Genomic DNA, 112,661 nt, shown 5'->3' with positions numbered 1-112,661 from the left:
CACCAGCGGGTATTCCAGGCCCTTGGACTTGTGGATGGTGATCACCTGCACCAGATCGGCGTCGCTCTCCAGGCGCAGGCGGTGGGTGTCGGCGCCACCGGCGTTCGGGTCCGCACGCGACTCGGCGAGGAAGCGGATCAGCGCGTGCTCGCCGTCGAGTTCCTGGCTGGCGTGCTGAAGGACTTCACCGAGGTGCAGGAGGTCGGTGAGGGCGCGTTCCCCCTCATGGCCGTGGGCGGCGTCGAGCAGCCGGGCGGGCACGTCGAAGTCGTTCATCAGCCGGCGCAGCAGCGCCAGCACGCCCTGGTCCCGCCACTGGCGGTGGTAGTCGCGGAACTGCACGACGCGATCTTCCCAGGCCAGCTCGTCCTCGTTGAGGGCATCCAGCTCGGCGAGGCCGAGGCCCAGCGACGGTGTGGCCAGGGCGGCGCGCAGCGCGGCGTCGTCGTCCGGGTCGGCGCAGGCGCGCAGCCAGCTTTCCAGCTCGCCGGCGACGGCGGCGGCGAACACCTGGTCGCGGTCCGAGAGGTAGACGCTCTTGATGCCGCGGCGGGCCAGCGCGCGGCGGATCGCCCGCGCCTCGCTCAGCCCGTTGACCAGTACCGCCATATCCCCCGGCCGCAACGGCCGAAGGTCGCCGCCGTCGCCCCCTTCCCTGAACCCGGCGCGGCCGCGCTGTCCCTGCTCGAGCAGCGCGGCCATTCGCGAGGCACAGCGCTCGGCCATGCCGAGGCGGTAGGTGGTCCTGGCCAGCGGCTCGTCGGCGTCGAGCTGCCAGAGGGTCAGCGCCGGCTGCGGTTCGCCGTCGACCACCAGTCGCTCCTTTCTGCCTTTCGCCTTCACGGGCTGGAAGGGCACCGGGTCTTCGTTTCGGCTGCGGAACAGGAAGGCGCCCGGCGGATGCTGCTCGGCGACGTCGAAGCAGCGGTTGACCGCCGCGACCATCGGCGCGCTGGAGCGGTAGTTGGTGCCCAGGGTGACGTGGCGCCCGGCGGTGTCGCGGCGCGCCTGCAGGTAGGTGTGGATGTCGGCGCCGCGGAAGGCGTAGATCGCCTGCTTGGGGTCGCCGATCAGGAACACGCCGGTCTCGGGGCGGTTCTCGGCGATGCGGTAGACGCAGTCGAAGATGCGGTACTGCACCGGGTCGGTGTCCTGGAACTCGTCGACCAGCGCGACCGGGAACTGGCGGCGGATCTGTGCGCCCAGCGCCTCGCAGTTGGCGCCGCGCAGGGCGCGGTCGAGGTGCGTCATCAGCTCGTTGGGGCCCATCTCGGCGCGGCGCTGCTGCTCGCGTTCCAGCCGCTCGCGGCACCAGTGCGCGGCGTGGGTCAGCAGGTCGGCGCGCGGCTCGGGCAGGGCGGCGAGTTCCGACGGCAGCGCTGCGATGGCGTCGAAGGCCGGATGCGCGGGCGGGGCATCCTTCCAGATCTCGGCGATGCCCTCGGGCGTCAGGCGTTGCCAGGCGGCGTCGCTGAGCCCCGGCCGGCGGGCGTCGGACTGGCTCCACTCCCTGAGCGCGGCCAGCCAGTTGCCGCGGTTGCGCGTGTTGAGCTTCTGGGCGTTGAAGGCCTTGCGCTTCTGGCCCTCGTCGAACAGCGCGGCGAGCTCGTCAGCCCAGGTCGGCCACGGGGCCTTGAGCTCGGCGAGGCGTTCGCGGATCGCGGTCTCGGTGCGGGCGATGGTCTCGGCGGGCGGGGCGATGCCCTGGGGCAGCGCCTCGGTCAGCGGCAGCAGGGCGCGCAGGTCGTCGTGCAGGTCCTCGGGCTTCTCCCAGTGGCGGTCGACGACGTCCAGCGCCGCGCCGGGCAGCGGATAGTAGAAGCTGCGCCAGTAGTCGCGCACCACCTCGAGCTCCAGCTCGGTCTGGTCGGGCTCCAGGTCGAGCGAGAACAGGCTGCCGCTGTCGAAGGCGTGCTCGCGCAGCATGCGGTAGCACCAGCTGTGGATGGTCGATACCGCGGCCTCGTCCATCCATTCGGCGGCGAGTTGCAGGCGCCGCGCGCCGGCCGGCCAGCTCGCCGGGTCGTATTCGTCGCGCAGGGTGATCAGCAGTGGATCGGCGGTGTCGTCGCTTTGGAGGAAAACCTCGGCGGCCTCGACCAGCCGGGCGCGGATGCGCTCGCGAAGCTCCTGGGTGGCGGCGTTGGTGAAGGTCACCACCAGGATCTCGGGCGGCGTCAGCGGGCGGTGAAAGGCGGCCGCATCCTCGGCGTGGCGTGCGCCGAGCACCAGGCGCACGTAGAGCAGCGCGATGGTGAAGGTCTTGCCGGTGCCGGCGCTGGCCTCGATCAGGCGGCTGCCGTGCAGGGGAAAACCCAGCGGGTCGAGCTCGGCGGGCGGTGCGGCACCATCAGTCACGGTCGTCGTCATCGGGCGTCTCCCTTCACGGCGCGGTACAGTGGCGCCAGCAGGCGCTCGGTGAGTTCGGTGAAGCGCGTTCCGGGCAGGGGCTCGGCCTCGAACAGCGCGGCGAAGCTGGGCCAGCGGTGGGCCAGGTAGGGGTTGCGGCCGGCCTCGCCGGCGTTGAAGTCGTCGCCGAGGTAGGCACGGGCGGCTGCCCTGGCGGCGTCGCTGTCGAGCGCGGCCTGCGGCGTGCCCTGCTTGCCCAGCCAGGCGAAGCCGGTGGTCACGGCGAGCGGCAGCGGCGCGCGCATGCCGGCCTGCCAGGCACGAATCAGCTCGAGCAGGTGCGTGCGGGCGGTGTCGGGATCGAGCGGTGCCAGGGTGACATGCCCGGCCTTGGAGAGAATCTGCGTGGTCAGCGGCCGGCCGTCGAGATGCCCGGCCAGGTGCGCCACCCAGGGGCGGATCAGGTGCTGCCAGCGGTACTGGCGGCCCTTGATCAGGCTGCTGCTGGTGAGCAGCAACCGGCAGCGCTCGCCGGCGGCGTCCTCGCGCAGTTCGTCCAGCCAGTCTTCCAGCAGCGGCACGCCGATCAGCTCGCGTTCGTGATGCACGCGGCGCACGGCGACCGGCTCGTCGACGGCATGGGGCCAGGTGTCGAGGGCCGCTTCATAGGCCTCGAACAGCGCCTCCATGGGCTCGACGAGGGCGTCGCGCATGCGCTCGCCGAAGGCACCCAGCGCCAGCACGCCCTGGCCGGTGAGGCGATCGAGGGTGTCGCCGAGGGCCGCGACGCGGGACTCGCCGGCGTCCACCGCGCGGCGCTGGGCGCGGATCAACTGATCCTGCAGCTGCCAGTTGGCCAGGCCGTCGAGGGCGAAGGGCTCGTGGTCGAGCCGGGTGAGGTCGGGCTGCTCGAGGAACACCTTGAGCCGGGTGTGAAAGAACGCCCTGACCGGGTCGCGCAGGAAGCCGCCGAGTTGGTGAAGCGTGAGCGGCAATTCCTGCTCGAACGCCGGCAACAGGACGTCGCCCAGCGAGTCGGCGCTAACGTCCTCCGTAGCGGCTCGGGGCTGGCCATGCACCGCGCGCCACTCGTGGGCGAAGGTGAACAGTCGTTGCCGGGCCACGTCGCGCAGGGCCTGCTCGTCGTCGGCCGCGAAGTAGGCGCGGCTGAACGGCTGCAGCGGATGTTCGGTGGTCAGTTCGGCGAGCAGGCGGCGGCCAGCGGCCGGGGTATAGACGTCGTCGCCGGGGCTCGCGTCGTGGCCGACGGCACGCCAGCCGGCGGCGAGATGGTCGCGCAGCTGGCCGACCAGCACCGAGGGTGGCTTCTCGCCGTTGTCGATCACGCTGCGCCCCACCCAGCTGATGTGCAGGCCATCGCGCGCCGAGAGCAGCGCCTCGAGGAACAGGTAGCGGTCGTCCTCGCGACGCGAGCGGTCGCCGGGACGGTAGTCGCTGCCCATCAGGTCGAAGTCGAGCGGCGGGTGGCTGCGCGGGTAGTCGCCGTCGTTCATGCCCAGCAGGCAGACCCGCTTGAAGGGGATGGCGCGCATCGGCATCAGCGTGGCGAAGTTGACCGCGCCGGCCAGGAAGCGCTGCGACAGGGCGTGCTCGTCGATCTGCCCCAGCCAGTGCTCGCGGACGATCGACAGCGGCAGCTCGCGGGTCAGCCCGGCCTCGTCGGCGCTCTCCTGCCAGGCCTCCAGCGCCAGGTCGAGCTGGGCGATCATCAGGGTGTCGCGGGTGTCCTCGGCGAGGAAGAAGGCGTCCAGCAGGTCGCGCAGCCGCGTGCCCCAGGTGGCCACCGTGGCGTCCCGCGAGAGGAGGCGCCAGTGGCGCTCCAGGGCCTCGAGCAGGTCGCTCAGCGCCCCGGCGAGCCGGGCTTCCAGGCCGCCGATGTCGTCGAACGGCTCGATGTCGCGCCACGGGCCGTCGCCGGCGCTGCCCACGCTGTAGCCGAGCAGCAGCCGGCGCAGACCGAAGCGCCAGGTGTTCTGTTCCAGGCCGTCGGGCAAATCGAGGCTGCGGCGCTGGGCGGCATGCAGCCCCCAGCGGATGCCGGCGCCCTCGATCCAGCGGCGCAGGGTGGGCAGGCCGTCGTCGTCGATGCCGAAGCGCGCACGCAGCGCCGGCACTTCCAGCAGGTCGAGCAGGTCGCTCACCGACAGGCGCAGCTCGGGCAGGCGCAACAGCGTCTCCAGGGCGATCAGCAGCGGCAGGCGGTGGCGGTTGCCCTGGTCGGAGAGGGTGTAGGGGATGTGGCGCGGGTCGTCGCGCTCGAGGCGACCGAAGACGGCCTGGATGTGCGGCGCGTAGCGATCGATATCCGGCACCATGACGATGACGTCGCGCGGGCGCAGCTCGGGGTCGGCGCTGAAGGCGGCGAGCAGCTGGTCGTGAAGGATCTCGACCTCGCGCTGCGGGCTGTGGGCGACGTGGAAGACCAGCGAGTCGTCGGCTGCTGCATTCACCGCCGGCCATCTCTCGCGGGTCTCGGCGAGCGGGCGCAGCGCGCGGATGTCGTCCTGCAGCTGGTTGAGCAGGCGCTGCCCGCCGCGCGAATCGACGCACGGCTCGAACAGGTCGATGCGCAGTGCCTCGGCGGCGAACAGCGGCGCGTAGGCCTGGGCGTCGTCATGCTCGTCGAGCAGGCGCAGGTAGTCGCGGCCCTGCTTGCCCCAGGCGGCGAGCAGCGGGTGAGCGTGCAGGTGCAGGTCGGCCTCGCCGTCGCCGTCGCCGAGCACGTCGAGGCGCTCGGGCATGCCGGGCTTGCGCGACTGGCGGTAGCGGTTGGCGCGCAACAGGTCGCGGTGTTCGATGATGTCCGCCCAGTAGTGCTCGCAGGGGTTGTGAACGCAGAGCACCACCTGGCTGACCCGGGCGATCGCCGCCAGCGCCTCCAGCGCCTGCTGGGGCAGCGAGGAGATGCCGAAGACGATGACGCGGCGCGGCAGGCCGGGCGGGCGGGCCTCGGGGTCGAGCGTGGCGGCGGCGTCGAGAAAGCGCCGGTGGATCATCGCCCGGCTGGTGTCGAGGCCGTCACCGCCCGCGTGCTCCTGACGGGCCACGTCATCTCGCAGGGCGCGCCACAGGGCCGGTTGCCAGCGCAGCGATTCGTCCAGCGGGCGCGCCTCGCCGCGGGCGGTGATCAGCACGTCCTCGCCGCGGCCCCAGGCGTCCAGCCAGTCGGCGCGATAGACCTGATACTGGTCGAACAGGTCGGCGAGGCGCTCGGCGAGCTGGTGGTGCTTGCGCAGGTCGCCGTCGCCGGCGAGGAACTGCTCGAGCGGGGCGAAGGCGGGGTCTTCCAGCAGCTCCGGCAGCAGGCGCAGCAGCCGCCAGATCAGCCGCGACTTGTCGAACGGCGAGGTCGCCGGTACCGCCCGCGGGTCGGCCTCGACGTGGGTGAGCACCGCTCGGTAGGCCTGCCACAGGAAGCGCGCCGGCAGCGTCACGTCGAGGGCGGCGGCGATGCCGCTGCCACCGCGGCCGTCGCCCTCGGAGTCGGCGGCCAGCGCCAGCTTCATCCACTGGCTGATGCCGTTGCTCTGCACCAGGATCGTCTCGTTCTCCAGCGGCGACAGCGGGTGGCGCTTCATCCACTCGATGGCCACGCCGCGCAGGTCTTCCAGGCGGTTGCCGTGGATCACCATGAAACCGGGTTGCAGGGAGGAGGGCGAGTGAGCGGGCATGGCGATCCTGCGTGACTGGATAAATGAGCAGGGGGTATGGTGCCCCAGCGAGCGGCGGGAGCAAAGGGGAGGAGTACCCCGCCGGTCAACGCCGTTGCGTCAAAAAGCGCAGCAGGTCCTGCGGCTCGATGCCCAGTGTCGCGAAGGTGTTCGCCCCTTCGCCGACGATGTTGTCCGTTTCCAGCAGGATCACCTGGTCGCGGGTCAGCGGCGGGCTGGGCAGCACCGCCAGCAGTGCGCTCAGGGCGCGCCACAGGGCGAAGGGCACGGGCACCAGCGGCGGGTGCCGGCCCGCGGCGTCCAGCACGGCCTCGACCAGTTCGCGATAGCGGTGGACGCCGCGCCCGCCCAGCTCGAATATCGCGCCGGTGATGCCCCGCTCCAGGAGGCGCGCCACGGCCTCGGCGACGTCGTCGACATGCACCGGCTGCAGGCGGGTGTCGCCGCGACCGAACAGCGGCACGAGCGGCAGCCGGGCGAGCATCCGCAGGCTGCCGGCGAAGGCGTCGTCGGGGCCGAACAGCACACTGGGACGCACCACCACCGCATCGGGAAACGCCTCGCGCACCGCGCGCTCGCCGCGGGCCCGGGCGCGCACATAGGCCGAGTCGGAGCGGGTGTCGACGCCGATGCCCGAGATGTGGACGAGGCGGAGGCCAGCGTCGGCGGCCTGACGGGCGATCCGGACGGCGGCGTCGACGTGGATCGCCTCGAAACTCAGGCCGCCGCGTTCGACGTAGAGGCTGACGGCGTTGACCGCAGCGTCGGCGCCCGCGAGGGCCGCGGCCACGTCATCGCCGTTGCGCACGTCGGTACGGCGGACGGTCACCGTGCCCGGGGCATCGGGCACGGCGACCTCGCCTGCATGACGGGCGGCGACAATGACATCGCTGCCCGCGCGGGCGAGACGTTCGACGAGGCGCCGGCCGAGGAAGCCGGTACCGCCGAACACGGTGACTCGTTGGTGCGTCATCGCCTGGCCTCCCTGTTGCCGATCACCCTGCCGGGTTGCGGTTCGTCGCGGACGGTAGCCGGCCGCGGTCGAGCCATGTCGCGACCCGGTCGCGGCCGAACAGCCGGCCGCCCAGCCGATAGAGCAGGTAGAGAAAGCCCAGCGGGAAGAGCATCGTCTGGGTGATGAAGATCATCGTCAGGTCGATGACCTTGTCGGTGATCTCGTTGAAGCCGTCGACTACGCGGGTTACTGGGGTACTAACCAGATCGCCGACGCTGCCTTTGAGCCGCTCCCACCAGCTCTGCGCTTCCGATTGGCTATCCACCTGCTGGTTGGCGATCTCATCGAGCTGGGACTGGGTAGTTTCCAGCTGCTGCATGGTGGCGGTGCGCGGCGCATCGAGAAAGGCTTGGTTGGCCATGCCGCTGGCCAGTGCGACCAAAAGTAGCGTGAATCGCACGAACAGGGCGGCTAGGGCCAGCTTGAGCGCGGCCGCCTGGCCGATGCGCGTCTTCAGCGCCACCAGGCCGGCGGCGAGCAGGCAGGTGCCGCTGGCCAGGCTCTTGATCAGGGCGCTGCCGGAGATGGCCAGCAGCAGTTTCTGAAGCGCCAGCGAGCCGGTGGCGGCGAACATCACCCACGAGAAGCGTTCGATCAGGTCGTTGGCGGGGTCGAGTGCTTGCCCGATATCGACCTGAAAAAACTGGCCGTCGATGACAGTAGATTGCAGCACCGAGATCGTGGCATTCAAGCCCTTGGCGATGGCGAAGGCGGCGAAGGCCTGGTCCAGCGACTGGTCGAGCGTGGCCCGGGCGAGTTGCTGGGGGGCCGGGAGCCAGGGCAGCAGGGCCGCGAGCAGCAGCCCGGCGATGACGACGTGGCGTGGGGTCATGGCGTTGCGTGGCGTCATGAAAAGTCCCGCGATGAACGGAGGATGCCGGCATTCTCGACCATGGCCGAGTGTCTGTCAGGTCCGGGCTCGCATCGCGGGATAGCGGATCGTCAGCTGTAGATTTCCTTGTAGCGCTCGCGCAGCTGGTTCTTCTGCACCTTGCCCATGGTGTTGCGCGGCAGCTCGTCGATGAAGAACACCCGCTTGGGCTGCTTGTACTTGGCCAGCCGGCCGGCGAGCGAGGCCAGTACCTCGGCTTCCTCCAGGGTGGCACCGGGCTGGCGCACCACCACCGCGGTGACGCCTTCCCCGAAATCGGGGTGCGGCACGCCGATCACCGCCGATTCGACCACGGTGTCGAGCTCGTCGATGATCTGCTCGACCTCCTTGGGGTAGACGTTGTAGCCGCCGGAGATCACCAGGTCCTTGTCGCGGCCGACGATCTGCACGTAACCGTGCTCCTCGATGCGCGCCAGATCGCCGGTGACGAAGAAGCCGTCGTCGAGCAGCTCCTCGCGGGTCTTCTCGGGCATACGCCAGTAGCCGATGAAGACGTTGGGACCGCGCACCTCGAGCATGCCGATGTCACCGTCGGGCAGCGGCTGGTGAGTCTCGCCGTCGGTGATGCGAATCTCCACACCGGGCAGCGGACGCCCCACGGTGCCGGCGATGCGCTCGCCGTCGTAGGGGTTGGAGGTGTTCATGTTGGTCTCGGTCATGCCGTAGCGCTCGAGGATGGCATGCCCGGTGCGCTGTTCGAACTCGCGGTGGGTCTCGGCGGTCAGCGGGGCCGAGCCGGAGGTGAACAAGCGCATGTTGGCGGTCAGCTCGCGGGTCAGGCGCTCATCCTGCAGCAGCCGGGTGTAGAAGGTCGGCACGCCCATCATGGTGGTGCCCCGGGGCAGCTCGTCGATGATGGTGTCGACATCGAAGCGCGGCAGGAACAGCAGGCTGGCGCCGGCCATCAGGCAGACGTTGCAGGCCACGAACAGGCCGTGGGTGTGGAAGATCGGCAGGGCGTGGATCAGCCGGTCCGCCTCGGTGAAGCGCCAGGCCTCGACCAGCGAGGCGGCGTTGGAGCCGAGGTTGCGGTGGGTGAGCATGGCGCCCTTGGAGCGGCCGGTGGTCCCCGAGGTGTAGAGGATCGCCGCCAGGTCGTTGTCGTCGCGGGGCTCGATGGCGTCGAAGGGGGTGGCCTTCTCGAAGGCCTCCATCAGCGTGCCGTTGCGTCCGGTGCCCAGCGAGGCGACCTGCGGGCAGCCGGTCTCCCCGGCGACGCGGCGGGCATTGTCGAGATCGGAGGGGCGGCAGACGAACAGTGCCGGCTCGGCGTCGCCCAGGAAGTAGCGGATCTCCTCGGGGGTATAGCCGGTGTTCAGCGGCAGGTAGACGCCGCCCATGCGCAGGCAGGCCAGATACAGCAGCAGTGTTTCCGGGCTCTTGTCGACCTGCACCGCGACCCGGTCGCCGGGCGCGACGCCCAGCTCGCGAAGGGCGCCGGCCAGTCGGGCGGTCGTGTCGAGCGCCTCGCGGTAAGTGTAGCCGTGGCCCTCGCGGGTTGTGACGAAGTCGGCGTCCCCGCGGGCCTGCATGCGCTCGGCGAAGGTGGCGAAGAGATTGTGGTTCATTTTTCGTTGTCTCCCTTGAGCAGTTTGCGGGCACGCCGGTTGAGGTCACGCACGGCGGAGGAGCAGGCGATCGTGCCGTCGGTGGTGTATTGCTCGTGATTGCGTTCGATGTCGTCGATGACGTAGAGGTAATTGACCATCAGTCCGGCGGCCTGCTTGAGCCCCTTGTTCGAGGTGTCGCCCAGCCAGTTGATGCGGTGCAGTTCGGCGCCGTTGCCGAGGTGGAAGCGGGCTACCGGGTTGAGCGGCAGGCCGTGGCGGTTCTTCTCGCGGACCAGGTAGTGGGCGGCCAGCGGGCGAATGACGTCGCGCAGGGCCGCGGCGCGCTCGGGGTCGGTGTGCCAGTGGTCGTCGTCGAGCTGGGCCAGGGTCTCGCGGGCCTCGTCGTCGAGCGGCGAGGCTTCGCCGCGCTGGGTGCTGTCCAGCCACTGGCGGAAGCCGGGGACCGGCGAGAGCGTGACGAAGTTGCGCAGGTTGGGCAGCTCCTGCTTGAGCTCCTGTACCACCTGCTTGATCAGGAAGTTGCCGAAGGAGATGCCGCGCAGCCCGGTCTGGCAGTTGCTGATGCCGAAGAAGGCGGCGGTGTCGGCGCCTTCGGGCTCGCCGATGTCGTGGTGGTTGCTGTCGAGGATCGGCTGGATCTGGTCCGGCAGGCCCTTGTGCAGGGCGACCTCGACGAAGATCAGCGGCTCGTCGCCGATCGCCGGGTGGAAGAAGGCGAAGCAGCGCCGGTCGCGGGCGTCGAGGCGCCGGCGCAGGTCGTTCCAGTCGTGGATCTCGTGGACCGCCTCGTAGCGGATGATGCGCTCGAGGATCGCCGCGGGGGTGTTCCAGTCGATGCGCCGGAGCACCAGGAAGCCGCGGTTGAACCAGGAGGCGAACAGGTGCTTGAAGTCGGCGTCCAGGGCGTTCAGCGGCGAGGCCTTGTCGAGCCGGGCGAGCAGGTCCTCGCGCATGCGAACCAGTTCGTGGGTGCCGCCGCTGGTCAGGTTGAGCCGGCGCAGCAGTTCCTGGCGGCTGGGTTCGCAGGTGTCGAACAGGGTCTGCAGGTCGCGCTCGTCGCGGGATTCCCGATAGGCGGCGTAGGCCTGGTCGACCCGCTCGGGGTCGGCCGAGAAGTCGTGGGTCAGGCGCTCGAAGAAGCGCGCCTTCTCGTCGCCATCGAGGCGGGCGTAGAGCTCCAGGGCGCGGCTGGCCAGGGTGATGCTCGAGGCTTCGCCGTCGCTGTCGAGCAGGGCCCGGCAGGCGGCGAGCACGTGCGAGTGGTCGACGGGCGTGTCGCTGCCGCTGCGCCGCCGGCGCAGGGCGTCGCGCCGGGTGATGGTGCTGAACATGTCCTGCAGGAAGCTGGTGTTCATGGTCGCTCGTCCTCCGGGGCGGTTCTCAGCCAAGGATCAGGTCGGGAAGCCAGGTGGCGATCCCGGGGAAGAAGCACAGCAGCACGATGCCCAGCACCATGCACAGGGCGTAGGGCAGGCTGCCCAGCAGGATGTCCTTGAGGGCGATGTCCGGGGCAATGCCATTGATGATGAACAGGTTCAGCCCCACCGGCGGCGTGATCAGGCCGATCTCCAGGTTGATGGTGAGAATCACCGCGAACCAGTACGGATCGAAGTGGGCCGAGAGGATGATCGGCATCAGGATCGGCGCGGTCATCACGATCACCGCCACCGGCGGCAGGAAGAAGCCGGCCACCAGCAGGAACAGGTTGATCACGCCCATCAGCACCCAGCGGTTGACCTCCAGATCGGCGATGCCGCCGGCGACGGTCTGGGTGATGTACAGCGAGGACAGCGCGTAGGCGAATATCTCCGCCGCGGCGATGATCAGCATGATCATCACGCTCTCGCGCAGGGCATCGCGCAGGATGATCTTCAGGGGTCTGACCTGCCACATGCGGTAGACGATGATCGCCAGGGCCAGGCACAGGAAGGCGCCGGCGCCGGCGGCTTCGGAGGGCGTGGCCAGACCGCCGTAGAGCGCGAACAGGATGCCCGAGACCACGGCCAGGAAGGGCAGCACGCGCACCAGCGCCTTGAGGTTGCCCTCGACGTTCTGCTTGACGGCACTGGCGGCGTCGGCGACCGGGTTCTGGTAGCCGCCGGCCAGCTTGCAGGCGATCAGCGTCCAGATCATGAACAGCCCGGCGAGCATCAGCCCGGGGAGGGCGCCGGCGATGAACAGGCGGCCGATCGAGGTCTCGGTGGCGATGCCGTAGACGATCATGGTCACCGAGGGCGGGATGAGGATGCCCAGGGTGCCGCCGGCGGCGATGCAGCCGGCGGCGACGCCGTCCGGGTAGCCGCGCTTGCGCATCTCGGGAATGCCCAGCTTGCCGATGGCCGCGCTGGTGGCCGGCGACGAGCCGGAGAGCGCGGCGAAGATCGAGCAGGCGCCGATGTTGGAGATCGCCAGGCCGCCGGGCACGCGGCCCAGCCACAGGTCCAGCGAGCGGTACAGGTCGCGGCCGGTGGGGGAGGAGGCGACCGCCGCGCCCATGAGGATGAACATGGGGATGGCCACGAAACCGAACGAGGCGATGCTGTCGTAGAAGGTCTCGCCGAAGTAGGTGAGTTCGCTCATGCCGCTGCTCAGCACCAGGGCGGTCAGCGAGACGCCGCCGAGCGCAAAGGCGATAGGGGTGCCGATGGCCATCAGGGCGAACAGGGCAACGATCACCAGAATGCCGCTAGTCACTGGATCCATTGTCGGAATCTCCACGCAGAATGTTCGCCACGTATTGCAGCGCAAGCAGGGTGCTGCCGATGGCAAGGGGCAGCAGCGAAGGCCATAGCGGCGGGTTCCAGACCGTGCCGGTGGTCCAGCCCATCGAGTAGGCCTCGATGAAGTAGTGCCAGGCGCCATAGGTCAGCGCCGTGCAGAAGGCCAGGCCGATCAGCGAGGCGATGAACTGCATTATCTTGCGGGCGCGGCCGCCCAGCGCGTCGGGCAGCACCGTCACCGCGACGTGGCCGCCGGTCATCAGCACGTAGGGCGCGCCCAGCAGCATGGCGCCGGTAATGGCGGAGATGGTGAACTCGGTCTGCCAGGTGGTGTTGTGGCCGAGTATCGCGCGCACGAAGATCATGTGGCAGACCACCAGTACGCCGGTGACCAGCAGGGCGCCGGCGAGGATGGCGGTGGCCGCCGAGAGGGCGTCCATCAGCCGGATGTAGCCGCCGACGAGTCCGCGATGCGGCCGAGCCGCACGGGTGTGTTCCGTTTCCATAGCGCACCCCGGCGTCGATGAGGAGGCTGCCTCGGACGAGGCAGCCGGGTCGGTGATGGCGCGGCCGGGGGCCGCGCGCTGGATCGAGACGGTCATGGCGCGATCGCCTCAGTCGACGGCCAGGGCGGCGTCGATCAGGGCCTGACCATTGGGCACCTTCTCGGCGAAGGTCTTGTAGGAGCTCTTCTTGGCCACGTCCAGCCAGGCCTGGTAGTCCTCGGGCGACATGGTCACCACCTTGACGCCGTTTTCCTTGTAGACATCGACGAGTTTCTTATCCAGCTCGGCGGCCTGGTCGGCGAAGTAGGATTCCGCCTTGTTGCCGGCCTCGGTCAGGGCCTTCTGCTGGGCGTCGGTGAGCTTCTCCCAGCTCTGCTCGGAGACCAGGATCGGCTCGTACATGAACCACAGGGCGTTCTTGCCCGGCGCGGTCAGGCAGGTCGACTGCTCGTAGATGCGGTAGGACACCAGCGACCCCGAGGAGGTGTTGGCGCCGTCGAGCACGCCGGTCTGCATCGCGGTGTAGATTTCCGAGGAGGGCATCGAGGTGATCGAGGCGCCGGCGGTGGCCAGCATCTCGTCGAAGGCCGGCCCGGCGGCGCGCATCGCCTGGCCCTTGACGCTGTCCGGCGAGGTGATGCAGCGCATGTCGGACACGAAGCCGCCGGCCAGCCAGGCATCCGAGATTACCCGGGCGCCGGCGTCGTTGATGACCTTCTTGATCATGTCCATGAACTTGGAGTCGTTGAGCCGCTGGGCGCGCTCGTGACTGCGCACCAGGCCGGGCATCAGCGTGGCGGAAAATTCCGGGTGGCGGCCGCTGGCGTAGTCGAGCGGCAGGGCGGTCATGTCCAGGCGGCCGCGAACCAGGGCCGGCCACTGCTCCTTGGCGCCGAACAGCGATTCGGCCGGGTAGACCTGAACCTTGAGGTCGACGTCGGCCTTGGCCACCTCGTCGGCGATCATCTGCACCATCTTGTCGCGGACGTCTCCCTTGGGGAACTGGTGCGAGGCACGCAGCACGGTCTCCGCCGAGGCGACGCCGCTCATGGCGACACTGAGGCCGAGGGAGGCGAGAGCGAACTTGAGAGAGGTTTTCATGGCGTCTCCGTTGCGTTTGTTGTTGTGTAATATTTATCAGCAATGCTGATGTATACTTTAATAGGCCTTGGGAGATACCAGTGTCAAACCGGGGGTGGTTAGACCTTGGTGGCAATGCCCGGCGGGCCCGGCACGGCATGAGCGGCAGAGGGGGCGAATCGGTGAACGGCGACAAGCGATCGAATGCCCAGCGACTCAAGGAGTCCCTGGAGAACGACATCATCAACGGACGTCTGGCGCCGGGGGAGCGGCTCGACCCCGAGGCGCTGGGCAAGCTCTATCAGGTCTCGCGCACGCCGGTGCGCGAGGCGATCCAGCAGCTGGTGGCCAGCGGCCTGGTCACGGTGTCGCCCAAGAAGGGCACCTTCGTCGCCAAGGTGGGCATCGAGCAGCTGATCGAGATGTTCGAGGTGATGGCCGAACTGGAAGGGATGTGCGGTCGTCTGGCGGCGCGGCGCATCACCCCGGCCGAGCTCGCGGTGCTGCACGCGGCGATCGAGCGCTGCGAGGCGGCCGCCCGCACCGGCAATTCCGACGAGTACTACTACGAGAACGAGGCCTTTCATCACGGCATCTACGCGGCCAGCCACAACGGCTTCCTGGCCCGCGAGGCGCATCAGCTCAAGCAGCGCCTCAAGCCCTACCGGCGCCTGCAGCTGCAGGTGCGCCACCGGCTGGCGACCTCGCTGGCCGAGCATCGCGAGATCGTCGCCGCGATCGAGGCCGGGGACGCCGAACGGGCCGAGCAGACGCTGCGCAAGCACGTGCTGATCCAGGGCGAGCGCTTCAGCGACTTCGTGGCCAGCGTCAGGGCGCTGGAGGCCGGTTGAGGGTTTCTTGCCTCGTCTCCACCTTGTCTCGACGATGACCCGCACCGATATAGTTGACTAGTTCACTATGGTTTATGGTGACGGCATCACCGGGTTTGTACGAAAAGTCGGCGAGCGCAGGCAGTTTTCGTACAAAACCTGGCCAGTCATCGACGGGAGTATCCCCATGTTTTCCCCCTTCACGCTGCGTTATGCGCGCCTGCCGGCACATTTCTTCGCGCGCTTCGACCCCGTGCCGGTCGAGGCACCGCACCTGATCGCCTTCAACCGGCCGCTGGCCGAGGAGCTGGGTTTCGATCTCGCGGCTTTCGACGAGCGCCAGGCGACCGAGTGGTTCTCCGGCAATGTGGTGCCGCCCGGTGCCGAACCGCTGGCCCAGGCCTACGCCGGCCACCAGTTCGGCAACTTCGTGCCCAGCCTGGGCGATGGCCGTGCGGTGTTGCTCGGCGAGGTGACCGATCGTCACGGCCGGCTGCGCGACGTGCAGCTCAAGGGTGCCGGACGCACGCCGTTCTCCCGCGGTGGCGACGGTCGGGCGCCGCTGGGTCCGGTGCTGCGCGAGTATCTGGTCAGCGAGGCGATGCATGCGCTGGGCGTTCCCACCACCCGCTCGCTGGCCGCGGTGGCCAGCGGCGAGCGGGTCTTTCGCCGTATCCCCGAGCCCGGTGGCGTGCTGACCCGCGTGGCCGACAGTCACCTGCGGGTGGGCACCTTCCAGTACTTCGCCGCCCGGGGCGACATCGATGCCCTGCGCACCCTGGCCGACGAGGCGATCGCCAGACACTATCCCCATCTGGACGAAGAGCCGCCTGAAACGCGCTATCTGGACCTCTTCGAGGCCGTCCAGCAGCGCCAGGCGGCCCTGGTGGCGCGCTGGATGGGTGTGGGGTTCATCCATGGCGTGATGAATACCGACAATACCTCGGTCGCCGGCGAGACCATCGACTACGGCCCCTGCGCCTTCATGGAGGCCTACGACCCGCGCACCGTGTTCAGCTCCATCGACGAGCGCGGGCGTTACGCCTACGGCAATCAGCCGGGTGTCGTGCAGTGGAATCTGGCGCGTTTCGCCGAGGCCCTGCTGCCATTGATCGACGACGATCGCCAGCGCGGCATCGAGCGCGCGACCCGGGTTCTCGAGGCCTGCCCCGGCCAGTACGATGCCGAATGGCTGGCGGTGATGCGTGCCAAACTGGGCCTGGCGCGCGAGGAGGAGGGGGATTTCGAGCTTGCCGAGTCGCTGCTCGAGGCGCTGCATGCCGGCGGTGCCGACTTCACCCTGAGCTTCCGCCAGCTGGCCGATGTCGCCGAATCCGCCGAGGCTCGCCCGGCCCTGTTCGAACTGACCGAGCGTCGCGAGCCCCTCGAGGCCTGGCTGGAGCGCTGGCAGGCTCGGCTGGCAAGAGAGGACGCCGACGGGGCCGCCATCGCCTCGCGTATGCGCACGGTCAATCCGCTCTACATTCCCCGCAATCACCGGGTCGAGGAGGCGCTGGCCGCCGCCTACGAAGGCGATTTCGCGCCCTTCGAGACCCTGCGCGAGGTCCTCGCCCGGCCCTTCGAGGCGCAGCCCGGTCGCGAAGTGTACACACTGCCGGCGGCGCCGAGCGAGCGGGTGTTTCGTACCTTCTGCGGTACCTGATCTGCGGCACCTGAGAAGCTCCGCCTATTGTCCGGGGAATCCTCGTGTGGCTAATCTTGAGGGGATAAGTCGCCGCGTCTGTCCGGGCCAACCCGCGGCACCGCGCGAAGAACAACCACAATCGGCGAGCCGGCCGCTGCCGCGCTCGCTCCGTCAGGAGCCGCCAACATGCCCGTTCGTGAAATCGCGCTGTATATCGATGGTCAGTCCGTGCCCTCGCAGTCCGGCGAGTGGCGCGAGGTGCTCAATCCGGCGACCCAGGAAGTGGTCGCCCGGGTGCCGTTCGCCACGCTCGAGGAGGTCGATCGCGCGGTGGCCAGCGCACGGGAGGCCTTCACCACCTGGCGCAAGGTGCCGCTGGCCCGGCGCATGCGCATCATGCTCGCCTTCCAGGCGCTGATTCGCGAGCATACCGCGGAACTCGCCGCACTGATCACCGAGGAGCACGGCAAGACGCTGCCCGATGCCAAGGGCGAGGTGGGGCGCGGGCTGGAGGTGGTCGAGCATGCCTGCTCGATCACCAGCCTGCAGCTCGGCGAGATCGCCGAGAACGTCGCCAGCGACGTCAACGTCTATTCGTTGCACCAGCCGCTGGGCGTGGGCGCCGGCATCACGGCGTTCAACTTCCCGATCATGCTGCCGTGCTTCATGTTCCCGCTGGCCATCGCCACCGGCAACACCTTCGTGCTCAAGCCCTCCGAGCAGGACCCGTCGTCGACCATGCGCCTGGTCGAGCTGGCCCACGAGGCCGGGGTGCCGCCCGGGGTGCTCAACGTGGTGCACGGCGGGCCCGAGGTCGCCAACCGGCTGTGCGACCATCCGGACATCAAGGCGCTGTCGTTCATCGGCTCGACCCGGGTCGGCACGCACATCTACGAGCGCGCCGGGGCCGCCGGCAAGCGCGTGCAGTCGATGATGGGCGCCAAGAACCATTGCGTGGTGATGCCCGACGCCAACCGCAGCCAGGCGATCAACAACGTGCTGGGCTCGGCCTTCGGCGCCGCCGGCCAGCGCTGCATGGCCAATTCGGTGCTGGTGCTGGTCGGCGAGGCCCGCGACTGGCTCGACGAGATCGTCGAGCGCGCCGGGCAGCTCAAGGTCGGGCCCGGTACCCAGGAGGACGCCGATCTGGGGCCGCTGGTCTCGCCGGCGGCGCGGGAGCGGGTGCTCGGCCTGATCGGCCAGGGCGAGGCCGAGGGCGCGACGCTGCGTCTCGACGGCCGCGGCCTGACGGTCGACGGCTATCCCGACGGCAACTTCGTCGGCCCGACGATCTTCAGCGACGTCTCCGCCGAGATGACCATCTATCGCGAGGAGGTCTTCGGCCCGGTGCTGTGCGTGGTGAGCGTCGAGACCCTCGATGACGCCATCGCCTTCATCAACGCCAACCCCAACGGCAACGGCACGGCGATCTTCACCAATTCCGGCTGGGTGGCGCGGCGCTTCGAGGCCGACATTGACGTGGGGCAGGTGGGTATCAACGTGCCGATCCCGGTGCCGGTGGCCTACTTCAGCTTTACCGGCTCGCGGGCCTCGAAGCTCGGCGACCTGGGGCCCAACGGCAAGCAGGCGATCCAGTTCTGGACCCAGACCAAGACCGTCACCGCGCGCTGGTTCGAGCCGGAGAACATCTCCAGCGGCGTCAACAGCACGATCTCGATGGGCTGACGGCCGGGCCCGCCGCGCGATGCGGCGGGCCCGATGCCGGATCAGCGGCGCGTGGTGGCGATCCCGCAGCGCTCGAGCAGCTGGATCATCGGCTCCAGCTGGCTTTCGTGCAGGACCAGCAGGGTGGCGACGTCCGGGTCCGCGTCCCGCGGCAGGATCACCGCGAACTCCCCTTCCTCGAGATGGAACTCGTGAATCTCGCGTTCACCCTGCGGGGTGAGGCAGTACGTCGAGCGGTAGTCATCGTCCTCGCCGTAGGTCAGGCGGTTGTAGACCTTGAACAGGGTGTACAGGTAAAGGCCCTGCGTGAAGGCCGGCCAGCGAGCGGGGCTGTGCCGCGTGGCGTCGTCGATCGGCTGGCCGGCGGCCTCGGCGCGGCGAATGGCGTCTTCCAGGGGCTCGGCCAGCAGCGAGGCGCTGTCGCAGGGTGACGGTCGGCCTTCGGCCCGGGCCGAGGTGTAGGCGGCGAGCACCTGGCGCATGTCGTCCAGGCAGGTCAGGGCGTGGTCGCTGTGCTGCAGGTGGCGCGGGTCGAAGTCGCCGTTTTCCCAGCCGTGCACGACGCGAAGCCGCAGGCTGTCCGTCTCCAGGGCGGGGGCCAGCAGGGCCTGCAGGGCACGCGGCAGGTGGCTCCAGCGGTCCGGAATGTCGTTGCCGAAGGCCTGGTAGGGATCATCGAAGAGTCGGTGCAGGCGGCCCGGCACGTGTTCCTGGGCTTCGTGGTATGGCATGGGGATCTCGGGTCTGATCGTTGTCTGGTGTTCTGGTAGAGTGAGATCGCTTCACGACCCTGAGACGGCGGGTTGCCGTCGGCAGGGATCGAATGCAGGACGGATAATCGTGTCTATCGACCGATATCCGCAAAACTTTAATCATCCCGACATTCAACGTCGCCAGGGGAGCCCCGTCCGCTCGGGGCTGAGAGTGTGCCGGCCGCGGCGCAGACCCTGGAACCTGATCCGGTCAATACCGGCGGAGGAAGCGCGACATGTATCTTGCCACCCTGGCCGTGCTGGGCGCGGCCCTGTTGCTGTTTGCCATTCTGGGACTGCGCGCCGGTCGCGCCGATTCGCCCCTCGACGATTACGTGACGGCGCGCAATTCCCAGCGCGGCACCACGCTGGGCCTGTCCTTCCTGGCGTCCGGCATGGGCGCCTGGATTCTCTTCGCGCCGCCGGAAGTCGGGGCCTTCGTCGGCCCGGTGGCCCTGGCCGGCTATGCCATCGGCTCGGCGCTGCCGTTCATCGTGCTGGCGCTGTGCGGGCCGGCGATCCGCCGCCGGCTGCCGACGGGACGCAGCATCGGCGAGTTTGCCGCCGAGCGTTTCGGTACCGGCATGCGCCGCTATGTGGCGTTGCTGTCGGTGCTCTACATGGCCTGCTTCCTGGCCGCCGAACTGAGTGCCATCGGCGGCATCACCGCGCTGCTCTCGCCGCTGGCGGGCAGCGTGGCGATCGTGGCCGTGGCGCTGACCACGCTGGCCTACACCGCCTGGGGCGGCCTGCGGGCCAGCCTGGTCACCGACCGCTGGCAGGCGTTGCTGCTGGGCGTGCTGCTGGTGCTGGTGGCGGGCGCGGTGCTGGGTGATCTGCCCGCGCTGCCGGCCGGCGCCGCCATGCCGAGCGTGCCGGCCGGCGAGGCGCTGAACGTGGCCGTGACCCTGGTCATCGCGGTGACGGCGGCCAACCTCTTCCACCAGGGCTACTGGCAGCGGGTCTGGGCGGCCCGCGACGGTGCCGCGCTGGGGCGTGGCGCGGTGCTGGGCGGCGTCACCACCGTGCTGGTCGTGGCGGTCGTCGGCGGGCTGGGCATCCTGGCGGCGATGAGCGGCGCCGACCTCGGCGAGCCGCCGATGCCCTTCTTTGCGCTGCTTGGTGCGGCGCCGGCCTGGCTGACCCTGCTGGTGCTGGTGCTGGCGGTGACGCTGGTGGCCTCGAGCGTCGACACCCTGCAGAACGGCATCGCCTCGCTGCTGGTCGGCGAGGGAGAGGCCCTGAGTCGCCACGGTGTCTCGCTGGCCGCGGCGCGCTGGCTCACCCTGGCGCTGATGGTGCCGGCGGTGCTGGTGGCCCTGCAGGGCTATTCGGTGCTGCGACTGTTCCTGATCGCCGATCTGCTGTGTGCCACGGCAGTGGTGCCGGTGCTGATGGGGCTGTGGGCGCGGATGAGTGCCCCGGCCGCCGCCGCCGGCGCAGTGGCCGGCCTGGTCGGCGCCATCCTGCCGGACTGGATCGCCCGGGGCAGCCTGGGTGACGCGTTGCTGGCGGCGAGCTTCCCGGGCGGCGAAACCACGCTCGCGCCGTTCGCCGGGGCTCTGGTCGCTTCCAGCGCGGTGGCGCTGCTGGTGGCGCTGGCGCGCCCGCACCCGGCCTGGCAGGCGGGATAGCCCAGCCGGGGAACTCCGCGACAACATAGCCATCGTCGCGGATTTGCGTCCTCTCCGGTCCGCTTCCAGACTGAGGCGCTATGTTGAAATGACATCGAGCAGCCGTGGAGAGGACCGATGAGCGATCAGAACACCACCCCGGACCCGCGTCGCCGTTACTCCGGCCCGGTCGTCGACGGGCCGGGAAAGGCCGCCAGCCGCGCCATGCTGCGGGCGGTGGGCTTTTCCGACGAGGACTTCACCCGCCCGCAGGTGGGCATCGCCTCGACCTGGAGCCAGGTGACGCCGTGCAACAGCCACATCGGCGGCCTGGCCGACGAGGCGCGGGCCGGTGCCGACGCGGCGGGCGGCAAGGGGGTGATCTTCAACACCATCACCATCTCGGACGGCATCGCCAACGGCACCGAGGGCATGAAGTACTCGCTGGTCTCGCGCGAGATCATCGCCGACTCGATCGAGGCGGTGGCGGGTTGCGAGGGCTTCGACGGCGTGGTGGCGATCGGTGGCTGCGACAAGAACATGCCGGGCTGCCTGATCGGCCTGGCGCGCCTCGACCGGCCCGGGGTGTTCGTCTACGGCGGCACCATCCTGCCGGGCGAGAACCACACCGACATCGTCTCGGTGTTCGAGGCGATGGGCGCGCATTCCCGCGGTGACATCGACCGCATCGAACTCAAGCAGATCGAGGAGACGGCGATTCCCGGGCCGGGGTCCTGCGGCGGCATGTACACCGCCAACACCATGGCCTCGGCGATCGAGGCGCTGGGCATGAGTCTGCCGGGCAGTTCGGCGCAGAACGCCGTCTCGCAGACCAAGCGCGACGACAGCCGCGCCGCCGGCGCCGCGGTGCTCGAGCTGCTCGAGCGCGACATCAAGCCCAGCGACATCATGACCCGCGAGGCCTTCGAGAACGCCATCACCCTGGTCATCGCCCTGGGCGGCTCGACCAACGCGGTACTGCACCTGGTCGCCATGGCCAGCGCGATCGGCGCCGAGGTGACGCTCGACGACTTCACGCGCCTCGGTCGGCGCGTCCCGGTGCTCGCCGACCTGCGGCCGAGCGGCCACTACATGATGAGCGAGCTGGTGGCGATCGGCGGCATCCAGCCGCTGATGAAGACGCTGCTCGACGCCGGTCTGCTGCATGGCGACTGTCTGACCGTGACCGGGCGCACGTTGGCCGAGAACCTGGCCGACGTCGCGCCCTATCCGAGCGATCAGCGGATCATCCAGCCGCTCGATGCCCCGCTCAAGGCGCAGAGCCACCTGCGCATCCTGCGCGGCAACCTGGCCCCGGAAGGCGCGGTGGCCAAGATCACCGGCAAGGAGGGCACGCGCTTTACCGGCCGCGCCCGGGTGTTCGGTTCCGAGGAGGAGGCCCAGGCGCGCATCAACGACGGCAGCGTGGTCGCCGGCGACGTGGTGGTGATCCGCTACGAGGGGCCGCGCGGCGGACCGGGGATGCGCGAGATGCTCACCCCGACCTCGGCGATCATGGGGCGCGGTCTGGGTGACTCGGTGGCGCTGATCACCGACGGGCGTTTCTCCGGCGGCAGTCACGGCTTCGTGGTCGGCCACGTCACGCCCGAGGCGTTCAACGGCGGGCCGATTGCGCTGGTCGAGGACGGCGACGAGATCACCATCGACGCCGAGGCCGACACCATCGATGTCGCCCTGAGCTCCGAGGAGCTCGAGCGGCGTCGCGCCGCCTGGCACCAGCCGGCACCGCGCTATCGCCGCGGCGTGCTGGCCAAGTACGCGCGCACGGTGAGTTCGGCCTCGCTGGGGGCGGTGACCGACCTGCCCGAGTGACGTGTGCCCGGCTCGGCCGTCGTGAGGGATACACACGGGCGGCCGGACCGGCGAGGAGCTGGCTGCTACACGAGAGGCGTTTGACGTCTAGGGTGGCGTGGGCTGCAGGGGGTCGTCGATGTCCTCGGCGACGGCCGGCATGCTGTCGCGGATGGCCTTGAGCTCCTCGGCGGAGAAGTGCTCCAGGCGACCGGCCAGCAGGTCGCTGATGCGCTGGCTGGGAACACCGGCGCGTCGGGCGATTTCCCGATTGCCGAGTTCGGAGAGGGCGATGCGGCGGGTGACGACACGCATCAGTCGGGTGCGACGTTCCATGTCTCTGACATCGAAGTCGCGCTGTCGAGTGGCTGACTGTGCCGGTCTGACACAGTCGCTACGTCTTCGTACCGCGTCCATGGGGCTCCGTTATATGACAATTGGACGCCATCAGGATGCGCAATTTTTTCGCGCTAGGCCAGAGGGACGAGAGACTTTTCCTTGACCGTCGTCAACGCGGAATCGACGCTGCACATCGCTCATTCCGGCGCCGGGGTCGGGCGGACCAGGATCTCGTTGACATCGACATGCTCCGGCTGGCTCACCGCGTACATCACGGCATTGGCGATGTCGCGATCCTTCAGGGCCGTCTCGGGCGGCTGGTCGAAGAACGGCGTGTCGACCATGCCGGGCTCGATCAGCGTGACGCGGATGCCGCTGCCGCGCAGTTCCTCGCGCAGGTTGTAGCCGATGCCGGTCACGGCCCACTTGCTGGCGCTGTACATCGAGCCGGGGATGGTGGTCCGGCCGGCGGCGGAGCCGGTGAGCAGGATATGCCCCTGGCTGCGTCGAAGGGCCGGCAGGGCCGCCTGGATCGTCAGCCCCACCCCGTAGACGTTGGTCATCAGCATGTCGCGCCACACGTGGTGGTCGGCGCTGCTGAAGCCGCCGGGAGAGCCGCCCATGCCGGCGTTGGCGAAGACCACGTCGATGCGCCCGAAGCGCTCGAGGGTCTGGTCGATCATGGCCTGCTGCGCGTCCATGTCGGTAACGTCGCAGGTCAGGGCCAGGGCCTTTTCCGGGCCGAACTCCTGGACCAGGGACTCGAGCCTGTCCGTCGAGCGGGCGGCCAGCGCCAGCTGGTAGCCCTGGTGATGGGCGGCTCGGGCGGTGGCGGCGCCGATGCCGCTGGAGGCGCCGGTGATCAGGAATACGCGATCGTTCATCGTCATCTCCTTGCTCCGGTGATTGCCTGCTGTCGGTGAGCGGCGCGCGGGCACGTCCTTGCGTGCCCGCGCGACAGAGGCCGGCTACAGCACGCGGTCGGTGCGCAGTACGCTGGCCTCGCTGTCGTCCAGCGAATCCTCCTCGCCGTAGCGCGAGGCACCGGAGCGCAGCGTGGTCCGCAGGTTGAGGTGAGCGGCCTCGGTCTCGGCGGGCAGCAGGTGCTCGACAGCGGCCTTCTCGTCGACCAGTTCCTTCTCGGTGGTCTCGATGCGCTTGCGGCCGGCCTCGTCGATCGGCAGACCCTGGACGATCTCGTAGCGGCCGTAGCGGCAGCGCACCGGGAAGGAGAAGACGATCCCCTTGGTCACGCCGTAGCTGCCGTCGGACACCACGCACATGCTGACGAAGTCGTCATCGGGGGTGCCGAAATACCAGTCGCGCATGTGGTCGATGGCCCCCTGCGCGGCCGAGGCGGCGCTGGACTGGCCGCGGGCGGCGATGATCTCGGCGCCGCGCTTCTGGACGCGCGGGATGTACTCCTCGTCCACCCACTTGGGATCCAGCTCCGGCCAGATGGGCGCGCCCATGGCCGTGGCGTGATGCAGGTCCGGATACTGGGTGGCGCTGTGGTTGCCCCAGATGGCCACCTTCTTGACGTCGCTGGCGTTGCAACCGAAGCGGTTGGCGATCATGCCCTGGGCGCGGTTGTGGTCGAGCCGGCTCATCGCCGTGAACTGGGAGGGTGACAGGTCCGGAGCGTTGCGGCTGGCGATCAGGGCGTTGGTGTTGGCCGGGTTGCCGACCACCAGCACCTTGACGTCGGGGTTGGCGTAGTCGTTGAGGGCGCGCCCCTGGGCACTGAAAATCTCGGCGTTGGCGGACAGCAGGTCGGCGCGCTCCATGCCGGGGCCACGCGGCTTGGCACCGACCAGGAAGGCGAAATGCACATTGCGGAAACCGTCCTGAACGTTGTCGTGCAGGCGCACGTTGTGCAGCAGCGGGAAGGCGCAGTCCTCAAGTTCCATCGCCATGCCGCGCAGTGCTTCCATGGCCTCGGGACGCTCGATCAACTGCAGGATCAGCGGCTGGTCGGGACCGAAAACCTCGCCCGCGGCAAGACGGAAAAGCAGGGAGTTGCTGATGCTACCGGCGGCACCGGTGACGGCAATGCGAAACGGACGCTTCATGTCGGACTTCCCCAGGCTCGTTGAACGGTAATGCCGGCCGTGATGCCCCTCCTGTGATGCCGGAGAAGCCCCGGCCGGACGATGAACACAAGTTTCCGTCAGTCGTCATGACGACTGATTCCTCCGCAAGCATAGCAGGACTGATGAAAATTCCGCTTCGACCTTCATCGATGTTCCGTGCGATCCGTGCGGTCTCTTTGCCGTTCGGAGTCTTGCGTAATGCGACGAGACAGTATTCGCTTGGTGGAAAAAACGTTTCATGCTTGAGCATGAAAGACAGGCATGATGGCAGCGGGAATGAGCGTTTTGCGTCTCGCACGAACGTCGCAGGGAACAGGAGCCGAATTTGACAGGCTGGCTGAGCAGGTCGGGTGGCAAACGCGAGGATCCGGCGGATCAGTGGATACGCGATGAGCAGGTGGCTCTGCTGTATCAGGGGCTGTGGCAGCCGTGCCTGGTGAGCGTGGTGGTTGCCGCGCTGCTGACGGTAGTTCTGTGGCCGGTGGTTGCCCATGGGGCCTTGCTGGCGTGGCTGCTGGTGATGGCGCTGGTGTCGGCGGTGCGCTGCGGGTTCGGCGTGCATTTCCGTCGTCTGACGAAGGACGCCCGGCGGCGCCCCCGCTGGCGTTGCCTGGCCCTGGGCGGTGCGCTGCTGACCGGCTGCACCTGGGGCGCGGCGGTGATCTGGCTGTTTCCGCACGACCCGGCGTACCAGCCGGCGCTGGTGCTGACCGTCGCCGGGGTGAGCGCGGGGGCCGTGACGACCCTGTCGCCGCTGTGGGCGGCGGCGATCGTCTGCCTGGTGCCGGTCGCGCTGCCGATGATGTTCCAGTACGCGCGGATGGACACGCCGCTGGCGTCGAAGCTGGCCCTGATGGTCGGGGTGTTCCTGCTGTTCGTGATCGGCGCCAGCCAGCGCTGGAGCAGCGTGCTGCGCGAGAAGCTGCGCCTCGAGGCGGAGCGCCAGCGCCGCGAACGCGACCTGCGGGAAAGCGAGGCCCGCTACCGGGCGATCTTCCGGGCCTCGCCCCTGGGGGTCTTTCATTTCGATACCCGGGGGCGGATTCTCGACTGCAACGACCGCTTCGTGGATCTCATCGGCACGACCCGCGCCGGGCTGATCGGGCTCGACCTGCCCGCCACCCTGCGGGACACGCGGGTACAGCGTGCGCTGACGCAGGCGCTGACCGAGGGCCAGGGGCACTTCGAGGGCGACTACACGGCGGTGCTCTCCGGCCAGACCCGGCCCATGCGGGCGCTGTTCAGCGGGATTCGCGACGAGCAGGGCGCGATCGTCGGCGGCATGGCGATCATCGAGGATCTCACCGAGCACCGTCAGGCCGAGGCCACCATCCACCGGCAGGCCTTCTACGACCCCCTGACGGACCTGCCCAACCGCCGGCTGCTGCTGGATCGACTGGCCCAGGTGCAGGCGCACTGCCGGCGTCGCGGCGAGCATGGCGCGGTGCTGTTCATCGACCTGGATCACTTCAAGAAGGTCAACGAGTCGCTGGGCCATGCCGCCGGCGACCGCCTGCTGATGCTGGTCGCCGAGCGGCTGGGCGCGATGGAGGAGGGGGACGGCCTGGCGGCCCGGGTCAGCGGCGACGGCTTCGTGATCGTGCTGGCCTCGCTGGGCGAGACGCTGGTCCGGGCCAAGGCCGGTGCCCAGCAGGCGGCCGAACGGGTTCTCGCCTCCCTGTCCGCGCCCTATCCCGTGGCCGAGCGAACGCTCACCATCACGCCGAGCCTGGGCATCGCGCTGTTTGGTGCAGTGCCGGTCACTTCGGTGGAGCTGATCAAGCAGGCCGAGACGGCGATGTACCAGGCCAAGGCAGGAGGGCGGGCCTGCGCGCGCCATTACCTGCCGAGCATGCGCACGGCTGCGCTGCATCACCTGGCGCTGGAGCAGGGGCTGCGCCAGGCGCTCGCCTCGGGGGACCAGCTCATGCTGTATTTCCAGCCGCAGGTGGGGCGTCACGAGCGGATCACCGGTGCCGAGGCCCTGCTGCGCTGGCAGCACCCCACGCTGGGCATGGTCTCGCCCGCCGAGTTCATCCCCGTGGCAGAGGAGACCGGACTGATTCTCGAGCTCGGCGACTGGGTGCTGCGCGAGGCCTGCGAGGCGCTGCGGCGGCTGCCGGCGACCCGGCTGCCGCGGCTGTCGGTCAACATCAGTCCGCACCAGTTCGCGCGCCGCGATTTCCTCGAGCGCGTCGCGACCCGTGTCGAGGCGGCGGGCATCGATCCCGCCCGGCTGCTGCTGGAGATCACCGAAGGGGTGCTGATCGACGACCTGTACGCCGCCGTCGAGACGCTCAACGGCCTCAAGCGCATCGGTGTGGCCCTGGCGATCGACGACTTCGGCGTGGGCTACTCGTCGCTGTCCTACCTCAAGCGCCTGCCGCTCGACGAGCTGAAGATCGACCGCAGCTTCATTCAGGAGCTCGAGGACGCCAACGATGCGGCCATCGTCCAGACCATCATCGCCATCGCGCGGCATCTGGCGCTGGATGTGGTCGCCGAAGGGGTCGAGACGCATGGCCAGCAGACGTTTCTCGAGGCCAATGGCTGCCATACGTTCCAGGGCTTCCTCTTCCATCGGCCGATGCCGCTGGTATCGCTGACCGGGGTGCTGTCGTCGAGGGCCGGCAGCGTCGACGCCTGACCCCGCCGGCCATCCGCAGCCGGCAGCCGGCGTCGCGAGGTGGCCAGAGGCCCGGGTGCGCGGCGGCGCCGGTTGGTCCAGAATGGGCGCTCGGGACGGCGTTCCGTCCCCCCGCCATCGAACTATCGCGAGGCAATCCCGTGCGAGGCCCTTTCGGATTCGACCTGCGCAGCATGGAGGTCTTTGTCGAGACGCTGGAGCGCGGCAGCCAGACCGCGGCGGCGCGGAGTCTCGGCCTCAAGCAGTCGTCGGTATCGCAGAGCCTGGCGACCCTCGAGGAGGCGCTGGGCGTGATCCTGCTCGACCGTCACGCCCGCCCGCTGGAGCCTACCGCCGCGGGGCGCTTCTTCTACGATCGTGCCAAGCGGCTGCTCGGCGAGGCGCGCACCACCCGGCGCGAGCTGCTGTCGGGGGCCTTCGGCCAGCTTCACCAGGTGCGCATGGCGCTGGTGGACTCCCTGGCCACCGCCGTCGGCCAGCCGCTGCTCGAGGTGATCCGCCGACATACCGCCGACTACACCCTGACGACCGGGCTGTCGCACATGCATGGCCATGCGCTGCTGACCCGGCATGTGGACATCATCATCTCCGACGACAGGCTGGAGAACTACGACGGCCTCGAGCGTCATGCCATCCTCGGCGAACCCTTCGTGCTGGTCCTGCCCGGCGACTGGCAGGGCCCGGTGGACAACCTGCGCTGGCTGGCCCGGCAGCTGGACTTCGTGCGCTACACCCCCCAGTCGCTGATCGGCCAGACCATCGAGCGCCACCTGCGACTCAGTCAGCTGGAACTGCCGGCGCGCCTGCACCTGGACAATACCTTCGCGCTGCTCAGCCTGGTCGATGGTGGCGTCGGCTGGACCATCACCACGCCGCTGTGTCTCCACCAGGCCGGGCTGGACCGCCTGCGGGTGCGGGTGGTGGCGCTGCCCACCGCACCGCTGGCGCGTCAGCTGACGCTGGTCGCGCGACGCGACGAGCTGGGCAGCCTGCCGGCCCAGCTGGCCCGCGACAGCCGGCGCCTGCTGGAGCATCACTTCCTCGCCGACCTGCATCGCCACCTGCCCTGGGTGGTGCCTCACCTCGCCCTTTGAGCCGACCCGCTGCACCAGCACGGGGCGGCCCCGGGCAGGCGGCGCTCTGAGAGGGCAGTATCGGTTTTTTCGATAGCCCGGCGATCAACCGAACCGATGCTGTTTGCCGCCCTCTTCGGGGGAGCGCCACACTGATCCCCGCTCTTGCCATTACCCGTCAATGACAAACACAAGGGGTGTTCGATGAGCTCTTCCCACCACACCACCTCGGTGGACTACGAATCGGTCGACAAGGCCTATCTCGACAAGCGCTCGCTGAAGAAGGGGGCGGCAGGCTGGATCCTGCTGGCCAGTCTCGGCGTCTCCTACGTGATTTCCGGTGATTACGCCGGCTGGAACTTCGGCCTCGCCGCCGGCGGCTTCGGCGGCATGCTGGTGGCCACGGTGCTGATGGCGATCATGTATACCGCCATGGTGCTGTCGATCGCCGAGCTGTCCTCGTCGCTGCCCACCGCCGGCGGTGGCTACAGCTTCGCCCGCCGGGCCATGGGCCCCTGGGGCGGGTACATCACCGGCACGGCGATCCTGCTGGAATACGCGATCGCGCCGGCGGCCATCGCCATCTTCATCGGCGGCTATGTCAACGAACTGGTCGGCCTCAACGGCCCGCTGGTCTATGCCGCCTTCTATGCCCTGTTCGTCGGCATCCACCTGTGGGGCGCCGGCGAGGCCCTGAAGATCATGATGGGCATCACGGCGCTGGCGGTGGTGGCCATCGTGGTCTTCGTGGTCGGCATGCTGCCGCACTTCAGTGTCGACAACCTCTTCGACATCGCGCCCAGTGCCGGCGTCGCCGGGGCCTCGTCCTTCCTGCCCCAGGGCTTCATGGGCATCTGGGGCGCGCTGCCCTTCGCCATCTGGCTGTTCCTGGCCGTGGAGGGCGTGCCCCTGGCCGCCGAGGAGGCCGGTGACCCGGGCCGCGACATGCCGCGCGGCATCATCACCGCGATGCTGGTGCTGCTGGTGTTCGCCGCCTGCGTGCTGCTGCTGGCGCCCGGTGGCGCCGGGGCGGCGGCCATGAGCGAGCATGCCGCGCCCCTGGTCGGCGCCCTCCAGGCGGTCTACGGCCCCGACTCCTGGGCGGCGGGCTTCGTCAACCTGATCGGCCTGGCCGGGCTGATCGCCTCCTTCTTCTCGATCATCTTCGGCTATTCCCGCCAGACCTTCGCGCTGTCCCGCGCCGGCTACCTGCCGCGCTGGCTGTCGGTCACCGGTGAGCGCAAGGTGCCCTACCTGGCGCTGATCGTGCCCGGTGTGATCGGCTTCCTGCTGTCGCTGACCGGCCAGGGGGACCTGATGATCACCATGGCGGTGTTCGGCGCCACCATCTCCTACGCCATGATGACCCTGTCGCACCTCATGCTGCGCCGCCGCGAGCCGGAGCTGGAGCGCCCCTATCGCACGCCGGGCGGCACCCTGACCTCGGGCGTGGCCTTCGTGCTGGCGATCGTCGCCTTTCTGTCGACCTTCGTGGTCAGCGTCGAGGCGGCGCTCTGGTCGGCGGTGTTCTACGCCATCATGCTGGCCTACTTCGGCCTCTACAGCCGCCACCATCTGGTGGCCCAGGCCCCGGAGGAGGAGTTCGAGGCCATCGCCCTGGCCGAGCGGGAGCTGTCCGACGATGCCGCCGCGGACGCTGTCTAACCCGTTGGCACGACGCCGGGCCCGTGACGCGGCCCGGCACCCCGATCAACAACAATCAGATGAATGAGGACTTTCCGATGAGCCGAATGCAGGCGAGAGATATCAAGACCGCGGAGGATGCCCGGCGCATCGTCGAGGAGCGTGGCCTGAGCCACGTCAAGGTGGGCATGTTCGACATCGACGGCGTGATGCTCGGCAAGTACATGCAGGCCAGGAAATTCTTCTCGGCGCTCGAGGATGGCTTCGCCTTCTGCGACGTGGTGCTGGGCTGGGACAGCAAGGACGAGCTCTACGACAACGTCCGCTTCACCGGCTGGCACACCGGCTATCCGGATGCGCCGCTGCGGGTGATCCCGGAGAGCTGCCGCGAGCTGCCCAGCGAGGGCGACGGCATGCTGCTGTTCCTGGCCGACTTCGACGGGCCCGCCGGGGAGATCTGCCCGCGGGGGCTGCTCAAGCGGGTACTCGAGCGGGGCCGCGAGATGGGCTTCGATGCCTGCGGGTCCCTGGAGTACGAGTTCTTTCTCTTCCAGGAGACGCCCGAGTCGGTGCGCGAGAAGGGCTTTCGCAATCTCAAGCCCCTGACACCGGACATGATGGGCTACTCGATGCTCAGGAGCTCGGTGCACAGCGAGCTCTACCATGAGCTGCTGGCGCTGTCCGAGGCCATGGACTTCCCCATCGAGGGGCTGCACACCGAGACCGGCCCCGGCGTGCTCGAGGCGGCCATCGCCGTGGACGACGCCATGGCGGCCGGCGACAAGGGGGCGCTGTTCAAGACCTTCACCAAGGTCTGGGCCCAGCGTCGCGGCCTGATGGCCACCTTCATGGCCAAGTGGTCGCCGGACTATCCCGGCCAGAGCGGGCACATCCACCTCTCGCTGCGCGAGCGCGACAGCGGGCGTTCGGCCTTCTTCGACGCCGACAAGCCTTACCGGATGAGCGACATCCAGCGCCACTTCGTGGCCGGCCAGCAGCAGCTGATGCCGGAGCTGCTGGCGATGTTCGCGCCGACGATCAACAGCTATACCCGATTGATCCCCGGCTTCTGGGCGCCCACCGACGCGACCTGGGGGGTCGAGAACCGCACCTGTGCGCTGCGCGTGATTCCCGGCTCGGACAAGTCGCAGCGCGTCGAGTACCGGCTGGGCAGCGCCGACGCCAACCCCTACCTGGCCCTGGCCGCGGCGATCGGCGCCGGCCTCTACGGCATCGAGCACCGCCTCGAGCCCGACGAGCCGGTCAAGGGCAGCGCCTACGAACTCGATCATCCCGACCACCAGGCGCTGCCGCGCACGCTGTGGGAGTCGGCGCAGCGGCTCAAGGCCTCGCGGCCGGCGCGCGAGCTGTTCGGCGACGCCTTCGTCGAGCACTTCGCCGCGACCCGCGAATGGGAGGAGCGGGAGTTTCGCAAGCATATTACCGATTGGGAATTGGATCGCTACTTCGAAATCATCTGAGTCAAGATTTCCTGCGCGACACTATTGATTGGGAGAACGCCAGATCATGGGCATACAACAGACGATTTCCCCGGTGGATGGCTCGGTCTATGTCGAGCGCGAGCTGGCCGAACCGGCCGACATCGAGCGGGCCCTGGAGCGGGCGGTCGCCGCCCAGCGGGCCTGGCGCGAGACGCCGCTCGGCGAACGGGCACGGCGGTGCTCGGCGATGGTCGACGACTTCGTCGCCCGCCGCGACGCGCTGGCCGAGGAACTGACCTGGCAGATGGGGCGGCCGATCGCCGCCGGGGGCGGCGAGATCGGCGGTTTCGAGGAGCGCGCCCGCGGCATGATCGCGCTGGCCGAGGAAGCGCTGGCGCCGATCCGGCTGGCCGACAAGCCGGGCTTCACCCGCTACATCGCCCGCGAGCCGCTCGGCGTGTCGCTGATCGTCGCGCCCTGGAACTTCCCGTTCATGACCGCGGTGAACGCCATCGTCCCGGCGATCATGGCCGGCAACACCGTGATCCTCAAGCACTCCGCGCAGACCCCGCTGTGCGCCGAGCGCCTCGCCCAGGCCTTCGAGGCCGCCGGCCTGCCCGAGGGGGTGTTCCAGTACCTGCACCTGTCCCACGACCATACCGAGGCGCTGATCCGCGACCCGCGCATCGACCATGTGTCGTTCACCGGCTCGGTGGGCGGCGGCGCGATGGTCGAACGCAATGCGGCGGGGCGCTTCATCGCCACCGGCCTGGAGCTGGGCGGCAAGGACCCCGCCTACATCCGCGCCGACGCCGACCTCGACGCCGCGGTGCCGGGGGTGATGGACGGGGCCTTCTTCAACTCGGGGCAGAGCTGCTGCGGCATCGAGCGGATCTACGTGCACCGCGAGATCTTCGATGCCTTCGTCGACCGCGCGGTGGCCTGGGTCCGGCAGCTGCGGCTCGGCGACCCCACCGACCCCGATACCACCCTGGGGCCGGTGGTCAGGCCGGCGGCGGCGGACTTCGTGCGGCACCAGGTGGAGGAGGCGGTGGCCGCCGGCGCCAAGGCGTGGATCGACCCCGGCGACTATCCGCTGTCGACGCCCGGCAGCGCATACCTGGCACCGCAGCTGCTCACCGGTGTCGACCACACGATGCGGGTGATGACCGAGGAGAGCTTCGGTCCGGTGGTCGGCATCATGCCGGTGGACTCCGACGACGAGGCGGTGCGGCTGATGAACGACAGCGACTTCGGGTTGACCGCGGCGGTGTTCACCCGCGACATCGCCGCCGGCGAGGCGCTCGCCCGGCGGCTCGAGGCGGGGACCGTGTTCACCAACCGCTGCGACTACCTGGACCCCGAGCTGGCCTGGACCGGCGTCAAGCAATCGGGCCGCGGCTGCTCGCTGTCGCGCCTCGGCTACGAGACGCTGACCCGACCCAAGTCCTTTCACCTGAAGCATGCTTGAAGCCGTAAGCCGTAAGCCGAACGGAGGTTTTACTTAAAGCTTACAGCTTCAGGCTTATGGCTCTAACGAAACGAGGTCCTTATGAACCAACACGATATTCGCCAGTTCACCACCGCCTGGAACTACCCGGCGCAGATCCTCACCGGCGCCGGGCGCATCGCCGAGCTGGCCGACGCCTGCCGCGCGCTGGGCATGCGGGCGCCGCTGCTGATCACCGACCCGGGGCTGGCGGGCCTGCCGATGGTCGAGACCGCGGTCGCGCGCTGTCGCGAGGCGGGCCTGAACTGCGCGGTGTTCAGCGCGATCAAGGGCAATCCCACCGGCGGCAATGTCGCCGACGGCGTCACCGCCTTCCGCGAGGGTGGCCACGATGGCGTGATCGCCTTCGGCGGCGGCTCCGGGCTCGATGCCGCCAAGGCGGTGGCGCTGATGGCCCGCCAGCGTGATGATCTGTCGCTGTGGAGTCTCGAGGACATCGGCGACAACTGGACGCGGGCCGACGGCGACGCCGTGGTGCCGGTGGTTGCGGTACCCACCACCGCCGGCACCGGCTCCGAGGTGGGCCGCGCCTCGGTGATCACCCACGAGGCGGAGCACGTCAAGCGGATCATCTTCCACCCGCGGATGGTGCCGGCCACGGTGATCCTCGACCCGGAGCTGACCGTCGGCCTGCCGCCGGCGATCACCGCGGCGACCGGCATGGATGCGCTGTCGCACTGCCTGGAGGCGTGGTGCGCGCCCAACTACCACCCCATGGCCGAGGGTATCGCCGTCGAGGGCATGCGCCGCATCCACGACTACCTGCCGCGGGCCCATGCCGACGGGCAGGACCTCGAGGCACGCCTCAACATGCTGGTCGCCTCGATGATGGGGGCCACCGCCTTCCAGCGTGGCCTGGGCGCGATGCATGCCCTGGCGCATCCGCTGGGCGCGCTGTATGACGCCCATCACGGCACGCTCAATGCGGTGCTGATGCCCTATGTGCTGCGTGCCAACGAGTGTGCGATCGGCGAGCCGATGGTGCGCCTGGGGCGCTATCTGGACCTGCGCCAGCCGGGCACCGCGGCGGTGATCGACTGGGTGCTGGGGCTGCGCGAGCAGCTGGGCATTCCGCACACCCTGGCCGAGCTGGGCATCGACGACGCCCGGGCCGAGCAGGTGGGGCGGATGGCCGTCGCCGACCCCTCCTCGGGCTCCAACCCCATCGCCTTCGATGCCGAACGCTACCGGGCGCTGTTCGTGACAGCCGTCGAGGGGCGGCTCTAGGCTCAAGGCTACCCCTGCTGCCTCCCGGATCGGGGGCAGCACACCTCATCGATGATCAAGGAGTCACCGTCCATGCGAATCGGTCTGCTGCAGTGTGATGACGTCGACGAGGCGCTGCAGCCTCGTCACGGCAACTACCCGGCGATGTTCGAACGGTTGTTTACCAGCGTCGATCCCACGGTCGAGTTTCGGGTCTGGCGCTGCCTCGACGGCGAGCTGCCCGATGATGTCGATGCCGTGGACGCCTGGATGACGACGGGTTCCAAGTACGGGGTCAATGACGGCGACGCCTGGATCGAGGACCTGTGCGGCTTCGTGCGTGAACTGTGGGTCGCCGGCAAGCCGCTGGCGGGGATCTGCTTCGGTCACCAGCTGATCGCTCGGGCGCTGGGTGGCGAGGTGGTCAAGAGCGAGCGTGGCTGGGGCGTGGGCATGTCGTTCAACCGCATGACTCGTCGCGCCGAGTGGATGGAGCCCTGGCAGGAGAGCCTCGATCTGGTGGTCAGCCATCAGGATCAGGTCGTGCGCATGCCGGAGGGTTCGACGCTGCTCGCCGAAAGCGACTTCTGCCCGATCTACCTCATGCAGGTTGGCGAACCCTTCCTCGGTGTGCAGGGCCACCCGGAATTCGCCAAGGCCTACTCGGCGGACCTGATGACGCGGCGTCGGGATGTGGTACCGGCCAATCGGGTGCGCGAAGGCCTGGCGTCGCTCAATGCGCCGGTGGATGACCAGGTGATGGCGCGCTGGATCCTCAATTTCCTGCGTCAGGCGAACGAGCGCCGCAGGACTTGAGCGCAGGGCTTGAGAGCAAGTGGGGGCGATGAAAGGAAAATGGCGGCGATACCCCGCAGGGTACCGCCGCCGAGGCGATGCATCAGATTTCTTGCAGATTCCATGCCAGTCCTGGCCGGGCGACCACAGCTCCGCCGCGGGCACCAGGCCGAACGGGTGCGTCGCTGTTCGGCTGGCCAGCGACAGCGTGGCGCGGTAGGGTCGCCATGACAGGCCGAAAACCGCGTCGGGGCGCGGCGGGAGAGTGTTCATGAAGATCGGGGAACTGGCGCGTCGTACCGGCTGCCAGGTGGAAACCATCCGCTACTACGAGCGCGAGGGGCTGCTGCCGGCCCCCGCCCGCAGCCGCGGCAACTATCGTCTCTACGGCGGCGCGCACGTGGAACGGCTGACGTTCATTCGCCATTGTCGTGCACTGGACATGACCCTCGGCGAGATTCGCACCCTGCTGATGCACCGCGATCATCCCGAGCGCGACTGCGCGGAGGTGGATGCCCTGATCGACGCGCATATCGGTCATGTCGAGAACCGGCTGGCCCAGCTCGAGAGCCTGCGCGGGGCGCTGCTGGAGCTGCGGGCGCGCTGCCGGGGCGACGGCGGGACCCAGGACTGCGGCATCCTGCGCGAGCTGGCGCAGCCCGCCGACGAGGAGGGCGGCGATGCACCGCCCTCGGCGGTGGAGCATATCGGCGGGACCCATTCTCACTGACCCGCCGGGCCTCGCCCGCTGCCGTCTGTCCTACAGCTCCTACAGCCAGTTCTTGTGCTTGAAGTACAGGTAGGGTGACACCCCGGCCACGACCATCAGTCCCAGGGCGAACGGGTAGCCGTAGGGCCAGGAGAGCTCGGGCATGTGAGTGAAGTTCATGCCGTAGATGCTGGCGACCAGCGTCGGCGGCAGGAAGACCACGGCGGCGATCGAGAAGATCTTGATGATCTGGTTCTGCTGGATGTTGATGAAACCCTGCGTCGAGTCCATCAGGAAGTTGATCTTGTCGAACAGGAAGGCGGTGTGGCTCATCAGCGTCTCGACGTCGCGCATCACTTCCCGGGCGGTTTCCTGCAGCTCGCCGTGGCCGCGCAGGTGGCGCATCAGGAAGGACACCGAACGCTGGGTGTCCATCAGGCACAGGCGGATCTTGCCGTTGCTGTCCTCGAGCTTGGCCAGCTGGTCGATGGCATCCTCGAGGTCCGAGTCCTCCTCCTCCAGCACCAGATAACTGACGTCCTCGAGCTTGCGATGGATGTCCTCCAGGGTGTCCGCGAGGTTTTCCACCTTCTGCTCGAAGATGGTCATCATCAGTGTCTGCGCCGAGTCGGCCTCGACCTGGCCGCTGCGCGCGCGCAGGCGCAGCAGGCGGAAGTCGGCGAGCTCGCAGTCGCGGAAGGTGATCAGCCGCTCCGGCTGGAGGATGAACGCCACCGTGGTGTTGCCGTGGCGGCCCTCGCTCTGCGACAGGAACAGCGAGTGGACGTGGATGCCGTCGGCGTCGACGAAGTAACGGGCCGAGGACTCGATCTCCTCGACGTCGTCGGTGGCGGGCAGCTCGTCGGCGAGGAAGGCGTTGAGCCGTTCGCGCTCGGTGTCATCGGGTTCGTGCGCGTCGATCCAGGTCGCCTGGGCCAGGCGCGTGGCAAGCGGCAGGGCGTCCTCGGAAACTTCCTTGATGGTCTGGCGCTGGAGTTGAAAGGTGCGAATCATCGACGGCCTTGAGTGCAGCGGGTAAGTGCGACCAGATTAGGGGGTCGGACGCATCAAGCCAACCGTTGCCGTGATTCGGCGGTAGAACGCCCCGGCATGACGCCGGGGCGGCGGGGTCACTGCTTGGTTTCGAAGTACTTCTTGTAGAGCTTGTCGTAGGTGCCGTTTTCCTTGAGCGTGTCGAGGGCGGCGTCGAATTTCTCGGCCAGCTCCTTGTCGCGCTTGCGGAAGGCGATGCCGAAGCCGTCGCCGAAGTACTTCTTGGGCTCGCTGATCATCTTGCCGACGATCTTGTAGTCGCCGTCGTTGCTGTCGAGCAGCGTGGACTTGCCCACCGGGAAGTCGAGGAAGACGATGTCCAGGCGACCCGCGTCCATGTCCAGCACCATGTCGTCGGCGGTGGAATAGCGGTTGATGTCGGCGACGTCACCGAACATGTCGGTGGCGTAGTTGTCCTGCAGGGTGCCGCGCTGCACGCCGATGGTCTTGCCCTCGAGGGTCTGCTTGGAGGGCACCGTGATCTGGCTGTCGGCCGGGGCGAACCAGGCGGACGGCGGCGTGAAGTACGGGTCCGAGAACAGCACCTGCTTGCGACGCTGATCGTTGATGGTCATCGAGGACATGATGGCATCGTACTTGCGGGCCAGCAGGCCCGGGATGATGCCGTCCCAGCCCTGGACGGTCCAGGTGCAGTCGATGCCGATCTCGTCGCACAGCGCGTTGCCCAGCTCGATGTCGAAGCCGGTCAGGTCGCCGTTGGGCAGGCGGTATTCCATCGGCTCGTAGGGCACGTCGACGCCGAAGCGCACGGTGTCGTAGTCGCGGGCCTGAGCGGTGCCGGCGAGCACGGCGGCACTCAACAGCGAGATGGTCAGCAGTTTTTTCATGAAACGAATCCCCAGTTTCTTGTATTGATCGACGGTGGTCGATGACCCGGACACGGTAGCGCACCCGGGCATCGGCCGGAAGTCGGAAAAGCGGCGTGGGCCGACAGTTTTCCAACGCTCGTTTGACGCCGGCTCAGGTCTGCGGCTTGAGGTGGGCCAGCAGTCGTTTCTCCAGGTAGCGGAACAGGTAGAGGATGCCGAAGGTCAGGCACAGGTAGATCGCCGCGACGAACAGGAAGGCATCGAAGGGCGCGTAGAAACGCGCATAGACGAAGCGGGCCGCGCCGGTGAGGTCCATGATCGTCACCACGCTGGCGATCGCGCTGGCGTGCAGCATGAAGATCACCTCGTTGCCGTAGGCCGGCAGCGCGCGACGGAAGGCGCTGGGCAGCACGATCCGCCGCAGCATCTTGGCCTGAGACATGCCGTAGGCCCGGGCCGCCTCGATCTCGCCCCTGGGCGTGGCCTTGATCGCGCCGCGGAAGATCTCGGTGGTGTAGGCGGCGGTATTCAGCGTGAAGGCGATCAGCGCCGGGTAGAAGGGCTTCTCGAGAATCAGCCACAGCCAGGTGTCCTGAATGCCGTCCACGAACACCACGCCGTAGTAGATGATGTACAGCTGGATCAGCAGCGGCGTGCCGCGGAACACGTAGGTGTAGAGAAAGATCGGCCACTTCACCCACGGGCGGGAGGAGCTGCGGCCGATGGCCAGCGGCACGGCGAGCATCAGCCCGATCAGCAGCGACAGCAGCACCAGTTGCGCGGTGTTGGCCAGGCCGTGCGCGTAGTAGCCGATGGTCTGCGCGGTGAAGATCTCGTTGTCGGCCAGCAGCTGGGTGAACCAGGTGTTGAGCTGTTCCATGTTCACGACTCCCCGAAGCCGACGTTGTAGCGTTTCTGCAGTCGCGCGAAGCCCCACTCCGAGACACTGGCGATCAGCAGGTAGATCACCGCCACCGGAATCAGGAAGGTGAAGGGCTCATGGGTGGCCTTGGTGGCCTCCTCGGCGACGCGGACCATGTCGGTCAGGCCGATCACCGAGACCAGGGCGGTGGTCTTGAGCAGCACCATCCAGTTGTTGGACAGCCCCGGCAGGGCGTGGCGCATCATCTGCGGGAAGCGGATGCGCCGGAACATCAGCGACTCGGACATGCCGTAGGCCCGGGCCGCCTCGATCTGGCCGCTGTCCACGGCCAGGAAGGCACCGCGGAAGGTCTCGCCCATGTAGGCGCCGAAGATCAGGCCGATGGTCACCACGCCGGCGACGAACTCGTTGATGTTGATGAAGATGTCGATGTCGAACTGGTAGTAGAGCCAGTCGGTGATCATGTTGACGCCGATCTGGCCGCCGAAGAACAGCAGCATCATCAGCACCAGGTCCGGTACCCCGCGGATCAGCGTGGTGTAGAGCGTACCCAGTCGATGCGCAATCCAGCTGCGCGACATCTTGGCGGTGGCCGTGAGCAGGCCCAGGATGATGGAGAGCAGCAGCGACAGAAGGCCCAGCTCGATGGTCACCCAGGCACCCTGAAGCAGGCGGGGGCCGTAACCCTGCAGGTCGATCATGTAGTTTCCTCCTGCCGGCTCAGAACTTGGGAGCCAGGAACTGCTTGAGCCGTTCCGAGCGTGGGTTGCCGAGCACCTGGTCGGGCGGGCCGGCTTCCTCGACCTGCCCCTGGTGGAGGTAGATCACCTGGCTCGAGACGTCGCGGGCGAAGGCCATCTCGTGGGTCACCACGATCATCGTGCGCCCCTCGTCGGCCAGGTCGCGCATGACCTTGAGCACGTCGCCGACCAGCTCCGGGTCGAGTGCCGAGGTGGGCTCGTCGAACAGCATCACCTCCGGCTCCATGGCCAGGGCCCGGGCGATGGCGCCGCGCTGCTGCTGGCCGCCGGAAAGCTGGGCCGGATAGTAGTCGGCGCGCTCGGCCAGCCCGACCCGATCGAGCAGGGCGCGGGCATGGTCGACGGCTTCCTTCTTCGGCTTGCCGAGCACGTGGACCGGCGCCTCGATGACGTTCTCGAGCAGTGTCATGTGCGCCCAGAGATTGAAGCTCTGGAAGACCATCGACAGCTTGGCGCGGATCCGCTCGACCTGCTTCCAGTCGGCCGGTTCGCGGCCACGGCGGGTCTGCTTGAAGCGGATCGACTCGCCGTGGACGATCAGGTCGCCTTCATCGGGCAGCTCGAGCAGGTTCATGCAGCGCAGGAAGGTACTCTTGCCGGACCCGGATGCGCCGATCAGGGAAATCACGTCGCCCTGGCGGGCTTCGAGGGACAGGCCCTTGAGGACCTCGTTGTCGCCGAAGCGCTTCTTGAGGTTGCGCACTTCGAGAGGGAGGGGTGTTTCGGCCATGGTCGGGCTCCAGTGACGGGTCTCGCCGCGCGGGGCGGCATGCGAACGTGGTTGGCGTGCTGGCGCGAAAAAAGCAGCGATTTTAACAGGCGCCGAGGCACGAACGAGAACCCTTTTTATCCCGGAGTGTTCGACTTTGGTCGACAGATGAAAGGCAGTGCATCGAAAGAAACCTCTGACTTGTTGTTGTCGCGTGTCATATCTTTTGGCTCACCGGGCGCCGGCTGGCGAAATCGCGGGTCATGCTTCCGGCGGCGGGGCCGAGCGTACCAGCAGCGCGGCGCGGGCGCCGAGCTCGACATCGGCGTTGGGAAACACCACCGCCAGGGGCGAGTCCTCGACCACGCAGTCGCCGGCCGCGGCGTCCTCGGCGAGTTTCGTGCCCACCGCGAACTCGGTGAAATTGGGCGTGTCGTCGGGAAAGCACAGCCGGAAATCCTCGCTCTCGCGCATCAGCTCGCGGGCGACGCGGAAGAAGGCGAGGCGCTGTGGCGGCACGCCGGGGGGCTCGCGGCCCTCGACGAGCGCCTCGAGCAGGGCCTGCATGGGGCGCAGGAGGCTCAGGTCGTTGGCACCGAAGGGCTGGGCCTTGCCGAGCTCCAGGGTGAACGCCTGGGCGCCATGATAGTGCCGGGAATAGTGCGAGAAGGTCCAGCTGTGCCGATGCTGGTGCAGCACCGCCTGGATGCCCGCCGCGGCCAGCCAGTGCCATTGATCGGCATCGGTCGTGGCCGACTCGTCGAACGGCTCGACGGCGAAGCGCGGATAGCGGCTGTCGCGGATCGCGGTGTGCAGGTCGTAATGCAGGGGCGGCCGGTCATGACGGGCGAAGAAGGCGTCGACCGCCGCCATCAGCGTGGCGGCGCGGCGGCCCTCGTCATGCTCGGGCAGGGGCGCGTCGCGCCGGAACAGCCGGTTGAGGTTGGTGTGGCGGAAGCGGAGTCCGGCGCGGATCGCCGGCAGGTTGCCGAGCAGGATCAGGGTCGGTGCCCCCAGGCGCAGCAGGCCGCTCTCGAGCCGGGCCAGCAGCTCGCCGATCAGCTCGATGGGGGCGGTCTCGTTGCCGTGAATGCCGGCGGAGAGCACCACGCTGCGGGCGCCTGTCTGGCAGGCGGCGGGCCGCAGCTCGAGGATGCCCGGGCCGTGCATCACGTAGTGGCCGAAGGGCAGACGACCCTCCCGCTCGCCGGGCACGTCGCCGTCGAGGGTCAGGCTCAGCCAGTCACCCAGCATGGTGCTCGCCCCGGGTGCGGATGTCGGTGGACTCGAAGATCTTGTCGGCGCTGGCGGCGACGAAGCCCTGGTAGAGCTTGCCGTCGGCGTCGTGGTAGCGCCTGGCGAACTCGTAGTAGCAGGTGGGGATCTCCTCCACCTGGCCGCCGGCGAAGGTGAACGCGGCGCGGTCGGCCAGCGTCGAGCCCTGCTCCAGCAGCACCTCGGGCGAGCCCTTCACGCGCCCACCGGACTCGTTGATGCCCAGCCCCAGCGACTCGACCTTGGCGAGCACCTTCTCAACGCTGTCGAAGGTCCGGAAGTGATTGATGCTGATGGTGAAGTGATTGGCGCGCAGGCCGATGATCGACAGCCAGGCGGCGTATTCGCTCTCCGCCATCAGGGTCTGGTACTCCTCGAAGCTGGGCGCCTCCCACAGGCGACCGGCCCACAGCACTTCGGGGGTGGCGACCCGGGCGGGGTCGATCTGCGCGACCAGGCCGTCGATGATCCGCTGCGCGGTGGTCGAGAGTTCGTCGCACTTGAGCTCGGAGAGGAACACCCGCGGCTGGTTCTCGTCCGGGGGCAGGTAGCCGTAGGCGCGCAGCTTCTTGGCCGGGAAGTCGTAGGGCTCGAGGCGGGTGTAGCCCAGCGCGAGCAGGTGGGGTTCCAGGTCGGCCAGGGTGATCGGCCCGCGATCGAAGGTACGGAAGGCGACGTGGTCGTTGACGATGGTCTCGCCCGCGTCGATGAAGGCGTCGTGGATGCGCTGCGCCTGCGGGGTCATGGCGGTGTAGTCGTCCCACAGCCGGGCGAAGAAGGAATCGAGGGTCATCATGAAGGCGCCTGCCTGTTGTTGTGATCGGTACGGGGTTGCCACGACGCGTGCCGGTCGGCCCTGTTGCCGGCCGGCACGCTGAAGATACCTTCCCGAGCCGGCCCGCGACCGGCAAGAGCGCACGTCGAGCTGATGAAAAACGCCGGTGCGAGGATGAAAACCGTCCCACGGGCGTGATCGATGTCATCGAATGACGGCGTCGAAAACCTTGGCCGTGGTCGATGGCCCGGCCATCTACACTGGGTGAGGCCCGTTTCGGCAATCACAGACCTGAGGAGGATGCTCATGAGTACGGCAACACCGACCCGAGTCCTGGTGCTCTACTACTCCATGTATGGCCACATCGCCACTCTGGCCCGGGCCGTCGCCGAGGGGGCCGGCGAGGTGGCGGGCAGCGAGGTGACCGTCATGCGGGTGCCGGAAACCATGGACCCCCAGGCCTTCGCCCAGGCCGGCGGCAAGGAGGACGACACGCCGGTGGCGAGCCCGTCCGACCTTGCCGACTACGATGCCGTGCTGTTCGGCACGCCGACCCGCTTCGGCAACATGGCCGGCCAGATGCGCACCTTCCTCGACCAGACCGGTGGCCTGTGGGCCAAGGGGGCGCTGCGCGGCAAGGCGGCCAGCGTGTTCACCTCGACCGGGACCGGCGGCGGCAACGAGACGACCATCCTCACCGCCTGGACCACCCTGGCCCACCACGGCATGGTGATCGTGCCGATCGGCTATGGCCTGGAGGCCCAGTTCGACATCTCCGAGGTCAAGGGCGGTTCGCCCTACGGCGCGGCGACCATCGCCGGTGGCGACGGCTCGCGTCAGCCCAGCGACACCGAGCTGGCCCTGGCGCGCTTCCAGGGCGAGCACGTGGCCCGAATCGCCGCCAGGCTGGCCGGTTGACCTGCCCTGTGGTGTGACGTCCCGCCCCGCCCTCGGGGCGGGGTGCTCACGCCTCGCCCGTCGATGACGGCCGGTCCTGCCCCGGCTGGGCGACCCTGACCAGGTCATCGACCGGGAAGCCCAGTTCGCCGGCGCGCCCGACCAGGGCCCGGTAGGTCGTCTCGTCGAGCTGCGGCTGCCGGGCCAGGATCCACAGGTAGTCCCGGTCGGGGCCGGCGACGAGCGCATGACGGTAGTCGTCGTCGAGTTCGAGCACGTTGTAGCCGCCGTAGAAGGGACCGAAGAAGCTTACCTTGAGACGCCCGACGTTGGCCTGGTCGATGAAGTAGGCCCGGCCCTCGGCCTCGTCCCACTTGCCGCTCAGCCGGTCGTAGCCGCGGTTGATCACGCGGATCCCCCCATCCTCGCGACGCTCGTAGGTCGCCGTGACATAGTCCAGCCCCTCCTCGAAGCGGTGGGGCAGGCGGGCGATCTCGTACCACTGGCCGAGGTAGGTCGTGAGTTCGAAGTCGCGCACCGGCTCGGTGCCGTCGGGAAGGCCGGTACAGCCGGCCAGCAGCGAGAACGGGGCCAGCCAGGTCAGGCGCGGGAACTGGGGAAGTCGAGTCGACATTGGGCATCGTCCTGATCGGTGCAAGGGGCGCTCGTCCCCTGATGTGACGCTGCCGCGAGCAAAAAGTTGCGGGGCGAGCCGCCGAGGCGGCTCGCGGAACCGGTGGGTCGCTGGAGTAGCGGACGTGTCAGTCGCGCTGCTAGGGAAACACTGCATAAATGGCTGCGCGGGCAAATCACGTCGTTGTGCTTTACGCCGCTCGCCGATTTATTCAGCGCTTCCCTTGGTCATGGCCTCGTGGTAGATCTCGGCCAGCCGGCGTTTCTGGTCGTCGGGCAGGGCGCGCCCCGCCAGCTGGAAGACTTCCTGTTCCTCCTCGTCGAGGTGGTGGATGACCTGCTCCTGGAGCCTGCGGGCGTGGGCGAGCCAGCCCGGCGAGCTGTAGCTGGTCTCTTCCAGCGTCTCGAGCAGCTCGTCGATCGCGTGATGTTCGGCCACGCTGTGGCGCGCCTTCTCCTGGGTCAGGTCGTGCTCCATCATCGGAATGTAGAGGGCGCGCTCCTCGGCGGCGGCATGCTGCTGCAGCGCGGCCTTGAGCCGGTGGAACAGCTCGTCGCGGCCGTCGCTGGCGCCCTCGGTCTTGATCAGAAGGTCGAGCAGGGTGCGCTGGGTCCGGTGGTCCTCGCGCAGGGCGTCGAACAGGGTCACGGTAGTCTCCTTGTGAAAGCATGTCCTTGTGCGGCGCCTCGGCAGCGCCGCCCCTGAAGCGTAGCGGGTTGCGCGGCCGACGTCGTGCCGGCCGCGCAGGGGCATCATCCTAGCCGGCCGCCACGTGCTCGGCGATCGCCCGGCCGAGGTCCCCGGTGGTGCCACGGCCCTGCAGGTCCGGTGTGAGGATCGTCTCGTCGCCGCGGGCGAGCACCGCCTCGATGGCGTCGACGATCGCCTTGCCGGCGTCCTCGTGGCCCAGGTGATCGAGCATCATCGCCCCGCTCCAGATCTGGCCGATGGGGTTGGCGATGCCCTTGCCGGCGATGTCCGGGGCGCTGCCGTGAACCGGCTCGAACAGGCTCGGGAAGCGCCCCTCCGGGTTGATGTTGGCCGAGGGCGCCACCCCGATGGTGCCGGTGCAGGCCGGACCCAGGTCGGAGAGGATATCGCCGAACAGGTTGCTGCCGACGACCACGTCGAACCAGTCGGGATGGAGCACGAAGTTGGCGGTCAGGATGTCGATGTGGAACTTGTCCACGGTGACGTCGGGATAGCCTTCGGCCATGGCCTGCACGCGCTCGTCCCAGTAGGGCATGGTGATCGAGATGCCGTTGGACTTGGTGGCCGAGGTCAGCTTGCGGCGCGGACGCTTCGCGGCCAGCTCGAAGGCGTACTTGAGCACCCGGTCGACGCCGGTGCGGGTCATCACGGTCTCCTGGACGACCACCTCGCGGTCGGTGCCCTCGAACATCTTGCCGCCGATGCTCGAGTACTCGCCTTCGGTGTTCTCGCGGACCACGTAGAAGTCGATGTCGCCCGGTGCACGGCCGGCGAGCGGGCTCCGGATGCCGGGCATCGAGCGGCAGGGGCGCAGGTTTATGTACTGGTCGAAGACCCGGCGGAACTGCAGCAGCGATCCCCACAGCGAGATGTGATCGGGCACCTTCTCGGGCCAGCCGACCGCGCCGTAGAACAGCGCGTCGAAGGGCTCGAGGGTCTCGCGCCAGTCTTCTGGCAGCATCCGGCCGTGCTCGAGGTAGTAGTCGCAGCTGGCGAAGTCGAAGTGGGTGAAGTCCAGGGCGATGCCGAAGCGTTCGGCGGTGGCCTCGAGGACACGAATGCCCTCGGGCATGACTTCGGTGCCGATGCCGTCGCCGGCCATGACGGCGATCTTGTGACTCATGCGATGCTCCTCTTGACGGGGACTGGTGATAGGGGCGTGCTGGCAGTGTAGCGTTTCGCGCTCGCCGGATAATCAGGGTATCGTGCAAGGCATTCTTGCGCCGTGGTGGAGAATCGTGCCGTGGACACCCTCAACGATCTGGCGTTCTTCCAGCGCCTGGCCCAATGCGGCAGCCTCACCGCGACCGCCCGGGAGCTGGGCCTGTCACTGTCGGCGGTCAGCCGGCGGCTGATGCAGCTCGAGGCGCGCCTCGGCGTGCCGCTGGCTCACCGCACCACCCGGCGGCTGACCCTGACGGCCGAGGGTGAGTTGTACTGCCGGCGCGGGGCGGCGATCCTCGAGGAATGGCAGGCGCTGGAGAGCGATCTGCACGATCGCCGCAGCGCCCTGACCGGGCGGCTGCGGATCAACGCCACCTTCGGCTTCGGCCGTCGCCACATCGCGCCGCTGGTGTCGCGCTTCACCGCCGAGCATCCGCGCCTCGAGATGCTGCTCGAGCTGACCAACTTCCCGCTCAACCTGGCCGATCACGGCTTCGATGTGGGGATTCGCGTGGGCCGGCCGCCGGACTCGCGACTGGTGGCGCGTCGGGTGCTGGCCAACCGGCGCATCCTCTGCGCCTCGCCGGCGTACATCGCGAGCATGCCGCCGCTGCGCACCCCGCAGGACCTGGCCGGCCACGCCTGCCTGGTGATCCGCGAGAACGACAGCGACTATGCCCTGTGGCGCTTCGATCGCGACGGCGAGACGCTGGCGGTGAAGGTGGGCGGTCGGCTGGCCAGCAACGACGGCGAGGTCATCACCCGGCTGGCGCTGGACGGGCACGGCATCATGCTGCGCTCCTGGTGGGACATCCACCCGGCGCTGGAAGCCGGCCGGCTGCAGGCACTGCTGCCCGAGTGGCAGGGTGTCGATGCCGATTTCTACGCCGTCTACGAATCACGGCGTCATCTCCCCGCGCGGCTGCACGCCTTTATCGCCTACCTTGAAGACACGCTGCCGGGACGCGTGCCGCCCCCGCCGTGAGGGCGAACGGGCACATGCGCCGCCGCTTCCTGCTATCATGGCGCCCCCTGCGGGTGGGTACCCAGTTGCCAAGGGAGTCGATGGCTTGAATATCCTCATGTTTACCAATACCTACCGACCCATCGTCGGGGGTGTCAGCGAGTCCGTCCAGCGCCTCAAGGGGCGGCTGCAGGCCGAGGGGCATCGCGTGTTGGTGGTGGCCCCCAAGCTGGAAGGGCAGCCGAAGCATGAGCCCGACGTCATCCGGGTCGCGGCCGTGCAGCACTTCAACGGCAGCGACTTCTCCCTGCCGGTGCCCATCCCCGGCCAGCTCTACGAGGCGATCGAGGCCTTCGAGCCGGACATCGTCCACTCTCACCATCCCTTCCTGCTCGGCGATACGGCCGCGCGTTCCGCCGAGACCTACGGCCTGCCGCTGGTCTTCACCCACCACACCCTCTACGAGCACTACACCCACTATGTACCCGGCGATTCGCCGCGCATGCAGCGCTTCGCCGTGGCGCTGGCCACCGAGTACACGCATTTGTGCGACGCGGTGATCGCACCCAGCGAGAGCATTCGTGACATGCTGCTGCTGCGCGGTGCCAACCGGGCGGTGAGCGTGGTGCCCAGCGGCGTGGACACCCAGCGCTTCGCCCGCGGCGACGGGGCGGCGCTGCGCCGCCGGCACGGCATCGCCGAGGCGGCCTATGTGGTCGGCCACGTGGGGCGGCTGGCCCACGAGAAGAACCTGCCGTTCCTGGCCCGCTCGGTGACGCGCTGGCTGGCGAGCCGGCCCGGGGCCCACTTCCTGGTGGTCGGCGATGGCGACGCGCGGGTGGTCATGCACGACATCGCGGTGCAGGCCGGCGTGGCGGATCGCGTGCACTTCACCGGCAAGCTGCACGACCAGACGCTGATCGACGCCTACCACGCCATGGACGTCTTCACCTTCGCCTCGCACAGCGAGACCCAGGGGATGGTGCTGGTCGAGGCGATGGCGGCGGGGCTGCCGGTGGTGGCGGTCAACGCCACCGGCGTACGCGAGGTGGTCAGACCCGGCGAGAACGGCCTGCTGCTGGCCGGCGACGACCCGGCCGCTTTTGCCGCCGCGCTGGTCCGGCTCGACGACGCCGAACGCCGTGCGACCCTGCGTGCCGGTGCCCTGGAAACGGCCGAACGCTTCGACGAGGGGTGCTGTGCCGAGCGCTGTCTGGCGCTGTATCGCAAGGTCATCGCCGCTGGCGGGCCGGTCAGCCACGCCGACGACGGGGCCTGGGAACGCGTGCGCGGTCGGCTGGAAGCGGAGTGGCAGCTGCTGCGCCATCGCGGGCGGGTGCTGCGCTCGGTGCTGCAGGACGAACCCATGTTCGGCCTGCCGCTGGTCAAGCCGGGCGAGTCCGAAGCCTCGCAGAAGTGACCCGGCGCGGGCGGGTCAGGAGCGCCGGCGGCGCTGGCGACGATCCGCGTAGCGCTTGAGGCCGACCAGCACCACGATGGCGGCCGTGATTCCCACCAGTGACCACAGCAGCTCGCCCTTGTTGCTGGCGGTCATCAGCTGCCCCAGCTGGCTGCCCAGCAGTGCCACGCCCGCCAGTCCGGGCACGATGCCCAGCAAGGATCCCAGCATGTAGTCGCGAAAGCGCAGATGGAAGGCGCCGGCCATCATGTTGGTCAGCGTGAAGGGGGCCAGCGGCAGCAGGTTGACCAGCGTCATGGTGCGCACGCCGCGACCGGCGAGATGCTTGGCCAGGCCGTTGAGCCGCTTGCCGCCGTGGCGCAGCAGCGCGTCGCGGCCCAGGCGCCGTCCCACCCAGTAGGTCACCGCCGAGGCCAGCAGGGTCCCCGCCAGCGAGTAGCCGAAGCCCCATACCGGCCCGAACATCAGCCCGGTGACGGCGACCAGCACGCTGAGCGGGAACATCAGCAGCGAGGCGCCGATGTAGACGCCGATCACGATCGGCGCCGCCCAGGGAGAATCGCGCCAGCCGAAGGCGTGGCGGGCCATGGACAGCAGCCGCTCCGGGGCGAGGGCATCCTGCATGGCCAGCCATTGCCAGAGCAGGCCGAGCCCGGCCAGAACGGTCAGCAGGACGATGACGAGTCCGAGGGATCGGCTCATGGAGCGACGTCCGTGGTGGTGGATTCGCGGGCTAGGATACTGGCATCGGCCGCGCCGGCCAACGCCCGGGCGCCACAAAAAGCCCCGGTCGCGGAGGACGGCCGGGGCTTTGATGGAGGAGGACGTTACAGCGAGAGGGCCTGCTTCACGGCCGGCCAGGCGGGCTGGCCGTCGGCGGTGGCGACGCCGTCGAGCATGGCCTTGACGCGTTCGGGGTGCTCGTCGATCCACTGGCCGGCGACGTCGTCGGCGCTCTTCTCCTCGAGGCCGAAGCCGCGAATCATCCAGCTCTGTTCCTCGGCGCTGAAGGTGAACTGGTTGAAGAAGGTCTTCAGGTTGGGGTGGCTCTCGGCGAAGCCGCTGCGCATCAGGGTCAGCACCTGGCTCTTGCCGTTGTCGGGGCCGAACAGGTCCTTGCTGTCGGCCAGGTAGCGCATCGGCAGCTCGAGGTTCATCCAGTGCGGTGTCCAGCCCACCCAGACGATCGGCTCGTGGTTCTGGATGGCGTCCCTGGCGGCGCTGAGCATGCCCACGGTGCTGGTGTCGACGACCTGCCAGTCGCCCAGCCCCCAGGTGTCGTTGTCGATGGCCTTGTGCAGGATCTCGCTGGCCGCCGAGCCGGCGCCGAAGCCGTAGATCTTGCCCTCGAACTCGCCGCGATGGGCGTCGAGATCGGCGAAGCTCTGGATGCCGTCCGCGTAGACATAATCGGGCACCGCAAGCGTCATCTGGGCGCCGTCGACGTTGTTGGCCAGACGCACGATGTCGCCGCTTTCCTCGCGCGGCTTCAGCATGTCCTGCTGGGCCGGCAGCCAGCCGCCGAGGAAAACGTCGAGGTCGCCGGTGCTCATGGCCTGGTAGATGACCTGCAGGCCCAGTTCCTGGCTTTGCGTGGAATAGCCCAGCGGCGCCAGCAGCTGTTCGGCGATCCGGGTCTTGACGGTGATGCCCGGCCAGGCGGGAACACCGAAGTCGAGGGTGGCGTCATCGGCCTGAGCGGCCAGGTTGATGCTCAGGGCCAGCGGCAGGGCGGCCAGCAGCGTGCGATGGATCATGCGATCTCCTTGTCGTCAGGGTGTCCGGGGCGTCATGACGATGACCGCCATGACGCGGATACGGCTGTTCAGCGGCTCAGGACCCGCAGCCGCGACTCGAGCAGGTCCAGGTCCAGGTAGGTACCCTGCAGGTGCCGCTGGCCGGTGCTCGGGTCGAAGGCCTTGCGGCCGTGCAGGACCCGGCGGTTGTCGAAGGCCACCATCTCGCCCGGCTGCAGGGCGAACTCGAGCTGGTGGCGGGGGTCGTGCAGCCGCTGCCAGAAGCGGCGGTAGGCGCCGTACCAGGCATCGATGCGTTCCAGCGGCAGGCGCAGGGTGTCGCGGATCCAGTTGTTGAAGCGGATCTCCAGCGGGCGGCCCGCGGCGTCGAGCTGGATGACCGGCGCCCGGATGGCGATGTCGTGCTCCTCGTCCTGGAAGCGGAAGTCGATCGGCGTCTCGGCGAGCAGGCGGAAGGCCTCGGGGTCGCTCTCGCGCAGCGCCTCGGCCACCGCAAAGCCGTCGGCGAAGGTGGATTCGCCGCCCTCGGCCTCGTTCTGCAGGCAGTAGAGCAGCTGAATGTCCGGCGGCTGACGCCAGTTGGGCAGATCGGTGTGCAGGGCCAGCCCGATCGCCGTGTAGGCGGCGTTGTTGGGGTTGGGCTTGGAGCGCACGTCGAAGCGGGCGCCGAAGTTGGTGGCGCGCAGCGGGCCGATGCGCCCGGCCAGGCGGCTGACCTCCTCGTCGGCGATCGGGCCGTCGTCGAGCAGCACCAGGCCATCACGCAGCAGGGCCTCGAGCCAGGCACGCTCGCCGTGGGTCTGCAGGAAGTCGCGGTGGGCGATGCGCGCCGGCCGGAAACCGGCGGCCCAGGGGCGGCGGGCCGGCAGCGGATCGGCGGGCGCATCGTTGGCGTTTTCCAGGCGCCGCTGGAACAGCCAGACCGGGTCGAAGCGGCTCTCGTGGCCATCGTTCCAGACGAGTTGCAGCACACCGTCGTCCACCGTGACCGTCGGCGCCTCGTCGATGTCGCTTAGCGGCACGAACAGACGTTCGCGGGTCAGCGGGTGGCGGCAGGCACTGCAGGCGCAGTGGTCGCGCAGCCACAGCAGGGGAAAGTGGCCGCGGGAGCCGTCCGCCCAGTCCACGGTGACGCGAGCGCCGGTCGCCACGGCATCGACGATGGCCGGGCCGTCGACGTGGGGGGCGAGCTCGCCCATGGCCTGTCGGGCGTGTGGCGACGAAAGGGTGGCGCTCATCATGACCTCCTGTGAAGCGATCGGTAGCGAGTGAGGTGAGCAGGGTGCCCGCTGGCCGCAGCGGCGACAAACGATTAATCTGGGGGCAATGCCCAAGCTCTGCTAATACCTGGCTTTTTCATGACCACCCTGCCTCCGCTTCTCTGGCTGCAGGCCTTCGAGGCCGCCGCCCGTACCCTGAGCTTCACCCAAGCCGGCCAGGCGCTGGGCGTGACCCAGTCGGCGGTCAGCCAGCGCATCCGTCTGCTCGAGGATCGCCTGGGCCAGAAGCTGTTCGTCCGCCATCCCCGCAGCCTGACCCTGACCCCGGCCGGGCAGGCCTGGCTGCCCAGTGTCCAGGAGGCCTTCTCGCGGTTGAGCGAGGGCACGGCGGAGGTCTTCGGGCCGCGCAGCGAGGCGCCGGTGACGCTGCGCGCCACGCCGGTCATGCAGCAGACCTGGCTGGCGCCGCGGTTGCTGGCCTTTCATCGGGCGCACCCGGAGGTGGTGGTGCGGCTGGTGAGCGCAATCTGGCCCGAGGACTTCGGCCCCGAGGGCGCCGACATCGAGATCCGCTACGGGCGCGGCGACTGGGACGCGGTCACGGCGGTGTCGCTGGGCGGCGAGCACATGCTGCCGGCCTGCGCCCCGAGTGTCGCCGAACGGCTGGCCGAGCCGGCGGACCTGGCCGGGGAGACGCTGCTCCACGCCGTGGGCTTTGCGGTGGGCTGGCCGGCCTGGCTGGAGCGTGCCGGCATGCCGGACCTGGATCGTCGCTGTGGATCGCTGCTGTGCGACAGTCAGGTGATGACGCTGTCGCTGGCGGCCCGCGGCGGCGGCGTGGCGTTGACCCATCGCAGCCTGCTGGAGGCCCGGGACGATCTGGTGGCGCCATTCGCGCTCGACGTGCCCAGCGATGAAGGATTCTGGCTGGTCCGGCCGGCCCGGCGCATCGTGCGCCCCGAGGCGCTGCTGCTGTGGGAATGGCTGGTCGCCGATGGGAGTCCCGGCGATGAGGCGCTACGCTGAGAGCAGAGCCTTGCTGGCAAGCCGGGAGGTGCGGTGATGACGACGAGGAAGACAATCCAGCGTAGCGCGCCGCTGCTGGCGGCGCTGCTGTGGCTGGCGAGCCCGGCGCAGGCCGCCGATGGTGGAGGTTACCTGCTGGGGGACGGCAACGGGGGCTGGACGGTGCATCGCTTCGATGAACGTCAGGACCGGAGCCGTGAGGAGTGGCGTTCCCGGGACGGGCGGCGCTATCTCCAGCAGCGCGATCCGCAGGATCGGCAGCGAGACGACTGGCGGGATCGACAGCGAGGCTACGAGCGTGACCGGACGCCGTACCGTCGTCACGAGGGCGAGTGGCGTGACCGGTGGCGGCGTCACGACGACCGACGCGATCGCCATGACGAGCGCCGGCGGCGCGATCGCGCGGTCATCCTGCGTCCGGAGGTCGACATCCGCCTCGACGGACGCTCGGACCCGCCGCCCCGGCGCCGGGCGGGCGGGCCCGATGCCTGTCATCAGGCGCGCAGTGATACCTGGTCGACCGGGCCGGTCGATTGCCCCGACCCGAGGCCGCCGGAACGCCGGCAGCGCTGGTCGAGTTCGCCTTGACGGTGCGTCAGAGGGCCGGCCCTGCCACCCTGGCGGTCTTCAGGGTGGTCGGGGCCTTGTACAGCGGGGCCGCGTCGGCATCGCCCTGGCAGTCGGCGAAGGCGGTGCCGGGAATCAGCCACCACAGCTCGCCGTTCTGCTGGCCCAGGTCCCGGGCGCTGGACAGGTCGGCGCAGCTCAGGTCATCCCGCTTGCCCTGGTCGACGAACAGCCAGCGCTGCGTCGGGTTCGCCTGCAGCCAGGCATAGGCCCGCTTGAGCTGCGCCTCTTTCGGGGTCTTGAAGCCGAAGTGCACGGTGGGCTGGCGGCTCTGCAGCAGGAATTCTTCGTCGAAGGTGGGCATCGCCAGCCAGGCATCGGGGCCGGTGATGCCGACGACCTGCTGCATCATGTCGCGCGGTGAGCGGGTGCCATCGAGGATCTGGTAGCCCCAGGTCGACCACAGCACCCAGAACACCGCCATCCAGCCGGCGAAGACCAGCATGCCGCGACGCGGCTTCAGGGCGTAGAGCAGCGCGCCGGCACTCAGGCCGAGGGCGATCCACCAGCCCCAGGGCGACACCCCGTGCTCGGCGGCCAGGTCGGCCAGCGCCGGCAGGCCCAGTGCGCCGAGGATGCCGGCGAGCAGGAAGATCGTGCCCAGAACGGCAACCAGCGCCGCGCCCAGCCAGTGCACCCAGCGCTTGCACAGCAGGCCGGGAATCAGCGGCGCCATGGCCAGCACCAGCAGCGGCACGCCCGGCAGCATGTAGACGCCGCGCTTGCCCGGCGACAGCGAGAAGAAGAACACCAGCAGCACCAGGCCGCTCAGCGGCAGCAGCACCCGCGCGTCGAGACGCCGCAGGCGATGCCACCAGCCGCGCAACAGCCAGGGCAGCCCCAGGATCAGCGGCAGCCAGGCCCAGGGGATCACCTGGGCCAGGTAGTAGTACCAGGGCTCGAGGTGATGCCAGGACTCGGCATAGCGCTCGCCGGTCTGCTTGAACAGGATGTTGTCGCGGTAGGCGGCCAGGGTCGGATCGTCGCCGAAGGTGGTGAGCAGCACCATGGGCACCACCCACAGCGCGATGGTGCCCACCACGGTGGCCAGGCCCAGGCCGAGATCCTTCCACGCCAGCGGTGTCGCGCGGCCGCGCCAGGCGAGCAGCCCCCAGGCCGGCAGCATCAGCAGCGGCAGAAAGCCCACGCCCTTGGTGAGCACCCCCAGGCCCATGGCCACGCAGCCGATGTACCACCAGCGTCGGGCCGGCCCCAGCAGCGCGTGTCGCAACAGTCCGTAGACACCCAGTGTGATCCAGAAGGTGACCAGCATGTCGATCTGCGCGGCCTTGGCCTGCAGCACGAACTGCAGCGTGGAGAGCAGCGCCGCGCCGGTGATGAAGGCGATGCGGCGCCCGTACAGGCGCCGGCACAGGTCCATCACCAGCACCAGCGTGCCCACGCCGCCGATCAGCGAGGGGATCAGGAACCCCAGGCGCACCGAGCCGGTCAATGCGATGGAGGCCGCCGAGGCCCACATGAAGATCGGCGGCTTGTCGGGGTAGGGTTCACCGCCGCGATGGGGGATCCAGAAGTGCCCGGTATCCAGCATTTCCAGGGCGTTGAGGGCGAAACGCGGTTCGTCGGCGGGCCAGGGATCGCGCAGGCCGATGCCGATCGCCAGCAGCACGGTGGCGGCCAGCAGCAGCAAGAGCCAGGTCATGCGCTGCTTGCCGCGAAGGTAGGCGGGACGTTGCATGGGGCGACTCACGAAGACGTTGGGGTAAGGGGGTCAGCCCTGGCGGGAGGCTTCGGACTGGCGCGTTTCCCGGCGAATCAGCATGATGTTGCGCAGGTAGATGAACAGTCCCGAGGCCTGGCCGACAATGAACACCGGGTCCTGGCGATAGATCGCATAGGCGAGCAGGGTGGTGCCGCCGCCCAGGCTGAACAGCCAGAAGGCCTTGGGCACGATGCTGCGCCGGGCTCGTTCGCTGGCGATCCACTGGACCAGGAAGCGGGCCGAGAACAGCGCCTGGCCGAGAAAGCCGATGGCGACCCAGATCCATTCTGTCGTCATCGCGGGGAGCCCTCCTGCGGGAGTGTGTCGGTCTCGGCCGACGCCGTGGCGGTGCCCTCGCCGAGACCGAGAATGTCCTGGGCCTGGTCGACCGGCGCCGGCAGGCGGCAGCGCTTGCGCAGCCACATCACCCCGGCCATGTCGAGCAGGCCGGCCCACAGGCGGTTGTTGAGCCCGTAGTGGGAGTGGCCGGTGCCGCGCGGGCGATGGTTGACCGGCACCGACACGCAGCGGCCGCCCTGCATCTGGATCAGCGCCGGCAGGAAGCGGTGCATGTGGTCGAAGTAGGGCAGGGTCAGGAAGGCTCGGCGCTCGATGACCTTGATGCCGCAGCCGGTGTCCGGGGTGGCGTCCTTGAGCAGGGCGGCGCGCACCCGGTTGGCGACCCGCGAGGAGAGCCGCTTGAGCCAGTCGTCGCGACGGTTGACGCGCTGCCCGGCCACCAGCGTGACGTCGCCCTGGCGGGCGCGGGCCAGCAGGGCCGGCAGGTCGGCGGGATCGTTCTGGCCGTCGCCGTCGAGGGTGGCCAGCCAGGTGCCGCGAGCCGCATGTGCCGCCTGCCAGACCGAGGTGCTCTGCTCGGCGCTATGGGCGTGATGCAGCGGGCGCAGGCGCGAATCCTGCTCGGCGCGGCGGGTGAGCATCGCCCAGGTGTCGTCCTGCGAAGCGTCGTCCACCACCAGCACCTCGAACGGGGTGTCGGGCAGGGCGGCATCGATCTCGTCGAGCAGGGTAGGCAGGTTTCCGGCCTCGTCGCGGGCGGGAATGACAATCGAGAGTAGCGGTGTTGTCACGGCGGTGAACTCTTTTCTATCGACGGCAGGGCAGCCTGCCGAATGCGGCTTAAGGTGGCCTTAAGACTGTGTATCGGCGCACGGGCCCGAGAGGAGCCGAGCGGACATGGGCCCGGCACCATGCGGGCCAGGGGGAGACAAGAGCGCATTTTAAACGCGTATGATGCCACCGGGCACGCCCGGGGTACAGGCCCGGCACCTTGCGGCCTGCCGCTTAAGGCAACGTTAAGGAAATCGCTTGATGCTGGGTTGCCTGTAATCAATACGCCGGGAACAATGGGATACGCATGCGTCTACTACTGGTGGAGGATGACCCGTTACTGGGTGACGGCATCAAGACAGCCCTGCAGCGCGAAGGGTATGTCGTGGAGTGGTTCGACAACGGCACCGATGCCATGGCGGCGGCACGCTGCGAGGCCTTCTCGGTCGCCGTGCTCGATCTCGGGCTGCCCGACGTCGACGGCATGACGGTGCTGCGCCACCTGCGTCGACACAGCGACCTGCCGGTGTTGATCCTCACCGCGCGGGACGACGTCGACGACCGGATCGCCGGGCTCGATGGTGGTGCCGACGACTATGTACTCAAGCCCTTCGATCTCAAGGAGCTGCTGGCGCGGCTGCGCGTGGTGATGCGCCGTGCCGAGGGACGGGCTTCGCAGGTGCTGGAGATCGGTCCGCTGCGTATCGACGAGGCGCGTCATCAGGCGAGCTGGCGCGGCGAGCCGGTGGCGCTGGCGCGGCGTGAGTACGCGCTGCTGCTGGAGCTGGCGCGTCATCCGGACAAGGTGATGACGCGACCTCGCCTCGAGAGCCTGCTGTACGGCTGGGACGAGGAGGTGGCGTCCAACGCGGTGGAGGTGCATATCCATCACCTGCGCAAGAAACTCGACAAGGCGCTGATCGTCACCGTGCGTGGCATCGGCTATCGGCTGGATTCGCGCCTTCAATGATCTCGATTCGCCGTTATCTGACCCGCACGCTGGCCTTGGTGCTGGCGCTGGTGACCGCCCTGGCGATCACTGCCGCCTATCTGATCACGGCGCACGAGATGGAAGAGATTCTCGATGCCCAGCTGAGCCTGGAAAGCCGGGTGGTGGCCGGGCTGATCGGCCCGGATACCGATCTGGCCGACTATCGGCACATCGCCGCGGAACTCAGCCAGCCCGGGCATTTCGCCCGGCTCTACGAGGCGGGGCGTGCCCAGCCCCCGGACGACGGCATCCGGGCCTCGCTCTATCATCATGAAGAACACCTTCTTTCGGTGGGCTTCTGGCATCCGGACGGCACACCGCAGTTGCTCGGCGCGGTGTGGAATGACGCCGGGCCCTTCCCGGCGCCGCAGCAGACCGGCTACGACTGGGTCGAGTACAACGGCGCACGCTGGCGGGTGTTCTCGATGTTCGATGCCCAGAGCGGCCTGTGGATTCGCACGGGGGTGCACGAGGAGTTCTTCAGCGAACTGGAAAGCAAGGTGGTGCTGGGCAACCTGATCCCCATGCTGCTGGCCCTGCCGGTGCTGCTGTGGGCGATGGGCGTCATCATCCGCCGCGGCGTGCGCCCCATCGGCGCGCTGTCGCGCCAGGTCGAGGGGCGCAACGATCGCGACCTGAGCTTCCTCGACGTTACCGTGCCTCGCGAGCTGGCCGGGCTGCGCCAGGCGATCAACGATTTCATCGCCCGCCTGCGCGAGACGCTCGAGCGCGAGCGTCGCTTCACCGCCGATGCCGCCCATGAGCTGCGCACCCCGCTGGCGGGGCTGAAGATCCATCTCGACAACGCGCGCGCCGGCGAGTCGGCCTCGCTGGACAAGGCCTACAGCGGGGTGGAGCGTCTGCAGCGGGTGGTCGAGCAGCTGCTGGTGCTGGCCCGGATCGACCGCGAGGCGCCGTCCCAGGAAGCGGATGTGGATATCTACCCGCTGGTGCTCGACTTGGTCGCCGAGCTGTGGCCCTGGGCCCAGGCCCGCCATCAGGAGATCGAGGTCACGGGGCTGGAAGCGCTGTGGGTGCGGGCCGACCCGGTGGAGCTGGGCATCCTGATCCGCAACCTGCTGGACAACGCCCTGCGCTACACCCCCGAGCACGGCACCGTGACGCTGGAGCTGGCCGAACGCGACGGCCGGGCCCGGCTGATCGTGCGCGACAGCGGCCCGGGGATTCCCGAGGCCCTGATCGACAAGGTCACCGAGCGCTTCCGCCGGGTGGCCGATCAGCGCACCACCGGCAGCGGCCTGGGGCTGTCGATCGTCCTGGAACTGACCCGGCGCCAGCAGGCCAGCCTGACCCTGCGCAATCGCGAGCCCCACGGGCTCGAGGTCAGCCTGTCCTGGCCGTCGGTCTCCCCGGCCACGGCACGGCGCCTGCCGCGGCCCGACACCATAGGCTGAGTCCCGTTTCAGGCGTGATTCGCGGGGCGCCGGCGGGCCAGCGGGTCCTGGGCGAAGTAGCGCGAGAGCAGGGCATAGAGGGCAGGATAGGCGTGGCGCAGCCGGCCGGGGGCGCTGAAGAACAGCTCGCAGCACACCGCGAAGCACTCGCCGGGGTGACTGCCCGCGTAGTCGTCGATCGGCGTGGGCCTGCCGTGGGCCAGGTGGGCCTGCAGGTCGTCCCAGACCGCGGTGAAGACCCGGTGCCACTCGCGCGGGTCGATGTCGCGGGGCAGCGGCGGGAAGCCGTCGGCGTCCCGCGAGTTGCTCATGTCAAGCTTGTGGGCGAACTCGTGGATCACCACGTTGAAGCCGTTCCAGCCGCCGCTGTCCAGCAGGTCGATCCGGGAGATCACCACCGGCCCCTGGAACCAGGTCTCGCCGACCCGTTCGTCCTCGTACTCGTGGATCACGCCGGCGTCGTCCATCTCGGCGACGTGGCGCCGGAAGGCCTCCGGCACCACCACCACCTCATGGACGTTGGCGAAGGCCTCGCCGGCCTCGGCGTCGCTCCAGCCCAGCGTCAGCAGGCAGGCCTGGGCGGCCAGCCCCAGCCGTGTCGCCAGGTCGAACTCGGCGGTCTCCGGGGTACTGATCCGCTTGTGGCGCAGGAAGGCCCAGGCGCGCTCGCCGAGCCGCTCGGCCTCGTCCGCGGGCAGCGCCGCCAGCAGCGGCAGGCGCCGGCAGGCCGTCTGCCAGGCCTCGGCCGGCAGCGGGTGACGACGGGCCTCGCGCCGGCGTCGCCAGGCCTGGAAGGCGTGCCATGGGCTCATGCGGGCCGCCTCAGTGGCCGTCCTCCTGGCGACTGCCGGACTTCCAGCTCCAGTCGCGCAGGCGCAGGTCGAACAGGTCCTGACGGCGGTCCTTGAGGTTGGTCACCGTGCCCTCGCTGCGCACCACCTTGAGCCGGGTGAGGTCGAGATCCGAGAACATCACCATCTCGGTGTTGGGCGTGGTCTCGGAGAGCACCGCATCGTGGGGGAAGGCGAAGTCGGACGGCGAGAACACCGACGACTGGGCGTACTGGATGTCGAGGTTCTCGATCGACGGCACGTTGCCGACGCTGCCGCACACCACCACGTAGCACTCGTTCTCGATGGCGCGGGCCTGGGCGCAGTGGCGCACCCGCAGGTAGCTGTTCTTGGTGTCGGTCCAGAACGGCACGAAGAGGATGTCCATGTCCTGATCGGCGAGCAGCCGCGGCAGCTCCGGAAACTCCACGTCGTAGCAGATCAGGATGCCCACGCGCCCGGCGTCGGTGTCGAACACGCGCAGCTCGTCGCCGCCTTCCACCACCCAGTCGCGGCGTTCCTGGGGGGTGATGTGCAGCTTGGCCTGGCGGTCGATCTCGCCGTCGCGACGGCACAGGTACGAGACGTTGTAGAGCTTGCCGTCCGCGCCTTCCTCGACCATCGAGCCGGCGACGATGTTGATGTTGTAGGACACCGCCATCCGCGAGATCTCGGTCTTGAAGCGCTCGGTGAAGCCGGCCAGGAAGTGGATCGCGGCGAGCTGGTCGGACTGGTCGGTGAGTCCCATCAGCGGCGTGTTGAACAGCTCGGGGAGCACCACGAAGTCGCTCTGGTAGTCGGCGACGGCGTCGACGAAGTACTCGACCTGCTGCAGCACCGACTCGACCGAGGCGAATTCGCGCATCTGCCACTGCACGGCGCCCACCCGCACCTGGGTCTTGCGTGTCTCGAGCACCCGCTCGGCGGGCTCGAAGAGGATGTTGTTCCACTCCAGCAGCGTCGCGTAGCCCTGCGACTTCTCGTCCTCGGGCAGGTACTTGCGCAGCAGCCGCTTGACCTGGAAGTCGTTGGCCAGCTGGAACGACAGGATCGGGTCGTGGATCTCCTTGCGGGCCACCGCCTCCAGGTATTCCGCCGGCGACATCGCCTCGGCGTATTCGTGGTAGTTGGGGATGCGCCCGCCGGCGAGGATCGCCTGCAGGTTCTTCGAGCGACACAGTTCCTTGCGTGCTTCGTAGAGGCGCCGTCCCAGCCGGTAGCCCCGGTAGGCCGGGTCGATCAGCACGTCGAGGCCGTAGAGGGCGTCGCCGTCCGGGTCGTTGAGGATGATCTCGCGGCTTCCGATCAGGTCGTCGTAGCGGTGCGGGTTGGAGAACTCGTCGTAGTCGACCAGCGCGGTCAGCGCCACGCCCACCAGGCGGCCGTCATCCTCGATGGCGATCTGGCCGTCGGGGAATTCCTGGATCAGCTTGTCGATGGTGTGCCGGGGCCAGGCGCCGCCGATATCGTGGTAGACGGCGTCCATCAGCGTCTTGAGCTGGGGGTAGTCCTCGGAAGTCAGGTTGCGCAGGTTGAGGTGCAGATCGTCGAGGGACATGGGCGTCGATTATCCTGGTAAAGCGTCAGAGCGTAGCGTAACACGCCCGCGTGTGCGGGCGTGTCGGGCGGTGCTGCGGAGCCGCTTACGCCCCTTCGAGAAAGGTCAGGGCGCGACCGTGGGAAAGCGCTGCGGCGTGACGATGATAGGCGCTGCGCGCCCAGCAATTGAAGCCGTGGTCGGCCCCGTCGTAGACATGGATCTCGACGTCGTCGCGGTCGGCGAAGGCCCGGCGGGTCTGTTCGACGTGTTCGTCGGTGATGTGGCCGTCGTTGCCGGCGAAGTGGAACTGGGCCGGGACCGTCAGGCCGGCGGCCTTGTCGAGATGATTGTGGATGCCGCCGGGGTAGAAGCACACTGCCCGGTCGACGCCGGACTCGATGCCGGCCAGGTAGGCGAGGATGCCGCCCATGCAGTAGCCGAGCGATGCCACCTCGCCCTCGCACTCGGGGCGCTGGCGCAGTGCCTGCACGGTGCTGGCCAGGTCCTTCACCGCCACCGTGAAGTCGATCTCGCCGACCAGCCGGAAGGCCTTGTCCATGTCGTCGCCCTCATAGGCGAGTTCCACGCCGGGTTCCTGACGCCAGAAGACATCCGGGGCGAGCACCACGTAGCCGTCCAGGGCGTACTGCTCGGCGACACTGCGGATGTGGTGATTGACGCCGAAGATCTCCTGAATCAGCACGATGCCCGGGCCCTTGCCGGCGGGCGGCAGGGCCAGGTAGCCCTTGAAGGTCTGTTCATCGTGGCTGGTGATGTCGATCCACTGGGTGCTGACGGTCGGTTGGGGCATGCTTCCTCCATGATAGCTGGCGCCGCCGGTCCAGCGTCGATAGTGGCCGGGCACGGCGCGTCCACGAATAATTCGTTGACTAATCGTAGGCGGGGAGAGCGTTCAGGACAATGGTAAGAACGAACACCGAAGACACGGTGGCGTCGGGCACGATCAGCGCAGCTGGCTGTCCTTGCTGCCGCGGCGGTTGTAGCCGCTGAACGTGGACTGACGCCGGTCGGCCTCGCTCTGGCAGGTGATGCACAGGCGCACGCCGGGTATCGCCTCGCGGCGCGCCTGGGGGATCGGCGCGTCACACTCTTCGCAGTGGGTCAGGCTCTCGCCGCGCGGCAGTTGGCTGCGCGAGCGCTCGACGGCATCCTCGATGGTGCTGTCGATCTGCTCCTGTACCGCGCCATCCTTCGACCATCCTCCGGCCATGACGACCTCCTGACTCCGCAACCGTTTCGTTCCCAGTCTAGCCGGAACAAAGGGCTATGGGCGACGAGCCGCGAGTCGCTCATGGCGTGGTGTGGATTGATGGGCTGTTGTGGGAGGGGTTTGATCCCCGACGGCGGGGCCCGGTGGCCGGTCCGTCGCGACTGACGTCGCTCCCACAATCCGACCGACCCTGTCGGCCGGCCAGGTTGCGGGGGGTTGTGGGGGTAGCGGCTCTCCCGGAGTCCGTCTTGTGGGCTTGCGTGAGTGGCGGGCGACGAGCATCAGCCGGGCTCGCTGCCCGCCGCTCGTCGCCCGCCGCCGGGGTCAGCCCCTGGCCTTGTCCACCGCGCGCCAGTGATGCAGCAGCGGCTCGGTGTAGCCCGCCGGCTGCTCGCGGCCCTTGAAGATCAGGTCCGAGGCCGCCTGGAAGGCGCTGGAGTCGGCCAGGTGCGCGGTCATCGGCGTGTAGGCCGGGTCACCGGCGTTCTGGTCGTCGACCACCTTCGCCATGCGCTCGAGGGTCTCCTTGACCTGGGCCTCGCTGACCACGCCGTGGTACAGCCAGTTGGCGATGTGCTGGCTGGAGATGCGCAGCGTGGCGCGGTCTTCCATCAGCCCCACGTCGTGGATGTCGGGCACCTTGGAGCAGCCCACGCCGTGCTCGACCCAGCGCACCACGTAGCCGAGGATGCCCTGGCAGTTGTTGTCGAGTTCCTGCTGGATCTCGTCGGCCGACCAGTCGGGGGTCTCGACCACCGGCACGGTGAGCAGGTCGTCCAGATAGTCGGTGGCCGGGCGCGACTCGAGGTCCTGCTGCACGGCGGCGACATCGACCTGGTGGTAGTGCAGGGCGTGGAGCACCGCGGCGGTGGGCGAGGGCACCCAGGCGGTGTTGGCGCCGGCCTTCGGGTGGCCGATCTTCTGCACCAGCATGTCGGCCATCAGGTCGGGCATCGCCCACATGCCCTTGCCGATCTGGGCGCGACCGCGCAGGCCGCAGGCCAGACCCACCTGGACGTTGTTGGCCTCGTAGGCCTGGATCCAGGGGGCGCTCTTCATGTCGCCCTTGCGGCGCATCGGGCCGGCTTCCATGGCGGTGTGCATCTCGTCGCCGGTGCGGTCGAGGAAGCCGGTGTTGATGAACACCACCCGCGAGGTGGCCTCGGCAATGCAGGCCTTGAGGTTGACGCTGGTGCGGCGCTCCTCGTCCATGATGCCCATCTTGAGGGTGTCGCGGGGAAGGCCCAGCACGTCCTCGATGCGCGTGAACAGGGTGTTGGCGAAGGCGACTTCCTTGGGGCCGTGCATCTTGGGCTTGACGATGTACACCGAGCCGGTGCGGCTGTTGCGCGGCTGATCCTCGCCCTTGCTGAGGTCGTGAATGGCGATCAGGCCGGTGAGCACGCCGTCGAGGATCCCCTCGGGGATCTCGTTGCCGTCGGCGTCGAGCACTGCGGGGGTGGTCATCAGGTGGCCGACGTTGCGCACGAACAGCAGCGAGCGCCCGGGCAGGCGCAGGGCGCCGCCGTCCGGCGTGGTGTAGTCGCGGTCGGGGTTGAGGCGACGGGTGACGGTCTTGCCGCCCTTGTCGAAGGACTCGGCGAGATCGCCTTTCATCAGCCCCAGCCAGTTGCGGTAGACGCCGACCTTGTCCTCGGCGTCGACGGCGGCCACCGAGTCCTCGCAGTCCATGATGGTGGTCACCGCGGCCTCGACGAGCAGGTCCTTGACGTGGGCCGGGTCGGTCTTGCCGATCGGATGCGTGGCGTCGATCTGGATTTCCAGGTGCAGGCCGTGGTGGGCGAGCAGCACCGCCTCGGGGGCGGCGGCGTCGCCGCGGTAGCCGACCAGCTGGTCGGGGCGCGCCAGGCCGGTCTCGCGGCCGTTGTCACGCGAGACGACCAGCTTGCCGTCACGGATCGCGTAGCCGGTGGCTTCACGATGCGAGCCCTCGGCCAGCGGCGCGGCGGTGTCGAGCACCTCGCGGGCGTAGGCGATGACCTTCTCGCCGCGCTTGGGGTTGTAGGCGGTGCCCTTCTCGGCGCCGTCGGTCTCGGGGATCACGTCGGTGCCGTAGAGGGCATCGTAGAGGCTGCCCCAGCGGGCGTTGGCGGCGTTGAGCGCGTAGCGGGCATTGTTGACCGGCACCACCAGCTGCGGGCCGGCCTGCACGGCGATCTCGGCGTCGACGTTGCGGGTGGTGACCTGCACCTCGCCCGGGTCGGCGGCGAGATAGCCCTGCTCGCGCAGGAACGCCTGGTAGGCGGCCATGTCGCGCACCGGCCCCGGATGGGCCTGGTGCCAGGCATCGAGCTCGCCCTGCAGGCGGTCGCGCTCGGCAAGCAGGTCGCGGTTGGTGGGCGCGAGGTCGTGGACCAGGGCATCGACGCCGGCCCAGAAGGCCTCGGGGTCGACACCGGTGCCGGGCAGGGCCTCGTCGGTGATGAAACGGTCGAGTTCGGCGGCCACCTGCAGGCGGTGGCGGGTAACGCGGTCGGTCATGATCGGTCTCCTTGTCCGAGAGGTGCTGACGCACCGTCGGTGCGGGGCATCAGCGCCGTGGCGAAGTGAACGGCCTCAGGCCAGGGCGGCGACGCCGGCCTTGGCGACCTGCACGTCCTGGTCGGGCTTGACGCCGGACACGCCGACGCTGGCGATGACCTGACCATCCTGGATGACCGGCACGCCGCCGGACAGCAGAGCCTGCATCGGCGCGGTGGTGAAGGCGATGCGGCCGTTGTTGATCATCTCTTCGAAAGCCTGGGTTTCCTTGCGACCGATGGCGGCGTTGCGCGCCTTCTCGGTGGCCACGCCGGCGGAGAACGGCGGCGCGCCGTCCATGCGACGCAGGGCCAGCAGGTGGCCGCCGTCATCGGCGACGGCGATGGTCACCGCCCACTGGTTGGCCTCGGCTTCGCTCTGGGCGGCGTCGAGGATGGCGTTGACGTCCTTGAGTTCGAGTACGGCTTTGGTCTGCATGGTTGCTCTCCTTTAGTTTTTACTTAACTGGCGTTCCAGATGATTGACTATTTGAAGAAAAAGCGCTGTAAAGCGTCGCGAGCGCAGCCCGTTCAGGCCGGATTCAAGGCCTCGTCGACGATCTCGATCCAGTGTCGTACTGACGTCCGCCCCGCGCCGTCCAGATGGGTCTGGCAACCGATATTGGCGGTGACGATCAGTTCGGGGTTGCCGGCTTCCAGATTGTCCAGCTTGTTGTCGCGCAGCTGACGGGACAGCTCGGGCTGGGTGACCGAGTAGGTGCCGGCGGAGCCGCAGCACAGGTGGGCGTCCTGCACCGGGGTCAGCTCGAAGCCGAGGCGGGTCAGCACGCCCTCGACCGCGCCACCCAGCTTCTGGGCGTGCTGCAGGGTACAGGGGCAGTGGAAGGCCAGGCGCCGGCTCTCCTTGACGTCGAGGGTGTCGAGGGCCTCGTCGCGCAGGATTTCCGACAGGTCCCTGGCCAGGGCACTGACCCGCTGGGCCTTCTCGGCGTAGGCCGGGTCGTCGGCGAGCATGTCGGCGTATTCCTTGACGAAGGCACCGCAGCCGCTGGCGGTCTGGATGATCGCCTCGACGCCGTTCTCGATCGCCGGCCACCAGGCGTCGATGTTGGCACGCATGCGCGCGCGTCCGGCGTCCTGGGCGTTGAGATGGTAGTCGATGGCACCGCAGCAGCCGGCCTCGGGAGCGGGCGTCAGACCGATACCCAGGCGATCGAGCACCCGCGCGGTGGCCGCATTGGTGTTGGGCGACAGGCCCGGCTGCACGCAGCCTTCGAGAATCAGCATCTGGCGGGCGTGCTGCTTGCCGTCGGGGCGCTTGCCGGCGTCCACCGGGCGTGCCGGCATCTTGTCGCGGAGGGCGCCCGGCACCAGCGGGCGGAACGTCTGGCCCAGTGCCAGCAATGCCTTGAAACGCTGCGGATCGACCAGTGCCTTGCGCAGCCCCAGATGCAGGATGCGCTCCCGGGGCGTGCGACCGACGCGACGGTCGACCTCGGCGCGGCCGATGTCGAGCAGCTTGTGATACTCGACGCCGGAGGGGCAGGTAGTCTCGCAGTTGCGGCAGGTCAGGCAACGGTCCAGGTGGAGCTGGGTCTCCCGGGTGACCTGGTCGTCGTCATCCGGGCTCTCCAGCAGCTCCTTCATCAGGTAGATGCGCCCGCGCGGCCCGTCGCGCTCGTCACCGAGCAGCTGGTAGGTGGGGCAGGTGGCGTTGCAGAAGCCGCAGTGCACGCAGGTTCGCAGGACACGGTCGGCCTCGCGGATATGCGGTTTCGCCAGATCGGCGTCGGTGAACTGTGTCTGCATGTCAGAGACCCTCGTAAAGCCGGCCGGGGTTGAAGATGCCGTTGGGATCCAGCTTGGCCTTGAGCTGCCGGTGATACTTGGCCACGACCGGCGAGAGCGGCGTGAAGGGATCCCGGGCGCCACCCTGGGCGTGCGGCGTGTAGCAGGTGGCGTGACCGCCGGCCCGGGCGGCGGCTTCGCGGATCGTCTCGGCGTCGGCGGTCGTCTTCAGCCAGCGCTGGGCGCCGCCCCAGTCGTAGAGCATGTCGCCGTCCAGCGCCAGTGCCGGCGTGTTGTTGGGCAGCGAAAGGCGCCACAGGGCGCGGCTGTCGTCATCGCCGAAGAAGGCCAGGCGCTGCTCGCGCAGGTTGTTCCAGAACTCGGCCTCCAGGGTGTCGCCGCCCAGACGCTCGGCGGTGGCGGCCACCGAACTGGTGCCGCCTTCCAGGCGCAGGTGAAGGGCGCCGTCGTGCCAGGCGGCGGCGGTCAGCGGCAGCGGCTGACGGCCCCATTCGGCGAGGCGTTCCAGGGCCGTCTCGACGGGCATTTCCAGACGCAGGCTGCGCGTCGCGGCGGGGCGCGGCAGCACCTTGAAGGAGATTTCGGTCAACACGCCGAGGGTGCCCTGGGCGCCGACCATCAGCCGCGAGAGGTCGTAGCCGGCGACGTTCTTCATGACTTCGCCGCCGAAGCGCAGCTGCTTGCCGTCGTGAGTGATCAGCCGGCAGCCGAGCACGAAGTCGCGCGCGGCGCCCGCCCAGGGGCGTCGCGGGCCGGAGAGGCCGGTGGCGACGGCGCCGCCGACGGTCGCATCCGGGCCGAAATGCGGCGGCTCGAAGGGCAGTCGCTGGCCCTCGGCATCGAGGGCGGCCTCGAGCTCGGCGAGCGGGGTGCCGGCGCGTACCGAGACCACCAGCTCGACCGGGTCGTAGTGGACGATGCCGCGATGCTCGGTCAGCGACAGCGTCTCGCCCTCGACCGGCCGGCCGTAGAAGGCCTTGGTGCCGCCGCCGGCGATACGCAGCGGCGTGGCGTCGGCGTCGGCGCGGCGGACCTGCTCGCACAGCTGTTCGGCGATGTCCTGGCCGCGTTCGGCCTGAACGGGATGCGCGTCCTGTTCGTGATGGGTACGGGTCATGATCGTTCCTCAGAAACGCGGAAGGTCCGGGTGCGGCAGCTCGCCCTTGTGCACGTGCATGGCGCCGAACTCGGCGCAGCGCTGCAGGGTGGGGATGTTCTTGCCGGGGTTGAGCAGTCGGCTGGCGTCGAAGGCCGACTTGACGGCGTGGAACACGCTCAGTTCGTCGGGCTGGAACTGGCTGCACATCTGGTTGATCTTCTCGCGGCCCACGCCGTGCTCGCCGGTGATGCTGCCACCGGCCTCGACACACAGCTCGAGGATCTTGCCGCCGACGTCCTCGGCCAGCTCCAGCTCGCCGGGCTTGTTGGCATCGAACAGGATCAGCGGATGCATGTTGCCGTCGCCGGCGTGGAAGACGTTGGCCACCGGCAGGCCGGACTCCTCGGAGAGCCGGGCGATGCCCATCAGCACGCGGGGCAGCTCGCGGCGCGGAATCGTGCCGTCCATGCAGTAGTAGTCCGGGGACATGCGGCCCACCGCGGGGAAGGCGTTCTTGCGCCCGGCCCAGAACTTGGCGCGTTCGGCGTCGTCGCGGGCCTGGGCGATGTCGGTGGCGCCGGCGGCCTCGAGCACGCCGCGCACCGTGGCGCAGTCGTCGTCGACGTCGGCCTCGACGCCGTCGAGCTCGCAGAGCAGGATCGCCTCGGCCTCGGTGGGGTAGCCGGCCTTGACGAAGTCCTCGGCGGCCTTGATCGCCAGCTTGTCCATCATCTCCAGCCCGCCGGGGACGATGCCGGCGGCGATGATGTCGCCGACCGCCTTGCCGGCCTTCTCGACGTCGTCGAAGCTGGCCATCAGCACCTTGGCGCTCTCCGGCTTGGGCAGCAGCTTGACGGTGATCTCGGTGATCACGCCGAGCATGCCCTCGGAGCCGGTGAACAGCGCCAGCAGGTCGAAGCCCGGGGCATCGAAGGCCTCGGAGCCCAGCGTCATGCGCTCGCCCTCGATGGTGATCACCTCGATGCGCAGCACGTTGTGCACGGTCAGGCCGTATTTCAGGCAGTGCACGCCGCCGGCGTTCTCGGCGACGTTGCCGCCGATCGAACAGGCGATCTGCGACGAGGGGTCCGGGGCGTAGTAGAGCCCGTGGGGAGCGGCGGCCTCGGAGATCGCCAGGTTGCGCACGCCGGGCTGGACCCGGGCGGTGCGGGCGTCGGGATCGATATCGAGGATGCTGGCGAAGCGCGACATGACCAGCAGCACGCCCTGTTCCAGCGGCAGGGCGCCGCCGGACAGGCCGGTGCCGGCGCCGCGGGTCACCACCGGTACGCCGAGCGCATGGCAGCGGCGCATCAGGGTCTCGACCTGGTCGAGGGTGTGGGGCATGGCCACCAGCATCGGCAGCACGCGGTAGGCGGACAGGCCGTCGCACTCGAAGGGGTGCAGATCCTCCTCGCGGTGCAGCAGGGTCATGTCCGGCAGCGCCTGCTGCAGGTCGTCCAGGACGGCGGCCTTGTCGACGCGGGTCAGCGCGCCGTCGAGCTGCTCGTCGTAGAGAATGTTCATCGCTCACTCTCCGTTCATCGCGCCGGCGAGTCGCCGGTCGGGGCAGTCACGGGGACCGGTACGGGAGCCCGTCCGATTGTCTTGGCCCTAAATCTGCGCGTTCTCGCCTCGACTGTCCAGTTTTTGGTATGCTGGTAATACCAGTAATTGGTCTAATTTATGAAAACTGTTTCCAGCTATTCAATGGGAGATCGAACGATGCCAGGGCATCCAATTTTCGAGCCTGACCCAAGGTCCGGACGGTGGTTCGGGAGGAGCTGAGATGGTCGCCTATTCCACGCATCAGGGTAATCGACGCATGGCCGACACGGTGGCCACCCAGATCGAGGAGTTGATCCTCGACGGGGTGATCCGTCCCGGCGAGCTGCTGCCCTCGGAGCGGCGCCTGTGCGACAAGCTGGGCGTGTCGCGGGCCTCGCTGCGCGAGGGACTCAAGGTGCTGCGCGGCAAGGGCATCATCGATACCCGCCAGGGGCGCGGTTCGGTGGTGGCGCGGTTGATCCCGCCGCGCGACGACAGCCCGCTGATGCACCTGTTCCGCGATCATCCGCGTACCCTCTACGACCTGCTCGAGGTACGCACGCTGCTCGAGGGCGAGTCGGCACGGCTGGCGGCGCTGCGCGGCACGCCGGCGGACCGGGTGATCATCACCCGGCGCTACGAGGAGATGGTCGACTATGTGCGGGGAGCCGACGAGATCAATGTGGAGCGTCTGGCGCGGTTCGACCACGGCTTCCACCTGGCGATCTGCGAGGCGTCGCACAACCCGGTGCTGGTCTACACCCTGCAGGGGTTGACCGACCTGCTGCTGAGTTCGGTGTTCGCCTCGGTCAAGAACCTCTATCATCGGCCGGCGCCGCGGGAGCAGATCAACCGCCAGCACGAGCGGCTGTTTCGGGCGGTGATCGATCAGGACCCCGACCGGGCGCGGGAGGCGGCGCTCGAGCATCTGGCGAGCATCGGCGACAGCCTGCGCGAGATCGAGGCGGAGGATGAGCGGCTGGTGCGCTCGGCGATGCGTCTGGAGACCTGGGAGTGAGCAGGGCAGTCGCAAGTGGATCGGGTGAGGGGGGACAGATTACTCCGAACGATAGCGCTAACTGCGATAGCCCTGTGGGAGTGAGCGGGTGACGCGACGCCGGGGCGCCGGGCAGGCTATCATGTCGCCCTTTGCCCCGACGGAGTCGTCATGTCCCTGCTTCGCCGCCTGCCGATCGACCGCTTCCTGCTGATGTTGCTGGGGGCCGTGCTGCTGGCCTCGCTGCTGCCGGTGCGCGGCGAGGCCGCCGTCGCCTTCGCCTGGCTGACCAAGCTGGCGATCGCCGCGCTGTTCTTCCTGCACGGCGCGCGCCTGTCGCCCCGAACCGTGCTCGAGGGGCTGATCCACTGGCGGCTGCACGCCACCGTCTTCGCCGCCACCTTCCTGCTCTTTCCGCTGCTGGGCGCCGTCATTACCTGGCTGACGCCGGCGCTGCTGCCGTCCTCGCTGGCCATGGGCGTGATGTTCCTGTGCCTGCTGCCCTCCACCATCCAGTCGTCGATCGCCTTCACCTCGATCGCCGGGGGCAATATCCCGGCGGCGATCTGCTCGGCCTCGGCGTCGAACATCCTGGGCATGTTCATCACGCCGCTGCTGGTAGGGCTTTTGATGTCGGCCGAAGGCGGCGGGGTATCGATGCAGGCGCTGGGCGCCATCCTGCTGCAGCTGCTGGCGCCCTTCCTGGCGGGGCAGCTGCTGCAGCGCTGGATCGGCGAGCGGGTCGTGCGCCACAAGGCGCGGCTGGCGCTGGTCGATCGCGGGGCGATCCTGATGGTGGTCTACCTGGCCTTCAGCGAGGCGCGCGTCGCGGGGCTGTGGGGGCAGCTGTCGCCCGCGGCGCTGGCGGTGATGGTGGCCATCGACATGCTGCTGCTGGCGGCGGTGCTGGTCATCACCACCCTGGCCAGCCGCTGGCTGGGCTTTTCCCGGGAGGACGAGATCACCATCGTCTTCTGCGGCTCCAAGAAGAGCCTGACCAGCGGGGTGCCCATGGCGCACGTGCTGTTCCCGCCGGCGCTGATCGGCAGCATCATCCTGCCGGTGATGCTGTTCCACCAGATCCAGCTGTTCGTCTGCGCGCTGCTGGCGCGCCGCTATGCCCGCCGGGCGGAGGCCGCCCCGCCGCGATAGCTGCAACGCGGCCGAGCCGGTGAAAGACGTAGGAGTCGCCGGTGATTTTGTTGGCCTGCTATGGTTAAAAGCCTCTCCCACAATCGCTAGGCGGGATGGGCTTTCCCGGCGGCAAGGCTTCGCGAGGGCGCTGTAAACCCCTCCTTGGGCGCTACCTTTGCCATCCATGGCAAAGGACCCTCGCTTCGCCATGTTCCCCGGCGCCCATTATTCCGCGAGTTTGGGAACGAACTCTAGGCACTGTCTGAAAAGTCGACGAGCGAAGGTCAGACAAGGCAAAAATCAGCGAAAAAGCGGAGTTTACGGGGTGTAAATGAGCATTTTGAGCTGATTTTTAACGCAGTATGGCCGAGCGCAGACAGTTTTCAGACAATGCCTAATCCCTGTCCACTCACAGGAGGGTCACCATGGACTATCGTCGTCTGGGCCATACCGGGCTTCAGGTCTCGTCGCTCTGCCTGGGCACCATGACCTACGGCACCCCGCAATGGCGCGACTGGGTGCTCGACGAGACGCAGAGCCGTCCGTTCATCCAGCAGGCCCTGGACGCGGGGATCAACTTCTTCGATACCGCCGACATGTACTCCGACGGCGAGTCGGAGCGGGTGGTGGGGCGCGCCCTGCGGGACTTCGCCCGGCGCGAGGAGGTGGTCGTCGCCACCAAGGTCTACAACCCGACCGGCAACAAGGGCCCCAACGAACGCGGGCTGTCGAAGAAGCACATCCGTCATGCCATCGATGCCTCGCTGACGCGGCTGGGCATGGAGTACGTGGATCTCTACCAGACCCATCGCTGGGACTACGACACGCCCATCGAGGAGACCATGGAGGCGCTGCACGAGGTGGTGCAGTCGGGCAAGGCGCTCTACCTGGGGGCGTCGAGCATGCATGCCTGGCAGTTCGCCAAGGCCCAGCGGGTGGCTCGGGAGAACGGCTGGACGCCGTTCTCCACCATGCAGCCGATGGTCAACCTGATCTATCGCGAGGAGGAGCGGGAGATGATTCCGCAATGCCTCGATCAGGGCGTGGCGGTGATCCCCTGGAGCCCGCTGGCCCGCGGCATCCTCGCCGGCAGCAAGCCGGTCGGCAGCGAGGGCGAGACCACGCGCGCGCGCAGCGACGCACAGATGCGCCAGTGGAACCTGGGGCAGGAGCGCGACCGGCCGGTGATCGAGGCCCTGCAGGAACTCGCCAGGGAGAAGGGGGGCTCACCCGCCCAGGTGGCGCTGGCCTGGCTGCTGCAGAAGCCCGGCATCACCGCGCCGATCATCGGCGCCAGCAAGTCGCACCATCTGGATCAGGCGCTGGGCGCGCTGGATCTCGTCCTGAGCGAGGCGGATATCGAGCGTCTCGAGTCGCCCTACGTGCCGCACGAGGTGGTGGGGTTCCGCTGAACGGCGTGCCGCCGGCGGCATCAGGCCGCCCGAAACGACAACGCCCCGGCCGATGGCCGGGGCGTTGTGCGTTCGGCGCCGGGGCGGGATCAGCCGCCCAGCAGACCGTCGGTCACGTGCAGCCCGTAGAAGGCGATCAGGCCGATGATGCCCGCGAACAGCACATAGTAGAGGGTCGGCAGGATGGTCTTGCGCAGGGTCACACCCTCGCGTCCCAGCAGACCCACGGTGGCCGAGGCCGCCACCACGTTGTGGATGGCGATCATGTTGCCGGCCGCGGCACCCACCGCCTGCAGCGCCACCATCATGCTGGTGGACAGGCCCAGCGCGCTGGCGACGTTGAACTGGAAGTCCGACAGCATCAGGTTGGAGACGGTGTTGGAGCCGGCGATGAAGGCCCCCAGGGCGCCGACGGTGGGCGCGAACAGCGGGTAGATGTCGCCCACGCTGTCGGCCACGAAGCGGGCCATGGCCACCGGCATGGAGACCAGGTCGGACCCGTTGACGCCGGAGTTGATCAGGATGCGCACCATGGGAATGGTGAACAGCAGCACGAAGCCGGCGCCCAGCAGGGTGCGGGTGGATTCGTGGAAGGCGGCCTTGACTTCGCTGCCGCGCATGCGGTGCAGGCCGATGGTCAGCAGCACCACGAACACCAGGATACCGCCGGGCAGGTACAGCGGCTGCAGGCTGCCGGAGATGCCGGTCTCGCCGAGGATGTTGCTCCAGCCGACACTCGCCGAGGTCAGGGCGTCCTTGAGCGGGGCGATGGTCCGCGAGAGCACCAGGAACACGGCCAGCAGCACGTAGGGCACCCAGCCCATGAAGACCGAGATCGGCGTGCGGTCGGTGACCTCGTTGGCCTTGATCTCGAGGTCGCCGTGCCATTCCTCGGGCCAGCGACTGACCTCCGGGAAGTCCCAGGTTTCCTTGGGCAGCAGGAAGCCCTTGCGCGCCGCCGGCACGACGATCGCCAGGCCGACCATGGCGCCGATCATCGACGGGAACTCCGGCCCGAGCAGCACGCCGGCCAGCATGTAGGGCACCACGAAGCAGACCCCGGCGAACAGCGCGAACGGCGCGATCGCCAGGCCTTCACGCCAGGAGCGGTTGGCACCGAAGAAGCGCACCATGATGGTGACCAGGATCAGCGGCATGAACAGGCCGATGATGCCGTGGGTGATGGCGACCTCGGAGGTGATGAGGTGGTAGTAGTGATCCCAGCTGGAGCCGTTGGCGGCCAGTTGCTCGCTGATGCCGGACTTGTGGAGGCCGCCGGTGACGCCCACCACGATCGGCGTGCCCACGGCACCGAAGGAGACCGGCGTGGACTGGATCATCATGCCCACGACCACGGCGCCCAGTGCCGGGAAGCCCAGGGCCACCATCAGCGGTGCAGCGACGGCGGCCGGGGTGCCGAAGCCGGAGGCGCCTTCGATGAAGCAGCCGAACAGCCAGGCGACGATGATGGCCTGGACGCGACGGTCCGGGCTCACGCCGGAGAAGCCGTTGCGAATCGCGGCGATCCCGCCGGAGTGCTTGAGCGTGTTGAGCAGCAGGATGGCGCCGAAGATGATCCACAGGATGGCGACCGTGAGAATCAGGCCCTGGAATGTCGACGCCAGCACGCGTGTGAACGTCATGTTCCAGGCGAACAGGCCGATCAGGGCGGTGACGACGAAGACGACCGGCATGGCGGTCCGCGCGGGCAACCGGAAGCCGATCAGCAGTATCCCCGCCAGCAACAGCGGTAGAAAGGCCAGAAGCGCGAGTAACGATTCATTCATGAGGCACAGTCCCTCTTGTTGTTGTCCAGCGCCAGGCTGGGCATGGCACGACCAGAAGTGAAGGTTTCGGCAGGCTTGCCGCGCTGCCGGGAGCAGCAGGTCTGGCACGATAATCAGGAATCGTCGGCTTGGCCATCCTTGGAAAATTGGTTTGACCAATAGTGCCGGGCACTGGTAATACCTTTTTATATCAAATAAATCAGTAGATTAAAGAGAAAATCCGGAGTCCGGGCAGACCGCGGAGTGGGCAGGATTGGTCAATTTATTCGACTAATAGATGATGCCTCGGCCGAATCCGCCCGCCACCATGGCGTGTCTCGGCGCAGGATGGTAGCGTTCCAAGCATTCACTGGAACGGCGCGACGAGGACACCATGACACGGATTCTTTACGACCTTTGCGGCATTGACGAAGGGCTGCGTTTTTCACCGTACTGCTGGCGCGTGAAGTACGCCCTGGCGCACAAGGGACTGGCGTACGAGACGCGCCCCTGGCATTTCACCGACAAGGAGATGCTGGCCTTCTCCGGTCAGGGCAAGGTGCCGGTGCTGGTCGATGGCGAGGAGACCGTCGTCGACAGCTACGAGATCTTCCGCTACCTGGATCGGGTCTATCCCGAGGCGTCGCTGCTGGGCGGTGCGGACGCCGAGGCCCGGGCGCGCTTCTTCAAGTTCTACGCCGAGCGCAACCTGGCGCCCGCCATCATCAAGACGGTGATGATGGACCTGTTCAATGTCGTGGCCCCGCAGGACCGTGAGTACTTCCGCGAGACGCGTGAAAAGGCCTTCGGACGCACGCTCGAGGAAGTCCACGCCCCGAGTCGCGGGCTGAGTCAGCTCGATCAGGCGCTGGAGCCGATGCGGGCCCGCCTCGAGGAAGCCGAGTTCCTCGACGGCCAGGCGCCCGCCGCCGCCGACTACCTGGTATTCGGTGCCTTCATGTGGGCGCGCACCGTCTCGGCCGCCGACCTGGTCTCCAATGCCGACCCGGTCTACGGCTGGGTGGAACGCATGCTCGATCTGCACGGTGGCCTGGGACGCAATGCCAAGCGGGTCGTCGACGTCGAGGGTGCCTACTGAGCCTGGTGCGTCCATGAAAAAGCCCCGCTCGGGAACGAGCGGGGCAAGGGAGCTATCGCGGTAACGTCACGCGGGCGTCAGAAGGTCAGCCCGAAATGCGTCTGGACGCTGGTGTGCCAGTTGTCGTCCACCGGCGAGCCGAAGTAGTTCAGGCCGTTCTTGTTGGCGATGATGTCGAACCAGGCGTAGTAGGGCCCGGCGGTCACCTTCATCCCCAGGTCGTTGAGCATGGGATCATCCATGTTGCCGTAGCCGCCGTTGATCGGCGAATAGTCGTTGGCGGCATCGATGACACTGAAGTCGTTGTAGAAGTAGAGGTTCTCCACCGGCCCCCAGTTGACGTCCATGCTGTAGGCCAGACTCGCCGAATAGGTCTCGCCCTTGGCCGGGATCAGGTAGTTGAAGCCGAACGCGCCGACCTGCAGGACATTGTCGGAAATGCCCGAGACCGATTCCGCCGGGTTCTCGGCGTTGTACTCGTAGGTGGTGGCCTGCAGCAGGGTCAGCCAGTTGCCGTAGCTGCCGCTCAGGCCCAGCGCGGCCTGCCAGTTGTCGCCGCTGTCGCCGGTCCGCGTGTTGTAGAGCTGACCGCCCTTGGCCGAGAGGTTGACCTCGGTGGTGTAGTCGCTGCCCTGGCCGAAGGTATAGGCGACACGGCCGGCGAGTTGGTTCTCTTCCGTGTTGCCCTGGGCGCTGTTGCCCACGGCGTTGGCGCCGTAGTGCTCGTTGTCGTCGCCGAGCTGGTCGCTCTTGAAGAAGGCCAGCGAGGTGTCCCAGGCACCGGCACTGTGGTCCCACTTGATGCCGGCGTTCTGGTTGTCGTTGAAGCCCGCCAGATAGGGCAGGTTGCCGTACCAGCCGAGATAGCCGTAGTCCATGTTGCCGAACGGCGTCTGCACCAGGCCGAGCTTGAGCATGTCGTTGCCGTCCAGCTCGTAGCCCAGTCAGCCGTGGTGCAGGAAGCGATAGCCGTTGTAGAAGCGGTACTGCAGCGAGTACTTGTACTGGTCGTAGCCGCCGTCGACGCCCAGGTTGAACTTGCCGAAGTCGAGGTCCCCACCGGTATCCTTGTCGCGCTCGCTCCAGTCGTTGAAGGTCGCGCCGAACTCGAGCTGGCCGTTGATCTCGGTGCGCTTCATGGCCTCGAGGATCTGGCTGTTCTCTTCGGCCAGCTGCCGGGTTTGCTCCGACTCATTGGCGGAAGCCTGGCTCTGCTGCTCGTCGAGCTGACTCTGGAGCTGCTGGATTCTGGCGCGCAGCTCCTGCAGCTGGCGCTGCACGTCGGTGTTGCTGGTCTGTTGTGCCAGCGCCGGCGTGGCCAGCGTGAACAGCGTGGTGGTCAGCCCAATAGCCTTGAATGATCTCTGCTTCACGGTGTTCTCCTTGCATGAGTCAAGTGAAAACGGGCCATGCCGGCCCTGTGTGAATGCCGATTGTCGTTGTCAGGCGACAGTAGGATACCAGATGTTTCCCGTGGTTATTAATGTCTGGCTATTTTTTCGCATGCAAATGATATGGCCGCGCCTGTGACAGGCAACGGCCTTCAGTATAGGCAGGCAGCGAGGGCAGTCATCGAGCGTCGGGCCGGGCCTCGGCGATGCGCCGGGCCTGCTGCTCGAGCGACAGCGCCAGGCGTTCGAGCATGCCCTCGATCAGGGCGAGGCGTTCGTCGGGGAGGGCGTGGTACCGGCGAGCGGCGTCGAGCAGGGCCGAGGCCGCGTCGCTCAGGGCCGGGCAGGAGCGACCCGCGGCACAGGCCCGATAGGCCTGGGCCAATGCCTGCTGGTAGGCCTGGCGCGGTTGGCGAAGCTCGGGAGTGGCGTCCAGCCATTGCCGCAGGCGCAGGCCGCTGACGCCCAGGTCCAGCCCGGTTAGCCCCAGTGCGAAGAGGTGGCGCTGGTCGAGGGGCAGCATGTCGTCGTGGCGGGCGAGGGCCAGCAGGCGGTCGGCCATGCGGCCGCTGAACAGGGTCTCGGCCTCGCTCAATGGGCGCTGATCGAGACGCCGGAGGTCCCGCGAGATGGCGCCGACCAGCCGGCGCCGCCGCAGCGTGGCCCCGAGCCCCGGCAGCAGACGAAAGCTCATCACCACCACGGTCAGGCCGATGACCACCGCCACCGCGCGATTGGCGAAGCTGTCGAAGGAAAAGTCCATGCCGTTGCCGGGCATGGTCAGCAGGATGTTGAAGATGGTGAAGGCCAGGCAGTAGCCCATCAGGCGCGGGTGGCCGGCCCCCAGCAGGCCGAGGAACAGCGGCGTACCGAAGATCATCGCGAGCATCGGGAAGCCGTTGGCCTGGGCCAGCAGTACGTGGCCGAACAGGAAGGCGCTGGGAATCGCCGCCAGCATCCCCTTGTAGAACATCATCGTGATGGCCACGGGATTGTCGCGGCTGGCGAAGAAGGCCGAGAACAGGGTGCCCAGCAGCATGGCCACCTGACCGCTCGACCAGTGGGTCAGGATCCAGAAGGTGGCCAGGCCGGCGAAGACCAGTCCGGCGCGCAGCGCATTGACGCCGGCGGCAAGGTGGTCACGATGCCAGGACAGTCGGCCGCTGCGTAGCTGCCTGGCCCCGGGGGTGATGATGGCGGCACGCGCATCGAGCATGACGATGGCGTGGCCCAGCAGGTCGCGCACGCCCAGCACGATGCGCCGCTGCAGCGGCGAGCGGTGCTGCTCGTCGAGTGCCAGCGCCCGGTGACGCAGCGTCTGCAGGCGACGGCGTGCGGCCGGCACGCCGTCGTCCGCTTCGGCATCGCGAAAGCCGCGGGCGCACTCGGCGGTCAGGGCGCGCACGTCGTCGTCGAGGCGATCGCCGCGGTCCCCGAGCAGGTGGTGCATGGCATGCAGGGTGGCGAGGAAGCGCAGCGTGCGGCGGGTCAGCACGTGGGTGGCGCGCACCCGCCCCTTGCCGGCGGGCCCTTCGTAACGGGCCGCCTGGCTGTCCGTCTCGAGCTGGGTCAGCGGGCCGAGGCTGCCGGTCAGCGAGGCCTGCAGTGCCGCATGGTCGTCGCTCGCCTCGAGGCGCTGGGCGGCCTGCACGAAGGCCTGGTTGATGACGGTGTTGGCCTGCTCGGCCAGGTGGTCGCGCATCTTCGTCGGCCACAGCAGGGCGCTGACCAGCGTCGCGCAGATGGCGCCCAGGCCCAGCTCCGAGAGTCGGGAGACCGCGACGTCGAAGACGCTGGCCGGGTTGCTGCCGGCGATCACCACGATCAGCATCGCCGTGACCGCCGCCATGATGCAGCCGTAGGAGAAGTTGTTGCGCAGCAGCGAGCTGCCGTAGGTGCAGAGCATGATCCAGGCGGTCAGCGAGGCCAGTGCCGGCACCCGGGCCTGGACGAACAGGGCCATGATCGTGATGCCGGCCACGGCACCCACGATGGTGCCGCCGATCTGGCACAGCCCCTTCTCGACCACCATGCCGCTCATCGGCCGGATCTGCAGGAAGGCGGCCGAGATCAGCGCCCAATAGGGGCGATCGAGATCGAGCCACAGGGCCAGGTAGAGCGCCAGGAACATCGCCAGACTGGCCTTGACGGCGAATCGGGCGGCACTGGCCGTCGGCGTGAGATAGGCCTCGAGCAGCGGCGGCATGGGCGGCTCAGTGCGTCTCGTCGTCGAGGATGCGCACCGTCGCCGTCATCCCGGCGCTCAGCAGGGCGCCCTCCGGCACCGAGTCGAGGGCGATGCGCACGGGGATGCGCTGAGCCAGGCGCACCCAGCTGAAGCTCGGCTGGACGCGGGGCAGCAGCTCGCTGTTGGTGTCGGTGTTGGCGTTGGCGATGCCGCGCCCGATACCGGCGACGTGGCCGCGCAGTCGGGTATCGCCGCTCATCAGTATCACCCGGGCCGGGGCGCCGACCCGGATGAACGGCATCTTGGTCTCCTCGAAGTAGCCGGTCACGTAGTAGGAGTCCTCGGCGACCAGCGCCATCACGGCCTTGCCGGCGGTGACGTAGTTGCCGGCGTTGAGGTGCAGGTTGAGGATATGTCCGGAGATCGGGGCGCGCACGGTGGTGCGCTCGAGATCCAGCCGTGCGCTTTCCAGATTGGCCCGGGCCTCGGCCAGGTTGGCCTCGGCGACCCGGGTGTTGATGCGGGCGATCTCCTGGTTCTCGGCGCTGATCGACTGTCGGCTGAGGCGCTGGCGGCGCGACTCTTCGTGGCGCTTGAGATCCAGCGTCGCCCGGCGCTGGTCGACCATCGCCCGGGCCTTGTCGAGCGCGGCCTGGTAGCGGGCATCGTTGATGGTGAACAGCACCTCGCCCTTCTTCACGGCGGCGTTGTCCTGCACGGCGAGGGTGTCGACCCAGCCCGAGACGTCCGGGGCGATGGTGATGATGTTGGCCCGCACCCGGCCATCGCGGGTCCACGGGGTGTACAGGTAGTAGTGCCACAGCCACAGGCCGGCGGCGATGGCGGCGGCGACGATCAGCAGGGTGACGAGGATGCGAAGCGGCTTTTGCATCAGGGGGCCGTCCCGTTGGCAAGGGAGAACATGAAGGCGATGGCGGCGGTGATGATGACGAACAGCGCGGCATCGAACCAGGCCTCGTACCAGAGTACCTGCTGACCGAGGAAGCGGTGCAGCAGGTTGCGTGTCACCACGGCACAGACGAAGCCCAGCAGGGCATACAGCAGCAGCGGACTGAAGTAGATGCCGCCCACGGCGATTTCCTGAAGTCCCATGGCCTCTCCCTGTGCTCGTGACGCCCAGTGCGCCGGTCCATGGTAACAAGCGACGGCGTCTCGCGCTCCCGGCGGCGAGCGTTGACAGGGCGGCCCCGGGGCGCTTTGTGTCTTCCCGGGCTCCCGCTTATGCTGGACTCGCGTGAGTGTCAACGAAGGGTCACGCCCGCCGATCGACAATCAACAATCAAGGGTCTGCAATGGAGGCATATTCCATGACCGTCAAGAAACCGCTTGTCGCCGCCGTTTCCGCTCTTGCTCTGACGAGCAGTCTCTCGGCGCTGGCCGCGCCGATGAAGATTGGTGTGCTGGTGCCGCTGACCGGCGACCTGCAGAGCTACGGCGAACCCGCGCTCAAGGCCACGCAGCTGGCCGCCAAGGAGATCAATGCGGCCGGTGGCGTGATGGGCGAGGATGTCCAGATCGCCAGCGGCGATACCCAGACCTCGCCGCAGCCGGGGGTGTCCGCCGCCCAGAAGCTGGTCAACGTCGAAGGGGTGAGCGGCATCATGGGTGCGCTCTCCAGCGGCGTGACCATTCCGGTGGCACAGAGTGTCTCCAAGCCGGGCAAGATCCCGCAGATCAGCAGCGCTTCCACCTCGCCGGTGATCACCTCGCTCGACGACGGCGATTTCCTGTTCCGTACCGTCCCCTCGGATGCCTTCCAGGGCGTGGCGCTGTCGCAGATCACCGCCGACAAGGGCTACAAGACGGTCAGCATCATCTACATCAACAACGACTACGGCAAGGGGCTGGCCGACGCCTTCACCACGGCGTTCGAGAAGCAGGGCGGCAAGGTGTCGGCGACGGTCGCCTACGAGAAGGGCCAGCCGGCCTATCGCGGTGAGCTGCAGCAGGCCGACAAGGGCGATCCCGAGGCGCTGGTGCTGATCGGCTACCCGGAGAACGGCCAGACCATCCTGCGTCAGGCGCTGGAGGGCGGCTACTTCCGCAACTTCGTGTTCACCGACGGCATGAAGGCACCGGAGCTGGTCGACAACCTGGGGGCCGAATACCTCAACGGCTCGGTGGGCACCGTGCCTCAGGCCCGCGACGATTCACCCGGGGCGCAGCACTTCAGCACCGCCTATGAACAGGCCTACGGCGCGGTGCCGCCCAAGCCCTACCTGGATACCGCCTATGATGCCTTCTACCTGATGGCGCTGGCCGCCGAGGCCGCCGGCTCCACCGATGGCGTGGCGATCCGCGATCATCTGCGCGAGGTCGCCAATCCGCCGGGCGAGCAGGTCGGCCCCGGCGAGTTCGAGAAGGCGGTGAAGCTGCTCAAGGCGGGCAAGGACATCGACTACGAAGGGGCGTCCGGTTCGGTCAACTTCGACGAGAACGGCGATGTGCCGGGCACCTTCGGCGAGTGGACCTTCGAGGACGGCAAGATCGTCACCAAGCGCATCTTCGAGCCGACGATGCCCGAGTAGGACGTCGTGCCGCGGCGGCTGGCGGCGCGGACCGCCGGCGTCGTCCCCTGAGCCACAACGCGAAGCCCCGGTCATGTGCATGGCCGGGGCTTTTTCGTCGGCAGGGCGGGGGCTCGGAGGATGCCCCTGAGCCGATCGGCCTAGCGGGAGCGACGTTCCCGGGCGATCAGGCGGGGCGGCTTCTCGGGGAGCAGTCCCTGCGGGCGCAGGACCAGGATGACCTGCAGCAGCACGCCGATCAGCAGCACGCGCAGCGCCGCCCCCTGGGTGGCGTGCTCGGCCGGCAGCATGTCGGTGAACAGCTCGGTGACCGACCAGATGCCCCAGACCACCACCGCGCCGAGGATGGCGCCGCGGTTGTTGCCGCTGCCCCCGGCGATCAGCATGACCCAGACGATGAAGGTGCCGTAGAGCGGGCGGAAGGCTTCCGGGCTCAGGAAGCCGAAGAAGTGGGCATACAGCCCGCCGCCCAGGCCCATGACCGCCGAGCCGAGCACGAATGCCTGCAGGCGGAAGCGGGCGATGTCCTTGCCGGCCGCCGCGGTGGCCGGCTCGTTCTCGCGGATTGCCCGCAGCACGCGGCCCCAGGGCGAGGCATAGGCGCGCTCGACCAGGAAATACACGCCGACCACGAACACCACCACCACCAGCAGGTAGCCCAGCGGCGTGTCCAGCGGGGTGCCCTGCAGCGGTCGCGGGATGCCGGCGATGCCGCGCACGCCGTTGGAGAGCCAGTCCTCGTTCTTGATGAACAGCCGGATCATCTCGGCGATGCCGATCGAGGCGATCGCCAGGTAGTCGGTGCGCAGGCGCGCGGTGATCAGGCCGATGATCACGCCGATGAGCGCGGAGGCGATCACGGCGCCGCCCAGGCCCACCAGGAAGGGCAGGCCGAAGCCGCCCAGATAGGCGGGGCTGCCGGGGGTGGTGAGGATGGCGCTGGTGTAGGCGCCCACCGCGAAGAAGCCGGCGATGCCGATGTTGAACTGCCCCGTGAAGCCCCACTGCATGTTGAGTCCCAGGGCGAGCACGGCGTAGACCCCGGCGAAGGTCAGAAACGAGACGAGGTAGGACGCGATGCCGGTGAGTTCCATCAGACTGTCCCCTTGAAGATGCCCTGCGGGCGCAGGATGAGCATGCCGACCATGATCGCGAAGGCCACGGCGGGCTTGTAGGCGGCGGGGATGATCAGCGTCGACATCTCCATGGAGACGCCGATGATCATGCCGCCGGCGATCGCCCCGTAGGGCCGGCCGATGCCGCCGAGGATGGTGGCGGCGAACACCGGCAGCAGGGCGCTCCAGCCCATCACCGGGTGCAGGCGGGTGTCGATGCCCAGGAAGACGCCGGCCGCCGCGGCCAGGGCGCCGCCGATCACCCAGGTGACCATGATCACCCGCTCGGCGGGGATCCCCGAGACCAGCGCCAGGTCCATGTTGTCGGACATGGCGCGCATCGCCTTGCCCAGTCGGGTGCGGGTCAGGAACAGGTGCACCGCGACGACCAGACCCAGCGAGATCAGCACGATCCACAGGTGATCGGGCTTGAGGCGAATGCCGCCCAGCCAGTCGAGGCGCCAGGGGAACTGGATGCCGGTGGCGTAGCTCTGGTTGTCGGAGCCCCAGATCAGCTGCACCAGGCTGCGCAGGATCAGCGCCATGCCGAACGAGGCGATCAGCAGGATCACCGGCTGGGTGCGGCGAATGCGCCGGTAGAGCACCTGATCGATGAACACCGCGACCACCGCCATGCCGACCATGGCCGCGGGCAGCGCCCACCAGGCGCTGAGCCCGAAGGCGGAGATGAAGGTCAGGCCCAGATAGGCGCCCAGCGTCATGAAGTCGCCGTGGGCGAAGTGGGCGAAGCGCAGGATGCCGAAGATCATCGACACGCCGATGGCGCCCATGGTCAGCACGCTGCCCAGTACCAGGCCGTAGACGAGCAGTTGCAGGATATCGGTCATCTCAGCCCCCCAGGAACATTTCGGCGACTTCCGGATCGGCCAGGAGATTGGGCCCGGTGTCTTCGTGTCGGTTGCGGCCGGTGGCCAGCACGTAGCCGCGATCGGCGATGGCCAGCGCCTGCTTGGCGTTCTGCTCGACCATCAGCACGCCGATGCCCTGGGCGTTGATTTCCTTGATGCGCTCGAAGGTCTCGTCGATCAGCAGCGGCGAGAGCCCGGCGGTGGGCTCGTCGAGCATCAGCAGCTGCGGGTCGATCATCAGGGCGCGGCCCATGGCAACCATCTGGCGCTCGCCGCCGGACATCAGGCCGGCCTGCTGGCGCCGCCGCTCGGCCAGCTTGGGAAACAGCGTGTAGACCTTGTCGAGGCGCTTCGAGAGGTCGCCCTTCATCAGGTAGGCGCCCATCTCGAGATTCTCGCGGACCGTCATCGAGGGAAAGACGTTCTTCTCCTGGGGCACGTAGGCGATGCCGCGCCGAACCATCTGTTCCGGCTTGGCGTTGGTGATCGGCTCGCCCTTGTAGAGCACCTCGCCGGCACGGATGCGCAGCAGGCCGAACACCGCCTTCATCGCCGTGGACTTGCCGGCGCCATTGGGGCCGACGATCACCACGATCTCGTCGGTCTCCACGCGCAGGTTGGTGCCCTGAAGGATGTCCACGCCGCCGTAGCCGCCATAGAGCTCCCGGGCGTCGAGAAGACTGGTCATGAGGCATCTCCCTGGTTCGAAGGCCGGGCGTTCTCGCCCATCTGCCCGCTCATGCCACCGCCGAGATAGGCCTCGCGGACCTGCTCGTTGCGGCGCAGGTCGGTCATGGCGCCGGAGGCGATCAGTTCGCCGTTGGCCATCACGTGAACCGGGTCGCACAGCGCCGAGATCAGGTCCATGTCGTGCTCGATCACGCAGAAGGTGTAGCCGCGCTCGCGATTCAGGCGCAGGATCGCCTCGCGGATCTTGCCCAGCAGGGTGCGGTTGACCCCGGCGCCGGGCTCGTCGAGCAAGACCATCCGGGCGTCGGTCATCATGGTGCGCCCCAGGTCGAGGAGCTTCTTCTGGCCGCCCGAGAGGTTGCCGGCCAGCTCGTCGGCGACATGGGTGATCTCCAGGAAGTCGAGCACGTCGTCGACCCGGTCGAGCACCGCGCTGTCCTCCTGCCTGACGCGCCCCCAGCGCAGCCAGGCGTTGAACAGGTTCTCGCCGCTCTGGCCGGACGGCACGACCATCAGGTTCTCGCGCACGGTCATGCGCGAGAACTCGTGGGGGATCTGGAAGGTGCGCACCAGGCCGAGGTGGAACAGCTTGTGCGGCGGCAGGCCGGTGATGTCGCGGCCGTCCAGCAGCACGCGGCCTTCGCTGGGGGGGAAGAGGCCGGCGACCATGTTGAACAGGGTGCTCTTGCCGGCGCCGTTGGGGCCGATCAGGCCGGTAATGCTGCCTTCGGCCACCTCGAACGAGACCCCTCGCACTGCCTGGATGCCGCCGAACGTCTTGGAGACGTTGTCGATCTGAATCAAGGAGAAGCTCCTCGCAAGCGTCCTGATGCCGGGGCGGCGCGGGGGTGAAACGGCATTCACGGATGCCGGCCCGGCGAATGGAGTTGTGATTGTGCTGGGCCCGGGCCATCGGTGGCAGGGCGGGGATCGCCGCGGGCCGCATGGTTGTGACCTTACAGGGGCTTGACCTCGCGGGACAAGCGCCGCCACCGATGGCCTTTAAACGGTCGTCTCGTGCCTGCCGGCCGGCGCCTGAAAAAATGTGGCGACGGATGCGATTCGCCATGTTGCACTGCAACAAGGGGTCTGCTATGTTGCACTGCAACGAAGGCCGAAACCTTCGAGGTCAGCCCACCACGACGGAGGTCCTATCATGGCTACCAACACCCAGAACGCATTCGATCAGGTCAACAAGCAGTTCGAAACCCTCTACACCGGCCCGGCCCGTGCCTATGCCTCCATGGCCATGGACTACGCGGAGCAGCTGGTCAACACCCAGATGGGCTTCGCCAAGGCCTATGTCGACGCCAGCTTCGCCCAGACCCGGGCCATGCTCGACGTGCGCGACGCCGATGGCTTCCGCAACTACGTCGAAGAACAGCAGAAGGTCGTCAAGGACCTGGGCGAGCGCCTGAAGGGCGATGCCGAGAAGGTCGTTGCCCTGAACCAGGATTTCGCGAAGCAGAGCCAGCAGCTGGTCGAGGAAAACCTCAAGACGGCCGGCAAGACGGCAGGCCAGACCAAGTAAGCTTCGCTGCGGCGTCGTATCCGGGCCGGCGACTCCTGTCGCCGGCCCTTTTTTTGTTTTGTCCCCTGCTTGTCGCGTCAGGGGCGAGGCGCCTCGGCGCGGCGGGTGCTCCGCCAGCCGGGCAGGCGCACGTTGATCACCGCCAGGCCCGCCACCACCAGCAGTCCGCCGATGAGCTTGCTGGCCCCCAGCGGATCGCCCAGCAGCCACATCCCCAGCAGCACGGCAAACGCCGGCATCAGCAGCGACAGCGGCACCACGCGGCTGACCGGATGCGTCTGCAGCAGCCGATACCACACCCCGTAGGCGACGATCGACGACATGACGGCGGTATAGAAGACGGCCCCCCAGCCGCTCCAGCCGGCGTGGCCCAGCGCTGCCCATTGGTCGCTCTCGAACAGCCAGGAGCCCAGCCCCACCTGAGGAATGGCGAACAGCGCGATCCAGCCGGCCAGGGTCAGCGGCGGGATGGGCGGCGCCACCTTGATGATCAGGTTCGACACCGCCCAGAAGAAGGCGCTGGCCAGCAGCAGGGCGGTAGGCAGCGGCGCCGGCAGCGACGGCCCGCCGGCCAGCACCACCACGCCGCCGAAGGACATCGCCAGCCCCAGCCAGCGGCGTCGGTCGAGCCGGTCCTTCAGGAAGGCGGCGGCCAGCAGGGTCGCGAAGGGCGTGCCCATCTGCACCAGCAGCGCGCCGGTGCCGGCCTCGGCCTGGCCGAGCCCCAGGAACAGCAGGGGGAAGTGCAGACCGCCGAAGCTCACCGACAGCAGCAGCAGCCAGGGCAGCTGGCGGCGGGTGAAGCGGGTGAAGGGCACCAGCAGGGCCGCGACCAGCGAAAAGCGCAACGTCATCAGCAGCAGGGGCGGCATGTCCGCCACGCCGACCTTGATGACGATGATGTTGAGCGCCCAGATGACGATCACGGTCAAGCCGAGCAGAAGGTCGCGTAGGGGCACGAATTTGTCCTTGCCTGGTGGTCAGGTAACCTGACGGAAAAGCGATGGGGCAGTATAAAGAAGGGGGACGAAGGCTGCGAGGTGCCTTCCTGACGGTCATGACGGAGAACGGGAGGCCGTGGTGATGTCGCGACGACTGCTGGCGCTCGGGTTCTGGGGCGGGCTCGCCGTGCTGGGCGTGCTGACTGGGCGGCCAGGCGTGCAGGCCGACGATCTGGAACAGCGCACCCTGGTCATCGTCAGCGGCGATCGGCGCCAGGCGGTTCAGGTGGAAGTCGCCCGGCGTCCGGCCGACCGGGCCCGGGGCCTGATGGAGCGCGAGCGGCTGCCCGCCGGCGCCGGCATGCTGTTCGTCTACCCGCGTGAGCAGCCGGCCACCGGCGCCTTCTGGATGTTCAACACGCGCATCCCGCTGTCGATCGCCTTCATCGATACCCGGGGTGTCATCCGGGCCATCCGGCGGATGGTCCCCTGTGACAGCGAGCGTCCGGCCGACTGCCCGCGCTACCCGGCGGGAGTGCCCTTTCGCATGGCACTCGAGGTCAACGTCGGCTTCTTCGCGCGTCACGGCATCACGGTGGGGGATCGCCTGCTGCCCGCCTCGCTGCCCTGAGGACGCGTGTGGTCAGTCCAGGCGCTGGGCGATCTCGCGCCACAGGGCGGCGTAGGCCCGGCTGCCGGCGCTGCGCGGGGCGAAGACGCTGACCGGGGCGCGCTCCAGGCCCATGCGTTCGATGGCGCTGGCATTGGGGATGGCCGTGGAAAGCCGGGTCGGCCAGTGTTCGCCGAGGCTGTCCATGATCTCCCGGTGCAGGGTGCGGCGGCGGTCGGCCAGGGTGACGAAGGGCCACACCGGGCAGTCCTGGTTCGCCTCGTCCAGGTGGTGGCGCAGCTGGTCGAGGGTGCGTTGCGAGAGCGTGGTGGGGATCACCGGCACGAGCAGGGCGTCGACGCTGGAGACGATCTGCTCGGCCAGCGTCGACAGGCTGGGCGGGCAGTCGAGGAGAATCAGGTCGTACTCGTCGTGCACGGGCTGGAGCATCCGGCGCAGGCGGCTGGGCTTGCGGCCTTCCAGCAGCTGTTCCATTGCCCGAGAGCCGACCGCCGCCGGCAGCAGGTCGAGCCCCTCGACGCCGGTGGCGCGGATCACCCGATCGAGCGCCGCCTTGCCCTTGACCAGCTTGCCCACGCCGCCGCGTACCCTGGGCTTGATGCGCAGATAGAAGGTGGTCGCCGCCTGAGGATCGAGATCCCAGAGCAGCACACGACGGCCGTCACGGCAGGCTTCGGCGGCAAGATTGACGGCGGAGGCGGTCTTGCCCACGCCGCCCTTGATGCTGTAGAGCGCCAGCATCTTCATGGCGGGCTCCCACGGGTCGGCCGTCTGAAAGGGCGCCTTAGTCTAGCAGCGATGGCGGTCGGCCGCGTGACGGTTCGATGACAGGCAGGGGCATCTTGCCGGGCTGTCATTCATTCGATAGCGCTTTACAATGATGGCTGGATAGAAACACGCCTGCGCTCATCGTGCCGGGCGTGCCTCGGCGGGCGGCCACGAGCTGCGCGCCGCGGGTCCTTATCCTCCGGACCTGCATGCGGGGAAGCCGCCTGGCTTCATGATAACCAACAACGTAGCCAGACCCGGCCCGCGGGCTGGCGCATGCAAGGAATCACGACATGCTGACACGTCGCTTTACCGGATTCACCGCCGCCCTGGCGGGAGCCGCCCTGCTGTGCACCGCGTTGACCGCACAGGCCCGCGAATATTCCGTCTCCACCGTGCTTTCGAATGCCTTCCCCTGGGGGCAGGCCGCCGACAAGTGGGCCGAGCTGGTCAAGGAGCGCTCCGACGGGCGCATCACGTTGCGCGTCTATCCCAACTCGCAGCTGGTCAACGGCGACCAGACCCGCGAATTCTCGGCCATGCGCCAGGGGCTGATCGACATGGCGGTGGGCTCGACCATCAACTGGTCGCCGCAGGTCCCGCAGCTCAACCTGTTCTCGCTGCCGTTTCTGATGCCCGATTATGACGCTGTCGACGCGGTCACCGGCGGCAAGGCCGGTGAGATGGTCTTCGACGCCATCGAATCGCGCGGCGTGATCCCGCTGGCCTGGGGCGAGAACGGCTTCCGCGAACTGTCCAACTCCAAGTTGCCGATCAATGAGCCCGAGGATCTCGACGGCCTGAAGATCCGCGTGGTCGGCTCACCGCTGTTCCACGACACCTTCACCGCGCTGGGCGCCAACCCCACCCAGATGAGCTGGGCCGACGCCAAGCCGGCGCTGACCACCGGGGCGGTGGACGGCCAGGAGAATCCGCTGTCGGTGTTCGACGTGGCGCGCATCGATCAGGTAGGGCAGAAGTACCTGACGCTGTGGCACTACATGAACGATCCGCTGATCTTCGCCGTCAATCGCAACGTCTGGCAGCAGTTCCCCGAAAAGGACCGCGAGCTGCTGCGTCAGGCCGCCAAGGACGCCGGTGCCTGGGAGATCGAGAAATCGCGCGGCGAGCGTGACGATCGGCTGGCAGCGATCAAGGAGCGCGGTGTCGAGGTCGTCGAGCTCGACGACGCCCAGCACCAGGCCTTCGTCGACGCCACCCGCAGCGTCTATGACACCTGGACGCCGAAGATCGGCGAGGCGCTGGTCGAGACGGCACGCCAGGCCGTCGAAAACCGCTGAGCGGCGAGTGTCGCCAACCCGCAAGCCCCGTCGGCCGGCCGAGGTGCCGGCCGACACACGATGAGGTCAACATGAAACCGCAACCGGATGCGCGACTCGAGCGCGTTCTGGCCACGCTTGCCCTGATGGTGATCGCCCTGATCAGCTTCGCCAACGTGGTGGTGCGCTACGTCACCGATGCCTCCTTCGCCTTCACCGAGGAGATCTCGGTTTTCCTGCTGGTGGTTGTGACTTTCGCCGGGGCGGCGGTGGCGCTGCGCCGCAACGGTCACATTCGCATCGGCCTCGTCGAGCGTGCCCTGCCGCCCGGACCGCGCCGTGTGCTGATTGCGCTGCAGGGCCTCGCCGGGCTGGTGGTGCTGGGGCTGATCACCGGTTACGGCGCGCAGATGGCCTGGCAGGAGTATCACTGGCAGTCGCTGTCGCCGGGGCTCGGCGTGCCGCAGTGGTGGTACCTGGTGTGGCTGCCGCTGCTGTCGCTCGCGATGCTCGTGCGACTGGTCCAGCAGACTCTCGATCGGCTGCGCGGAGGGCTCGACGATGAGTCCTGATTTCCTGATGATCGGCAGCTTCGGGCTGCTGTTGCTGGCCGGCGTGCCGGTGGCCTTCGCGCTGGGCCTGGCCGGGGCGGTGGGCATCGTCACCGGGCTCTCGCCGGACATGCTGGCGGCACTGGGTACCAACACCTACAACAGCATCGCCAAGTACCCGTTGATCGCCATTCCGCTGTTCATCCTCACCGGCCTGATCTTCGAGCGCGCCGGGGTCGCCGCGCGGCTGGTGCGCTTCGCCCAGGCGCTGATCGGCCCGCGCCACGGCGGGCTGGCGCTGGTCGCGGTGCTGGTCTGCCTGATCATGGGCGGGATGAGCGGCTCGGGACCGGCGGATGCCGCGGCGGTGGCGATGGTGATGCTGCCCAGCATGACCCGTGCCGGCTACCCCAGGCCATTCTCGGCGACGCTGATTGCCGCCTCGGCATCCACCGCGATCCTGATCCCGCCGTCGGTGGCGCTGATTCTCTACTCGATCGTGGTGCCGGGCGTCGATCTGCGTGCGCTGTTCGCCGCCGGGCTATTCCCCGGCATTTTGGCCGGCGTGGCGCTGCTGCTGCCGGCGTTCTGGCTGTCGCGGCGCCATGGCTGGGAGGCACCCTCTGAGGTCGAACGGCCGGCGCTGGGCGAGAGCTTTCGCCAGGCGATCCCCGCACTGTTCGCCCCGGTGCTGATCCTCGGCGGGCTGCGCAGCGGCCTGTTCACGCCCACCGAGGCCGCCGTCGCGGCGGTGGCCTACGGCGTGGTGGTGGGGCTGTTCCTGACCCGTGAGCTCGACTGGCGCGAACTCTGGCGACTGGTCGGCGAGGCGGCGACGATCTCCGGGGTGGTGATGCTGATCATCGCCCTGGCGGGGATCTTCGCCTGGGCGGGCACCATGCTGGGGACGTTCCGGCATCTCGCCGAGTGGCTGATCACGCTATCCGACAACGGCGCGGTACTGCTCACCCTGATCATGATTGCGGTGCTGCTCGCCGGCATGCTGCTGGATGCGATCTCGATCTACCTGATCCTGATGCCGATCCTCATTCCGGTGATGCAGCACTTCGGCTGGAATCCGGTGTGGTTCGGCATCCTGCTGGCGATGAACATCGCCATCGGCCAGTACACGCCGCCGGTGGCGGTAAACCTGATGGTCACCACCGAGGTGGCGGGCATCCGCCTCGAGCAGACCCTGGGCTGGGCGCTGGTGTTCGTGGCGGCGATGGCTATAGCGTTGCTGCTGGTGGCGCTGTTTCCGCCGATCGCGCTGTGGTTGCCGGGGGTGTTGGGCTACAACGTCTGAGCGTCGGAAAAGGTAGAAAGGAGAGGGCGGCGACCGGAGACGGTCGCCGCCTTTGCGTGAGAACGCCTGAGGAGAGTCAGTCCCGGGGCTCGATCAGCCCCTGCTCGCGGGCCATGGCATAGGCGGCCTTGGGGCCGGTCCACAGCGAGGGCAGCAGCACCAGCGACACCGGGATCGCGGTGATCACGATGAACTGCTGCAGCACGCTGATCTGCCCCGAGCCCATGTACAGCAGGATGGCCGCCATCAGCGCCATGGCGATGCCCCAGAAGGCGCGGATCAGCGGGTTGGGCTCGTCATGCCCGGAGCCCACCACGGCGATCGCGTAGCTCATCGAGTCGCCGGTGGTGGCGACGAAGATGGTGGTCAGCAGCAGGATCGCCATGGCCATCAGCGTGCCGCCGGGCAGCGCCTGGGCCACGGTCAGGGTGGCGACGTCGAACTGGAAGTTGTTGAGCGCCTCGGTGAGGTCGATCGCCCCGGTCAGCTGGTAGTGGATGCCCGAGCCGCCCAGCAGGGTGAACCACACGGTGGTGGCGATCGGCGCCAGCACCGCCACGGCGAGGATCATCTCGCGCACGCTGCGCCCGCGGGAGATGCGCGCCACGAAGATCGCCATCAGCGGGCCATAGCCGATGAACCAGGCGAAGAAGAACACCGTCCACCACTTCATCCACCAGGCCGGGGCGGTCTCGGCGGTCATCGTCGCCATGCGGAAGAACGACGACAGGTACTCGCCGAAGCCCTGGGTGAAGGCGTTGGTCAAAAACAGCGTAGGACCGAAGACGAAGATCACCGCGGCGATGGCCAGCGCCAGCATCACGTTGAAGCGGCTGAGCAGCTGGATGCCGCGCTCGATGCCGCTCACCGCCGAGGTCACGTAGATCGCCCCCAGCGCCGCGAGGATCACCAGCTGGGTGCCGTAGCCCTGCGACCAGCCCAGCAGCTCGTGCAGGCCGAAGCTGACCTGGGTGGCCAGAAAGCCGATCGGCCCCACGGTGCCGGCGACCACCGCGATCACGCACAGCGCATCGACCACGCCGCCGAAGGCGCCGCGCATCACCCGCTCGCCGAACACCGGGTAGAGCAGCGTGCGCGGCTGCAGCGGCTGGCCCTTGACGTAGTGGGCATGGGCCAGCACCACCGCGGTCAGGGTGCCGAGCACCGCCCAGGCGAGAAAGCCCCAGTGCATGAAGGCCTGGGCCAGCGCGCCGGGCACCGCCGCGGCGGTACCCGCCTCGGTGTCGAAGGCCGGCGGGGTGACCACGAAGTGGTAGACCGGCTCGCCGGCGGCGAAGAACACCCCGCCGCCGGCGAGCAGCGTGCAGAGGATGATCGACAGCCACTTGAAGGTGCTCATCTCGGGAACGGCGAGATCGCCGATGCGCGCCTTCGCCGCGGGGGTGGCGGCCAGACCGATGGCGATGAAGAAGGTCAGCAGCAGCAGCAGCTGGAAGTAGGCGCCGAGCGTGCGGGCCGTCCAGGCGAAGCCGGTGCCGATGGCGTCGGCGACTCCGTCGATGTCGTACAGCGACAGGGCCACGAAGACCACAATGAACCCGATGGTGAGCGTCAGTACCAGGGGATCGCCCCAGCGTTTCTCGGAGCGGGGGCGAGGGGAGGCGGACGTATCCGGCATGAGAGGGGACCTTGGTCGAGAGCTTGTGGCGCGACCGGCATCGTCGCCCGTCGTCGGGGGCCGGAGCGCGCAAAAGCGGCTCACCCTACCACGTGCTCCGGGCATCGGCCAGCCACATCGGGCGTCGGGGGCAGCGGGACTTGCTGCTCCCCGGCTTCCCTCCGGAAGGAATTCTTGTATGATAAGCGCCGCTTAACCGACTGTTTTGCCTTGGGCTAACCAGAAAGATAAACGCCCTGTAAACGATCGAGTCGGCTACCCTGATTGTCGATGGTCGACAGGCCCGCGGTGCGCGGCGAACACTGTTTTAGCGATGCCTTTTGCAGCCGGCCGCGGCTGTGCGTATCTTGCGGGTGAGCCGTCTCGGCTCGTCTGCCGGGTGCATCGGTGGTAACCGGGCATCGGGGCAGGCATCGATCGACAACAAACCAGAAATGAGGTGTCTTGCATGAAACGCCACGTACTTTCCGCCCTGTTCTCCGGGGCGCTGATGGGCGCCGCCGCGCTGTCCACGCCGGCCCAGGCGCAGCAGAACTTCATCACCATCGGTACCGGCGGCCAGACCGGTGTCTACTATGTGGTCGGTCAGTCGATCTGCCGCATGGTCAATCGCGTCGACGACGCCAACATCAAGTGCAACGCGCCGTCCACCGGCGGCTCCGTGGCCAACATCAACGGCATCATCTCCGGCGAGCTCGACATGGGCGTCGCCCAGTCCGACGTGGCCTATCGCGCCTACAACGGCGAGGGCACCTTCGACAAGCCGTTCAAGGACCTGCGTTCCGTGTTCTCCATGCACGGCGAGCCGCTGACCCTGGTGGCCCGCGCCGACTCCGGCATCAAGACGCTCGATGACCTCAAGGGCAAGCGGGTCAACATCGGCAACCCGGGGTCCGGCCAGCGGGCCACCATGGAAGTGCTGATGGATGCCAAGGGCTGGGATTCCAGCGTCTACTCGCTGGCGTCCGAGCTGACCGCCCCCGAGCAGGCGTCCGCCCTGGCCGACAACAACATCGACGCCATGGTCTACGTGGTCGGCCATCCCAACGGGTCCATCCAGGAAGCCACTACCACGGTCGACGCCAAGCTGATCCCGCTGACCGGCGACGCCGTCGACTCCCTGGTCAAGAAGTATCCGTACTACTCCAAGGTCACCATCCCCGGCGGCCTTTACAAGGGCAACCCGGATGACGTCCAGACCTTCGGCGTGAAGGCGACCGTGGTCACCGATGCCAATACCGATCCGGACGTGGTCTACCAGACCGTCAAGGCCGTGTTCGAGAACTTCGATCGCTTCAAGAAGCTGCATCCGGCCTTCGCCAACCTCAAGCCCGAGGAAATGATCAAGGACGGCCTGACCGCACCGCTGCATGAAGGCGCGGCTCGCTACTACAAGGAGCGCGGCTGGATCGACTGAGTCGACGGCCTCTCCGCCTGACTGGATGCGCGGCTGCCTTCGGGTGGTCGCGCATCGTTGGTTCTCGGCGTCGTCGAAATGCGCTCGGCGGCGCCTACACTGAAGATACGCGTCACAAGCCGATGATCGTTGGCGACAACCTGCCGGTCGTCCCGGTCGCAGACACAGGGCATAGCTATGGCTGAAGACAACAAGTCGTCACCTGCCAGTTCCCAGGAGCTCGAGGATCTGGTCGCTTCCAGCGACACCGGATCCCGCAAGCTCAGGGGGACGCCTCACAAGATTCTGCTGGGGGTGGCGGCCCTCTGGTCGCTGTTCCAGCTGTGGATTGCCTCGCCGCTCCCCTTCATGCTCAAGTTCGGCGTGTTCAGCGCCACCGAGGCGCGCTCGATTCACCTGGCGTTCGCCATGTTTCTCGCCTTCCTGGCCTACCCGGCGCTCAAGCGCTCGCCGCGCGACCGGGTGCCGCTGACCGACTGGGCCATGGCGCTGCTGGGCGCCGGCGCGGCGGCCTACCTGTATTTCTTCTATGCCCAGCTGGCCCAGCGGCCCGGCAACCCGATCCCGCAGGACGTGGTGGTCGCCGTGGTGGGCATGCTGCTGCTGCTGGAAGCCACGCGCCGGGCACTCGGTCCGCCGCTGATGATCGTGGCGATCGTGTTCCTGGTCTATTCGCTGGCCGGCCCGTACATGCCGGGCATGCTGGCTCATCGCGGGGTGAGCTTCGAGGGCCTGGCCAACCACCAGTGGCTGACCACCCAGGGGGTGTTCGGCATCGCGCTGGGGGTGTCCACCAGTTTCGTCTTCCTGTTCGTGCTGTTCGGCGCCCTGCTCGAGAAGGCCGGGGCGGGCAACTACTTCATCAAGGTCGCGTTCTCGCTGCTCGGTCACTATCGCGGCGGCCCGGCCAAGGCCGCCGTGGTCGCCTCGGGCATGACCGGGCTGATCTCCGGCTCGTCGATCGCCAACGTGGTGACCACCGGCACCTTCACCGTGCCGATGATGAAGCGGGTCGGTTTCTCCGCCGAAAAGGCCGGGGCGGTCGAGGTGGCGTCCTCGGTCAACGGCCAGATCATGCCGCCGGTGATGGGGGCGGCCGCCTTCCTGATGGTCGAGTATGTCGGCATCTCCTATGTGGAGGTGATCAAGCATGCCTTCCTGCCGGCGCTGATTTCCTACATCGCGCTGATCTACATCGTCCACCTCGAGGCGATGAAGGCCGGCATGAAGGGCCTGGAGAGCAGCAATCCGGTCAAGCCGCTGCTCAACAAGGTGATCGGCTTCCTGGGGGGGCTGATCGCGCTGATGGCGCTGTCGTTCGCCGTCTACTACGGGCTGGGCTGGCTCAAGCCGGTGCTCGGCGAGTCGACCCCCTGGGTGGTTGCGGTGGCGCTGGTGGCTGTCTACGTGGGGCTGCTCAAGGTCAGTTCGTACTATCCCGAGCTCGAGGAGGATGACCCCAACGAGGAGGTCGTCACGCTGCCGCAGACCCGGCCCACGGTCATGGTCGGCCTGCATTACATCCTGCCGGTGATCGTGCTGGTGTGGTGCTTGATGGTGGAGCGCCTGTCGCCGGGGCTGTCGGCCTTCTGGGCGACCATGTTCATGATCTTCATCATCGTCACCCAGCGGCCGCTGATCGCGCTGTTCCGCGGGCGCAGCCGGATGGCCGCGGACATCCGCGAAGGCTTCCTCGATCTGTGGGGCGGCCTGGTCGACGGGGCGCGCAACATGATCGGCATCGGCATCGCCACGGCGACGGCGGGGATCATCGTCGGCGCCGTGGCCCAGACCGGGGTCGGCCTGGTGCTCGCCGACCTGGTCGAGACGCTGTCGATGGGCAACCTGCTGCTGATGCTGATGCTCACCGCGGTGCTCAGCCTGATCCTCGGTATGGGGCTGCCGACCACCGCCAACTACATCGTGGTCTCGGCGCTGCTGGCGCCGGTGATCGTCTCGCTGGGCCAGCAGAACGGCCTGCTGGTGCCGCTGATCGCCGTGCACCTGTTCGTGTTCTACTTCGGCATCATGGCCGACGTCACGCCGCCGGTGGGACTGGCCTCGTTCGCCGCGGCGGCGGTGTCGGGTGGCGATCCGATACGCACCGGCTTTCAGGCGTTCTACTACAGCCTGCGCACGGCGGCGCTGCCGTTCCTGTTCATCTTCAACACCGATCTGCTGCTGATCGACGTCGATCTCTGGCACGGCCTGCTGATCTTCGTGGTGGCGACGGTGGCGATGCTGATCTTCGCCGCGGCGACCCAGGGCTTCTTGCTGGTCAGGAGCCGCTGGTACGAGAGCCTGCTGCTGCTGCTGGTGGCCTTCACGCTGTTCCGCCCCGGGTTCTGGATGGACATGATTCACGATCCCTACCGGGATGTGCCGCCGGCCCAGTTCGAGCAGGCCCTGGGCAGCCTGGGCAAGGGCGACAACCTGCGCGTCAAGGTCGCCGGGGTGGATGCCTACGGCAATCCCACCGAATTCTACGTGCAGATCCCGCGCCCGGACGGTGCCACCGGGGCCGAACGGATGGACAACCTCGGTCTGCAGCTGATGCAGGATGACGGCAAGACGGTCGTCGACATGACCACCTTCGGCAGCGAGGCCGAGGAGCTGGGCTTCGAGTTCGACCAGCAGATCCTGTCCGTCAAGGCACCCGAGGAGCGCTGGGCCAAGGAGTGGATGTGGATTCCGGGGCTGGCCGTCTTCGCCCTGGTGGTATTGTTGCAGCGTCGTCGCCGGCAGGCATCGTCCACCCCGGCGCCCGCGGTGTAGGAGAAACGCCATGTACCGCAAGATCGTGTTGCCCGTCGACCTCAACGAACCGGCCTCCTGGGAGCGGGCGCTGCCCACGGCGCTCGCCCTGTGCCGGACCTTCGAGGCCAGCCTGCATATCGTCACCGTGCTGCCCGACTACCACATGCCGCTGGTGGGCAGCTTCTTCCCGGAGGACTTCGGCGAGAAGGCCCGCCAGGCGCTGTCCGAGGCGCAGCACCGCTTCGTCGCCGAGCATGTGCCCGACGAGATCGAGACCCAGTGCATCATTGCCGAGGGTTCGCCCTATGCGGGCATCGTCGAGAGTGCCAGCGCCATCGGTGCGGACCTGATCGTCATGGCGTCGCACACCCGGCGCAACCTCGCGGAACGCCTGCTCGGCCCCAATGCCGAGCATGTCGTCCACCGTGCCGACATGTCGGTGATGGTGGTGCGCTGATCGGGTGATCCAGCCGGCGGGGCGGGCTGCGGGCCGTCCCGCCCGATTCGCCGTTGCGCGTTCGCCGCGGCGGCCACGGTGCCACCGGCCCGGCCGGTGGCGTCATTCTGTCGCGTCGTCGTACGGGAGTCGTCATGCACGCAGCCAAGGCCTCGCCGCGCCTTTCCGGCCTGTACCGTTACCCGATAAAATCCACCGCCGGGCGTTCGCTGGAGCGTGCCACGGTCGGCGAGGAGGGCCTGCTGGGGGATCGCCGCTACATGCTGGTGCGCCCCGACGGCACCTTTCTCACGGCACGCACGCATCCCCGGCTGCAGTGCATCGTCGCCGAGCCGTCGCCCGAGGGACTGTCGATCTGGCATCCCGATGCCGGGCGCATCGAGGCCGTGACGCGGCGCTTCGCCGCCCGGCCGTTCGAGACGGCGGTGTGGGGGGATCACTTCGCGGCCCTGACCACCGAACCGGCCCTGGATCGCTGGTTCTCCGACCTGCTGGGGGAGCCGGCGCGGCTCTTGTGGCTGGGCGAGGTCTCGTCGCGCTACCGGCCGGGGCTGGGCAAGCGGGTCAGCTTTGCCGACGGCTACCCGCTGATGGTGATTGGCGAGGCCTCGCTGACGGCGCTCAACGCGCGTCTCGAGCGGCCGCAGCGCATGGCCCAGTTTCGCCCCAACCTGGTGGTGACGGGCACCGCACCGCATGCCGAGGACGGCTGGCGGCGCCTGCGCATCGGCGAGGTCGAGTTTCTCGTCGACACGCCCTGTTCCCGCTGCGTCATGACCACCGTCGATCCGGCCACGGGACGCTTCCAGCCGGATCGCGAGCCGCTGCGAACGCTGGCACGCTACCGCCGCGGGCCGGACGGCAAGGTGCTGTTCGGCCAGAACCTGGTCGCGCTGAACGCCGGCGAGCTGCACCTCGGTGCGCCGGTCGAGATTCTGGAAACCCGGCCGGCCGTTCCCTGACGCCGACCTCATCATTCATCCGTGGGCATGCAGACAGGATGTGGCCGCCCAGACACTGCCGGAGCCGAGGCTCCTTTCTTGCTGACAACGAGGCCCATCATGCGTCAAGTCCTGTTCCTGCTGCTGACCCTGCTGCTGCCGTGCACCGCCGCCCAGGCCGGCTCCGAGCTGCCGAGCCCGCAGGGGCGCGTGATCCTGACCGTGACCGGCGACATCACGCGCACCAACGCCGGTGACGAGGCCCGCTTCGATGCCGCCATGCTGCGGAATCTGGGGATGCACGCGGTCAGGACTCACACCCCCTGGACCGAGGGGGTCTCGCGCTTCGAGGGGCCGCTGGGCCGGGATCTGCTGGCGGCGGTCGGCGCCCGCGGCCGGCAGCTGCGGGTCAAGGCGCTCAACGACTTCGTCGCCGAGATTCCGGTCAGCGACTTCGAGGACAACGACGTGCTGCTGGCCATGCGCCGGGACGGCAAGCCGATGTCGGTACGCAACTTCGGGCCGCTGTTCGTGCTCTACCCGTTCGACGATCATCCCGAGCTGCAGACCGAGAAGATCCGCTTTCGCAGCGCCTGGCAGGTGGCCACCATCGAGGTGGAGTGAGTGACGCCGGCCGGCGCGGCGCGCCGGCCGCTTGCCGATTCCGGAGGTTCGCGTGCAGTATCCCCTGCGTCTCAAGCTGGGCGTCGTGGCGGCGGTGTGCTTCTTCGTCGGTGCCATCGGCGTGGTCAGCCTGATCTTCTGGCGCCAGGGCAGCCTGGTGCCGACGATCGGCAACGACGCCGCCTGGATCGCCTACAAGCTTGACCGCGATACCGTCGAGCTGCGCAGCCAGGTGCTGCAAGGTCGGGCGGACAGCCCGGCGGACCTGGACGAGCTGCGGCTGTCCTTCGACCTGCTCTACAGCCGTTCGCGGCTGCTCGTCGACGGGCAGATCGCCGAGCTGATTCGCTCGATTCCGGCGGTGAAGGGGCGCATCGACCCGATACTCGCGCAGGTGGCCGCCATCGATGACACCCTGCGCGGGCTGCAGCGGCTGACACCGGCGATTCTCGAGCAGCTGCAGGGGCGCTTCCAGGTCCTGGGCAGCGATACCCAGCGGCTGATCATGGCGATCAACGAGCATTTCGCGCAGACCAAGACGCGGGCGCGGGAAACCATGTTCCAGCTCTATGCCCTGCTGCTGGCGCTGATCGTGCTGATGAGCCTGGCCACGCTGGTGGTGGTGCGCTTTCTGTTCCAGGAAGCGCGGGACAACGATGCCTCCCGCCGGCGGCTGGAGAAGCTGAGCCGGGAACTCGAGGTGACGGCGGCGCGCGCCGAGTCGGCGAGTCGCGCCAAGTCGGACTTTCTGGCCGTGGTCAGCCACGAGATCCGCACGCCGCTCAACGGCGTGATCGGCATGAGTGCGCTGCTGCTGGATCGCCTGCAGGAGCCGCGTTCCCGCCACTATGCGCGGACCATTCACGAGAGCGCCGAGATCCTGCTCAGCCTGATCAACGACATTCTCGACTTCTCGAAGATCGAGGCCGGGCACCTGGAACTGGAGGTCGGGCCCTTTCACCTGGGGGGCTGCATCGACAGCGTGATGCGGCTGTTCGCCCCGCGCACCGACGGCTCGGCGGTCACCCTGGTGCGCCATCTCGACCCGGTGCTGCCCGAGTACCTGCGCGGCGACGTGGGGCGCCTGCGCCAGATCCTGCTCAACCTGCTCTCCAATGCCCTCAAGTTCACCGAGGCCGGCCGCGTGACGCTGACGGTCACGTCCGTGGCGGCCGGCCGGGTGCGCTTCGAGGTCAGCGATACCGGATGCGGGATCCCCGCCGATCGTCAGGCCGCCCTGTTCGAGCCCTTTCGTCAGGCGGACGCCTCGACGGCGCGGCGCTTCGGCGGCTCCGGCCTGGGGCTGGCGATCTGCAGGCGGCTGGCCAGTGCCATGGGTGGCGAGATCGATTTCGCCAGTCGTGAAGGCGAGGGCAGCCGCTTCTGGGTCGAGTTGCCGCTGCCGGCTGCCGACGCGGCCTCCCTGCCGCCGCCGTCCCATGCCCGGTTCCCCGATGCCGAGCGGGCCCGGCTCGCCGGGCGGGTGCTGGTGGCGGAGGACAATCCGGTCAATCGCCAGGTGGCGATCGCCATGCTCGAACGCTTCGGCCTCGAGGTGTCGACGGTCGAGGATGGCCGGGCCGCCGTGGCGCGAGCCCGCGAGGAGGCCTTCGACCTGATCTTCATGGACATGCAGATGCCCGGCATGGACGGTATCGCCGCGACCCGGGCGATTCGCGAGCAGGGCGGTGCGCCCGGCGAGGTGCCGATCGTCGCCATGACGGCGGGGGTGCTGGAGGGCGAGAAGTCGCGTGCCCTGGCGGCGGGCATGAACGGCTACCTGACCAAGCCGGTGTTGCCGGAGTCCCTCGAGCGTCTGCTGCATCACTACCTTGGAGGGGGGGGTGAGATGTCGGGAGCGTTCCCGCCGCCCCCGGACACCTCGCGGGAGTCGCCGCTGGTCGATGGCGGTGTCCTCGGCGAGCTGCGTGACTCGCTGGGACGGGACACCCTCGCGGAGCTGATCGCGCTGTTCCGCGACCAGACCCCGGAGCGCCTGTCCCGGCTGGAGGCCGCCCGGGCGAACTCGGACGGCGCGGCGCTCGCCCATCAGGCGCATCTGCTCAAGGGCGAGGCTGCCGGGCTCGGCCTCTATCGCGTCGCGGCGCTGGCCGGCGAGCTGGAGATCCAGGTCGCGCGGCTGACCCCCTCGGCCCGCGAGACGCGGCTGCTGGCGATCCGTCGGGCCCTGGAGGAGACGCTGGAAGCCCTGCCGGCCGGTGTCGAGTGAGCGGCGGCGTCAGCGTCAGAGAAAGCGCGTGTCGCGATCGTCGCTGCCGAGCTGGGTGATCTCGCGAGGGCGCCCCTCGGCGTCGAGGCGCACATGGCCGATGCCCGCGCCGTTCCACAGCCGCTCACCGGCCCGGGCGCGTTCCGGCACCAGCGGGCGGACATGCATGCCTCGGCGCTGGGTGAAGAGGTTGAGCGGCGACCAGGGCGCGTAGAGCCAGCGGTTGAGGCGGTCGAAGGCGTCGAGCAGGGTGTCGGGAAAGGTATTCTTCAGCCCGCTGCTGGTAACCTGCCAGATGCGCGGGCCGCGTCGGCGATGGCGCAGGCGGATCTCGTAGGCGAAGGAGTAGTGCACGTCGCCGGAGAGGATCATGTAATGCCCCGGGGTGCGCGAGTGACGGAAGATGTTGAGCATCACGCTGGCGGCGCCGCGGTGCGCCATCCAGTTCTCGGCATCCACCAGCAACGGCTTGCCCGCCCAGGTGAAGAGGCGCTGGACGCCCTCGATCAGCTTGACGCCGAAGATCGGCGCCGGCGAGACCACGATCACGCTGGGCTCGTCGAGCAGCGTCTGCTGGAAGTCGCTGAGCGCTTCCCAGTCCATCAGTCCCGACGGGCGGTGCCGGGCGCGTTCGCTGCGCCAGCGTCGCGTACGGGTATCCAGCACCACCACGCGCGGCGTGGTGGGCAGGGTGTAGTCCCAGCCCTCGAAGCGCAGCAGCTCGCGGATCAGTCCGTCCTGTCGTGTGGCCGGCAGCTCGCCGTCGACGGCGGCGTCGAGCAGCTCGGCGAGCGCGTCGAGCGGCGCCTCGAGCCGCCGCGGGGCGTTGCCCCAGCCCTGGCAGAGCAGGTAGCCGAGCAGGGCGTTGCCGATGATCCGCCGCGAGAAGGGGTGCCCGTAGGCGGTCTCCTCCCAGGCGGCGGTCAGGTTCCAGTCGTCGGTGATGTCGTGGTCGTCGAAGATCATCAGGGTGGGCAGCTGGGCCATGACCCGCGCCGCCTGCGGCAGCGTGGCGACGAAGTCGTCGATGGCCGCCGCCTCCCCGTCCCAGGTGGTTGCGTCCTCGGTACCCAGGGCCGGTTTCGATGCGGTGATCAACCGCCATGGCACCGGCGACCAGACCAGCAGGTACATGGCGATCACCTCGGCGAAGGTGATCAGGTGATTCGAGGCGTTGGCGGTGGTGAAGATGGGCTTGCGCGCACCGCCGAAGAAGCGTTCGCGCAGGGCCTCGCTGGACTCGAACTCGGGCAGCAGGTGTTCGCGATGGTAATAGGTGGCCGGATGGGCGAGCAGCTCGGCGCTGTCGCCGACCACCGCCCCCTCGAGGCGCTCGCCGTAGAGCCCGAGGCGCCGGATCAGCGCGTGGATGGCGGCCAGCAGGGGGCCGGCGACGTCGTCGGCGTAGATCTGGTCGCCGGTCAGCATGAGCAGGGCCGGGCGGGCCTCGGGGGTGTCGCGGTGCACGGCGTACCAGTGATCGGCACGGGCCAGGCCGTCGGCCGCCGGATGATGGGGGCGCCGGCAGGAGCCGTGCAGCAGGTCGTCGCAACGCGAGCGCAGCACGAAGTCGGGGCGCGTCTGGCCGGGGTAGAGCAGGTGTGGCGCCCACGCGGCGATGCCATGCGACTCGCCATCGCCGGCCGGAATATGCAGGTCGTAGCCGATCGGCACGTCCTCGGGCAGGGCGTCTTCCAGGGTGACGTGAATCAGGTGCACCCAGGCGTGGCGGCCGACGCGCAGCCGGCGGCAGGCGTCATCGAGGGGCAGGCGGCGACTCTCGCCATCGCCCGGCGTCAGGGTCAGCTGCAGGTCGAGCGGCCGGGAGGCCACCAGCCACAGGGCCAGATTCGTCGGCTCGACCCGCCGCAGCAGCGGGCCGGCCAGTACCTCGGGCAACGAGGCGGCGGGGGTATCGGTCATCGGGCGAGCGGGTCCTGCCGGCGACGAAAGCGCCCAGCTTAGCGGGCCCGGCCGCGGCTGGCCATGGGCGTCTGCCGTTTACGCCTTCCGCGCGTCGGTCAGGCACTGGCGGACCTCGGCGTCGCTGGTCTGGTCGAAGTGCCGATACCACTGGCCGACCGAGGAAAATCCCTCGGGCGCGGCCAGGCACACCACGTCGTCGGCCTCGTCGCGCAGCAGCGCCAGGCTGTCGGGGGCGGCCACCGGCACGGCGACGATGCAGTGTCCGGCGCCGAGTCGGCGCAGCGCCTGGACGGCGGCACGCATGGTCGCGCCGGTAGCGATGCCGTCGTCGACCAGCACGACCGTGCCGGCGGCGAGGTCGGGGTAGGCGCGATCGCCGCGATAGGCCTGTTCGCGGCGGGCCAGCTCGGTGCGCTCGCGCTCGATGACGGTGTCGAGGGCACGCGAGCCGATCCTCAGCCGAGCGATCAGGTCATCGTCGACGACCGTGACCCCGCCGCTGGCGATGGCCCCCATGGCGAACTCCTCGTGGCCGGGCACGCCCAGCTTGCGCACGACCAGCACGTCGAGCGGCAGATCGAGCCGGCGGGCGATCTCGGCGGCGACCGGCACGCCGCCGCGCGGCAGCCCGAGCACCACCGCCGGCGCTGTCACTCGGCCCGCCAGATGCCCGGCAAGACGCGCACCGGCGTCGCGACGATCCTCAAAGGGCAGCTCGGTCATGGCAGGGTCCCCCCGTCAGCAGGCTCGGCTTGGCTGTCTTCAGCGTGGCCAGTCTTCCGGGCCGGGGTCAATGACCGGCGTCAACCGATCGTCGTGGGAGCGGGGTGCGAGGCCCGACAGCGCAGCGAGCGTTCCACCACCACCGCGCCCGGTCGGTAGTCGCCGCGTGCCGCGGCGATCGCGCGGGTCAGGGTCAGCTCGGCGATGCGGGCATGATCCTGCGGCAGCGAGTTGACCGGCCGTGGCAGGAAGTCCAGCAGCCGGGCATCGCCGAAGGTCGCCAGGCGCAGGGCGTCGGGCAGGCCGCCGCGGGCCAGCAGCACGTCCAGGGCGCCGTCGAGCAGGGTGTAGGAAGCCGTGACCAGGGCATCGGGCATGCCGTGCTCCGCCAGCAGCCGCTCCATCAGCAGGGCGCCATCGTGGCGGTCGTAGCGCGCCGCGCAGAGGACCCACGGTTCACCCCCGGCGGCCGCCACGGCCTGGCGGAACCCCTGCCGGCGTTCCCGGGTCATCGACAGCTCGTCCACCGCATCGAACCAGGCGATGCGGTGGACGCCGGCGTCCAGCACCGAGCGGCTCAGCGACTCGGCGGCGGCGACGTTGTTGCTCAGCACGCAGACGAAACGTGTCGGGTCCAGGGCGCGGTCGACGGCGATCACCGGCAGCCCGCCGGCCATCAGGTCGACGTAGAAGGGGTCATCCGCCGCCAGGCTGGTGGCGACGATCAGCGCCTGGCAGCGCTGGGCGCGCAGGGCGCGGGCCAGCTCGCGCTCGGTGGCCGGGTCGTCGTCGGAGCCGGCGATCAGCAGCTGGAAGCCCTGCTCGCGGGCGCCGCGCTCGAGGCGCTTGGCCAGCCGGGCGTAGCTGGCGTTCTCCAGGTCGGGGATGATCAGCCCCAGGGTATGGCTCTGGCCGCGGCGCAGGGCGGCGGCCTGGGCATCGACCCGGTACTGGTAGCGCTCGACGATGGCCATGACCCGTTCGACGGTGTCGCGGCTGATGCGGCGCTCCTCGGCCTTGCCGTTGATCACGTAGCTTGCGGTGGTGCGTGAGACGCCGGCCAGGCGGGCGATTTCGGCAAGAGTCATGGCCATCTCGTCGTCGTGGCTCCGGTTGGGATGAGGCGTCCATTCTACGGGAGTGGGGGTTTCCCGGCCCCCTGCCAAGGTCGTAGGGATGGACGCTTGATTAATCGGGTGGATCGTTTCAGCATTGCTCCCATGAACAAGGTGACACGATTCAGCGAGGCGGGACAAGTCGAATCCGCGACGGCCCTGTCCCGTGTCCGAGGGTGGCGCCGGGGCCATGGCTGCCGGCACCGCGAGGAGGCTTATCCATGTTGACGCTTCAAACCGACGATGTTGTGCTCGGCTGCCGGGCCGCCGACTGGCGCGACGCCCTCGACCAGGCGGCACGCTCGCTGGTCGAGGCCGGCCGGGCGACGCCCGACTACCGCGACGGCCTGCACGAGCGCGAGGCCCAGTCGTCGACCTACCTGGGCAACGCCATCGCCATCCCCCACGGTACCCCGGCGAGCCGCGATCAGGTGCTGACCACTGGCGTGCGCGTGCTGCAGTTTCCCGACGGGGTCGCGTGGCACGACGGCAACCGGGTGCACGTGCTGGTGACCATCGCCGCGCAGAGCGACGAGCACCTGGACATCCTGCGCGCGCTCACCCATGTACTCGACCGCGATGGTGTGGCCGAGCGACTGGCCTCGGCCACCAGCCGCGAGGCGGTGCTCGCCGAGCTGTCCAGAGCGCCGGTCAGCGCCCGCGTGGATGCCGACACGCTGTGCCTGAACTTCCCTGCCCGGGACCGCTTCGAGCTGGCCCTGGCCGGCGCGGCGCGGCTGCGTCAGGTCGGCTGTGTCGATGGCGATTTCGTCGCGTCGGTCGTCGAGCAGGAGCCGGTGGCGCTGGGCCAGGGCCTGTGGCTGGCCAGCAGCGATCGCGGCGTGCGCACGCCGGCGCTGTCGCTGGCCACGCCGGAGCAGGCCTTCACCGGGCCGCTGGGGCCGGTCAACGGCGTGTTCTGCCTGGCCGGACAGGGCGATGCGCATCGCGGCCTGCTGGAGCGCCTGGCCGGGCTGCTCGATGCCGGTGGCGGCGAGGCGCTGGCCGATGCCGATGCGGCGACCGTGCTGGCGCGGCTGGCCGGCGAGACGGCCAGCGCCGAAACCGTGCGGGTCCGGGTACTCAACGCCCACGGCCTGCACGCGCGCCCTGCCAAGCAGCTGGTCCAGGTGGCGCGCGCCCAGGCGCTGCCGGTCAAGGTACGCCTGCTCGAGGGTGCGGCCGAGTCGGTCTCGGCGGCGAGCCTGACCAAGGTGATCGGACTGGGTGCCCGGCGCGGTCAGACCCTGGTGTTGTCCGCCGAGGGCGCGGGTGCCGCCGAGGCCCTGGCCGAGGTCGCCGCGGCGGTCCGTGACGGGCTGGGCGAGAAGGTCGAGCCCTTCGAGGAGCGCCGCGGTGTCGATGACGTCGAGCAGGCGGGCGCCACGGTCGAACTCGAGCCGCTGCCGGCCGACACGCCCCATCCCGCGGTGGCCGCGTCGCCGGGGCTGGCCATCGCGCCGGCCTTCGTGATGCGCCTGCCGCGCTTCGACTATCCGGAACGGGCCCGCGACCTGCAGGGCGAGCGGGCTGGCGACGCCACCACCCAGCGCGGGCGTCTCGAGCGGGCGATGCACGAGGCCATCGAGCAGCTCGAGGCGCTGATTCGTCAGGCCAAGGGCGGCGAGGTGGCCGAGATCCTGTCGATGCACGAGGAGATGCTCGACGACCCGGAACTGCGCGAGGCCGCCCACGAGGGCATCGCCGATGGCCTGTCCGCCGAGGCGGCCTGGTGGCAGGCGGTGGACACGGCGGCGCGCGCCCAGGAGGTGCTCGCCGATCGCCTGCTCGCCGAGCGGGCGGCCGATCTGCGCGATGTCGGCCGTCGGGTGCTGGGCATTCTCTGCGGTGCCGAGATGCCGACGCCGCCCGACGCGCCCTACATCCTGGTCACCGAGGATGTCGGTCCCTCCGACGTGGCGCGACTCGACACCGGCAAGGTGCGCGGGCTGCTCACCGTGCGCGGCGGTGCCACCTCGCACAGCGCGATTCTCGCGCGGGCGCTGGGCATTCCCGCCGTGGTGGGCGCCGGCGAGCGGGTGATGACGCTGGCCGACGGCACCGAGCTGATCCTCGATGGCGAACGGGGCCGGGTGATTCCCGCGCCGTCCAACGAGCGTCGCGACCGCGCCGAGCTGCGCCTCAAGGAGCGCGAGATCCGCGAGCGCGAGGCGCATGCCCAGCGTTTCGAATCGGCGCTCACCCGGGACGGCCATCGCGTCGAGGTGGCGGCCAACCTGGGCAATACCGCCCACGCCGGCGACGCCGTCGAGCACGGCGCCGAGGGTGTCGGCCTGCTGCGTACCGAGTTCGTGTTCATGGCCCATGCCGAGGCGCCCGATCTCGAGACCCAGATCGGCGAGTACCGCCAGGCCATCGAGGCCCTCGACGGCCGCCCGCTGGTGGCCCGCACCCTGGACGTGGGCGGCGACAAGCCGCTGCCCTACTGGCCGCTTCCCCAGGAGGACAACCCCTTCCTCGGCCTGCGCGGCATTCGCCTGGCGCTGACCCGGCCCGAGATTCTCGAGACCCAGCTGCGCGCACTGCTCACCGCCGCCGGCGACAGGCCGCTGCGGATCATGTTCCCGATGGTCAAGGACATCGCCGAGTTCCGCGCCGCCCGCGCGATCTTCGAGCGCGTCCAGGCCGAAGTGGGGGCGAGCGACGTGCAGCTCGGCGTGATGATCGAGATCCCCTCCTGCGCGCTGCTGGCGCCGAGCCTGGCCGAGGAGGTCGATTTCTTCTCGATCGGCACCAACGACCTGACCCAGTACACCCTGGCGATCGACCGCGGCCACGCCGAACTCTCGGCGCAGTCCGACGGCCTGCACCCGGCGGTGCTGCGGCTGATCCAGATGACCGTCGACGCCGCCCATGCCAAGGGCAAGTGGGTCGGTGTGTGCGGCGAGCTGGGCAGCGATGCCCAGGCGATCCCGGTGCTGCTGGGGCTGGGCGTCGATGAACTGTCGGTGTCGATCCGTCAGGTGCCGATGGTCAAGGCCCGGCTGCGCGAGCTGAGCCTCGACGAGGCCCGTCGCCATGCCGAGGCCGCCCTGGCGCAGTCCACCGCCGAGGCGGTCCGCGAAGCGCTGGAGGCACTCTGATGGCCCGGATTCTCGCGATCAGTCTCAATCCCGCGCTGGACCTGGCGATCCGTCTGCCGCAACTGGCGCTGGGCCGGGTCAACCGCACCGAGTCCACGCACCTGGAGGCCGCCGGCAAGGGCGTCAACGTGGCGCGGGTGCTGGTGGCCCTGGGCCATGACGTCACGGTCTCGGGCTTCCTCGGTGCCGCCAACGACGGGGTCTTCGTGCGCGCCTTCGCCGACCTGGGCGTGGAAGACGCCTGCCGGCGGGTGGCCGGCGAGACCCGCATCAATGCCAAGGTCGCCGAGCACGACGGGCGCGTCACCGACATCAACGGCCCCGGCCTGGCGGTGGACGCCGGCGCGCTCGAGGCGCTGCGCGACGACCTCGACGCCCGCGCCGGCGACTCGTCGCGTCGCCCGGACGCCGTGGTGATCGCCGGCAGCCTGCCGCCGGGGGTCGAGGCCACCGACCTGGTGGCGCTGGTCACCCGGCTGGGCGAGCGGGGCATCCCGGTATGGGTGGACACCAGCGGCCCCGCGCTCACCGCGGCGATCGACGCCGGGCCGACCGCGGTCAAGCCCAACGAGCAGGAGCTGGCCGACTGGGCCGGTGAATCGCTGGACGGCGGGGCTCCGCGCCTCCAGGCCGTGCGCCGGCTGCATGCCGCCGGTGTCGCCGAGGCACTGATCTCCGCCGGCCGGGACGGGGTGCTGTGGGCCAGCCGCCGCGGCGAATGGCTGGCCCTGCCGCCGACGGTCGCGGTGACCAGCACCGTGGGCGCGGGGGACACCCTGGTCGCCGGCATGCTCCACGGGGTGCTGAGCGGCCATCCGCCCGAGCAGGTACTGCGTTTCGCCACGGCGCTGTCCGCGGAAGCCGTGCGCCATGTCGGCGTGGGTGACCCGCACGCCGACGACTTCAACGATCTCCAACGACAAACACGCGTGCAGCGCCTTGACGACGGCGAACGGCACGCAGGGGGAGTCCACGCATGAACGTGATTCTGATTACCGCCTGCCCCAGCGGCATGGCGACGACCTTCCTGGCGGCGCGCCGGCTGGAGCAGGCGGCCCTCCGCCGAGGCTGGCACGCGACGGTGGAGATGCACGGCGAACTGGCGCCGGTCACGCCGGTCTCCGCCGAGGCCATCGACGCCGCCGAGCTGATCATCGTCGCCGCCGATCGGGTGCCCGATCCCGAGCGCTTCCGCGGCAAGCCGCTGTTCCAGGCGCCGATCAATCAGGCGCTACCCGACCCGGGCGACTTTCTCGAACGGGCCGCCCGCGAGGCGACGCCCTTCACCCCCGCCGCCCCCGACGCGGCCGCCGCGGCCGATGACGGGGCGGGGCGGCGCATCGTCGCCGTCACCGCCTGCCCGACCGGGGTGGCGCATACCTTCATGGCCGCCGAGGCGCTGGCCGAGGCAGGGCGGGCCCTGGGTCACGCGATCCGCGTCGAGACCCAGGGCTCGGTGGGCGCCCAGGACGCGCTGACCGACGCGGAGATTCGCGACGCCGACGTGGTGATCCTGGCCTGCGACATCGAGGTCGATCCCAGCCGCTTTGCCGGCAAGCGCGTGTGGCGCACCTCCACCGGCAATGCCCTGAAGAAGCCCAAGGAGACCATCACGGCGGCGCTGGACAATGCCGCCGTGGAAAGCGCCACCCAGGCCGCGGCCGGCGACGGCGGCGAGGCGAAGAAGAGCGTCAAGGAGAAGGGCGTCTACAAGCACCTGCTCACCGGGGTGTCGTTCATGCTGCCCATGGTGGTGGCGGGGGGCCTGTGCATCGCGCTGTCGTTCGTGTTCGGCATCAAGGCCTTCGAGCAGGACGGCACCCTGGCCGCGGCACTGATGCAGATCGGCGGCGGCAGCGCCTTCAAGCTGATGGTGCCGGTGCTGGCCGGCTACATCGCCTACTCGATCGCCGACCGGCCCGGCATCGCCCCGGGGATGATCGGCGGCTGGCTGGCCTCCACGCTGGGTGCCGGCTTCATCGGCGGCATCCTCGCCGGCTTCCTGGCGGGCTATTCGGCGAAGGCCGTGACCCGCTACGTCAAGCTGCCGGCGAGCATCGAGTCGCTCAAGCCGATCCTGATCATCCCGCTGCTGGCGAGTCTGTTCACCGGGCTGGTGATGATCTATGTGGTGGGCACGCCGGTGGCGGCCGTGCTCGACGGCCTGACCGGCTTCCTCAACAACATGGGCTCGGCCAACGCCGTGCTGCTCGGCACGCTGCTCGGTGCCATGATGTGCTTCGACATGGGCGGGCCGGTCAACAAGGCGGCCTACACCTTCGGCGTCGGGCTGCTGGCCTCCGAGACCTATGCGCCGATGGCGGCGATCATGGCCGCCGGCATGGTGCCGGCGATCGGCATGGGCATCGCCAGCTTCGTCGCCCGCCAGAAGTTTTCCGAGCCGGAACGCGAGGCGGGCAAGGCCTCCTTCGTGCTGGGGCTGTGCTTCATCACCGAGGGGGCGATCCCCTTCGCCGCCAAGGATCCGCTGCGGGTGATTCCCGCCTGCATGGTCGGCGGCGCGGTGACAGGGGCGCTGTCCATGCTCTTCGGCGCCAAGCTGATGGCCCCCCACGGCGGTATCTTCGTGCTGCTGATCCCCAATGCCATCAGCCCGGTGCTGCCCTACCTGCTGGCGATCGTCGCCGGCTCGCTGGTCACCGGCCTGGGCTATGCGGCGATCAAGCGCCACAGCGAGGCGGTGGCGGTCGCCGAGGCGGCCTGACAGCCCCGCCTGTCCGGTCCGGCGGCAGGCCGGCGCAGCACGCGCCGGCCTGCCGCCGGTTTTCTTTTTGCGGTCCTTCTCTCGCACCCTGACGTCATCGGTGTGGCCGGGGTGACATTGCCAGGCATCCGTTAGCCGCGTAAATTTTCCCGACACACGCATTCGTTTCGGGAGTTCGCATGGCGTCACCTCGGCTGTTCACGCCCCTCACGCTCGGCGGGCTGTCGCTGCCCAACCGCATCGTCATCGCCCCCATGTGTCAGTACTCCGCCGATGGCGAAGGCAGCATGACCGACTGGCACACCATCCACCTCGGCCAGCTGGCGCTGTCCGGCGCCGGCCTGCTGATCATCGAGGCCACGGCGGTCTCGCCGGAGGGGCGCATCAGCCCCTGGGACCACGGCCTCTACAGCGACGCCAACGAACGGGCGCTGGCCCGGACCCTGGCGGCGGTGCGGGCGCATTCGGCGATGCCGATCGGCATCCAGCTCTGCCACGCCGGGCGCAAGGCGTCGTCCCGGGTGCCCTGGGAGGGCGGTGGCCAGTTGCCGCTGGAGGAGGGCGGCTGGGACACACTGGCGCCTTCCGCCGTGCCCTACTCGCCGGGCCAGCGCGAGCCGCGGGCGATGACCACGGCGCAGATCGAGCAGCTCAAGGCGGACTTCGTGGCCTCGGCCGAGCGTGCCGCCCGGCTGGGGCTCGATCTGATCGAGCTGCACGCCGCGCATGGCTATCTGCTGCACGAGTTCCTGTCGCCGCTCAGCAACCGGCGCGACGATGCCTACGGCGGCAGCCTGGAGAATCGCATGCGCCTGCTGCTGGAGGTGTTCGACGCCGTGCGCGAGGTCTTCCCCGCCGACAAGCCGGTGGGCGTGCGCATCTCCGGCAGCGACTGGGTCGAGGGCGGCTGGGATCTCGAGCAGAGCGTGGTGCTGGCTCGTGCCCTGGAAGCGCGCGGCTGCAGCTTCCTGCACTGTTCGGGAGGCGGGTTGTCGCCGGATCAGCGTCTCGACCTTGGCCCCAACTACCAGGTGCCGTTCGCCCGGCGCATCAAGGCCGAGACGACGATGCCGGTGATCGCGGTGGGGCTGATCACCGAGCCCGAGCAGGCCGAGGGGATCCTGGTTGGCGAGGAGGCGGACGCCGTGGCCCTGGCCCGGGGCATGCTCTACGACCCGCGCTGGCCCTGGCACGCGGCGGCCCGGCTGGGGGCGAGCGTGCATGCACCGAATCAGTACCTGCGCTGTCAGCCGCGCACCTTGAAGGGGCTGTTCGACTAGTTGTGATCGCTCGGCCGGGGCCGGCCATTCGCCAGTGGCCGGATCGGCAGCGGTGGTGTAGCTTTTGCATCCTTGAAACGGCGGGCCGTTACCCCGGCCCCCGTCACATCGGCTCCCTACCCGGGATGCCGGATGCAAAAGGAGATACACGATGTCGACTTCACCCGTCACCCTGATGGTGGCGCGCCGCGTGGCTCGCGGTCGCTACCGGGACTTCAACGCCTGGCTCAACGAGGGCCGTGACCTGGCTGCGGACTTTGCCGGCTACCTGGGCTCCGGCGTACTGGCGCCACCACCCGACGACAATGAGTATCAGATCGTCTTTCGCTTCGCCGATGAGGCGACGTTATCGACGTGGGAGCACTCCGCCTCGCGGCGCGCCTGGCTGGCCCGCGGTCGTGACCTGTTCGAGGCGCCCCAGGAGCTCCGGGCCACCGGCCTCGACAGCTGGTTCCGCGACGGCCGGGGTCAGACGCCGCCGCGCTGGAAGCAGGCCATCGCCATCTGGCTGGCGTTCTTCCCGGTCTCGCTGACTTTTCAATGGCTGCTCGGCGATGCGCTCGGCAGCCTGCCGCTGGTGCCGCGGGTGCTGGCCAGCACCCTGATGCTCACCCCGGTGATGGTGTTCGTGTTCATTCCGCTCTCGACGCGGTTGCTGGCGCCGTGGCTCAACGCCCCGCCCGCCGGTAACCGCCGCCTGCCGGCGTGGCGCCGGGCCCGGCGGGGTGTCTGAGGGGCTGAAAGCGTCAGGATCCCGGTGAGCCGGCGCCGGTGTGCAGGGTCTGCGTCAGGCAGCCTAGGCGTGGCCCGCCGACATGCAGGGTAACTCGGCCCTCGCCACGGATCAGCCAGCGGGCACGGGCACGATGGCCGCTGCCCCGCGAGCGCTGGTACCAGGGCATGTGGGCCGCCTCGTCGAGGCCGCGTCCCCAGCCCTCGAGATGGCCCAGATGCTGCCGTGCCCGGCCGGGCTCGCATAGCCGGCAACCCTCGGTCTCCAGCCAGGCCTCGACGCCGACGTTCCAGGGGCGCTCGCGCGCGGCATTGACGCCGTGGGTCGGCAAGTAGCCGCGGTTCTCCACCGTGACCCGCAGTTCCCGGTAGTCGCCGCCCAGCGGCTCGCAGCGCATCTCGGCGATCGCCAGCCGTGGCACCAGCGAGGCCACGCGCAGCCAGTAGTCGGCGATCCCCGCACACAGCGCCGGCAACGCCTCGGGTGGCGGGTTCCACAACCCGATCACCGGGTCCAGGCCGCCGGCCTCCAGCGCGCCCAGCTGCGGGTGCGCGAGCGCCTGCCAGGGCCGGAACAGTCGCCGGGCATTGTGCGTGGCGTCCCAGTCCGCCAGCCGTTCCATCGCCGCGCGATCGAAGGTGGTGTAATGCTCGACGAAGCGCCGGGGGCGCGGCTGTCCGAGCCGCT

Annotated in this window: 96 protein-coding genes and 1 riboswitch (2 of these 97 running past the window's edge); of the genes, 41 read left to right on the top strand and 55 right to left on the bottom strand. The window is 68.7% G+C overall.

Going from position 1 to position 112,661, the window contains the following annotated elements; all coding sequences use genetic code 11:
- The 9 genes from recB to dctP all read right to left on the bottom strand — a co-directional run.
- Nucleotides 1–2,370, bottom strand: the 5' portion of a protein-coding gene (recB, locus tag G7A98_RS01400) for an exodeoxyribonuclease V subunit beta (protein ID WP_163647690.1). Its footprint begins 1,383 nt before the window's first position; only the first 2,370 of its 3,753 coding nucleotides appear in the window; the start codon lies at nt 2,368–2,370; its stop codon lies beyond the left edge, outside the window.
- Nucleotides 2,367–6,041 (bottom strand): exodeoxyribonuclease V subunit gamma, encoded by a 3,675-nt coding sequence (gene recC, locus G7A98_RS01395; protein WP_163647689.1) that lies wholly within the window; start codon nt 6,039–6,041, stop codon nt 2,367–2,369. The genes recB and recC overlap by 4 nt, the downstream gene beginning before the upstream one ends.
- A gap of 85 nt (nt 6,042–6,126) precedes the next feature.
- Nucleotides 6,127–7,014, bottom strand: a complete 888-nt coding sequence (locus G7A98_RS01390; RefSeq protein ID WP_163647688.1) for a complex I NDUFA9 subunit family protein — start codon at nt 7,012–7,014, stop codon at nt 6,127–6,129.
- 22 nt (nt 7,015–7,036) lie between these two features.
- Nucleotides 7,037–7,906, bottom strand: coding sequence for a hypothetical protein (locus G7A98_RS01385; RefSeq protein WP_163647687.1), 870 nt, complete (start codon nt 7,904–7,906; stop codon nt 7,037–7,039).
- Nucleotides 7,907–7,998: 92 nt separating this feature from the next.
- Complete coding sequence (locus G7A98_RS01380; protein WP_163647686.1) at nt 7,999–9,516, bottom strand: malonyl-CoA synthase; 1,518 nt, start codon at nt 9,514–9,516, stop codon at nt 7,999–8,001.
- On the bottom strand, nt 9,513–10,874 hold the full coding sequence (locus G7A98_RS01375; protein ID WP_163647685.1) for a malonyl-CoA decarboxylase: 1,362 nt from the start codon (nt 10,872–10,874) through the stop codon (nt 9,513–9,515). The genes G7A98_RS01380 and G7A98_RS01375 overlap by 4 nt, the downstream gene beginning before the upstream one ends.
- Before the next feature lie 25 nt (nt 10,875–10,899).
- On the bottom strand, nt 10,900–12,222 hold the full coding sequence (locus G7A98_RS01370) for a TRAP transporter large permease (protein ID WP_163647684.1): 1,323 nt from the start codon (nt 12,220–12,222) through the stop codon (nt 10,900–10,902).
- On the bottom strand, nt 12,206–12,745 hold the full coding sequence (locus G7A98_RS01365) for a TRAP transporter small permease (RefSeq protein WP_205596185.1): 540 nt from the start codon (nt 12,743–12,745) through the stop codon (nt 12,206–12,208). The genes G7A98_RS01370 and G7A98_RS01365 overlap by 17 nt, the downstream gene beginning before the upstream one ends.
- 108 nt (nt 12,746–12,853) lie before the next feature.
- Nucleotides 12,854–13,846 (bottom strand): TRAP transporter substrate-binding protein DctP, encoded by a 993-nt coding sequence (gene dctP, locus G7A98_RS01360; protein ID WP_163647683.1) that lies wholly within the window; start codon nt 13,844–13,846, stop codon nt 12,854–12,856.
- Nucleotides 13,847–13,983: 137 nt separating this feature from the next.
- Here dctP and G7A98_RS01355 point away from each other — a divergent pair, with 137 nt between their 5' ends.
- From G7A98_RS01355 to G7A98_RS01345, 3 genes are all read left to right on the top strand, one after another.
- Nucleotides 13,984–14,676: a GntR family transcriptional regulator gene (locus tag G7A98_RS01355; RefSeq protein ID WP_163647682.1), complete on the top strand. Its 693-nt coding sequence runs from the start codon at nt 13,984–13,986 to the stop codon at nt 14,674–14,676.
- A 166-nt stretch (nt 14,677–14,842) separates the two neighbouring features.
- Nucleotides 14,843–16,318: a protein adenylyltransferase SelO gene (locus tag G7A98_RS01350; RefSeq protein ID WP_163647681.1), complete on the top strand. Its 1,476-nt coding sequence runs from the start codon at nt 14,843–14,845 to the stop codon at nt 16,316–16,318.
- Nucleotides 16,319–16,486: 168 nt separating this feature from the next.
- Nucleotides 16,487–17,986: a CoA-acylating methylmalonate-semialdehyde dehydrogenase gene (locus tag G7A98_RS01345; protein ID WP_163647680.1), complete on the top strand. Its 1,500-nt coding sequence runs from the start codon at nt 16,487–16,489 to the stop codon at nt 17,984–17,986.
- A 41-nt stretch (nt 17,987–18,027) separates the two neighbouring features.
- On the opposite strand, the gene G7A98_RS01340 is transcribed toward G7A98_RS01345, so the two are convergent.
- Complete coding sequence (locus G7A98_RS01340) at nt 18,028–18,717, bottom strand: hypothetical protein (protein WP_163647679.1); 690 nt, start codon at nt 18,715–18,717, stop codon at nt 18,028–18,030.
- Between the two features lie 154 nt (nt 18,718–18,871).
- A riboswitch (TPP riboswitch) is annotated at nt 18,872–18,984 on the top strand.
- On the opposite strand from G7A98_RS01340, the gene G7A98_RS01335 reads away from it, so the two are divergent.
- Both G7A98_RS01335 and ilvD read left to right on the top strand, forming a co-directional pair.
- Nucleotides 18,975–20,372: a sodium:solute symporter gene (locus tag G7A98_RS01335; protein ID WP_163647678.1), complete on the top strand. Its 1,398-nt coding sequence runs from the start codon at nt 18,975–18,977 to the stop codon at nt 20,370–20,372. Its footprint overlaps the riboswitch before it by 10 nt.
- Nucleotides 20,373–20,489: 117 nt before the next feature.
- Nucleotides 20,490–22,184, top strand: a complete 1,695-nt coding sequence (gene ilvD / locus G7A98_RS01330) for a dihydroxy-acid dehydratase (protein ID WP_163647677.1) — start codon at nt 20,490–20,492, stop codon at nt 22,182–22,184.
- A gap of 87 nt (nt 22,185–22,271) precedes the next feature.
- Here the strand turns inward: ilvD and G7A98_RS01325 are convergent, their stop codons facing one another.
- The 3 genes from G7A98_RS01325 to G7A98_RS01315 all read right to left on the bottom strand — a co-directional run bounded on the left by G7A98_RS01325 (nt 22,272) and on the right by G7A98_RS01315 (nt 24,574).
- Nucleotides 22,272–22,499 carry an XRE family transcriptional regulator gene (locus tag G7A98_RS01325; protein ID WP_240464645.1) on the bottom strand — a complete coding sequence of 76 codons (228 nt, stop codon included), beginning with the start codon at nt 22,497–22,499 and terminating at the stop codon, nt 22,272–22,274.
- Nucleotides 22,500–22,699: 200 nt separating this feature from the next.
- Nucleotides 22,700–23,386 (bottom strand): SDR family oxidoreductase, encoded by a 687-nt coding sequence (locus G7A98_RS01320; RefSeq protein WP_163647675.1) that lies wholly within the window; start codon nt 23,384–23,386, stop codon nt 22,700–22,702.
- A gap of 84 nt (nt 23,387–23,470) precedes the next feature.
- Complete coding sequence (locus G7A98_RS01315; RefSeq protein WP_163647674.1) at nt 23,471–24,574, bottom strand: malate dehydrogenase; 1,104 nt, start codon at nt 24,572–24,574, stop codon at nt 23,471–23,473.
- A gap of 418 nt (nt 24,575–24,992) precedes the next feature.
- On the opposite strand from G7A98_RS01315, the gene G7A98_RS01310 reads away from it, so the two are divergent.
- The 8 genes from G7A98_RS01310 (at nt 24,993) to cadR (ending at nt 35,642) form a co-directional block, all read left to right on the top strand.
- Nucleotides 24,993–27,242 carry a bifunctional diguanylate cyclase/phosphodiesterase gene (locus tag G7A98_RS01310; protein ID WP_276207463.1) on the top strand — a complete coding sequence of 750 codons (2,250 nt, stop codon included), beginning with the start codon at nt 24,993–24,995 and terminating at the stop codon, nt 27,240–27,242.
- 140 nt (nt 27,243–27,382) lie between these two features.
- Nucleotides 27,383–28,336, top strand: a complete 954-nt coding sequence (locus G7A98_RS01305; RefSeq protein ID WP_205596184.1) for a LysR family transcriptional regulator — start codon at nt 27,383–27,385, stop codon at nt 28,334–28,336.
- Nucleotides 28,337–28,519: 183 nt separating this feature from the next.
- On the top strand, nt 28,520–29,980 hold the full coding sequence (eat, locus tag G7A98_RS01300) for an ethanolamine permease (RefSeq protein WP_163647673.1): 1,461 nt from the start codon (nt 28,520–28,522) through the stop codon (nt 29,978–29,980).
- A gap of 77 nt (nt 29,981–30,057) precedes the next feature.
- Nucleotides 30,058–31,440 carry a glutamine synthetase gene (locus G7A98_RS01295; protein ID WP_163647672.1) on the top strand — a complete coding sequence of 461 codons (1,383 nt, stop codon included), beginning with the start codon at nt 30,058–30,060 and terminating at the stop codon, nt 31,438–31,440.
- 46 nt (nt 31,441–31,486) lie between these two features.
- Nucleotides 31,487–32,872 (top strand): aldehyde dehydrogenase family protein, encoded by a 1,386-nt coding sequence (locus tag G7A98_RS01290; protein WP_163647671.1) that lies wholly within the window; start codon nt 31,487–31,489, stop codon nt 32,870–32,872.
- An 81-nt stretch (nt 32,873–32,953) separates the two neighbouring features.
- Nucleotides 32,954–34,138 carry an iron-containing alcohol dehydrogenase gene (locus G7A98_RS01285; RefSeq protein WP_163647670.1) on the top strand — a complete coding sequence of 395 codons (1,185 nt, stop codon included), beginning with the start codon at nt 32,954–32,956 and terminating at the stop codon, nt 34,136–34,138.
- 72 nt (nt 34,139–34,210) lie between these two features.
- Nucleotides 34,211–34,933: a GMP synthase gene (locus G7A98_RS01280; protein ID WP_163647669.1), complete on the top strand. Its 723-nt coding sequence runs from the start codon at nt 34,211–34,213 to the stop codon at nt 34,931–34,933.
- A gap of 250 nt (nt 34,934–35,183) precedes the next feature.
- Complete coding sequence (gene cadR, locus G7A98_RS01275) at nt 35,184–35,642, top strand: Cd(II)/Pb(II)-responsive transcriptional regulator (RefSeq protein ID WP_163647668.1); 459 nt, start codon at nt 35,184–35,186, stop codon at nt 35,640–35,642.
- Nucleotides 35,643–35,681: 39 nt separating this feature from the next.
- Here the strand turns inward: cadR and corA are convergent, their stop codons facing one another.
- The 7 genes from corA to G7A98_RS01240 all read right to left on the bottom strand — a co-directional run bounded on the left by corA (nt 35,682) and on the right by G7A98_RS01240 (nt 41,928).
- A complete protein-coding gene (gene corA, locus G7A98_RS01270; RefSeq protein ID WP_163647667.1) occupies nt 35,682–36,635 on the bottom strand; it encodes a magnesium/cobalt transporter CorA in 954 nt (317 codons plus the stop codon).
- 116 nt (nt 36,636–36,751) lie between these two features.
- Nucleotides 36,752–37,522, bottom strand: coding sequence for a transporter substrate-binding domain-containing protein (locus tag G7A98_RS01265; RefSeq protein ID WP_163647666.1), 771 nt, complete (start codon nt 37,520–37,522; stop codon nt 36,752–36,754).
- A 133-nt stretch (nt 37,523–37,655) separates the two neighbouring features.
- A complete protein-coding gene (locus G7A98_RS01260; RefSeq protein ID WP_163647665.1) occupies nt 37,656–38,384 on the bottom strand; it encodes an ABC transporter permease in 729 nt (242 codons plus the stop codon).
- Between the two features lie 2 nt (nt 38,385–38,386).
- Entirely contained in the window at nt 38,387–39,088 is a 702-nt protein-coding gene (locus G7A98_RS01255; protein WP_163647664.1) for an ABC transporter permease, read from the bottom strand.
- A gap of 19 nt (nt 39,089–39,107) precedes the next feature.
- Nucleotides 39,108–39,878: an ATP-binding cassette domain-containing protein gene (locus tag G7A98_RS01250; RefSeq protein ID WP_163647663.1), complete on the bottom strand. Its 771-nt coding sequence runs from the start codon at nt 39,876–39,878 to the stop codon at nt 39,108–39,110.
- Nucleotides 39,879–40,118: 240 nt separating this feature from the next.
- Entirely contained in the window at nt 40,119–41,111 is a 993-nt protein-coding gene (locus G7A98_RS01245) for a succinylglutamate desuccinylase (protein ID WP_163647662.1), read from the bottom strand.
- Nucleotides 41,101–41,928, bottom strand: coding sequence for a DUF1338 domain-containing protein (locus G7A98_RS01240; RefSeq protein ID WP_224415426.1), 828 nt, complete (start codon nt 41,926–41,928; stop codon nt 41,101–41,103). Before G7A98_RS01240 ends, G7A98_RS01245 begins: the two co-directional genes overlap by 11 nt.
- Before the next feature lie 285 nt (nt 41,929–42,213).
- Here G7A98_RS01240 and wrbA point away from each other — a divergent pair, with 285 nt between their 5' ends.
- On the top strand, nt 42,214–42,825 hold the full coding sequence (wrbA, locus tag G7A98_RS01235) for an NAD(P)H:quinone oxidoreductase (protein WP_163647661.1): 612 nt from the start codon (nt 42,214–42,216) through the stop codon (nt 42,823–42,825).
- Between the two features lie 46 nt (nt 42,826–42,871).
- Here the strand turns inward: wrbA and G7A98_RS01230 are convergent, their stop codons facing one another.
- The 3 genes from G7A98_RS01230 to G7A98_RS01220 form a co-directional block, all read right to left on the bottom strand.
- Complete coding sequence (locus tag G7A98_RS01230) at nt 42,872–43,438, bottom strand: lipocalin family protein (RefSeq protein ID WP_163647660.1); 567 nt, start codon at nt 43,436–43,438, stop codon at nt 42,872–42,874.
- 207 nt (nt 43,439–43,645) lie between these two features.
- The gene (locus G7A98_RS01225; protein ID WP_163647659.1) at nt 43,646–44,086 is read right to left on the bottom strand and encodes a hemerythrin domain-containing protein; all 441 of its coding nucleotides are present in this window, start codon (nt 44,084–44,086) and stop codon (nt 43,646–43,648) included.
- A 109-nt stretch (nt 44,087–44,195) separates the two neighbouring features.
- Nucleotides 44,196–45,272 (bottom strand): tartrate dehydrogenase, encoded by a 1,077-nt coding sequence (locus tag G7A98_RS01220; protein ID WP_163647658.1) that lies wholly within the window; start codon nt 45,270–45,272, stop codon nt 44,196–44,198.
- 120 nt (nt 45,273–45,392) lie between these two features.
- Here G7A98_RS01220 and G7A98_RS01215 point away from each other — a divergent pair, with 120 nt between their 5' ends.
- A complete protein-coding gene (locus G7A98_RS01215) occupies nt 45,393–46,298 on the top strand; it encodes a LysR family transcriptional regulator (RefSeq protein WP_163647657.1) in 906 nt (301 codons plus the stop codon).
- A gap of 85 nt (nt 46,299–46,383) precedes the next feature.
- Nucleotides 46,384–47,697 (top strand): glycosyltransferase, encoded by a 1,314-nt coding sequence (locus G7A98_RS01210; RefSeq protein ID WP_224415424.1) that lies wholly within the window; start codon nt 46,384–46,386, stop codon nt 47,695–47,697.
- Nucleotides 47,698–47,712: 15 nt separating this feature from the next.
- On the opposite strand, the gene G7A98_RS01205 is transcribed toward G7A98_RS01210, so the two are convergent.
- The 3 genes from G7A98_RS01205 to G7A98_RS01195 form a co-directional block, all read right to left on the bottom strand.
- The gene (locus tag G7A98_RS01205; protein ID WP_163647656.1) at nt 47,713–48,399 is read right to left on the bottom strand and encodes a TVP38/TMEM64 family protein; all 687 of its coding nucleotides are present in this window, start codon (nt 48,397–48,399) and stop codon (nt 47,713–47,715) included.
- A 125-nt stretch (nt 48,400–48,524) separates the two neighbouring features.
- Nucleotides 48,525–49,454 carry an ABC transporter substrate-binding protein gene (locus tag G7A98_RS01200; RefSeq protein ID WP_163647655.1) on the bottom strand — a complete coding sequence of 310 codons (930 nt, stop codon included), beginning with the start codon at nt 49,452–49,454 and terminating at the stop codon, nt 48,525–48,527.
- 68 nt (nt 49,455–49,522) lie between these two features.
- Complete coding sequence (locus tag G7A98_RS01195; protein WP_163647654.1) at nt 49,523–50,695, bottom strand: TauD/TfdA family dioxygenase; 1,173 nt, start codon at nt 50,693–50,695, stop codon at nt 49,523–49,525.
- Nucleotides 50,696–50,812: 117 nt separating this feature from the next.
- On the opposite strand from G7A98_RS01195, the gene G7A98_RS01190 reads away from it, so the two are divergent.
- Nucleotides 50,813–51,700 carry a LysR family transcriptional regulator gene (locus G7A98_RS01190; protein ID WP_163647653.1) on the top strand — a complete coding sequence of 296 codons (888 nt, stop codon included), beginning with the start codon at nt 50,813–50,815 and terminating at the stop codon, nt 51,698–51,700.
- A gap of 36 nt (nt 51,701–51,736) precedes the next feature.
- The gene (locus G7A98_RS01185; protein ID WP_163647652.1) at nt 51,737–52,288 is read left to right on the top strand and encodes a hypothetical protein; all 552 of its coding nucleotides are present in this window, start codon (nt 51,737–51,739) and stop codon (nt 52,286–52,288) included.
- A 7-nt stretch (nt 52,289–52,295) separates the two neighbouring features.
- Here G7A98_RS01185 and G7A98_RS01180 read toward each other — a convergent pair whose 3' ends face one another.
- Genes G7A98_RS01180 through G7A98_RS01170 form a run of 3 tightly spaced genes read right to left on the bottom strand, consistent with a single transcriptional unit; the run spans nt 52,296 to nt 55,141 of the window.
- Nucleotides 52,296–54,026 carry a glycosyltransferase family 39 protein gene (locus G7A98_RS01180; protein ID WP_163647651.1) on the bottom strand — a complete coding sequence of 577 codons (1,731 nt, stop codon included), beginning with the start codon at nt 54,024–54,026 and terminating at the stop codon, nt 52,296–52,298.
- A gap of 33 nt (nt 54,027–54,059) precedes the next feature.
- Nucleotides 54,060–54,347, bottom strand: a complete 288-nt coding sequence (locus tag G7A98_RS01175; protein WP_163647650.1) for a lipid-A-disaccharide synthase N-terminal domain-containing protein — start codon at nt 54,345–54,347, stop codon at nt 54,060–54,062.
- Nucleotides 54,344–55,141: a glycosyltransferase family 2 protein gene (locus G7A98_RS01170; protein WP_163647649.1), complete on the bottom strand. Its 798-nt coding sequence runs from the start codon at nt 55,139–55,141 to the stop codon at nt 54,344–54,346. The genes G7A98_RS01175 and G7A98_RS01170 overlap by 4 nt, the downstream gene beginning before the upstream one ends.
- A 287-nt stretch (nt 55,142–55,428) precedes the next feature.
- Between G7A98_RS01170 and G7A98_RS01165 the strand changes: the two genes are divergently transcribed.
- Entirely contained in the window at nt 55,429–56,091 is a 663-nt protein-coding gene (locus G7A98_RS01165) for a response regulator transcription factor (protein WP_163647648.1), read from the top strand.
- Complete coding sequence (locus G7A98_RS01160; RefSeq protein WP_163647647.1) at nt 56,088–57,527, top strand: ATP-binding protein; 1,440 nt, start codon at nt 56,088–56,090, stop codon at nt 57,525–57,527. Before G7A98_RS01165 ends, G7A98_RS01160 begins: the two co-directional genes overlap by 4 nt.
- An 8-nt stretch (nt 57,528–57,535) precedes the next feature.
- On the opposite strand, the gene G7A98_RS01155 is transcribed toward G7A98_RS01160, so the two are convergent.
- The 9 genes from G7A98_RS01155 to glcD all read right to left on the bottom strand — a co-directional run bounded on the left by G7A98_RS01155 (nt 57,536) and on the right by glcD (nt 68,064).
- The gene (locus tag G7A98_RS01155) at nt 57,536–58,339 is read right to left on the bottom strand and encodes a M90 family metallopeptidase (RefSeq protein ID WP_163647646.1); all 804 of its coding nucleotides are present in this window, start codon (nt 58,337–58,339) and stop codon (nt 57,536–57,538) included.
- Nucleotides 58,340–58,349: 10 nt separating this feature from the next.
- Entirely contained in the window at nt 58,350–59,915 is a 1,566-nt protein-coding gene (locus G7A98_RS01150) for a bifunctional GNAT family N-acetyltransferase/carbon-nitrogen hydrolase family protein (protein ID WP_163647645.1), read from the bottom strand.
- An 85-nt stretch (nt 59,916–60,000) separates the two neighbouring features.
- Nucleotides 60,001–60,708, bottom strand: a complete 708-nt coding sequence (locus G7A98_RS01145) for a dienelactone hydrolase family protein (RefSeq protein ID WP_163647644.1) — start codon at nt 60,706–60,708, stop codon at nt 60,001–60,003.
- A gap of 153 nt (nt 60,709–60,861) precedes the next feature.
- Nucleotides 60,862–61,128 carry a DksA/TraR family C4-type zinc finger protein gene (locus G7A98_RS01140; RefSeq protein ID WP_163647643.1) on the bottom strand — a complete coding sequence of 89 codons (267 nt, stop codon included), beginning with the start codon at nt 61,126–61,128 and terminating at the stop codon, nt 60,862–60,864.
- 324 nt (nt 61,129–61,452) lie between these two features.
- Nucleotides 61,453–63,630, bottom strand: a complete 2,178-nt coding sequence (locus G7A98_RS01135; RefSeq protein WP_163647642.1) for a malate synthase G — start codon at nt 63,628–63,630, stop codon at nt 61,453–61,455.
- Between the two features lie 75 nt (nt 63,631–63,705).
- Nucleotides 63,706–64,107, bottom strand: a complete 402-nt coding sequence (locus tag G7A98_RS01130) for a heme-binding protein (protein ID WP_163647641.1) — start codon at nt 64,105–64,107, stop codon at nt 63,706–63,708.
- 92 nt (nt 64,108–64,199) lie between these two features.
- The gene (gene glcF / locus G7A98_RS01125) at nt 64,200–65,438 is read right to left on the bottom strand and encodes a glycolate oxidase subunit GlcF (protein WP_163647640.1); all 1,239 of its coding nucleotides are present in this window, start codon (nt 65,436–65,438) and stop codon (nt 64,200–64,202) included.
- A gap of 1 nt (nt 65,439) precedes the next feature.
- Complete coding sequence (gene glcE, locus G7A98_RS01120) at nt 65,440–66,555, bottom strand: glycolate oxidase subunit GlcE (protein ID WP_163647639.1); 1,116 nt, start codon at nt 66,553–66,555, stop codon at nt 65,440–65,442.
- A 9-nt stretch (nt 66,556–66,564) separates the two neighbouring features.
- Complete coding sequence (gene glcD, locus G7A98_RS01115; protein ID WP_163647638.1) at nt 66,565–68,064, bottom strand: glycolate oxidase subunit GlcD; 1,500 nt, start codon at nt 68,062–68,064, stop codon at nt 66,565–66,567.
- A gap of 262 nt (nt 68,065–68,326) precedes the next feature.
- Between glcD and glcC the strand changes: the two genes are divergently transcribed.
- From glcC to G7A98_RS01100, 3 genes are all read left to right on the top strand, one after another.
- On the top strand, nt 68,327–69,103 hold the full coding sequence (gene glcC / locus G7A98_RS01110) for a transcriptional regulator GlcC (protein WP_163647637.1): 777 nt from the start codon (nt 68,327–68,329) through the stop codon (nt 69,101–69,103).
- 150 nt (nt 69,104–69,253) lie between these two features.
- The gene (locus G7A98_RS01105; protein WP_205596183.1) at nt 69,254–70,234 is read left to right on the top strand and encodes a bile acid:sodium symporter family protein; all 981 of its coding nucleotides are present in this window, start codon (nt 69,254–69,256) and stop codon (nt 70,232–70,234) included.
- 407 nt (nt 70,235–70,641) lie between these two features.
- Nucleotides 70,642–71,628, top strand: coding sequence for an aldo/keto reductase (locus G7A98_RS01100; RefSeq protein ID WP_163647636.1), 987 nt, complete (start codon nt 70,642–70,644; stop codon nt 71,626–71,628).
- An 89-nt stretch (nt 71,629–71,717) separates the two neighbouring features.
- Here the strand turns inward: G7A98_RS01100 and G7A98_RS01095 are convergent, their stop codons facing one another.
- Nucleotides 71,718–73,415: an L-lactate permease gene (locus G7A98_RS01095; protein WP_163647635.1), complete on the bottom strand. Its 1,698-nt coding sequence runs from the start codon at nt 73,413–73,415 to the stop codon at nt 71,718–71,720.
- Between the two features lie 373 nt (nt 73,416–73,788).
- Between G7A98_RS01095 and G7A98_RS01090 the strand changes: the two genes are divergently transcribed.
- Nucleotides 73,789–74,493, top strand: a complete 705-nt coding sequence (locus G7A98_RS01090; RefSeq protein WP_163647634.1) for a glutathione S-transferase N-terminal domain-containing protein — start codon at nt 73,789–73,791, stop codon at nt 74,491–74,493.
- 77 nt (nt 74,494–74,570) lie between these two features.
- On the opposite strand, the gene G7A98_RS16655 is transcribed toward G7A98_RS01090, so the two are convergent.
- From G7A98_RS16655 to G7A98_RS01070, 5 genes are all read right to left on the bottom strand, one after another.
- Complete coding sequence (locus G7A98_RS16655; protein WP_240464644.1) at nt 74,571–75,410, bottom strand: hypothetical protein; 840 nt, start codon at nt 75,408–75,410, stop codon at nt 74,571–74,573.
- 27 nt (nt 75,411–75,437) lie between these two features.
- Complete coding sequence (locus G7A98_RS16650; RefSeq protein ID WP_240464643.1) at nt 75,438–75,866, bottom strand: hypothetical protein; 429 nt, start codon at nt 75,864–75,866, stop codon at nt 75,438–75,440.
- A gap of 196 nt (nt 75,867–76,062) precedes the next feature.
- Nucleotides 76,063–78,090 carry an FUSC family protein gene (locus G7A98_RS01080; RefSeq protein WP_163647633.1) on the bottom strand — a complete coding sequence of 676 codons (2,028 nt, stop codon included), beginning with the start codon at nt 78,088–78,090 and terminating at the stop codon, nt 76,063–76,065.
- Between the two features lie 7 nt (nt 78,091–78,097).
- Nucleotides 78,098–78,964, bottom strand: coding sequence for an HlyD family secretion protein (locus G7A98_RS01075; protein ID WP_163647632.1), 867 nt, complete (start codon nt 78,962–78,964; stop codon nt 78,098–78,100).
- A complete protein-coding gene (locus G7A98_RS01070; protein WP_163647631.1) occupies nt 78,964–79,185 on the bottom strand; it encodes a DUF1656 domain-containing protein in 222 nt (73 codons plus the stop codon). Before G7A98_RS01070 ends, G7A98_RS01075 begins: the two co-directional genes overlap by 1 nt.
- 215 nt (nt 79,186–79,400) lie before the next feature.
- Between G7A98_RS01070 and G7A98_RS01065 the strand changes: the two genes are divergently transcribed.
- Complete coding sequence (locus G7A98_RS01065) at nt 79,401–80,621, top strand: ABC transporter substrate-binding protein (RefSeq protein WP_163647630.1); 1,221 nt, start codon at nt 79,401–79,403, stop codon at nt 80,619–80,621.
- 140 nt (nt 80,622–80,761) lie between these two features.
- Here G7A98_RS01065 and G7A98_RS01060 read toward each other — a convergent pair whose 3' ends face one another.
- The 4 genes from G7A98_RS01060 to G7A98_RS01045 are packed head-to-tail and all read right to left on the bottom strand — an operon-like array spanning nt 80,762 to nt 84,099.
- Complete coding sequence (locus tag G7A98_RS01060) at nt 80,762–81,715, bottom strand: branched-chain amino acid ABC transporter permease (protein WP_205596182.1); 954 nt, start codon at nt 81,713–81,715, stop codon at nt 80,762–80,764.
- Complete coding sequence (locus tag G7A98_RS01055) at nt 81,715–82,584, bottom strand: branched-chain amino acid ABC transporter permease (RefSeq protein ID WP_163647629.1); 870 nt, start codon at nt 82,582–82,584, stop codon at nt 81,715–81,717. The genes G7A98_RS01060 and G7A98_RS01055 overlap by 1 nt, the downstream gene beginning before the upstream one ends.
- Nucleotide 82,585: 1 nt before the next feature.
- Nucleotides 82,586–83,293 (bottom strand): ABC transporter ATP-binding protein, encoded by a 708-nt coding sequence (locus tag G7A98_RS01050; protein WP_163647628.1) that lies wholly within the window; start codon nt 83,291–83,293, stop codon nt 82,586–82,588.
- Nucleotides 83,290–84,099: an ABC transporter ATP-binding protein gene (locus tag G7A98_RS01045; protein ID WP_163647627.1), complete on the bottom strand. Its 810-nt coding sequence runs from the start codon at nt 84,097–84,099 to the stop codon at nt 83,290–83,292. The genes G7A98_RS01050 and G7A98_RS01045 overlap by 4 nt, the downstream gene beginning before the upstream one ends.
- 352 nt (nt 84,100–84,451) lie before the next feature.
- Here G7A98_RS01045 and G7A98_RS01040 point away from each other — a divergent pair, with 352 nt between their 5' ends.
- The gene (locus tag G7A98_RS01040; RefSeq protein WP_163647626.1) at nt 84,452–84,826 is read left to right on the top strand and encodes a phasin family protein; all 375 of its coding nucleotides are present in this window, start codon (nt 84,452–84,454) and stop codon (nt 84,824–84,826) included.
- Between the two features lie 77 nt (nt 84,827–84,903).
- Here G7A98_RS01040 and G7A98_RS01035 read toward each other — a convergent pair whose 3' ends face one another.
- Complete coding sequence (locus tag G7A98_RS01035; protein WP_163647625.1) at nt 84,904–85,785, bottom strand: EamA family transporter; 882 nt, start codon at nt 85,783–85,785, stop codon at nt 84,904–84,906.
- A gap of 124 nt (nt 85,786–85,909) precedes the next feature.
- Between G7A98_RS01035 and G7A98_RS01030 the strand changes: the two genes are divergently transcribed.
- Nucleotides 85,910–86,398, top strand: a complete 489-nt coding sequence (locus G7A98_RS01030; protein ID WP_163647624.1) for a DUF192 domain-containing protein — start codon at nt 85,910–85,912, stop codon at nt 86,396–86,398.
- 12 nt (nt 86,399–86,410) lie between these two features.
- Here G7A98_RS01030 and G7A98_RS01025 read toward each other — a convergent pair whose 3' ends face one another.
- On the bottom strand, nt 86,411–87,145 hold the full coding sequence (locus G7A98_RS01025; RefSeq protein WP_163647623.1) for a ParA family protein: 735 nt from the start codon (nt 87,143–87,145) through the stop codon (nt 86,411–86,413).
- Nucleotides 87,146–87,459: 314 nt separating this feature from the next.
- On the opposite strand from G7A98_RS01025, the gene G7A98_RS01020 reads away from it, so the two are divergent.
- From G7A98_RS01020 to G7A98_RS01010, 3 genes are all read left to right on the top strand, one after another.
- Nucleotides 87,460–88,467 (top strand): DctP family TRAP transporter solute-binding subunit, encoded by a 1,008-nt coding sequence (locus G7A98_RS01020; RefSeq protein ID WP_163647622.1) that lies wholly within the window; start codon nt 87,460–87,462, stop codon nt 88,465–88,467.
- A gap of 71 nt (nt 88,468–88,538) precedes the next feature.
- On the top strand, nt 88,539–89,018 hold the full coding sequence (locus G7A98_RS01015; protein WP_163647621.1) for a TRAP transporter small permease: 480 nt from the start codon (nt 88,539–88,541) through the stop codon (nt 89,016–89,018).
- The gene (locus G7A98_RS01010; protein WP_163647620.1) at nt 89,008–90,303 is read left to right on the top strand and encodes a TRAP transporter large permease; all 1,296 of its coding nucleotides are present in this window, start codon (nt 89,008–89,010) and stop codon (nt 90,301–90,303) included. Before G7A98_RS01015 ends, G7A98_RS01010 begins: the two co-directional genes overlap by 11 nt.
- Nucleotides 90,304–90,379: 76 nt before the next feature.
- Here the strand turns inward: G7A98_RS01010 and G7A98_RS01005 are convergent, their stop codons facing one another.
- Nucleotides 90,380–91,942, bottom strand: a complete 1,563-nt coding sequence (locus G7A98_RS01005; RefSeq protein WP_163647619.1) for a BCCT family transporter — start codon at nt 91,940–91,942, stop codon at nt 90,380–90,382.
- 448 nt (nt 91,943–92,390) lie between these two features.
- On the opposite strand from G7A98_RS01005, the gene G7A98_RS01000 reads away from it, so the two are divergent.
- The 6 genes from G7A98_RS01000 (at nt 92,391) to G7A98_RS00975 (ending at nt 100,368) form a co-directional block, all read left to right on the top strand.
- A complete protein-coding gene (locus G7A98_RS01000) occupies nt 92,391–93,359 on the top strand; it encodes a TAXI family TRAP transporter solute-binding subunit (RefSeq protein ID WP_163647618.1) in 969 nt (322 codons plus the stop codon).
- A 177-nt stretch (nt 93,360–93,536) separates the two neighbouring features.
- Nucleotides 93,537–96,134 (top strand): TRAP transporter permease, encoded by a 2,598-nt coding sequence (locus G7A98_RS00995; protein WP_163647617.1) that lies wholly within the window; start codon nt 93,537–93,539, stop codon nt 96,132–96,134.
- Nucleotides 96,135–96,144: 10 nt separating this feature from the next.
- A complete protein-coding gene (locus G7A98_RS00990; RefSeq protein WP_163647616.1) occupies nt 96,145–96,573 on the top strand; it encodes a universal stress protein in 429 nt (142 codons plus the stop codon).
- 134 nt (nt 96,574–96,707) lie between these two features.
- Complete coding sequence (locus tag G7A98_RS00985; RefSeq protein WP_163647615.1) at nt 96,708–97,535, top strand: MOSC domain-containing protein; 828 nt, start codon at nt 96,708–96,710, stop codon at nt 97,533–97,535.
- 99 nt (nt 97,536–97,634) lie between these two features.
- Complete coding sequence (locus G7A98_RS00980; protein ID WP_163647614.1) at nt 97,635–98,138, top strand: molybdopterin-dependent oxidoreductase; 504 nt, start codon at nt 97,635–97,637, stop codon at nt 98,136–98,138.
- A 52-nt stretch (nt 98,139–98,190) separates the two neighbouring features.
- Nucleotides 98,191–100,368, top strand: coding sequence for an ATP-binding protein (locus G7A98_RS00975; RefSeq protein WP_163647613.1), 2,178 nt, complete (start codon nt 98,191–98,193; stop codon nt 100,366–100,368).
- A 15-nt stretch (nt 100,369–100,383) separates the two neighbouring features.
- Here the strand turns inward: G7A98_RS00975 and G7A98_RS00970 are convergent, their stop codons facing one another.
- The 3 genes from G7A98_RS00970 to cra form a co-directional block, all read right to left on the bottom strand.
- Entirely contained in the window at nt 100,384–102,291 is a 1,908-nt protein-coding gene (locus G7A98_RS00970; RefSeq protein ID WP_163647612.1) for an alkaline phosphatase family protein, read from the bottom strand.
- 78 nt (nt 102,292–102,369) lie between these two features.
- Nucleotides 102,370–103,017, bottom strand: coding sequence for a phosphoribosyltransferase (locus G7A98_RS00965; RefSeq protein WP_163647611.1), 648 nt, complete (start codon nt 103,015–103,017; stop codon nt 102,370–102,372).
- Nucleotides 103,018–103,097: 80 nt separating this feature from the next.
- Nucleotides 103,098–104,105, bottom strand: a complete 1,008-nt coding sequence (cra, locus tag G7A98_RS00960; protein WP_163647610.1) for a catabolite repressor/activator — start codon at nt 104,103–104,105, stop codon at nt 103,098–103,100.
- 248 nt (nt 104,106–104,353) lie between these two features.
- On the opposite strand from cra, the gene ptsP reads away from it, so the two are divergent.
- The 5 genes from ptsP (at nt 104,354) to G7A98_RS00935 (ending at nt 111,974) form a co-directional block, all read left to right on the top strand.
- On the top strand, nt 104,354–107,236 hold the full coding sequence (gene ptsP, locus G7A98_RS00955; RefSeq protein WP_163647609.1) for a phosphoenolpyruvate--protein phosphotransferase: 2,883 nt from the start codon (nt 104,354–104,356) through the stop codon (nt 107,234–107,236).
- The gene (pfkB, locus tag G7A98_RS00950; protein WP_163647608.1) at nt 107,236–108,216 is read left to right on the top strand and encodes a 1-phosphofructokinase; all 981 of its coding nucleotides are present in this window, start codon (nt 107,236–107,238) and stop codon (nt 108,214–108,216) included. The genes ptsP and pfkB overlap by 1 nt, the downstream gene beginning before the upstream one ends.
- Nucleotides 108,213–109,961 carry a PTS fructose-like transporter subunit IIB gene (locus G7A98_RS00945; RefSeq protein WP_163647607.1) on the top strand — a complete coding sequence of 583 codons (1,749 nt, stop codon included), beginning with the start codon at nt 108,213–108,215 and terminating at the stop codon, nt 109,959–109,961. Before pfkB ends, G7A98_RS00945 begins: the two co-directional genes overlap by 4 nt.
- A 179-nt stretch (nt 109,962–110,140) precedes the next feature.
- On the top strand, nt 110,141–111,241 hold the full coding sequence (locus tag G7A98_RS00940; RefSeq protein ID WP_163647606.1) for an NADH:flavin oxidoreductase/NADH oxidase: 1,101 nt from the start codon (nt 110,141–110,143) through the stop codon (nt 111,239–111,241).
- Between the two features lie 151 nt (nt 111,242–111,392).
- Nucleotides 111,393–111,974, top strand: coding sequence for an antibiotic biosynthesis monooxygenase (locus tag G7A98_RS00935; RefSeq protein WP_205596181.1), 582 nt, complete (start codon nt 111,393–111,395; stop codon nt 111,972–111,974).
- Nucleotides 111,975–111,987: 13 nt separating this feature from the next.
- Here G7A98_RS00935 and G7A98_RS00930 read toward each other — a convergent pair whose 3' ends face one another.
- On the bottom strand, nt 111,988–112,661 hold the end of the coding sequence (locus G7A98_RS00930; RefSeq protein ID WP_163647605.1) for a M14 family metallopeptidase. Its footprint extends 1,087 nt past the window's final position; only the last 674 of its 1,761 coding nucleotides appear in the window; the start codon falls outside the window, past its right edge; the stop codon is at nt 111,988–111,990.

The sequence above is a fragment of the Modicisalibacter sp. 'Wilcox' genome (assembly GCF_010993675.1).
Taxonomy (GTDB): Bacteria; Pseudomonadota; Gammaproteobacteria; order Pseudomonadales; family Halomonadaceae; genus Modicisalibacter; species Modicisalibacter tunisiensis.
Note: the sequence above shows the minus strand (reverse complement) of the source record. Positions and strands in the feature narration are given on the sequence as shown.

What these genes read in the sequence shown, in the direction of transcription:
- recC (WP_163647689.1), bottom strand. Translation starts at nt 6,041, where the DNA reads ATGCCCGCTCACTCGCCCTCCTCCCTGCAACCCGGTTTCATGGTGATC.
- G7A98_RS01390 (WP_163647688.1), bottom strand. Translation starts at nt 7,014, where the DNA reads ATGACGCACCAACGAGTCACCGTGTTCGGCGGTACCGGCTTCCTCGGC.
- G7A98_RS01385 (WP_163647687.1), bottom strand. Translation starts at nt 7,906, where the DNA reads ATGACGCCACGCAACGCCATGACCCCACGCCACGTCGTCATCGCCGGG.
- G7A98_RS01380 (WP_163647686.1), bottom strand. Translation starts at nt 9,516, where the DNA reads ATGAACCACAATCTCTTCGCCACCTTCGCCGAGCGCATGCAGGCCCGC.
- G7A98_RS01375 (WP_163647685.1), bottom strand. Translation starts at nt 10,874, where the DNA reads ATGAACACCAGCTTCCTGCAGGACATGTTCAGCACCATCACCCGGCGC.
- G7A98_RS01370 (WP_163647684.1), bottom strand. Translation starts at nt 12,222, where the DNA reads ATGGATCCAGTGACTAGCGGCATTCTGGTGATCGTTGCCCTGTTCGCC.
- G7A98_RS01365 (WP_205596185.1), bottom strand. Translation starts at nt 12,745, where the DNA reads ATGGAAACGGAACACACCCGTGCGGCTCGGCCGCATCGCGGACTCGTC.
- dctP (WP_163647683.1), bottom strand. Translation starts at nt 13,846, where the DNA reads ATGAAAACCTCTCTCAAGTTCGCTCTCGCCTCCCTCGGCCTCAGTGTC.
- G7A98_RS01355 (WP_163647682.1), top strand. Translation starts at nt 13,984, where the DNA reads ATGAGCGGCAGAGGGGGCGAATCGGTGAACGGCGACAAGCGATCGAAT.
- G7A98_RS01350 (WP_163647681.1), top strand. Translation starts at nt 14,843, where the DNA reads ATGTTTTCCCCCTTCACGCTGCGTTATGCGCGCCTGCCGGCACATTTC.
- G7A98_RS01345 (WP_163647680.1), top strand. Translation starts at nt 16,487, where the DNA reads ATGCCCGTTCGTGAAATCGCGCTGTATATCGATGGTCAGTCCGTGCCC.
- G7A98_RS01340 (WP_163647679.1), bottom strand. Translation starts at nt 18,717, where the DNA reads ATGCCATACCACGAAGCCCAGGAACACGTGCCGGGCCGCCTGCACCGA.
- G7A98_RS01335 (WP_163647678.1), top strand. Translation starts at nt 18,975, where the DNA reads ATGTATCTTGCCACCCTGGCCGTGCTGGGCGCGGCCCTGTTGCTGTTT.
- ilvD (WP_163647677.1), top strand. Translation starts at nt 20,490, where the DNA reads ATGAGCGATCAGAACACCACCCCGGACCCGCGTCGCCGTTACTCCGGC.
- G7A98_RS01325 (WP_240464645.1), bottom strand. Translation starts at nt 22,499, where the DNA reads ATGGAACGTCGCACCCGACTGATGCGTGTCGTCACCCGCCGCATCGCC.
- G7A98_RS01320 (WP_163647675.1), bottom strand. Translation starts at nt 23,386, where the DNA reads ATGAACGATCGCGTATTCCTGATCACCGGCGCCTCCAGCGGCATCGGC.
- G7A98_RS01315 (WP_163647674.1), bottom strand. Translation starts at nt 24,574, where the DNA reads ATGAAGCGTCCGTTTCGCATTGCCGTCACCGGTGCCGCCGGTAGCATC.
- eat (WP_163647673.1), top strand. Translation starts at nt 28,520, where the DNA reads ATGAGCTCTTCCCACCACACCACCTCGGTGGACTACGAATCGGTCGAC.
- G7A98_RS01295 (WP_163647672.1), top strand. Translation starts at nt 30,058, where the DNA reads ATGAGCCGAATGCAGGCGAGAGATATCAAGACCGCGGAGGATGCCCGG.
- G7A98_RS01290 (WP_163647671.1), top strand. Translation starts at nt 31,487, where the DNA reads ATGGGCATACAACAGACGATTTCCCCGGTGGATGGCTCGGTCTATGTC.
- G7A98_RS01285 (WP_163647670.1), top strand. Translation starts at nt 32,954, where the DNA reads ATGAACCAACACGATATTCGCCAGTTCACCACCGCCTGGAACTACCCG.
- G7A98_RS01280 (WP_163647669.1), top strand. Translation starts at nt 34,211, where the DNA reads ATGCGAATCGGTCTGCTGCAGTGTGATGACGTCGACGAGGCGCTGCAG.
- cadR (WP_163647668.1), top strand. Translation starts at nt 35,184, where the DNA reads ATGAAGATCGGGGAACTGGCGCGTCGTACCGGCTGCCAGGTGGAAACC.
- corA (WP_163647667.1), bottom strand. Translation starts at nt 36,635, where the DNA reads ATGATTCGCACCTTTCAACTCCAGCGCCAGACCATCAAGGAAGTTTCC.
- G7A98_RS01265 (WP_163647666.1), bottom strand. Translation starts at nt 37,522, where the DNA reads ATGAAAAAACTGCTGACCATCTCGCTGTTGAGTGCCGCCGTGCTCGCC.
- G7A98_RS01260 (WP_163647665.1), bottom strand. Translation starts at nt 38,384, where the DNA reads ATGGAACAGCTCAACACCTGGTTCACCCAGCTGCTGGCCGACAACGAG.
- G7A98_RS01255 (WP_163647664.1), bottom strand. Translation starts at nt 39,088, where the DNA reads ATGATCGACCTGCAGGGTTACGGCCCCCGCCTGCTTCAGGGTGCCTGG.
- G7A98_RS01250 (WP_163647663.1), bottom strand. Translation starts at nt 39,878, where the DNA reads ATGGCCGAAACACCCCTCCCTCTCGAAGTGCGCAACCTCAAGAAGCGC.
- G7A98_RS01245 (WP_163647662.1), bottom strand. Translation starts at nt 41,111, where the DNA reads ATGCTGGGTGACTGGCTGAGCCTGACCCTCGACGGCGACGTGCCCGGC.
- G7A98_RS01240 (WP_224415426.1), bottom strand. Translation starts at nt 41,928, where the DNA reads ATGATGACCCTCGATTCCTTCTTCGCCCGGCTGTGGGACGACTACACC.
- wrbA (WP_163647661.1), top strand. Translation starts at nt 42,214, where the DNA reads ATGAGTACGGCAACACCGACCCGAGTCCTGGTGCTCTACTACTCCATG.
- G7A98_RS01230 (WP_163647660.1), bottom strand. Translation starts at nt 43,438, where the DNA reads ATGTCGACTCGACTTCCCCAGTTCCCGCGCCTGACCTGGCTGGCCCCG.
- G7A98_RS01220 (WP_163647658.1), bottom strand. Translation starts at nt 45,272, where the DNA reads ATGAGTCACAAGATCGCCGTCATGGCCGGCGACGGCATCGGCACCGAA.
- G7A98_RS01205 (WP_163647656.1), bottom strand. Translation starts at nt 48,399, where the DNA reads ATGAGCCGATCCCTCGGACTCGTCATCGTCCTGCTGACCGTTCTGGCC.
- G7A98_RS01200 (WP_163647655.1), bottom strand. Translation starts at nt 49,454, where the DNA reads ATGATCCATCGCACGCTGCTGGCCGCCCTGCCGCTGGCCCTGAGCATC.
- G7A98_RS01195 (WP_163647654.1), bottom strand. Translation starts at nt 50,695, where the DNA reads ATGATGAGCGCCACCCTTTCGTCGCCACACGCCCGACAGGCCATGGGC.
- G7A98_RS01190 (WP_163647653.1), top strand. Translation starts at nt 50,813, where the DNA reads ATGACCACCCTGCCTCCGCTTCTCTGGCTGCAGGCCTTCGAGGCCGCC.
- G7A98_RS01185 (WP_163647652.1), top strand. Translation starts at nt 51,737, where the DNA reads ATGACGACGAGGAAGACAATCCAGCGTAGCGCGCCGCTGCTGGCGGCG.
- G7A98_RS01180 (WP_163647651.1), bottom strand. Translation starts at nt 54,026, where the DNA reads ATGCAACGTCCCGCCTACCTTCGCGGCAAGCAGCGCATGACCTGGCTC.
- G7A98_RS01175 (WP_163647650.1), bottom strand. Translation starts at nt 54,347, where the DNA reads ATGACGACAGAATGGATCTGGGTCGCCATCGGCTTTCTCGGCCAGGCG.
- G7A98_RS01165 (WP_163647648.1), top strand. Translation starts at nt 55,429, where the DNA reads ATGCGTCTACTACTGGTGGAGGATGACCCGTTACTGGGTGACGGCATC.
- G7A98_RS01160 (WP_163647647.1), top strand. Translation starts at nt 56,088, where the DNA reads ATGATCTCGATTCGCCGTTATCTGACCCGCACGCTGGCCTTGGTGCTG.
- G7A98_RS01155 (WP_163647646.1), bottom strand. Translation starts at nt 58,339, where the DNA reads ATGAGCCCATGGCACGCCTTCCAGGCCTGGCGACGCCGGCGCGAGGCC.
- G7A98_RS01150 (WP_163647645.1), bottom strand. Translation starts at nt 59,915, where the DNA reads ATGTCCCTCGACGATCTGCACCTCAACCTGCGCAACCTGACTTCCGAG.
- G7A98_RS01145 (WP_163647644.1), bottom strand. Translation starts at nt 60,708, where the DNA reads ATGCCCCAACCGACCGTCAGCACCCAGTGGATCGACATCACCAGCCAC.
- G7A98_RS01140 (WP_163647643.1), bottom strand. Translation starts at nt 61,128, where the DNA reads ATGGCCGGAGGATGGTCGAAGGATGGCGCGGTACAGGAGCAGATCGAC.
- G7A98_RS01135 (WP_163647642.1), bottom strand. Translation starts at nt 63,630, where the DNA reads ATGACCGACCGCGTTACCCGCCACCGCCTGCAGGTGGCCGCCGAACTC.
- G7A98_RS01130 (WP_163647641.1), bottom strand. Translation starts at nt 64,107, where the DNA reads ATGCAGACCAAAGCCGTACTCGAACTCAAGGACGTCAACGCCATCCTC.
- glcF (WP_163647640.1), bottom strand. Translation starts at nt 65,438, where the DNA reads ATGCAGACACAGTTCACCGACGCCGATCTGGCGAAACCGCATATCCGC.
- glcE (WP_163647639.1), bottom strand. Translation starts at nt 66,555, where the DNA reads ATGACCCGTACCCATCACGAACAGGACGCGCATCCCGTTCAGGCCGAA.
- glcD (WP_163647638.1), bottom strand. Translation starts at nt 68,064, where the DNA reads ATGAACATTCTCTACGACGAGCAGCTCGACGGCGCGCTGACCCGCGTC.
- glcC (WP_163647637.1), top strand. Translation starts at nt 68,327, where the DNA reads ATGGTCGCCTATTCCACGCATCAGGGTAATCGACGCATGGCCGACACG.
- G7A98_RS01105 (WP_205596183.1), top strand. Translation starts at nt 69,254, where the DNA reads ATGTCCCTGCTTCGCCGCCTGCCGATCGACCGCTTCCTGCTGATGTTG.
- G7A98_RS01100 (WP_163647636.1), top strand. Translation starts at nt 70,642, where the DNA reads ATGGACTATCGTCGTCTGGGCCATACCGGGCTTCAGGTCTCGTCGCTC.
- G7A98_RS01095 (WP_163647635.1), bottom strand. Translation starts at nt 73,415, where the DNA reads ATGAATGAATCGTTACTCGCGCTTCTGGCCTTTCTACCGCTGTTGCTG.
- G7A98_RS01090 (WP_163647634.1), top strand. Translation starts at nt 73,789, where the DNA reads ATGACACGGATTCTTTACGACCTTTGCGGCATTGACGAAGGGCTGCGT.
- G7A98_RS16655 (WP_240464644.1), bottom strand. Translation starts at nt 75,410, where the DNA reads ATGCTCAAGCTCGGCCTGGTGCAGACGCCGTTCGGCAACATGGACTAC.
- G7A98_RS01080 (WP_163647633.1), bottom strand. Translation starts at nt 78,090, where the DNA reads ATGCCGCCGCTGCTCGAGGCCTATCTCACGCCGACGGCCAGTGCCGCC.
- G7A98_RS01075 (WP_163647632.1), bottom strand. Translation starts at nt 78,964, where the DNA reads ATGCAAAAGCCGCTTCGCATCCTCGTCACCCTGCTGATCGTCGCCGCC.
- G7A98_RS01070 (WP_163647631.1), bottom strand. Translation starts at nt 79,185, where the DNA reads ATGGGACTTCAGGAAATCGCCGTGGGCGGCATCTACTTCAGTCCGCTG.
- G7A98_RS01065 (WP_163647630.1), top strand. Translation starts at nt 79,401, where the DNA reads ATGACCGTCAAGAAACCGCTTGTCGCCGCCGTTTCCGCTCTTGCTCTG.
- G7A98_RS01060 (WP_205596182.1), bottom strand. Translation starts at nt 81,715, where the DNA reads ATGGAACTCACCGGCATCGCGTCCTACCTCGTCTCGTTTCTGACCTTC.
- G7A98_RS01055 (WP_163647629.1), bottom strand. Translation starts at nt 82,584, where the DNA reads ATGACCGATATCCTGCAACTGCTCGTCTACGGCCTGGTACTGGGCAGC.
- G7A98_RS01050 (WP_163647628.1), bottom strand. Translation starts at nt 83,293, where the DNA reads ATGACCAGTCTTCTCGACGCCCGGGAGCTCTATGGCGGCTACGGCGGC.
- G7A98_RS01040 (WP_163647626.1), top strand. Translation starts at nt 84,452, where the DNA reads ATGGCTACCAACACCCAGAACGCATTCGATCAGGTCAACAAGCAGTTC.
- G7A98_RS01030 (WP_163647624.1), top strand. Translation starts at nt 85,910, where the DNA reads ATGTCGCGACGACTGCTGGCGCTCGGGTTCTGGGGCGGGCTCGCCGTG.
- G7A98_RS01025 (WP_163647623.1), bottom strand. Translation starts at nt 87,145, where the DNA reads ATGAAGATGCTGGCGCTCTACAGCATCAAGGGCGGCGTGGGCAAGACC.
- G7A98_RS01020 (WP_163647622.1), top strand. Translation starts at nt 87,460, where the DNA reads ATGCTGACACGTCGCTTTACCGGATTCACCGCCGCCCTGGCGGGAGCC.
- G7A98_RS01015 (WP_163647621.1), top strand. Translation starts at nt 88,539, where the DNA reads ATGAAACCGCAACCGGATGCGCGACTCGAGCGCGTTCTGGCCACGCTT.
- G7A98_RS01010 (WP_163647620.1), top strand. Translation starts at nt 89,008, where the DNA reads ATGAGTCCTGATTTCCTGATGATCGGCAGCTTCGGGCTGCTGTTGCTG.
- G7A98_RS01005 (WP_163647619.1), bottom strand. Translation starts at nt 91,942, where the DNA reads ATGCCGGATACGTCCGCCTCCCCTCGCCCCCGCTCCGAGAAACGCTGG.
- G7A98_RS01000 (WP_163647618.1), top strand. Translation starts at nt 92,391, where the DNA reads ATGAAACGCCACGTACTTTCCGCCCTGTTCTCCGGGGCGCTGATGGGC.
- G7A98_RS00995 (WP_163647617.1), top strand. Translation starts at nt 93,537, where the DNA reads ATGGCTGAAGACAACAAGTCGTCACCTGCCAGTTCCCAGGAGCTCGAG.
- G7A98_RS00990 (WP_163647616.1), top strand. Translation starts at nt 96,145, where the DNA reads ATGTACCGCAAGATCGTGTTGCCCGTCGACCTCAACGAACCGGCCTCC.
- G7A98_RS00985 (WP_163647615.1), top strand. Translation starts at nt 96,708, where the DNA reads ATGCACGCAGCCAAGGCCTCGCCGCGCCTTTCCGGCCTGTACCGTTAC.
- G7A98_RS00980 (WP_163647614.1), top strand. Translation starts at nt 97,635, where the DNA reads ATGCGTCAAGTCCTGTTCCTGCTGCTGACCCTGCTGCTGCCGTGCACC.
- G7A98_RS00970 (WP_163647612.1), bottom strand. Translation starts at nt 102,291, where the DNA reads ATGACCGATACCCCCGCCGCCTCGTTGCCCGAGGTACTGGCCGGCCCG.
- G7A98_RS00965 (WP_163647611.1), bottom strand. Translation starts at nt 103,017, where the DNA reads ATGACCGAGCTGCCCTTTGAGGATCGTCGCGACGCCGGTGCGCGTCTT.
- cra (WP_163647610.1), bottom strand. Translation starts at nt 104,105, where the DNA reads ATGACTCTTGCCGAAATCGCCCGCCTGGCCGGCGTCTCACGCACCACC.
- ptsP (WP_163647609.1), top strand. Translation starts at nt 104,354, where the DNA reads ATGTTGACGCTTCAAACCGACGATGTTGTGCTCGGCTGCCGGGCCGCC.
- pfkB (WP_163647608.1), top strand. Translation starts at nt 107,236, where the DNA reads ATGGCCCGGATTCTCGCGATCAGTCTCAATCCCGCGCTGGACCTGGCG.
- G7A98_RS00945 (WP_163647607.1), top strand. Translation starts at nt 108,213, where the DNA reads ATGAACGTGATTCTGATTACCGCCTGCCCCAGCGGCATGGCGACGACC.
- G7A98_RS00940 (WP_163647606.1), top strand. Translation starts at nt 110,141, where the DNA reads ATGGCGTCACCTCGGCTGTTCACGCCCCTCACGCTCGGCGGGCTGTCG.
- G7A98_RS00935 (WP_205596181.1), top strand. Translation starts at nt 111,393, where the DNA reads ATGTCGACTTCACCCGTCACCCTGATGGTGGCGCGCCGCGTGGCTCGC.